Origin of the sequence: Paraburkholderia caribensis, assembly GCF_002902945.1 — a bacterium.
Classification (GTDB): Bacteria; Pseudomonadota; Gammaproteobacteria; order Burkholderiales; family Burkholderiaceae; genus Paraburkholderia; species Paraburkholderia caribensis.
Window position 1 is genome coordinate 345,501 of sequence record NZ_CP026104.1, and the last position, 96,981, is coordinate 442,481.

A 96,981-nucleotide genomic window follows, 5' to 3' on the forward strand; every position below is an offset into this window, starting at 1 on the left:
CGGCAGAGGCGAGAAACTCGGGTTGATGCCCATCAATACGCGATTCTGTCCCATGTCCGTGAATACGCCGGATGCAGAAGCGATGATCGGCTCGAACGCGCGCCATTCGCGCCGCAACTGGTCATTGCTGGCGAAACCCGGCATCGAAAGGGTGATCAGTTGAGGGCTTTGCTCACGCAGCTTTGCGAAGTGCAGGCCCAGACGCGCCATTACGCCCGGCCGGAAGTTCTCGATGACGATATCCGCGCGGTTGATGAGGCTTCTCGCTTCTTCCAAACCGCTCTCGGACTTCAGATCAAGCTTCAGGCAATGCTTGTTACGGTTCAGAACGGCATTGGCCGGACTATCCCAAAGCGGCCCATTCGGAGGATCGACATGAATTACAGTAGCGCCAAGATCCGCAAGGATCATTGCCACGGCCGGGCCCGCAATATACTGGCCGAAGTCGATGACTTTTACGCCGCTGAACGGCAGTTGCTTGCTATTTCCCATAGTCTGCCAAGTCGCCTCCAGACCCGTCGCATCACGCGACCGTCGATCGTCATGTTGTGGATAGACCTGTCACCGTCAGTCATCAGCACCGAGACGCCTGTTTGGTGAAGATCCGAGTGGATGGACGCAACTTTCGGCCGGAATCCATGGCGCGTAAAGCAATAAAAAAAGCGATGGTGGGTCGGTTTTTTTTATGGCTCAAGCAGACGAGTCGGACGGCAGGACGCCGTGCACCGATGAACTGGTGCGGGTGTGCCAGGCGGACCGAAGGTCAGTACCTTGCGTGCGCTTCTGCGGCCTGTGCACTCAACCATGCGACGAACGCAGCCGCATTGGGGTTAACGATGCTGTGCGGGGAGTAGACGAGATAGAACGCCTCACTGGTTGGAAGCCGACGCTTCAGTGGGGCGATAAGTTGTCCGGAGATCAGCATGTGCTCGACGAGCGACGAACGCGCGAGTGCGACACCCTGGCCAAGTTCAGCCGCCTTGAGTGCGGAGATAAGCGTGTCGAATTGCATACCCTTCGACGAATCGACCTTCGAAGCACCAGCCTTTTTTAGCCAGTATCCCCAGCCCTCTTCGTAGCCGAGCACGTGGAGCAGTTCGTGATGCGCGAGATCCTTGGGCGTAGACAGAGGCGCTTTTGGAGAAGGCAAGCCGGGCGCGCAGACGGGCAGCAGCGTATCCCACGTCAGTCGCTCCGCACGCAGGCCAGTCCATTTCCCGTGGCCGTAGCGGATCTCCAGATCGGCTTCGACATCGGTTACGCTGCTGTCGCCTCCCCAGATATTGCTGGTGATGCGCAGATTAACGTCTGGATACCGCTTCCGGAAATCGGGCAGCCGCCATGAGAGCCAGTGCGTGAAAAACACAAGACTCACGCGCACGGTCAGCATTTTCAGGTGTCCTTGCCCGAAGATCTCGTCCGTGGCAGCAGCAAGTCGCTCGATCGCTTCATGGACAACTGGCAGATACGCAAGCCCGGCCTCGGTCAACTCGATGCCGCGCGGCAGGCGCTTGAACAACGCTGTTCCAAGCTGAGATTCGAGTCCCTTCACCTGCTGGCTAACGGCCGCCTGGGTAAGGCTCAGCTCGGTCGCGGCATGTGTGAAACTGAGGTGCCGGGCCGATGATTCGAAAGCACGTAACCAATTGAGCGGCGGGAGTCGTTTCATCTTGAGAATAATTTAGCGGATCGGGCGGACAATTGGGGATTCTCGCATTCTATTGCGCCGATTCATTCTGAGTCACCCGTCGGCGAGGTGCGTCTTCAACATTGCACCCTCATCCTCACCGGCTGGTCCCGAACTCTCAACGGACACATTTCCAGGATCCGCCAGGGACCGGAATTGGCCCAGACTGTGTCGAAACGGGCGGCCACAAGAAATAACGAAACCGGTCTCATCGGACGTTGCAGCTTTTCGATTGCGACAAGCCGAACGAAACCCGGCGAACAGATTGCAAAGGTTCAACAACCCCATGCGGGCATCACGCCCGCATTGCTGTCATAAGCGTTTCTGAACCGAGTAACCGGATCACTCGCTTCATGTTGTACGCCAGCACGTGCAAGCTCATTTCAGTGCTCACTCGTTCGATGGTCCGCGTGAGGAAATGAGTGGCCCCCATCCATGCCTTAATCGTGCCGAAGGGATGCTCGACTGTCTCTCGCCGGGTACGCATTATCTCAGGAGCATGATCAAGTCGCGCCTGCATTTCCTCAACAAGGGTCTCGTGCTCCCAGCGGGTCATACGCCGCTCAGTGCCCGGCGTACATTTCTCTTTTAACGAGCACTGCTGGCAATTCGAACTCCAATACTTGCCGAGCTTCAGAGCACGCTCTATGGTCCAGCATCGCCAGATGAGCCGCTCACCGGCCGGACACCGATATTCGTTCGTTTCCGGGTTGTAAATAAAATCATCCCTGCTGAAACGGCCATGCGCCGTGGCGGTTGATGTCACCGTCTTTGCCACGAATACGGTGATGCCAGCTTCGTGGCATGCAAGTATCTCTTCGCTCTTGTAGTAGCCTCGATCCGCGATCGCAGTGAGTTTGCCTACACCCATTTCCGTTCGGGCAAGCTTCGCCATCGACGTCAGTTGATCACGATCAATGCCGTTGTTAGTTACCTCGTGCGCGACGATCAAATGGTGCTTCGTATCCACTGCCGTCTGGACGTTGTAGCCAACAACTCCGGTCCCACGCGTCTTCATTGAACGCGCGTCCGGGTCGGTAAGCGAAACCTGCTTGTCAGGTGTCGCGTTCAGTCGCACCTCGATCTCCTTGAGGCTTCGCATCTGCTCCTTCAAGGCCGCAATCTTGTCTTGCAGTCGCTCTGTCCTGACCTTCGCGACTGCCGGCTCCTGACGATCCGCTGTGTCCATTGCCTCGAGATAGCGAGCGATACTTGACTCGATGTCGCGCATGCGTCGTTCAAGCTTCGCGCTCGTGAAGTTACGGTCGCGGTGGTTCACCGCCTTGAACTTGCTGCCGTCAATCGCAACGATCGCTTCGGCGAAGAGGTCCAGACGCTGGCACAGCACGACGAACTGACGGCAGACGCTACGGATCGCTTTGCCGTTGTCTTTACGGAACCGCGCAATGGTCTTGAAGTCTGGTGCCAGGCGGCCCGTAAGCCACATGAGTTCGACGTTGCGCTGAGCCTCGCGTTCAAGGCGGCGGCTCGACTGAATACGATTCAGGTACCCGTAGATATAGATCTTGAGCATCACCTCGGGGTGATACGACGGCCGACCAGTCAACGCTGGTTCGACGCCTTCAAACCCAAGCTTACGAAGATCAAGCTCATCGACAAAGACATCAACTACGCGCACGGGATTGGTGTCCGTCACGTAGTCATCGAGCGCTTCAGGAAGGAGAGAGCTTTGTGTACGATTGTCGCCTTGAACCAACCGTTTCATGTTGCTCATCCTCGCTTTCGGATGGCAAATTTTAACGCATCCAAAATGCGTTTTGACACAATCCGGGCCGATCCCGGCAGTTCGAAGCTCGCCGATGATCGAGCGGCGCCGGGCCGCCCCCCGACTTCCGTAGCCGCCCCTCTCCGGCCATGCTCGCTCGAAACGTCAGGACGGCCGCTTTTAAAGGTACAGCGGCCGTCCCCAAAGTCGCGTCAGCATCTTGTGCCTGATTCACTCGTGCGGGTTGCGCTTCACTTCGCCAGCCCCAAGCCCTGAAGCACAATTAAACAAGCCGCCTCACCAGGTTTTCAATTGCCGCTGCTAAAGAGATTCTCGCAGCCGTCGCTTCTGACCACCCGCTTTCCTGTCTGCAGATCCCAAACTCCCGGGTGCGAGTAGATCGCGCAGTCCATCGAGCCGTCCGCGCTGACGTATCGGCCGTCCTCAGAGATCCGGCCGGGAGCCGACTCCGAATAACCGAACCCTTCTTCCTGCAGTTTGCTCATGCTCTTACCCCGGGTGTACTCGCCCGGAAAATTCCCGATCGGCCGGTTGCTGCCGAGTTTGGAAACGGTCGCTGCGTAGCTGATTGTGCCTGCTGTCACCACGTCGAGCGAAAGATAGAGCTTCTTCCGGAGATTGACGTCCACCACAAAGCCTACGTGTGGGGGAATGCTTGATGGCGACGCCTTTCCGTCTGTGCATTGCTGCACATCGGCAACAGCGACGTAGTCGGTATTGTTCAGCAGAACCACCTGCTGGTTCCAGTTGAACTTCGGATCGACGTCCTTGAGCTTGCGCGCGAGCACGCACTGCCTGCTCGCGCCGTCACTTCGTTTGAGCGCGATCGAGTTATTCGAGGCGTCGTACTGCACGGAAGCGAAATCGTCGGCATGCGCTGCCGTCCCAAGCGTGAGCATCAATGTAACCAGAATCCCTTTTCTCAATTGAGCACCTCCAATGCGTACATTGTTTCCTCATAGCGTCGGAGTTCGTCGATATGCCCACCATTGATTGCATACGTCACTGCAGAGGATATCTGTTTGGCCGCAGCATTTTGCTCGGGGGTGACGGGCAACTTTCCGCTGCCCGCGTCGATCTCCGGTTTCACATTCGGTCGCTTGAACGTAATGTAGAACCCACCGCCGTCGATACAGTTGTATGGATTCGCGATAATCCGGTCCGGATCGTTGATGGGCGCGGGCCGGCGGCGTTCAGAGCCAGAGTATTGGTTCGGAATGCTATCCCTTCAATGACTCCAATCATCTCGGAGATCTTGCTCGAACTCGCGTGTATCTTTCCCATTGTCGCAACCATGTCATGAACGACGCCACCCCCTCTCTCAGCAGTTCTCGTTGCCTCGAATACCTCCTCCTTCCCCCATCGCGCATTGTTCGCGCTCTGTTTCACGGTTTCTGTCAATTGCGTCATGCTCGACGCCGTCTCCTGCAGCGACGCAGCCTGCGCTTCGGTACGCGCTGAAATATCAACATTTCCAGATACGAATTCTCGCGTAGGCTTTGAAACCGTGTCAGCAGACACGCGAACGGCGTAGACCGTCTCTTGGACCCGCGTTATTAACGCATCGAACGCAATTGCCGCACGCCCAAATTCATCCATGCGCGAACGCGATGACCGCTTAGATAAGTCAAGTGTCTCTGCGATATCCTCAAGCTTCTTGCCCATCCGATTCAGTCCTCCACATTACGACTGCATTGAGATGCGCACCGCAGTAGATCGAAACGATGCAGCCCATCGTTGATAGAAGAGCCATGCCCATCGATACCGTCCGGTACACTGGTAACCTGGCTACATCCCATTGAAGAAGTGTGATCAGATTCCATACTCCTGAGACGAGCAGGAACGCGCCGATCACCCCGAAAGCGCCGACTAATTTGAATCTGATCGTGAGAACCCGTGTCTTCAACTTTCTTCCTTACTGGCTCGCGACATAAACCCTGAACAGGGTCCAGTAATGCGAGCACCGTATATCTACCTGTGCTGCGCGCAGATCACTCTCCCTTCCTTGATGTGCACGCAGTTCCAACGGTGTCGCTCCGCAAGTCGATTCGACATACTTCGTGCGTAGCACCTCTCCAAAGAAGCAGGAGGAACGAAGCGAGGTTAAAAACGCTGCTGCATGCCCACCATGACGCCCATCTGGCTCTTGCCAGTACCAACCGAACCTCCTGCCGAAACCGGGACGGCTGAAGACGGACTGTTAAATATATACCCAGCAGATGAATAGACTGAGGTTCGCTTTGAAAGGAAGTAGCTTACGCGGCCGACCAGCAACGTCGCATCTGATCGGGTGCGCAATATGTATCGGACTGCCTGTGCATCGACCGCTAACGCGGGCGTCAGCAGATAGGTACCCCCTGCGAAGAAAATATCTGACTGGCTATGAGTGGTGCTGGACGTGTTTCGTCTGATCCATCCCACTCCAAACTTCAGGTTTCCGTATTTCGCGTATCCGTCAACGATAGTCCGCGTGTCGGTATCTGCGCTGCTGGAGAGTGGCGCGGATGCTCCCATACCTCCACGCATGACGTCATAGGATGCCGTAACCCCAAAATTGTCCGACGCATATGCGAGCATAGCGGTGTATTGCCGGCAGGCGACGAAGTCCCCGGGGACTTGACCCGCACAATTGGTTGCCGAAGCTCCTGCTGGGCCTGCGGCGTCACGACCGAAACTATATGTGCCACCGAGGGTAAAGCCACGCCACTTTCCCATGTATCCAATGGCGTTGTCGCTTCGTGCATTTGGCAAGTATGTGTCAAAAACTGCTAGTGAATGATTCGATGGTCCTATGACATCCGCGTCGGTCAGCGCGTACAACGTCATGTTCATTTGCCGGCCCAGCGTCAAACTCCCAAACTTGCTGTCAATCCCTACATTTGCTGCGCGCCCGAAGATTCTGCCGCCATAACCTAACGCGCCGTTGTTAACTCCAAATCCGTTTTCGAGCACAAAGAACGCTCTATACCCACCGCCCAGATCCTCCACCCCCTTCAGACCAAAACGCGATGGCAACTTGCCCGACAAACTCGGCATTCCAACGACGGATCCACCCGTAGCTGTTGCGTTGTTGTAGTACTGAATTCCCGTGTCGACGATGCCGTATAAGGTAACGTTGCTCTGCGCATGTGCGTTTCCCGCCAACACAGCTGAGATCGATAAAAAACCTAAACTCCATCTCGCTTTCATGAAAGTCTCCAAACCATGTAGTAATGCTTATCAATATTTAATTTTTTATTTTTAAAAACTATCCGACTACTCGCTCCCATGTCATTCGCGGCTTGATCCAGACAAAATCTGTCTTTCCTTTTTTGCAGTTGACCAAACTGGTCGCCTCGTCATATTCATGCGAAGCTCCGATAACAGAGGGCATGTACGGTTAGCAGTGGGCAATACTGCAAGGGTAAGATCTCCTGTCATCACACACGCGCCGCAACCGCAGTGCTATCGAGATTCGGTGAAGAGCGGGCCTGTCCCATCATTACATCGACCCCTCGATCGGCAACGGCCATTACCGTTGCATTGGTATTTGAACTGATGATATGCGGCATCATTGAAGCATCAAATACTCGCAGCCCCGTTACTCCTTTGACTTTCAGATCTGGAGTTAAAACCGACATTGGATCACCATCGCGCCCCATTCTGCATGTCCCTACGGGATGGTAGTTGGAGTCAGTGGTTCGCTTCAGGTAGTCAAGTAGTTCATCGTCTGACTGAACGCTCAGCCCCGGCCCTACTTCTTCATTTATGATCGACGCAAGTGGCTCCGTTGATGCCAGACGACGCAGATACCGGATTGCTCCAATGAGCCGATCCCTATCCGACACGTCCTGTAGCCAGTTGGGACTAACGACTGTGTCATCCGACGGCATGGAAGACTTGAGGCGCACTGTGCCGCGAGAACGCGGTCGTACGAGGTTAGCCATTAGGGTCATGCCGTACGTCGGCTTCGGACCTTGCGGATCAGGCCACATTACCCCCACGCAATATAGTTGCAGGTCCGGCTCTCCATCCGGTTCGACAAGATTGACGAATGCCATCGTCTCGGCGCCATTTGACGCGATGGGCCCATTACGGAAAGCGGCGTACTGGAGAGCATTGCGTAGCGCCCGAAACCCACGATCTTCACCAAAGTATCCGTATTGACCGTGCGTGCTCATCGAAACTACCGCGACGTTGTGGTCTTGCAGGTTCTCACCAACACCAGGTGAATCGACTCGCACATTCAGTCCATGCTCCCTCAAATGTTCCGCTGGCCCAATGCCGGATAACATCAGAAGTTTCGGGGTCGCAAAAGCCCCCGCACACAGAATCACTTCACCTGATGCTCGCGCCTGTACCAGCTTCCCCCGTATCCGATATTCAACACCTACCGCGAGATCGCCCTCGAACAGAACTCGCTCGACCTGTGCTCCTGTTATCAGAGACAGTTTTGGGTTATCCAATACAGGATTAAGAAATGCATCGGCGGCGCTGCATCGTTGCCCGTTATAAGTTGTCGTTTGCATGTAGCCGACGCCACGCAAACTCCCGGCATTGAAGTCCGGTGAGAACGGTACCCCTTGACGCTGCATGGCACGAACAAAACGGTCGGCCACTTCTACGGTGTAGAGGGAGTCTGAAACTTTCAGCGGTCCATCAGATCCGTGGGCTACATTGTCGAACCGCTGATTTCCTTCCTGCTTCTTGAAATATGGAAGCAACCCATGCCAGCTCCACCCCGAATCGCCTGTCGCAGTGAACCAACGCTCGTAGTCGGCGCGCGATCCCCTTGTATACGCCATAGCATTCACCGAGCTGCCTCCGCCAACGACATTCCCTTGGGGAATCGTGACCGTGCGTCCGTCTAATGACGGCTGACTCGATGAGACATAGCGCTTTATGAACGGACTTCCGCCAAAGAGCATTTTGAATGTTCCGGCAGGCATGCGAATCAAAGCGCTCTTCGCGGGTGGACCGGTTTCTATCAGAAGCACTCTTGCCTGGTGTTCGCGAACGAGCCGGCTCGCCGTCACACAACCCGCGCTGCCGGCGCCAACCACTATGTAGTCGTAGTCCATTGCTCTATACCTGTTTCGCGGACTGCAATTCAGACGGCATGTAGATTGCCTGATCCTCAAGGAACGCGCTCAGTCCTTCTGGACCGCCCTCGCGGCCGATTCCCGACTGCTTGAACCCGCCGAACGGAACGTTCGGTGACATTTCCAGACCGTTTACCGAGACGTTTCCCGCTCTAATGCGTCGCGCAACGTCGTAACCGCGCTCGACATCATTCGTGAAAACACTACCGCTCAATCCGAAGTCCGTGTCGTTCGCAATTGCAATGGCCTGGTTCACATCGTCGTACGCCATTACGGCGACCACCGGTCCAAATATCTCTTCCCGGGCGATGGTCATCGCGGGTGTCACGCCAGAAAAAACGGTTGGCTCAATGAAAAAGCCCACGTCCCGGTGATCACCGGCTGTTCCTCCTGTCGTGATCTGTGCCCCGTCACTAAGTCCCACATCGATGTAGCGAAGAACGCGCTCGAACTGGCGTCTGTTGGCAAGCGGCCCGATCTGTGTGGTTGCCTCCCACGGGTCACCTACTTTGAGCGCCGCGATCGCCGCGCTGTAAGCCTCGACGAATTCCCGTTCGCGACTGCGTGGAACCAGAATTCGAGTTTGTGCAAAGCAGATCTGCCCAGAAAAGGGCATTGTGAACGGAGCCAGCGCTGCCAACGTTGACTCAAGGCCCGCATCTTCGAGAACAATCGCTGCGGACTTCCCTCCGAGCTCAAGTGTGACGCGGGCAGTTCGTTCCGCGCAGCTCTTGGCAATGATCTTCCCGGTCGCAGTACTCCCGGTAAAGCTGATTTTGTCGACTTCGCTTTTAGCTACCAGATACGCGCCGCAATCAGCGTCTGCGGTGATTACATTCAAGACGCCAGGGGGTAGACCCGCTTCGTGTGCGCACTCCGCCACGACCAATGCATCAAGTGGAGTTTCGGGAGGGGCCTTGACGACCACAGTACATCCGGCGGCGAGCGCCGCTCCGAGCTTGTATGCCAAAATCGGGAGTTGCGCGTTCCACGGCGCAATCAGCCCGGTGACACCGACCGGTTGACGAACTATCCTTGCGTGCCCTCCTCGTGTGGACCTGCGTTCTTCGAACGCGAAGCTTGTCGACAACTCTGCATAGTAGTCGAGCATAGCCGTCGCCGTGGGTGTGAACATGTTCGCAAACCACAGCGGCGCGCCGACTTCTGCGGTCCACAACCGTGAAAGCAATGGAAGACGCGACGCGATGGCAGTCGACATTCGGCGTAGATAGACCGAACGTTCCTCCGCAGACATTCGGGGCCACGGCCCCGTGTCAAAAGCCTTTCGCGCCGCCAGTACCGCCGCGTCTACGTCCCGGTGATTAGCGAGCGGAACAGAAAGGAAAGGCTGCTCTGTTGTCGGCGAGACAATCGACACTGTCCCGGTCGAATTCGGCAAAACCCAATCCCCTCGGATGTAGAACCTCGACCGTACGTTCTCATTCAGCTCACTTTGCGGATCAAACGGCGAAGTGGTCATGGATTCTCCTGGAATATAGCCCTACCTGTATCGAAATCTGCGTGATGGGCGTTTTTGTATCTGAGACAATCTTCGTGTGTAGATCTATGGCCTAGAATTTGTGCCCATAGCTCACGCCAAAGACTTCCGTTTTGGTCTGCTCGTTAAATCCGAGACTTGCCCCTTCTCCTTTGACCGTAACCGGGAATCCGTACTCAAATACACCGCTCACCTCGTCTTTGTCGCCGATCCTGTACGTCGCACCGACGGCGACCGATGACGAAACGGGCATGGCTGACAGAAGATTCTGAGCCACGACTGATGGGCCTATTGGATGGTTGCCGCGCGAGAACCCGGCCCGCAAAGTCCATCGCTGAGCAAGGTCCCATGAGGCTCCCAGACGAAAGAAATCCTGGTTCTGCCAGCCAAACCCTTGCGCAGATCCAATGACAGTGTTGGAAAACTCAACGTGGAACCAATCTGCTGCGAGGGTGAGGCTCGGGACGGGCTGATAGGCGATACCGACGCCGTACTGGGCACCAATGTCGATACGCCCGCCTCCTGCGGCAAGGAGGTCGTCCTGGTAGCCGGAGAGTTTGCTCATGCGGATCCGGCTGGCATAACTTGCGCCGAACGTAAACGCGGAGGTTGGTTGCCAGATGTAACCGACGCGCATCCCGTAGCCGAATGCGTCGGATATACCGTGCGACGGTAACGGTTGTAGCGTGCCATCCTCTGTCGGAACAATTACCCCGTTCGCAGAGAACCGTTGGTAGGCTAACGAGAGACTGACGCCGATGATGTTGTGCTCTGTAAGCCTGTAGGTCACTGTCGGCGCGGCAATGACGGTTTGCAGGCTCGACTGTGCGACGCCAGCACCGGGGATGGGGAGCGCTGGCCGACCATAACTGGTACCAATGCCAGTACCGAAGAGTGATACCCCAAGGGTTAGCCGGGGACTTATCTGCCAGTTGGCCCCACCGTCTGGAACGGGGTATACCTTTCCCGTATGCAGAGTGTTGGACGGGCTGCCATATTCAAAGTCGGTCAAAGGCTCCAGAATCTGGATGCCGAAATCGGTTCGCGATCCAATCAACCCCATTCCGGCGGGATTGTCTGCAGCAACGGAGCTATCCTGTGGAAATGCGATTGATGTACCTGCCATTCCCGCCGCTTTCACTCCTGTCCCGCTTAGCGATATACCATCAACTGCGGATGCGTTTCCTGCATAGAGTGCCGCGACAACGCCTGCTGCGAGTGCGCCTGCGCACCGCCGCGAGCCGAACTGCTTCGACATATTTGTCTCCGAATATTATTTTTCTTCACTTTCGCCATGCCACCTATGGCATGGCGACCGACTACAAATCCAGCACAAGCAACTTCGATTTGGAGCGGGAGATGCAAACCGCCATACAGTCTCCCTGCTTTTGCTCCTGGGCTGTCAGGAAACAGTCGTGATGCTCTGGTACACCGTCAAGCACTCTTGTCACACATGTCCCACAAACACCTTGCTCACAGGAAGTCTCTACCTCGACACCTTCGACTCGCAGTACGTCGACGATCGTCTTGTCGGCCGGGATCGTGAGAACTTTCCCGGAGCGCGCAAGCTTCACATCAAACGACGTCTGCGCGCCTTGATCGGCAGGCTCTGCACCGGCAAAGTACTCGAGATGAACAGCTTCTTCCGGCCAGCCGCAGCGAGCCGCGACAGCACGGACCGTGTCCATAAAGGCTTTCGGTCCGCACAGGTAGAGATGACTCCCTTCATACCTGTCGTTAAGAGCGCCTTCCAGGACTTCTTCGACTGCGTCGTGTTCCAGTCCAAAGAGCAGTCGACAGGACTCCTGGAGCGGTCCCGATTCGAGCTCATCTCGGAAAGCGGCGTGTTGATGGGAGCGCGAGAAGTAGAGGAGTTCAAATTGCTGCTGCTTTGCTCCTAGAGCGCGTGCCATGCTGACGATCGGGGTGATTCCAATGCCGCCGGCGACGAGCAGAGTGTGCCCGGCATTTGCGCTCATCTCGAAATGATTTCGCGGAGCAGAAATGCGCAGTTCACTCCCAATACCAAGCGATTCATGGACAAATTTCGACCCACCACGTGACTTGGGCTCCAGCTTGACAGCAACCTGATATCCAGATGTATCGCCGTGCGGGCCACACAAGGAATATTGCCTGGTAATCCCTTGCCCCAGATAAAGATCGATGTGTGAACCGGGGTTCCAGTTCGGCAAGCTGGTCCCGTCTTGGGGCTCCAACCTCAATAAGCGAATATCTTGAGCAATGGCGTCAGCGGCTGCGACTCGAACGGCGATAGTGTTCATGACCAGAAAAATCTCGATGAATCAAACAACACACAAACGGAGCGTCGATACCAGGCTGGCAAACCAGCGCCCTCATTGATGGGAAGAAGCCTCAACAAGGTCTTTCCCGTTTAATAGAAGGGCCGGCTTGCCAGACGTGTCCATGTGACGCTACTTCACGGTTTGTCGACGTATGTGCTAACTAGATGAACTCTCTTGCGGGCGGAACAGGTCGGGACTCTCGGTATAACGGGCGCAATACTCTTCCTTGGAGTCACCATTTGTGATTTCTCCCGTCACTACAACCATGTCACGGAAGTCGTTCTCGGCTTCGCTACGAACCACGCCACGTGGATCTCCACCTTCGGCGATAACCTGTGCCGCCTCGTCAAGCATCCGACGTGCGCGCACGATGGCAATGTCCGACGACGACAGGTGCTCGTTCGCCTGGTGGTGAATCGTGCCCTGCGATTGCGTGATAGCAATGTCGTGAACGGAAAAGCATTCGCCAAGCCCCAGGTACGCTTTCCCCTTCATCGACTCCCGATCCTGGGAATAGAGGTTGTCCCATTTGCGACGCATGCGATCGCCCTCTTCCTTTTCGGATTGGTACTGGGCTTCAAGAGCGTCCTTGTTCAGCTGCCCGCTGCGATGGAAGATGAATTCCCACCGCCAGTGATGCTGGTCGTCGATAGGCACGTCCCAAAGCATCGTCAAGCCGCCCTCGCCCAGGTACCCCTCAAATCCGCCAACCGCGCACGCATTCGGCATGACAAAATTGGTGATTCGAATGGATGAACGGTCGGTACCGGCAATCTTGCGCAAGGTATACAACCGCACCCCAAATCGGGTGTCCTCGACAGCCAGTTCGGGACGGGCCTGGTTAGAGAACACACCCCAACGTGCCTTCATGTCTTCGTTCGACAGTTCGAGCTGGTGGAGATAGGACGTATGAACGGGATCGATGTTGCCCTCGCTCGCCTGCAACCAGTTGCAGTCACCGAACCAGCGAGTCGTGTAGCAATGTTCCCCTCCACCCGCGAGAGCGGGGTAATTCGGGAAAAGAGGCGGCTCGCCAGGTCCCATGTAGGCCCAGAATGCACCGGCCGCCTCATGAAGCGGGTACGACTTCATCCGGATCCGGTCTTTCGCGGTCGCGGACGCTTCGGCGGGCTGACTCAAACAACGCCCCTCAACATCAAAAAGCCAGCCGTGATACGGACAACGGATTCCACCATCCTCAACGCGGCCAAGCGCGAGGTCCGTACATCGATGCGCACATTTGCGGTCAATGAGACCAACCCGGTCTTTGTCATCGCGGAACAGTATGAGGTCTTCGCCCAGAATGCGAATCGGCTGGGGGGCGGCTCCGGGTGGCAGTGAGTCGATAAGAGCGACTGGTTGCCAGTAACGCCGCATCAACTCGCCTGCAGGTGTTCCTGCGTCAGTTTGGGTCAGATATTGATAGCGGTCGGCGCCGCGCGAGTTCGGCTTGAACACCACGGGTTGCGTGGAAGCGTTCATGGAGTCTCCTGTGATTAAATTTGCTTCGAATCGCCCTGTACACCGGTAAGAGTGCGGCCCGTACCCAATCCGGGGACGGACGTCGATGTAATCTCGACTAGCGACTCCCCTTTGAGAGTTACTCTATGCTAATATCTTCACGTGAGAAATATTTGTTCATGCATATCTGATATGCACTCGATAAGAGTTCTGAATTATGGAAATCAAACAGCTGCAGCACTTCTCGCGTATCGCGGAGATCGGCAATCTCACTCGCGCCGCCAGCGTGCTGGGCGTGACGCAAGCTGCCCTGAGCCGGCAGGTGGCTCAACTGGAAGCGGAGCTAGGGACTGAGCTTTTCCGACGCAACGGTCGCGGACTTGTATTGACTGACGCAGGACGACGTCTGCTCGACCAGGTGCCGATGGTGCTTCGTCAGATCGCGATTGCCGAGCGGGCTGTGAAGGGTGCAAGCGGACCCGTTCAGGGTACATTTGTCCTGGGACTGGCACCATCGCTCGCAAGAACCGTCGTCGTTCCACTGATTCAGGCTTTTCGTGAACAGTTACCCGAGGTAACGCTACGAACGGTAGATGGCACGTCGGCGAACCTCGGAGAACTGGTTGGTGCCGGGAAACTCGATTGCGCCGTTATCTACAATCCAATTTCAAACGATTCGGTGGAATTGCGGCCCCTCGCCACCGAGAGTCTCTACCTGGTATCGGGCCCGCTGGCGGCACGTGAGGATCGTGTACCGCCTCGCTCGATAGGACTCGAGAAAGTGCCTGATTTACCTTTGGTGATCGCTGGGAAGACAAACGTCGTACATGGTGTGCTAGCGGCCGCCCTTGCTGAACGGGGATTAACCGCTTACGTGGTCCATGAGATCGAGAATCTCACGGCGATACTGGATCTGATCCGTCACGGATATGGCTATTCTGTGATTCCACTAAGCGGCGTACAACCGTGCATCGGAGATCCCGAATTACGTTTGCATCGAATTGACAGTCCGCGCCTCGAGTGTGGCCTTTCGATAGCCACGCCCGCCCGCGCTGGAAACGATATGCTGATTTCGGAGAGCACGTCGCTGTTGCGAGCGGTCGTTCTCAAGGAACTCCAAAGGTATCAGGTTGAGGTGGAAAAGGCGATTGATGAGCAGTCGGACGTCCCTGCAAATGGACGGAAGGCGGGAAAATCTGGCCGCGTCACGCACCTGTAAGGCAGGTACGTCGGCGTTTCATGAATAGAGTCGAGCATCGGGAGGATGGAAACTTTCGTCCTCCTGCCTGCTGGTTAGATCAATTGACGCTCGAGCTCATCAAGTAACCGATAACAAGGCAAAACGCTTGCGACACTCGCGTTGGGTTCCCGCTTTTCCCTGATTGCAGCGATGAACTCCTGGTCTTGTGCAGCGATACCACCCAACAAGGAATGCGGGAGTTCAATTCTGGCGCCAAACCCGTCGACCAGTTCGTCGTAGCGAGCGACAAACGTTTCCCCGTCCCCAATGTATCGGAACGTCGATCCGTATGGGCCCTGGTTGTTGAAGCTGAGGGAGAGCGTGCATAGCGCTCCGGACCTTGTCCTCAGTTGTATCGACATGTCCAGCGCAACGCCCAGTTCAGGATGGACTGGGCCCTGCATCGCGTGAGCTGTCTGGACCCGTTCGCCAGTCTGGTACTCAAACAGGTCGACTGTATGCGCGGCGTGGTGCCACAAAAGATGGTCCGTCCACTCACGCGGCTCGCCCAGTGCATTCGCATTGGTACGCCGCAAAAAGTGCGTTTGGACGTCGAGCTGACGCAGGACGAACGCACCACGATCGATCCTTTCGCGCATCCACCTGTGCCCGGAATTAAACCGCCGCGTATGTGCGCACATTGCAACCAGACCCGTGCGCTGCTGACTTCGAGAAACTGCCTCGGCTCCGACGAGAGAATCAGCTAGCGGTATTTCTACCAGGACATGCCGTCCAGACTCAAGGCACTGTACGGCCTGATCCGCGTGCAGTGGCGTTGGGGTACACAATATGATGGCATCTACCTCCCGGAGCGAGAGCATCTCCGAGAGTTCCGCACATACATGCTCAATGCCATATCGAGCCGCCAGCTCCTCCACTTGTGATGTCTGCTTCCCGGCGACCGAAACAACCTTGACATCGGCGAGCATGGAAAGCGCATCAAGGTGCTGAGCGCCAATCGCGCCAGCACCGACGAGCCCAATGTGCAGTGGCTTACTCATGCGTTCTCCAGCACGAGCAGGCCGTATGCCGTGTTGGACGCTGGTACATGATAAAAGCGATGTATGCGGCGGACCTCCGAATCGAGCGCGCCTCGCATGATCAACCACATGATGATTTCTAGCCCCTCTGATCCCGCTTCCCGCAAGAGTTCAGTGTGACTGATTTGCGAGAGTGACCCCGGATCGCTCTCCATCCTGTCGAGCCACATCTTGTCGTACTCTGCATTGATCAAACCCGCACGTTCACCTTGCAACTGGTGCGACATTCCTCCCGTGCCGAAGATGGCGACCTTTATGTCCGGATCATATGCGTCGATTGCGCGCCGTAACGCCTGGCCAAGCCGGTAGCATCTCAGCGCAGTGGGCTGCGGATACTGAATTACGTTGACACACAAGGGTATGATCTTGCATGGCCAACTGTGTGGCTGACCAAACATCAGCGAGAGCGGAACAGTCAACCCGTGATCCACGGTCATTTCGCTGACCATGGCGATATCGAATTCCTCCTTCAGCACCAGCGATTCGGCAAGATGCCACGCGAACTCGGGGTCGCCCTGGCAGACCGGCACGGGCCGTGGGCCATATCCCTCGTCATGTGGCGCGAACTGCTCCCCCGTTCCGATCGCAAACGTCGGAGTCATGTCCAGGGCGAACCGTGATGCATGGTCGTTATAGACCACGATAGCGACGTCGGGTTTCACCTCTTCAATCCATTCCCTTGCCGGCTGCACACCTTCAAAAAGAGGACTCCAGTAAGGGTCTTGAATCTTCCCGTGGTCAATCGCCGCGCCGATGGATGGCACATGAGATGTTCCAACACCACCGACTATCCTAGCCATTAAGTTGCTCCTTTACGCTCCGGTTTCCCGAAATCGGCCGACCGCCGGACAACATCATGGCGCGAAATTCCTCCACGTTCATTGGACTACCGGACATTGCGGCACCAACATGCTGCATCGTCAAACCATCAAATATCGCCAACTTGAACGTGTAGTAGATGTTGCCGCCCAATCTAAGCATCTCCAGCCAATCGCGCGAAACCACCGCACTGCGTTGCTCAATGCTCAGATTGAAATTGACGAGGTAAGTGTCCGGGCTTTCGCGAAAGGCCTCACGATTGGCAGCCTGGTCCAGCGACTTACAAAACATGTTCAGCGCGAATCCCTGTCGACAGCGCTCGCCGTCGAACACATACGTGCCGGGGATGTCGTCGTAGTCGCGCTCACGAATCGATCGCATCAGTCTCTCCAATATAAGCGCATGGGATTGTCGACGAGCAATTTCTGCTGAAGCTCTTGGGTCGGCGCTATATCCGGGATGAAATCAACGAGAACACCGTCGTCTGGCATGTGATCCTTGAGGTTGGGATGCGGCCAATCAGTACCCCACAGCACGCGATCTGGGAATGTCTCAACAATCCGTCTCGCGAACGGCACCACGTCCCGATAGGGAAGGGATTCTCCTTTAACAGCGCGCGGTCCGACGACACTCAGGCGCTCCGGGCAGCTCACTTTGGACCAGACGTTGTCGTGCTCGCGCATGAACCGGACAAACAGTTCAAACTCCCCTCCGTCGACGCCCTTCGTGACATCCGGGCGTCCCATGTGGTCGACTACAACGGTCGTAGGCAGTCCGCTGAAAAAGTCCCACAGTTCAGGGAGATCAACGGATTCGAAGTACACGACGATATGCCATCCCAGTTCTGCCACCCGATGCGCAATTTCCTGAAGCTCGTCTTTAGGTGTGAAATCAACAAGCCGTCGGACGAAATTGAAACGCACCCCCCTGATTCCGGCGGTATGTAGCTCCCGCAGTTCAGCATCCGTGACATTTCGGCGAACCGACGCTACGCCCCGAGCCCGACCGCCAGAGCTACGACAGGCGTCTACAAGGGCGCGATTGTCGGTGCCGTGACACGTGGCCTGCACAATGATGTTGCGAGCCAAGCCAAGGTGGTCACGCAGTGCGAACAGTTGTTCCTTGCTGGCGTCACACGGTGTGTACTTGCGTTCCGGCGCATAGGGAAAAATGTCCCTGGGACCAAAAACATGGCAGTGTGCATCGACTGCGCCATCCGGAAGTCGGAAGACCGGTCGGGAAGGTTCCGGGCACCAGTCCAGCCAACCCAGACTCTTCTGAAATTTCATTTATGTACTCTCCGTGATACGTCCAGCAATGACCGAACGACCATCGCAGCGGCGAACGGTCTCATACAGGTCTTGCCCAAGCGTCGATGTATGAACATCGCCGAAATAAAGAATGGACTACGAGCGCATCAGTCGTCGATGTACTTCAGGCCCGCTTTTGCCAATGACTCACGCATGTCGTACATGTCCAGACCCAATACGCCTGCGGCCAGCTTCTTCCGCTTCTCTTCTTCATTCGCCACCCGTGAGGCGGCTCGTTCGGCTGTCTCATGAGCTGCGCTCGCCGGGACTACTACCACTCCATCGTCATCGCCGATCACAACGTCGCCCGGGCTAACCAAAGCGCCCGCACAAACGATTGGGACATTGACAGAACCGATCGTCGCTTTGATGGTGCCTTTGGCACTGACTGCCCGAGAGAACACCGGAAACTTCATCGCCGTCAGGTCGAATACATCACGGCAACCACCATCGATGACAAGACCCACGGCGCCACGCGCCCTAAAGCTTGTCGCAAGCAGATCGCCGAAAAAGCCATCGGTACAGTCCGCCGTCACCGCCGCGACCACGACGTCACCTGGACGAATCTGCTCCGCCGCGACATGCATCATCCAGTTATCGCCGGGGTGCAGCAGCACAGTAACCGCCGTTCCGCAGAGGTGCGCGCCGCCGTATATCGGACGCAGATAACTCTTCATCAGCCCCGTTCGACCCATGGCCTCATGCACGGTGGCCACGCCATAGCCCGAAAGACGCTGAACGGCGGATTGATCTGCGCGAACAATATTGCGTCTGACCAGGCCAATCTGACCTGCTACGTTTTCTGCACTCATGGATTCATTTCCCTTTTCTCTTCAACGCGGCGTCGAGTCTGGGATAAACCCGCCGTGTGTTGGTCTCGAAGATTTTGACGCGGTCATCGGGTGACAACGTTGCTGCGGCATCGATGTAGCGGCGCGTATCATCAAAGTGAAAACCCGTTTCCGGATCGACTCCGCGAACGGCACCGATCATTTCACTTGCAAACAGGATGTTTTCCACTGGAATCACATCGGTCAGCAGATCGATGCCGGGTTGATGGTAGACACACGTATCGAAAAAGATGTTGTTGAGCAGATGATCCTGAAGCGGTGGCAACTTCAGCTCTTGTGCCAATCCACGGAACCTTCCCCAGTGGTACGGCACGGCGCCACCGCCGTGTGGAATCACAAACCGCAGCGTTGGGAAGTCCCGGAAGAGATTCGAGGTGAGGCACTGCATGAATGCCGTTGTGTCTGCATTCAGATAATGTGCGCCTGTGGTATGAAAGCAGGCATTACAGCTGGTCGAAACATGCACCATTGCCGGTATGCCATGTTCGACCATCTTTTCGTATAGCGGGTACCAGTGACGGTCCGACAACGGCGGAGACGTCCAATGCCCTCCGGACGGATCCGGATTCAGATTAATTGCGACGAATCCATATTCCTTTACGCACCGTTCCAGTTCAGGGATACACGTCGCCGGGTCGACACCGGGCGATTGCGGGAGCATGGCTGCCCCAATGAAGTTATCCGGGAAAAGCTGCGACACGCGATAGCACAACTCATTGCAGATCGCAGCCCAAGTAGAGCTGGTCTCAAAGCTACCGATGTGATGTGCCATGAAGCTTGCGCGCGGCGAGAAGATGGTCAGATCAATGCCGCGCTCCAACATCTTCTTCAGTTGGTTCCCAGCGATAGACTCCCTCAAATCGTCGTCACTGATTCTTAGTTCACTGGCGACTGGAGTCTGTGCAGGATCCGTCAAACCTGCAATCTGCTGACTTCTCCACGACTCCAACGCTTTAGGTGCGGTTGTGTAGTGTCCGTGGCAATCGATTATCATCGCGTCCCCGCTGGTTCAAATGCTTTGTCCTTGACCATCACCTCTCCACGCATGATCAGTCGTGCCGTCCTCAGTAACGCGGCACGTCGGATGACTTGCGGGTTTTCGCTATCCACTTCCAGTTCGACGCTGAACTCTCCAGACGGATGCTCGATCGATACCTGCTTGACTACGCCCGGTGGTGTAGTTGCCAGGTCGTGTGCGACGCTGCCATCAAGTACACAGGCCGTAGCGACTGTGACGGCCGCGAGGACGCCGATGGCGTCATGGCAGACATGAGGAATAAAACAGCGCGTTGCTAGCGCGCCGCCTGCGACAGGTGGCGATACGAGGCACATCTTTGGGTAGTTCTTCGCGCTCGTGTCACCAAGACCCATCATCTCGCTGCAGCGCAACCGAAGTGCCTCAAGCTGCGCCTTCAGTTCGACGTCGGCATTGAGATCAGCCACAGTTTCACGTCCGGTTCGCCCCAGTGCCTGTGCTTGCACGAGCACCATCGGCATTCCGTTATCGATGCAGGTAACGTCAAGTGAACTTCCATTGCCCAGATCGACGCGATCCCGCACCCGGCCGGTTGGCAGCATCGAAGCGCAAACCGACCCTGCCGTATCGAGGAAATTGATAAGCACTGGAGCTGCCGTTCCCGGTACGCCATCGATACGTGCAGCCCCGTCGTACTCAGGGCGCCCTTCGGGCGTGTCGATGGTGATGTCGCAGGCCATACCGGTGTTCACCGTCAAAACGCGTGCGGTCGTCTGGCTTCCCTGAGGTGCGATCAGCCCGACTTCGAGCGCGAAGGGCACAACCGCAGCCAGCATGTTTCCGCAATTTGGGGTCGTATCGACCGTGTCCGCATTGGGCTGCAGTTGCGCGAAGAGGAATTCGAGGTCGATACCGGGGCGAGACCCGCGACTGACGATGGCCACCTTGCTGGTCAACGGATGCGCGCCGCCCAGTCCATCAATCTGTCGTAGATCCGGCGACCCGATCACGTCTAACAGCACGCGGTCACGAGTCGCCACGTCAGCGGGTAAATCCTCCGCCCTGAAAAACGGGCCACGCGAGGTTCCACCGCGCATAAACAGGCACGGAATGGGGCGTTGCATGTGTCTCCTGTGTGTTGGATCGTCTTTGATAAGACATTGTTTTACACTATCAGATAGTACACAATGTCATTTCGTGTATATTAGATATGTTCAAATTGCATCTCAGGAGACGGCCGTGGAGCTGCGACAGCTTGAATATTTCGTCCACGTTGCCGAGTTAGGGAGCTTCACCCGGGCGGCAAATCTCCTGTCCATCGCGCAGCCGGTGTTGAGCCGACAGGTGCGAGCGCTTGAACTGGAGTTCCGGCAAGTGCTCCTTGAACGCAATGGACGCGGAGTGACCCTCACGGAGCCCGGGCGGCGACTGCTGGAACACAGCCGGAGCATCCTTGCCCAGGTAGATCGTGTTCAATCTGATATGGAAGACGGCCGTGGCGAAGCAACGGGCAGGCTCGTGGTCGCGTTGCCTCCAAGTGTCAGTTCGGTGTTGACTGCCCCTCTCGTGCGAAGATTTCGCGAACGCTTTCCGAAAGCGACTCTGTGCATCCTGGAAGGCCTATCGGCCTATTCGCTGGAATGGCTGACAATTGGACGCGCCGATTGTGCAGTGGTCTACACGAATGCAACCTCGGCGACTGTGGAGCTTTCCCCGGTCCTGAGCGAACAGCTGTATCTGGTTTCCGCCGGCCCCGCTGCTCGATCTGCTGGAGACGTTCTGATAGGAGAGCCCGTCAGCCTCACGCAGGTAGCGCAGCACCAGCTTGTCATGCCGAGCCGACCCCACTCGATTCGACTGCTGCTCGAAGGTGCAATGGCTCAGGCTTCGTTGAAGCCGAACATCGCGCTAGAGATCGAAAGCATCCCCGCGATCCTCAATCTGGTACGTGATGAGCATCTCCATGCAGTGCTTTCTCTGAAGGCAGTTCAATCTGGAGGGCAGCAACAGGACTTCTATGTGCGTCCTATTGTCGACCCTCCGCTTCAAACCACGATATGGATTGCAACGTCAGCCCAACGCCCAAGCGGACCTTTGCTCGAACAGGCGATTCCGCTGCTCCGCCAGACGCTGTGTGACCTGTGGGACACACGCCTATGACAATTCCTGTTGAGGTCGACTATTTCTGCTAGCCGGACGATTAATTGCGCTAGCGACCTCTTCTAAATCGCCGTTTGACCGTGTCTCTGCGATATCTGCCGACGCTTGATATCGACTGCTGCATGCTGCCCGCGCGGCGCAACACCGGGGGTGGGGCCGTTTCGAGTTGTGCGCCAGGCTGTGTCAGGTTGGTGGACACGCGGCGGTAGAATGAAGCGATGAACAAAACGAAATCGCCTTATCACGCCCACCGCTTCCCTGCTGTCGTCATCAGCTACGCGGTTCGCTGGTATTTCCGGTTCAGCCTGAGCTTGCGCGACATCGAAGAATTGTTGCTCGAGCGAGGCGTCGTGGTCACGTACGAAACGATCCGTTGTTGGTGTGACAAATTCGGTGCTGGATTCGCCAGATGCGCCAAGGCGGTGCGGCGCAAGCCAGGCCACACGTGGCACATCGACGAGATGTTCGTGACGCTGCGCGGCGATCCGTATCTGTTGTGGCGTGCCGTCGACGAGCATGGCGCAGAACTCGACGTGCTGGTGCAGAAGCGGCGCGACAAGGCCGCGGCCAAGCGCTTCTTTCGACGTGTGCTGCGATCGAACCCGGTGCCGCGGAAGATCGTGACGGATCAACTGCGCAGTTATCCGGCAGCGAAGGCTGACATCCCTGAACTCGCGCAGGTCAAGCACGTTTTCGTCAAAGCAGCCGCACGAGTAAACAACCGCGCGGAGAATAGCCATCAGCCAACCCGCAGGCGCGAGCGCCAGATGTGCGGCTTTCGCGACGCGCGTCGCACGCAGGCGTTTCTCTCATGCTTCGGCCCGATCCGGCAGCACTTTGCGTTACCCAGACATCGGATGAACGCCGGAATATCATCGCTCCATACTGAAGGAGCGCCTCTCCACATGGTATGTCTTGACCGTCCCAGCCTCAAATGATCAAGTTATCTGATAAGGATAACTACTCTTATGCCAGACACGTAGCCTACGCCCGTCAACTTGACAGCGCCCCGCCACGAATTACCAACAGTCCTTTACATTGGGAGCAGTAGCACGAGCGTGTCGTTCTGTCCACACACAGAAGCGAACCGATCGTTAACGCGTTTGCAAACGTCAAGTTGACCTACAGCGGCCGTATGGCCTTGGCTTGCTATCGCCGAAGGATCTTAATGCCCCCTGCTACCCTGCGCTGCCCGCACATAGTTACCGCGAAGGCGCGGGCTAGCGCCGCCTTGCTTTGAAGTGTCCTGACACGACAACGTACATCTTCTCCGACAGGGTTCTCAGCTTCATTCAAACCTCCCCCGACACCTGAGGATGACCGCGATTCGCCGTAGCCGAGGCGAAGTATGCCTCCAGCGCCTCAGTCGATCGATTTCCTAGTGTGGAAATCTGCTCAAGCCAGTCCGGCTCAAGGGGCCATTGACCTTGCTTGATGCTCGGATAGATCGTCTCCGCAAACGCATGCAGTGCCTTGGCACCGATGTTGCCGCTGACACCGAGAAGCCGGTGCAAGGCAGCATGCGTCGACTCGATGTCATGCGCTGCCACACTGGTCGCAAGATGCGCCTGAAGAGAACGGATCTGTTCAATAGCGCTGAGAAAACTCTGATCCAACAGGTCGAGCGATGTGAGTTCATCAAGCTGCATTTCATCGAGCAACTGACCTCCTTTTCTCGCCCCCGCAATAGCGGCGCCGGTTACGGGCGCAGTCAGGTCGGAACCGGCGTCCTCGACAGTCGAAGATTCCACTCGGGCGAACTGTCTCGCGAGGCATGCATGAAGCAAGCCGATCTGCACTGGCTTGACCAGCACCTCGTCCATACCGGCACGCAGGCACGCTTGAACAGCGCCCACGTCAGCGTGACCCGTAAGCGCAATGATGGGCACGCCGGACGCGGCATCGGCGCGTGCGCGGATCGCCAGCGCCGTCGCTACGCCATCCATGCCCGGCATGTTGACGTCCATCAGGATGGCATCGACGCCTGGCTGCTCGTCCAATCGTCCGAGGACGGCCAAACCGTGTTCTGCTTCGATGACACCGGCACCGAAGCGCTCAAGATAACTTTTCGCCACCAGTCTGCTATAGGTGTCGTCATCGGCCACGATGACCGTACGGCCCGAGAAGCCATCGAACATCTGCTTCGAGCGGTGGCGCGTGCCGCTTTCCAGAAGCGCCCTCAGCGTCGTGATCAACTGCACCGCGCCGCACGATTTGCTAAGCGTGAGATCCATGCCGGCTCGTTGCGCGAGAACGCGTGCAATGCCGCGATGCTCCGCGGTGTAGCCCGCAATCGGCACGTTCCTGTTGATACCCGTGCTGTTTGCACGGATCTTCTCGGTGGTCGTGTAACCGTCCATCACCGGCATATTGATGTCCATCAATACCAAGTTCCAAGCCGGCGGCTGCCGCAACAGTGCGAGCGCTTCCTCACCGTTCTCCGCCTCGCTGACCTGCACGCCCACTTTGGACAGGACGCGCGACACTCTCGCCCTCTGGTCGGCATCGTCGTCCACCACAAGGATGCGCTTGCCGTTGAAGAACGCCCTCGATTGCTCGACGACCTCGCGTTCGTGCGCCGCGATCTCTTCTCGCGAGACTAGCGGGAATTGCAGTGTGAATTGCGTGAATTTTCCGACTTCGGAATCGCAGGATATCTTGCCGCCAAACGAACGCATTGCCCGCTGACAGTACGCAAGGCCCAATCCCGTGCCCGCAGGGTTTCCCGTCGTCTGGAAAGGCTTGAACAGCTCCGCCATGACCCCTGGTGCAATACCAGGCCCGGTGTCGCGAACGGTCACCTGCTGGCGATCTACTGTCAGCGTAATCGCGGCAGACGGATGTGAGGCAATATGATGAAGCGCGTTCCTGATCAGGTTGAACAACGCGAACAGGTAGACCGTTTCATCGATCTTGAATGTGAAGTCCTCAATGACGCTCAGACTGACCTTGCTGCGTTCCTTTCTGTCACCGAAGCCGTACTCCTCGATTGCCTTACGCGTCGTTTCCGCAGCGCTCAGATAGACGAGGTGATCTGGGCGTATAGGCTTCGCACTTACCTCGTCCAGTGTCATCGCGATGATCCGCAAGCCGCGGTCGATTGCCAGTTGGCCGTAAGTGAGATGGTGAAACAATAAAGCGGTGCCGTCGGGTGACACCCGGGACGACCCGTTGGTGCCTGTGATGACAGGAAGCGCCTCATCCACGCGATCGAGCACATACCGCAACTGGCTGAGTGGATTTCTCATCTCGTGTGCAATCGTGCCAGCCAGGGCGCGAAGCGCCTCATTTCGGGCCTGCGCGGTAATCCCCTTCATGTTGCTGTAGCTGAAGGTCACGCCAGCGCATATGCCGAACGTGAAAATCGGCAGGTAGAGATAGAGAAACAGATTCGAGTCCAGATGGATGGATTGAGGTACCGCGATCCATGCACATAGCACAGCGAGACCGCCGCCCAGGAACACGTTGAGCAACAGAACCACGAAAGAAGGGAAAATGGCAATCAGGAAGAAGACCATCCCTAGTTCGGCCATGGACCACAGCACCGAATAGTGACTGGCTAGCAGGTAATACGTGAAAAAGAACGGTAGCGAGTACGCTACCGTCAGAAAATAATACCAGGGCAGCAAAGGCGCCATCGCGGCGGGCCAGAAACGGCGCACGAGCAGAAGCAGGCTGGCCGCCATGCCGACGATGCGCATCGCCATGCTTTCGTTGGGTTGCGGATCGACGTACGTCCACCAGAACCAGTAAACGGGATGTCCGATGGCACCTATTACGCCTACGGCCAGCACACTGTAATCAGACATATGATACGAGTCAGATACCCGTTTGCTGATATAGCCAATGACCCTCGCGGTGGCTTTCATGTTTTTTTGAGCTGTTGTGACTCAGCCTCAGAATCTGAAGCTGCTTGCGTTAAATGACATGCCGGCGCTGCCTACCCAGCATAGCACCCGATCACCCCGGTTGAGCCGGCCTCTGTCTTTCGCCAGTGATATGGCCGCCGGGATCGACGCCGAAACAAGGTTTCCCGTCTCCGGATAAATATGGTAGATCTTGTCGTCGATCCCTGCCCGCACGCCATAGCCATGCCACGCCGCCTTCGAAGAGGCATGCGTGAAGACGATGTCAATTTCATTTTTCGGGATCGGGAGCTTCGAAAGCACCTCCGTGATCTCATCTGAGTTCTTGTGCAGTTCGTGACCGAAAGATGTAAAACGCATGTCACCGTTTGCTCCGATCCGTTCAGTCGGGTGACAAAAACCCTCGTAGCCCGGAATCGGGATAGTACACAGGTCTGACGCCTCTGGCTTGCCCCGGAAAGCAAAGCTGAAATTGCCGGGCTCGTTCGCGACAATCAGGGTCGCCGTCGCCGCTTCTCCTATTGTGAACGAGGGCAGCGTGTATTCCAGTTGCGCCTGGTTCTTCAGGACGAAATTCGCGGGATAGAGCGGTCCGCCGTTGAGCATGTTGAATTCGGCATTCACGATCATCGCGTTGCGATACTGACCGGTCTTGAAGAGACTATCGGCAATCGACATCGCCCTTGTCCAGCTCATGCATGCATCCACCACATCGAAGCACTCGGCGTTTTTGAATCCGAGCGTGCTGGCCATCATGTGACTGTTGCCGGGCTCGAGGAAGCCTCTGCCAATACCGACGAATATAAACAGTTCGATATGCTCTGGCCTAAGATACGTCTCGGACATCGCCTTGCGCGTCGCCATTGCGACATGGTCAATCGGCGACTCATGACTGTGACACCAACGGCGGTTGACGAGGCCACTACGGTCGAGCAACGTCTTTACGGTTCGCATAGCTCTGTTGATGTCGCCCTCGAACCCAGTCGAATGAAACCGGATCATGTCGACAACCTCGTCGTTGGTGACGGTTCTGGAGGGAAGGCTGGCCGCTACGTTTTTGATAAGCATATTAAGTCCGTGATTGATAGCGTGAACAAGATCATGTTCGTGCGGATGCACGCGGAAGCCTTGTGTCAGGTTCCGGCCTATGCGGCGTGGGTACCTTAACGTGTTCACGGTCCATCACAGAATTCGTTGTATTGTCCTCCACCTGAAGAACAGGGAATCACAGTCCAGGCCTTCCCTTTTCCGCGAAGCGTCGACATGACGAATTGTCCATCGCGTATGGCTGGTCCTTATCCAGTTAGTGGGACACGTTCGATAGTCGCGCTGGTGAAATCGCGGTGTGTCGACCCTTGAGCGCTCCGTCTCAACGGGTTGGACCATCAGGGAAAGCTTCCCCGACGGCGCGCTACGGCATCGGTCTCACGGGTATCAGTAGTTTATTAAAAACTACTGATACCAACACAAGTAGCACAGAGTATCATTGTCAGTAATTTATAGAAAACTACTGAGAAACACATGGTTATCTCGTCGACTGCACCCCTCTACACCATTCACGAGACAGCGCTACACGCGATGTACGCCGACCTCGAACGCGTCGCGCAGATACAGGACAAGGTTTTCATCGGTGCGCCCGGGACCATCGTCCAGCACCGCAAAGGCAACGCTGACTACTACGCGCGTCAGTATCTCGATGGCGACGGCCGACAGCGGCAGGCGTATCTCGCGGGACCCGTCGGCTCGCCTGAGGCGGACGCGCTGAAACAGTCGGTGCAGGACCGTATCGACGAAGTCAAGGCCGTGATCAAGACGGTGCGCGAACTCGCCAAGCTTAACTTCGCCGTGGCCGACTCGAAGACCTATGCGACTGTTGGCGCACTGTTCAACCACGGCGTGTTTGCCGCGGGCGGAACGCTGGTCGGTTCCCACGCGTACGGTGTGATTCTGAACCGGCTCGGTATCCGCGCGGCAAGCTATCACACCGAAGACATCGACATTGCGCGACGAGAGCAGCTCGCGCTCTCCGATATCCCGGCCGGCGGCCTTCTCGACATCCTCCAGCAGACGGGCATCCGGTTTGTCGAAGTGCCAGGGCTCGACCGGTCGGCGCCAGCAACGTCCTTCAAGGAAGCGGGAGCGTCGCGTTTTCACGTTGACCTGCTTGTGCCGTCGTCCGACGAGAATTTTACAATCCGGCCGGTACCCGAACTCAAGGCGCACGCCACCGGCCTCCCCTACCTCGCTTACGTCCTTGGAACCTCGCAGGACGGCGTGCTGCTCTCGCGCCACGGCGCAGTGCCGGTACGCGTGCCTGATGCCAACCGGTTTGCCGTGCATAAGCTGCTCGTCTCCCAGTTGCGCACGAACGACAGCACGAAATCTCTCAAGGATCTGAAGCAGGCAGCCGTTGTCATCGGCTTTCTCGGTGAGCATCATCCCGGCAGTATCGAGGATGCGTGCGAAGCGCTCCCAACGCGCGCACGCAGTCGCGTCAAGCGTGCGGTTGCGCCGCTCCAGAGGCTGCTTGAAGCGCATCCGGCAGCGGTTGACGAAGTGCGAGAGGCGCTCGCGGACTAGCACGGCGTCGATGTCGCGTCGTGTCGAAAAATTGACTTTACTTATGTCAAAGTACATAGCCATCCTACGTATATGGCACCGAGGTATATTCCGCATCGTCCTCGCCGGCCGTCACCCTATTCCCGGTGAACCTCCATGCGTGCGACGGTGCGATGGTGCGATGGTGCGATGGTTTGCCAGATCGAGTGTCTTGCCACCTTTGACTATCAAATCCCATTGGGCACGGCCCGAACCGGCGTTGCCTGACGGCGGCGAGCGGCATTTCTTGTGCGAATCCGTGCCGACCGCGAATGCACCAAACCGACCCATAAGCGACGACCACCCTACCCGATAGCGGCCACTCAGCCGTATCACACTTGGGCCGTTGTCACGGTCTTGCCCTCACCAAAAACCTGGAACACGAGTCGTTCGGCCACTGTTGCCCAATCCTCCGACCGGATGACGAAAACGGCAGAGAAGTGCTTCAGAGCCCTTCGAAATCCCGATAACTTGATTGTTGCTCCAGACGCAATAACCCGTGCACACTCGTCATTTGACTCAACTAACGACGGGTCAGATAATTTTTATCGTGGTAACGCCAACCAGGTTGACGCTTTCACAACGCTTAAAACCGCTGAGGCAGCTCTCAACTTGTTCTTACTCGCGACACCAAAACCAATGGCCCACATTATCAGTGCACCAGAATTGCAGGTGCGTACAGCACTAGGATCACTATTAGGCAAGGGAAACGACGTCCGACGCTTTTTAGGTATTCCCTATGCAGCGCCACCGGTCGGAGATCTGCAATGGCGGTCGCCGCAACCGCACGCCGGATGGTCTGGCGTGCGTGAGGCCATGAACTTTGCGTCGGACAGCTATCAGGACGCGGACGCGCGACTCCGGGGCCAAAATCTTAGCGAAGATTGTCTGTACCTGAACGTTTGGGCTCCGGCGCGAATTGGCAATGAAACGTTTCCTGTCATGGTCTGGATACATGGAAATGGCTACACGCGTGGTTCAGGGTCTCACGTAACCTACGATGGTTTAGCTCACACGTGACACGGCCTTGGTTCGGGCTTCCCGCCCATGGTACGAGCGCGTGATGGTTAGACAAACGGTCCAGCGCGTCCTAAGCGCAGAGGGTCGCTAGGAAGACGAAGCGGGTTGCAGCGTGAGTTCCTGGTTGGCCCACGCACATCTTTGGAAAGCTCGCCGCCCGAAGCTGCGAGCAGTCTTGGCGAGGGTGCCGGCCGTCTGCGGGTCAACGCCGATCGCACCCGGGCGAGCATACAGTCCGTGCTTTAGATGGCCGGCGCGCGACCGCCGCGATTCGATGAACGAACATTCCAAAGCTCACGAATGCACTCGCGTGAAGCCGTCTGGACTCCAGTCCTCGCTGCCGACCCCGTGATGGACGAAAAAGAATCCCGCTGGGTCGTAGCGGTTCTTGATCGCTTTGAGCCGAGCGTAATTGGTCCCCCAGAAGGCTTCGCGCCAATCTCCACGGAAAAAATCCGTCTCCGATAGATAGGAGCCGCTTCGTTGCGACAATGCTTTAAGAACGGCCGCAGCCTTGGCCACACGCTCGGCTTGACGACGCGCCTCTATCATGTCGGGCGGTGTGATCGGGAGCCCAGCAAACGGCGGCGGACCACCCGCAGCGACAATCATCAGGGCGAACGCGTCGGCAACTTTCGGATTCATGGCGCACTGGCGTGCTTGCTCGTTCACCTCCGCGGGGGCGCCCGCGAGTCCTTTGTTGAAATGCAGTTCCACGGCCTGAAATTGGGCGGCCTCCATAAGCGCCCCGGCAAGCTGGCCGCGCCGGGGTGGTTCGAGAAGCGTCGCGGGCAACCATTGTGACTCGTAGCCGTGCAGAAATAGTGAGGCCTGGTCTCCATCGCCTCCCCACCAACCGTGCTGGGCGGGCGCTCCGGCGCGCGGGTCGGGCACCAGTCCCGGGTTGGACTTGAGATCCCACCAGCGGCGTGCGGGACCGGCGCCGATCCGCGGTTCGCCATCTAAAGTGAAATCTGCCGGTGAAGCGCGTACCCAATCGGTGAACGGCGCCCAGACCGCTTGGGCCTGTTCTTCGTTGAGGCCCTGACACACCATCGACACACGGACTTCGTCTTCGCGGAAAACAAGCTGCTCACCCCATTGTGGATTGAACAGGTTTTCGGCGTAGTGATCGACGAGCCGTTCGACCAGCCGACGGTAAGCCTCGCGCGATGACGCCTTGACCGTGAATTCGGCCCAGCCAAAGTGCTCAGGCAGATCGTAGGTGTGCAAAGTGATCCTGGTCAACACACCGAAACTGCCGCCGCCTCCGCCTTTCAACGCCCAGAAAAGATCGGGCTCCCGCGATGCGTTGACCGTGCGGACGACGCCGTCGGCGGTGACCACCTCGGCCTGGAGCAGGCTTGCGGCCGCCAATCCATAACGCTTCGAGAATGACCCGAAACCGCCGCCCTGGACGAGGCCGGCCACCCCCACGCTCGCACAACCGCCGCCCTGGACGTATCGCCCCGCCTGAGTGGTGACGGCAGCGTAGACGTCGATCCACATGCAGCCGGCCTCCACGGTCACGGCCGGCGTCGGCGGCATCGAGGAGCCCAGCGGCACAAAGGCGTCGTGCAGCTCGATGCGGTTCATCGCGCGTGTCCAGATCAAAAGCGAATCCGGCGCGTTTGAGCCGCCCAGATAACTATGCCCCCCGCCTTTCACCACCAGACGCAGATTGTGTCGGCGGACGAAATTGATGCCGGCAACCACGTCCGCCGTAGAACGGGCGGCCACGGCGTAGGCGCTCGCGCGGGGTGTCCATCCGTCGAGCCAGCCTGATATCTGGGTGCCGCCGGGATCGTCGCCGAGCGCGATCGGGTTTCGCGCTTCCTCAAGGCGAGCAAGACAAGCGGGCGTGTGGGGTGCTTCCGCACAGGTCTGCCAGATCGTCGTGGGTCGCAACAAATTTCCACCAACTGCGCGACTCAGCGCCCGCCACTCCTCTGCTTCTGGCCACGCAGGATCACCAGGCCGGATGCGGTCCATTACAGCCACGACTGGAGTCACGTCCGCAAAGATCGTGGCGGTGGGAAGCAATGGCAGAGCGGCAACACCCTTTAGCAGGCATCGTCTCTTCACGTCGTCTCATTTCCTTATCGAGCGACAATCAGCTTCGAGAACCATCTTCTCTGGAACCAGGCGCGGGCCCGATAGGCTTCAATCGACCGGGTAACCAAGGGCCGTTACCAAAAGGTCAAAGCGTCCTCAGCTGTCAGCGCAACATCATAGATCAGATGCCAACCTCGACGCGTGGGCCGCGATGCTCAGGCCGTCTGTGAAAATCCCAATGACTTGGTCCCAGAAGGCGGAAAGAAATTCGGGATCACCGAAGTATTCTGAAAGACACTCATCTGGCCGCCGAAAAGCGTATTGCCCGATGTTGAAACGAAGGTCGACGTACCATCTTCAGCAGCCTGCGCACTCTTCGCGAACAGCAAAAAGCCCGCTGCGGTGGTCGGATCCTGGTCGAGATCCATCTTGCTCCCGTCGGCCAGCTTGTAATCGCCGTCCTTCATCTGATATTTTCGCGCATCCTGCCCGAGCGACTGGAAAAGCGACATAAACCCTCCGAGCGCGTCCGCTTTCTCGCTAACCGCGTCGGACTGGGATGCGGTGAGCGGCGTTCCATCCGCTTCAGACCACTTTGCATAGCCGCTCACCGCGTCATTATGAAAAGCGCTAACCGAAGCGACGAGTGAAGCGTTTCCTTTAAGCATGCCTTGAAGCCACGCTATATCGTTTGCGCCAAGGTCCTCGGACGTGACCTCGATCGAGCCGTTGCTCGAATGGAAATCAAAGTGGGCATTGGCGAGGTCCGGCCTCTGCGACAGGACTGACTGCATTGTGGACGTCAGGGCGTTAGCGATGTTCCGCGCGTCGTTTCCCATTTTCAACGGTGCGCCCAAAGCATCCAGATACTTTGCGACGCGAGCCGCTGTCACAGACGGATCAACGACAGTCACAGCAACTTGCGTCGGCGACGCTTGCGTGGCTGGCAAAGACTGCATCAACCCGGGAGTACCCAGCGGGAGTTGGCTTTGGCCCAATGCCACCGGGTTCGAATTTGCCAACGTAATTGGCGCGCTCATTCGTTCCTCTCTCTTTGTCCTGTAAGCGAGTTTACGACGACTTTGCGGAAAACGTGAGGCTTGGAGTTGAAATCGCCGAACGAATGGCGAGGGTACAACGAATTGCCGATCGGGCAAAGATCTCCGTGAGGACACGCCCCCATCTGCGTAGACAATTTGGTCTAGACAAGTTACTCTACGTCATCCCGTCTTTGCTCGAAGGTGTCGTCATGACCAAAGCTAGTCCCGCGACCCGCCCGACTGCGGCTGAACTCGAACTCCTTCGGGTTCTATGGCCAATCGGCTCCGCCACCGTCAAGCAGGTCCATGAGGCCATGCATGAGGAACGTGCGGACGTTACCTATGCCAGCGTATTGCGCCAGATGCAGGTCATGCATGCGAAGGGGCTACTTACGCGCGACGAAAGTGAGCGTTCCCACGTCTACGCGCCCGCGCAAAGCCAGAACATGCTGCAAACCAGCCTGCTGAAGGAACTGATCCACAAGGCGTTCTCGGGTTCGGGCAAGGCACTTGTCATGGCCGCTTTGCGCAAGCACGTTAGTCAGGAGGAACGAGAGGAAATTCGCAAATTTCTCCATGGAGATAAGCGATGAGCCCATTTGCCTGGACGCTTGTTCAGGCATTGGGCTGGGCGCTCATTTGCTTCGCATGGAAAGGTGCCTTGATCGGCGTGGCAACGGCGCTCTCGTTGCGGCTAATGCGTAACGCCAGTCCGCAAAGTCGCTATGCGCTCGTCTGCCTTTCGCTTCTTTTGTGTCTCGCGATACCAGTGTTCGATGCGTACCGCGGTATCGAAACGGCGTCGCGGCCATCTGGCTGGTCTCGCGCGACCGACTCCCTGATCGTGCCAACGGAACACACACGCGAAGCGTTCACGATTGAGAACGTCGTGCCCTGGCTGGTTGCGGCATGGCTGGTCGGTGTCGCCGCCATGTCGTGCCGGCTGACCGCCGGCTTGCTGTGGGTACGTCGGATCGGACACGCGTTTCCCGCCTGGCCAGATCCCCGTTGGCAGGACTACATGTCGACGCTGGCCGTGCGTTGCGGGCTGTCGCGTTCGGTGACGCTGCGCGTGGCAACGCATCTCACAAGCCCGCTGACGATCGGCTGGTGGCGACCGCTCGTGCTTGTTCCGGCTGTGTTGCTGACGCGCATGCCACCCGATCTGCTCGAAGCGGTGCTTGCCCACGAAGTCGCGCATATCAAGCGCGCCGACTATCTGGTCAACCTGCTGCAAAGCGTGATCGAGGCGCTGCTCTTTTTTCATCCAGCAGTGTGGTGGCTGTCGAGGCAAATTCGTATCGAGCGGGAATGCGTTGCTGATCAGATCGCCGGCACGCTAATACAAAGTCCGCGACGTTTGGCGCTCGCACTTGAGCAACTCGACGCTCTTCAATCGACGAGTGCGCGATACGCGTCAGTCGCGCAATCGGCGCGGGGTGGCCATCTGCTGGACCGCATCAGACGCCTCTGCCACCCCGTCCCGCCCTCGCCGTACTGGGTCGCATGCGTCCCGGCCATCACGGTTTGCTTCGTCGCGTTGTGCGTGACGGCGCAGACACTGTGGCAGGTGCCCGTGTCGCAACACGCGGCGGGCATCGTGCCCGCCGGGTTGCTCGCATCGAACCACGTCGTGGTGATCGACGACAAATCCGGTCAGGTCCTGTTCCAGAAGCGCCCAGACGATATCGTGCCGATCGCATCGTTGACGAAGTTGATGACCGCCATGGTCGTGCTCGATGCCCGGCCCGATATGAACCGGACCATTCGCATCGACGCCAGCGACGCCGAAGCTTTTCGGCCAAGCCGCACGGGGTTGCCGGCCGGCGCGAGTCTGCCCCTCCATGCGGTGCTGCAACTCGCTCTGATGTCGTCGAATAACAGCGCGGCATATGCGCTGGCGCATGATTATCCCGGCGGTTTCCCGGCGTTCCAGACCGCGATGCGCGCCAAGATCGCGGCGCTCGGGCTTAAGCACACGACGATCGAAGAGCCGACCGGCCTCTCGCCGCTCAACACGTCGACGGCAAGCGACGTCTCGCTCATGGTCAACGCGGCAGCCCGCTATCCGGCGATCGCACGCGCCTCGACTGCCCCCCGAAGCCTCGTTCCGATCGACGGCAAGCTCGTGGAGTACCAGAACACGAATCCGCTCGTCGGGCAGAAAGGCTGGGACATTGCCTTGTCGAAAACCGGCTTTACCGACGCGGCCGGACGTTGCCTGATCATGCGGCTGCACTCGGTTCGGGACAGCGTCACGATGGTGTTTCTGGATGCCGGGCCCGCTGCGTTCCCTGCGCGCGACGCGATCAACATCCGTCGCCTCCTGCTTGCCCACAAGCTGGCTTGACGTTAGTCGCGCGCACCGCGTTTCTTCACTCTGACTGGACCTGACCTTGACTCACTCGATCACGCGTCGAAAGCTGTTGATTGGATTGCCCTTGCTCGCCGGCATGGGCGTGGCTCCCGCATTGCGGGCAGCCGATTCACCGGTCTCCGATATCGAGCGGCGCAATGGAGGCCGCCTCGGTGTGTTTGCGATCGATACCGGCTCGGGCCGCACACTGAGCCACCGCGCCGAAGAACGCTTCCTGATGTGCAGCACGTTCAAGGGATTGCTCGCAGCGCAGATACTGGCCCGCGTCGATGGCGGCGCGGAGCGGCTCGATCGACTCGTTCACTACACGGAGAAGGATCTTGTTTTCACGTCGCCTGTGACCAAGGCCAACGTCGCGCGGGGTGCGTTGTCGATCGACGCGCTCTGCCGGGCAGTCCTCGTGGAGAGCGACAACACGGCCGCTATCCTGTTGATGCGCAGCGCCGGTGGTCCCGCGGCGTTGACCCGGTTTGTGCGCGGACTCGGCGATACAGTCACGCGCTCGGACCGCTATGAGCCCGAGTCGAACCGCTATCGCGGGGTGCTCGACACCACGACGCCGAAGGCCATCGCCACCACGGCGCAGCGCCTTCTGATTGGTGACGCCCTGAGCGCCAGCTCTCGCGCACAACTGGAGCGCGGCATGGCCGACTGCAAGCCAGGGCTCAACCGGATTCGCGCCGTGCTGCCCGCAGGTTGGCAGGCCGCCGACCGGCCCGGCACCAGTGTCGAAAGCGAGACCAACGACTACGCGCTCGTGCGCCCGCCCGGGCGCGCGCCATTGCTCATTGCTGCCTACTACGATGCGCCTGGCGTCAGCATGGAAGCACGCGAGGCCGTTTTGCGCGAAGCGGGCACGGCGTTCGTGCAGTGGGCCACGAGCGCGGCATGACCGAGGCCCCCACGCGAAACCGGAAGATCGATTTACTCCGTGGCGTTTCCATCCTGCTCGTGCTGTTTCACCACTTCAATATCGCCTATCGGCTCGACGACACTTTTCTGTCGCGCGTATTCGGCTGGGAAGCGGTCCGGGCTGTTGCACGAAACGGCAACTATGGCGTCACGATGTTTTTTGTGATCTCGGGATATCTGATAACGGCGAACGCAACTCGCCGCTGGTCCGAACTCGGTCATGTTGATGTCAGGGTGTTCTACGGCTTGCGCTTCGCGCGCATCGTTCCGTGCCTGTTGCTGCTGCTGGCTGTGGTGAACGCGCTTGCAATGGCTGGCATTGCCATCTTCCAGAACCACTCGCCGGCCGGCACGCCGGTTTCATTTTGGCTTGTGAACCTGGCTTCGTTGACGTTCTGGATGAACGTGCTCATCGGGACGCACGGATGGACCAACTATGCACTCGGCGTGTTGTGGTCGCTTTCCGTCGAGGAGGTGTTTTACCTCTCGTTTCCTCTGCTTTGTCTCGCGTTTCGCAGGGAGGCGCAGCTCGTTGCTTTCTGGCTCGCATGCATTTTCGTTGGTCCGGCTTACCGTTTCCTGCACCAAGGCGACGAGGGTGGTTATCTCTACGCGTATTTCGCATGCTTCGACGCAATCGCCACCGGCTGTTGCGCGGCGCTGCTAGCAAGACGCGGCGCGTGGCGTGGCCGCGCGTGGAGCGTGCGGGCATGGCCGACGGCGCTGGCCATGACGTTTGTCTATCTGTCCTGGCCGATCCGCGAAAGCAACGTGTTCGGTGTCACGGCAATGGCCTTCGGCGCTGCGGTTTTGCTACTGGGCGCGAGTGATCGGCTGGACGAATCAAAAGTACGAGGCACGCGTGTGTCCACAGTGCTAGAAGGGTTCGGCAGGCTTAGCTATGAACTCTATCTGTTTCACCTTATCGTGCTGGGCCTGCTGCGCACGATTTTCCCGCCTTCCGGCGTGGCGGGTGACGAGAAACTGGTGGTTCTGGTCGGCTATCTGTTGCTTTCTACCTGCCTGAGCGTATTCATCGCGCGAATGTACGCTGAGCCGTCGAGTCGCATTGTGCGCCATTGGCTGATTCCGAGAAGATCTTGACCTAAAAGCGAGTACTGCGAGCGGGATCAACCTGACATCGAACACCCCCAGCTCGAATCGGGTGCAGAGGCTGAGCGACTGGTTCTGGTCGGGGTGCGGCCGGTCCCGCTACCACCGCCAACGTCCGCTTTTGGCCCAGACTGTGTCGAAACGGGCGGCCACAAGAAATAACGAAACCGGTCTCATCGGACGTTGCAGCTTTTCGATTGCGACAAGCCGAACGAAACCCGGCGAACAGATTGCAAAGGTTCAACAACCCCATGCGGGCATCACGCCCGCATTGCTGTCATAAGCGTTTCTGAACCGAGTAACCGGATCACTCGCTTCATGTTGTACGCCAGCACGTGCAAGCTCATTTCAGTGCTCACTCGTTCGATGGTCCGCGTGAGGAAATGAGTGGCCCCCATCCATGCCTTAATCGTGCCGAAGGGATGCTCGACTGTCTCTCGCCGGGTACGCATTATCTCAGGAGCATGATCAAGTCGCGCCTGCATTTCCTCAACAAGGGTCTCGTGCTCCCAGCGGGTCATACGCCGCTCAGTGCCCGGCGTACATTTCTCTTTTAACGAGCACTGCTGGCAATTCGAACTCCAATACTTGCCGAGCTTCAGAGCACGCTCTATGGTCCAGCATCGCCAGATGAGCCGCTCACCGGCCGGACACCGATATTCGTTCGTTTCCGGGTTGTAAATAAAATCATCCCTGCTGAAACGGCCATGCGCCGTGGCGGTTGATGTCACCGTCTTTGCCACGAATACGGTGATGCCAGCTTCGTGGCATGCAAGTATCTCTTCGCTCTTGTAGTAGCCTCGATCCGCGATCGCAGTGAGTTTGCCTACACCCATTTCCGTTCGGGCAAGCTTCGCCATCGACGTCAGTTGATCACGATCAATGCCGTTGTTAGTTACCTCGTGCGCGACGATCAAATGGTGCTTCGTATCCACTGCCGTCTGGACGTTGTAGCCAACAACTCCGGTCCCACGCGTCTTCATTGAACGCGCGTCCGGGTCGGTAAGCGAAACCTGCTTGTCAGGTGTCGCGTTCAGTCGCACCTCGATCTCCTTGAGGCTTCGCATCTGCTCCTTCAAGGCCGCAATCTTGTCTTGCAGTCGCTCTGTCCTGACCTTCGCGACTGCCGGCTCCTGACGATCCGCTGTGTCCATTGCCTCGAGATAGCGAGCGATACTTGACTCGATGTCGCGCATGCGTCGTTCAAGCTTCGCGCTCGTGAAGTTACGGTCGCGGTGGTTCACCGCCTTGAACTTGCTGCCGTCAATCGCAACGATCGCTTCGGCGAAGAGGTCCAGACGCTGGCACAGCACGACGAACTGACGGCAGACGCTACGGATCGCTTTGCCGTTGTCTTTACGGAACCGCGCAATGGTCTTGAAGTCTGGTGCCAGGCGGCCCGTAAGCCACATGAGTTCGACGTTGCGCTGAGCCTCGCGTTCAAGGCGGCGGCTCGACTGAATACGATTCAGGTACCCGTAGATATAGATCTTGAGCATCACCTCGGGGTGATACGACGGCCGACCAGTCAACGCTGGTTCGACGCCTTCAAACCCAAGCTTACGAAGATCAAGCTCATCGACAAAGACATCAACTACGCGCACGGGATTGGTGTCCGTCACGTAGTCATCGAGCGCTTCAGGAAGGAGAGAGCTTTGTGTACGATTGTCGCCTTGAACCAACCGTTTCATGTTGCTCATCCTCGCTTTCGGATGGCAAATTTTAACGCATCCAAAATGCGTTTTGACACAATCTGGGCCGATCACGGTCCGATGCTGATCGCATAGGGTGCTCGCCGAAGAACGATCCGCGTCGGGCCGTCATCGAGATGCAACGGCCGTTCGATGAGTCGCGCTGAATCAGGTGCTGCCCTGAAGCGCTATGCCTCGGGCTTCCTCGAGAATCCATGTCGCAAATGCCTGAAGTGGCCCCGCACTCAATTCGATTGGCTCGGGAAGAACGAGGCAGAAGTTTTTGGCGACCCCTTTACCGTCCGGCCAGGGCGCTACCAAACGGCCTTGTTCAAGCTCCGTCCCGATGTAAAGGCGCGGCACCAATGCCACGCCCAAGCCGGCTAGCGCTGCCTCAATCAGCATGGAATGGAGATCGTAACGGGCACCAACCGCAGAGTTGGTCAGCGCGATGCTGGACTCTTGGGCATAGAGCTGCCAAGCGTCCGGATTTTGGCGCCTGTGAAGGCGTGGCAGTTCATCCAGCGACGTGTTTGCACCGGCGTCCTCGAGGAGCGCCGGACTGCACACGGGCACCAGCACCTCTTCGAGCAGGTGATGCAGATGCATACCCGCCCATGCGGGATGCTCGAAATGAATGGCAGCGTCGAAGCCGCTACCTACAAGAAGGAAGGGGTCCATCCGTTCTGCGATATGCACGGTGATGTTCGGGTGCTTATCCTGAAATCGCTTTAGCCGGGGGATGAGCCAACGCGTTGCGAAGGTCGGAATGGCTGCGATATCGATGCTCGCGCCCTCAATGGGCTGCCCCATCAGATACAGGCTGTCGCGCTCCAGCCGATCGAGACTCTCACGAACCTGCACTGCGTATCGCGTGCCGTTCGGTGCAAGCCGTACGCGATTTCCGACTCGCTCGAATAGTGCAACACCCAAAAACGCCTCCAACCGAGCAATCTGACGACTGATGGCGCCTTCGGTGAGCGCCAATTCGTCCGCGGCGCGGGCGAAGCTTCCGTGTCGCGCCGCTGCCTCGAAGGCCAGGAGTGCAGAGATGCTTGGGAGCTTGCGACGCATTGGAATCTGGCCGAGGTATTGGGTGGACGTCAGCTTGAGTAAATGTCACTGAAGGCTGACTTTCTTTCGATTTTCACGCGGGAAACAACAGGCTAGCATTACTTTACCGCAATGAAAGTGGCGCTCGCAGCGAGTTGCGCATCCGCCACCAAGGACAATCCGATGATGATCTACACCGTGGAATGCAGCTTCGCCGATCCCACCAGCGAACCCGAATGGAACGACTTCTATAGCCTCGAAAAGTTGCCCGCTCTCATCTCGGTGACCGGTTTCCACACGTCGCAGCGCTTCAAGGCGAGAAGTGATGGTTGCCCTGTCTACCTCGCCGTCCACACGATCGACAATCTAGACGTTCTGACTGGAGACGAATATCGCCGCAAGGGCGGCGGTAATTTCGCCAGGTGGCAGCAGCACATCACCGACTGGCATCGAAATCTCTACAGCGATATCGGCGTGGCGCCCGCGGTCAACGCCGACGAACTGCTCGCACTGTGCGCCGGCGGCCCAGACCCTCTGATCCGGATGGGCCTTGACCCGTTTGCCATGCAAGCTGTCGCGCTGGAGAAGTTTCCGGAGCGGCGTTGGCTCGCGAAACTGCGTCTGAGCGACGCACGTCTTCTCGAGGGCCTTGAGGGTGTACACCTTTACGCGCCGATGACGGAGCAACTGACCAGCGCTCGAACGGCTTGGACCGCGCAAGAAAACTAGGTCAGCGATGCCAAACGTCACGTTCTACATTCACGCGGGGAAAATGCCGTGCGATGAACATCTTGCCGTCCTGTCCAATGACTGTGTCCAACTCTGCACGAACGTACTCGATGCAGAACTCAAAAACGTTCACGTCGTCTACGTGGACGTTCGGCATGGGCGCGGACATCCCGTTTTCGTGGAAGTCCAATATCGCCTCGAGACGTTTCGAACGCCAGCGGTAATGAACCGGTTCATGGATGCGCTCGAAAACGCCATCGCTTGCTACATAGGTCTCACGGCGCGCATCCGCTGTTTCGGCTACGCCGCGTCGAACATTCACGCCCGAAATTAATCGGTCTGGAGAAGCATGGTGCCCACCCTTACGTTTCCGAGTCAGCAAGTCGGCGACTTCACGATTGCCGCCATCAGCGATGGCTATCTCACGGCCAGCCTCGACTTCCTTTCGAATATCGACGCCGCGGAGGCCGCCAGAATGCAGGGCGACGCAGGGCAGAAGGAGCCTGCTGCTGTGCATATCAACTGCTACGTGGTGCGCAGCGCGGGCCGCACCGTGCTCATCGACAGCGGCGCTGGTGGGATCAAGCAATGGGGCGGCCGGCTGAAGCGCAATTTATTGCTCGCCGGCATCGAACCGTCCACAATCGACACCATCCTGCTCACACACGCCCATCCTGACCACGTCGGGGGGCTGTTGAATGCCGCCGGAGAAACGGCCTTTGCTAACGCACAGCTTGTCGTTCACGAGCGAGAAGTGAGGTTGGCAGGACGACGGCAATCTGGCGCGAGCCAGCGAGCGGGCGCGCGGAAACTTCCTCATCGCGCGCCGAGTGTTCGACTGCTACAGCGACACGCTCCGTACTTTCGACGATGGGGAAGTGCTTCCCGGTATCCGGGCGATGTCACTACCGGGACACACCGACGGGCACACCGGCTATCTCCTCGAATCCGGCGATACGGGTCCGCTGGTTTGGGGAGACGTGGTACATTTTCCTCACATTCAAATTGAGCGGCCGGATGTATCAATCGCGTTCGATCAAGACGCGTGTTTGGCGACGACCACACGATCCCGGCTGTTGGACCAGGTTAGTTCCGAACGGCTTCTGATCGCCGGCATGCATTTGGGCGAAGCCGGTTTCGCGCGGATAAGGCGAACGAGGGGGAAATACGGTCTGCTTTACGAGGCCGAAGCATGAGCCCTGGTGGTCGCTGACTGTGAGGCGCTTGCCGCGGACATTCGGCCGACGCTTTACGAAGCACTCTGGGCGACGTCCGCCAGTCTGACTTGTCGGACCCGTGACGTACGGCTGTTGCCGAGGCTGAACCTGCCGTTCGAAGGGCAAACCGCAGAGATGGGCGACCGTCGCTTCCTGGCCGACCAGTGCCCCACGACCGGGCGCGGCGATCGCCTCGGGCGCCGCCCCATGCAAAAGGCATAACTCGACCCACAGCTGTCGTTCGCGCTGTCTGATGTTCAACGGCGGCTAACCGAGTGGTCCGGACACCCACGCCAGCTTTAGGGCGCAGCGGTTCGGCCTTGCTGTCATTGAGACTGACGTGAGTTCATGTCAGCTGTATGGCGGTTGCCGACGGCGGCAAGATTGTGCATTCGACGGCGCCTTCCTGCATTGGCAAACTCACACCGCCGTCCCCTTGTCGATATCCGGATCAATGCGACGCCGACGATCGCTGCCACGTAGGATTATTCGATGGCTTCTATTGGCCACAAGAATCTGACGGTGCCTCCGCACGCGTTGGCCGCCGTCGAACAAATCTAAATGTTCTTAGCCCTTGCCTTCTATACCACGGGTAGCTACGACGTCTTACACCGCGACTCTGCTTTGCGCTACGCGTAATACTCGTCGGGCAGCAGCATGTCTTCGAAGAACGCGCCGAATCTGCCCTGCGGGTCGCGGATATGGCATTCGACGACCCATCGCATCGCGGCGGGACGGCGCTCGAGTCGCGCCAGGGGACCCGCATGAATCGCGGCATGCGGATAATCCGAAAGTCGGTGGCCCGCGACGACGGGATCGAGGAGCCAACCCGCCTTCGACGCGGCCTCGGCGGCGTGCCGGTACAGTTCGGCGCCCGTGAGCCCCTCGTTGATCCACAACGCGCGAACGTCATGGAACAACGCTTTGACGTCGCGCGCGCAACGCGCATGCTCCGCATGATCGCCCACCACGAAGGTGTCGCCCGCATCGCCTTCCCATGCACCATAACGGGGGCCGATGTCGATGAAGAAAATGTCGTTCTCCGCGAGCACGACGCGGGACGCTGGCTGCTCCGTCAACGGCCTCGCCGTGTTCGCGCCAAAACGCACGATGACGGGATGCCACGTGCGCGCCATTCCGGCATCCGCGAGCAAGCTCTTCGTCAGCTGAACGGCGTCGTCTTCCGTCATCCCCGGCTCGATATGACTCGCGACTTCGCGAATCACCGCAAGTGTCTTCGCACGCGTGTCGAGCATCCCGAGAATTGAAAACCCACGCCCGACCTCTTCGGGATCTTGAACTTGCGAATCTTGCACATGAACCTCTTTTGAACTTCAACATCTCTCGTTTCGATAGACGCCTCATTACCAGCCTGCGAGAAATTCGCGCAGCAACGTGATGTAGAGCGTCGGCTCTTCGACGTTGGGAAAATGACCTGAACGCTTCATCTCGACGAATTCCACATCGGAAATCAGGCTCGCACACTCCTGACCGTCCTGCACGCTGTTGAGCCGGTCGTAGCGTCCGGACATGACCAGCGTATTGGCCTTGATGCGCGGCAGCGCTGGCCTCAGATCGAAGCCCGTCAACGCCGCTGCGGCAGAGGCCCATTCCGGGGGCGTCAATGGAACGCGGCGCTCTTCGCTGATCCACGCCGCCTTCGTTGGCTCGCTCGCGTAAGGGCCGAAGGACAGCTTCAGCAGATATTCCTGCTGCTCGTCATGCGTCATGCCCTTGAATTCATCGGCATGTTCCGCAATCAGCCGCGCCGATGACGATGTCTCGCCATGACACTTCGGCACGACGAGCACCAGGCTATGAATGCGCGCGGGGTATCTCGCAGCGAGACCCTGCGCGACGTAACTGCCCATCGACGAGCCAACGACACGAGTGTCGGTCATCCCGAGCACATCGAGGACGCCTGCGGCATCGTCGATATGGTCGTCGAGCGTATAGTGCGCGGGACGCGCCGATCGGCCATGACCTCGCGCGTCGATTGCGACCGTCGTGAAGTACGGCTTGAACGACTCGACCTCCTTCGACCACACACGCCCGCTCGCGCCGAGTCCGTGAAGAAACAGCAGCGGCGGTCCCGTCCCCTCTATCGCGACACTGAGGTCGACACCGTTGACGCGCAATATCGGCATGGTTTGAGCACTCTTTCAGGCAGTTGTGGAAACGTCGGCGGACGCCGGGCGCATGTCGATGCCGAGATGCACGCGCAGGAACATGGCGCCTTCTTCCAGCGCGGCATCCGCTTCGTCGAGAACGGAATGCCATATGTGCCATTCATGAATCATTTGTGGCCAGATATCGAGGCGCACTCTCGCCTGGGCAGCACCTGCCTTGCCCGCGAAGCGCACCGAATCGTCGAGCAAGGTCTCGTTGCCGCCGACGTGAATCAGCAACGGCGGCAAGCCAGCCTGGTCGCCGAACAATGGCGACGCGAACGGCGTGGTATGCGACTGCGCACGCAAGTAGTTTTGTGCAAAGAATGCAAGACCTTCCGGTGAAACGACGGGATCGACGCTAGCCTTTGTCAAGACCGATTGCCCCGACATGCTCAAATCGAGCCACGGCGAAATCAGGAACGCCGCAGACGGCAGAGCGAGACAGCGACGCTTCAGATCCAGCATCAGCGACGCGCACAATCCTCCTCCTGCCGAATCGCCGACGAGCGCGATCGACTCCGGCGCGTATCCCTGCTGCAGCAGCCAGCACCAGGCGGCAACGGTGTCATCGAAGGCTGCGGGGTAAGGATGCTCCGGCGCCCGCCGGTAATCGAGCGCATACACGTTCGCCGTCGTGCGCACGGCGATCTCGGCGATCAGTGTACGGAATGTCTCAGGCTCACCCATCACGAATCCGCCGCCGTGCAGAAAGAGGATCGCCTTACCGGCTAACCCCTGTGGCGCGCTGCAATGAAGTCCCTTGAACCCGGGGAAGTCGAGGGTTCTAAAGCTCGCTCGCGGATTGACGGGCAGAGGTCCGTAGAGCGCCTTCAGTCCTTCGCGCAGTTGCGGCGCGGACAACTGCCCATGCGCGTCCTTGCTGACGCGCTCGATATTCGAAATAACGTTGACCAACTGTGTGTTCGACATGCTCTTGCCCCAGACGGTGACAGAGATTGAATAGCGACGCCGCGAACGTTTGCCCGTACGGTTCAAAGGCTTTCCGGCGAGGGACCGACATGCCACTCAGGCTCCCTGAACGCCGAAATCGGTGCATGCGGGTCGATCTCGATCACTTGCCCGCCGAACACGAGCGACGGCAAACGCGATACGCGTAGCGCTTCAGCTTCCGCTACCGCATCTCGCCGTTCCGACAGATTGACGACACGCAGCGCAAAGCGGGTCTTGTCGATCAACGTGTCCATGCTCTCGACCACTCCGACGCAGATCGAGCAGCCATCGTGATACAGCGTTATGGGAGTCATTTGCTTCTCCATCAATATAGTTCGGATATCTGCATGCTTACGCCGCACTGCAAACTGACGAGCATTGTCGGCTAGGCCGCGCCAAGGGGTCCATGGGCGCGAGATTCGAACTCAAGCCAAAGAAGGGCATCGAACGGCCATCTCGGCACACCCATGCCGATGCTGTATCCGATGCGCTGCGCACGCGGCTTCATTTCCGGACACAACGCGTCAACAAAGCGCCATGCCGCGATCCGGATCAAACCGCAGCCCTACACTCGATTGCGTTCAACGAATCGGGGCAACGATGCATATCGGAATCCTTGTCCTGCCACGTCACAGGACGTCGGACCTTGTTGCGGCAATGGACACACTCAGCCTACTCGATGAAGGCTCTAACAACGGCAAACACTACCGGTTCCAGCTGATCGGGCTGGACTTCCTGTATGTGACGGGGAAAGGCGGCCTCGCCGTGATGGCCGATTCGACCATTGCGACCACCACGCCCGATTTCGACACGCTGCTCATAGCGGGTGGCGAATCGGACCGGTCGCCGACCGCAGCGGCGCTCGTCGAATGGATCGCCGCAGCGGGGCAAAAGGCGCGCCGCATCGGCGCGGTCGGCGAGGCGGTACCGTTGCTTGCCAGCGCGGGTCTGCTCGACGGATGCACGGTCGCGCTTCACCCTGCCGCGCTTCGGCGGTTCTCGCAACGATGGCCAACCGTCGTCGCGAGGTCCGATCAATCCTTCATACGTGACGGCAAGGTGTTGACGGCGTTCGGCCCGGAATCCAGCGTCGAGCTTGCGCTTGAACTCGTCAGGGATGACTTCGGACAGTTCGCCGCGTCCCAACTGGCTCAACGTCTCGACACCTGCTGTCGAACGTCAATGAAACGGGCCGCGCGGCCCTGTCTTCGCATGGGCAAACGCGCCTGCATCCGCGAACTTCAGCATTACATCCTGTCGCACCTGTCAGCGGATCTTTGCGTGTCTCGCCTCGCTGCCCGTGCCGGGATGAGCGAGCGCCATTTCGCACGCGTGTTCGTCCGCGAAACGGGCACCACGCCGCTCGAATTCGTGCGCACGCAGCGCGTCACGCAAGCGATGCGATTGCTCGTCCAATCCACTCACTCCATTGCGCAGATCGCCCAGTTGTGCGGCTTCAGCGGAGCGCAGACGCTCAGGCGCAACGTCGCGGCCGTTCTCGGCACAACGGCGCTTGAACGCTGAGCGTTATCCGTCGCAGGGGCACTTCAGAAACGCCTCTTGGCCGGCTGGCCGTTCTCTGTCCTTCGATGGCCGAAATTTGATCGTTGAGCGACTTTCGGCCACGCGATTCATGAACCAAAATTTGTTCCAAGACACCGGGCGCTTGCCCGATCGGAATTCAAAATATTCAGGAGGTTCATCATGTCCACGCTTTCTTCCCCCGGCCCACAAGTTGTCCGAAATAGCGCTTCCATCAAGAATCTGCCAGTGAACCTGTTCGGCTCTGTTATGGGTATTGCCGGCCTCTCCCTCGCGTGGCGGCTCACGAGCCACGAGTTCGGCGTGAGCCCCTATGTTTCAGGCGCAATCGGCACGCTCGCCGTCGTGGTTTTCCTGCTGCTCAGCGGCGGATACCTCGTTAAGTGGTTCAGGCATCCCGACGCAGTGGCCGGCGAATTCCGTCACCCGATTGCAGGCAACTTCTTCGGCACGATCACGATTGCGATCCTGCTGCTGTCGTCCGTCATCGCGCCCGTCAGCCTGTTGCTTTCCGAAGTGGTCTGGACGATCGGCACCATCAGCACGGTGGCGCTCTCGTTCGTGATCGCGAGCCGTTTGCTGCAGGGCAAGATCGATGCGGGCCACGCGGTTCCGGCGTGGCTGATACCGGGCGTGGCGACACTCGACATTGCCGTGGCCGGCGGCACGATGCCGATGCCCTGGGCGCATGAAGTCAACCTGTTCGGGCTCGCCGTTGGCGCGATGATCGCGCTGCTGTTCTTCACGATGATCATGTCGCGCCTGATCCATCACGAACCGCTGCCCGTCGGGATGGTGCCCTCGATGGTGATTCTGATCGCGCCGTTTGAAGTCGGCTTCCTCGCGTACACGAACTTCACGCAGCACGTCGATACGTTTGCGGGCCTGCTTTTCTACTTCGGTCTGTTCGTGTTCGTGACGCTGGCGTTCAAGGTGTTCCGTAAGGGCATCCCGTTTGCGGCCGGCTGGTGGGCGATCAGCTTTCCGATGGCCGCGCTGACGAGCGCGTCGCTGAAGTACTCGATGTTCGTGCAGGCCTGGCCCGTGACGCTCATTGCTATCGCTCTGCTCACGCTTCTCACCATTGCGATCGCCGTGCTGTTCGTCCGGACGCTGCACTTCCTGTTCAACGGCAAGCTTCTCGGCGCATAAGCATGGATGCTGCGGCATGAATTTCATGCCGCAGCAGGTCTTGCGTCACACCAGCCTCCACGCACCGCTATCGTCGCGGGCGTGGAGGTTTTGTTTCGTCTGCGCAAAAGTGAACTGGCTGCTGCCCTTGCCCGGAAGCGAAGAGCAGAGCATCAAGCAGTGCATTCAGGAACGATTCAACGACTTCATACGGCACGACGCACGTCGCGTGGCGTCCTTCAATTCGGGACCACACCAGTTCGACATCGAAACCATCAACAACCAGTTCCACCGCTGCGAGGATGAATCGCTCGTCATCGGATGACACGGGTAAGCGGAAATGGATGATGCATTCAGTCGACCTTCTCGAATGCATCAGGAACGGGATGAACGCGGATGACAAGTCGCCTCTCCCTGAATGAACGATGGATGCTACGGCAACTCACTAACCGCGTGACGCACGTGCGGACGCCACGCGTTGTGAAACGGATCAGCGGTACATGTAGCGACGCGACCAGGGAATCACGGCCGCCGGCTGCCGCGACTTCTGGCACACGATCTGGAAGATCGACACGTTGTCCACCGCGAATGCGTGCGCGCAACCCGCCAGATACACGCGCCAGATCCGGTACTTCGTTTCACCTACCATTGCGCGGATGCGCTGCGCCTGCGCTTCGAAATGCTCGGTCCAGTGCGCCAGCGTACGCACGTAGTGTCGGCGGAGGTTCTCGACGTCAAGTGGCTCCAGTCCGCCCGACTGCATCGTCTTCAGCGCCAGTGAGATGTGCGGCAGTTCTCCCGCAGGGAATACGTATTTGTCGATAAAGCTTCCGCCGCCGTGAGGAGAATCGCCGCTCTCAGCATCCGTCGACGTGATGCCGTGATTCATCGCAATACCGTTGTCGGTCAATAACGACTGGATACGTGAGAAGTATTCCTCGAGATTGTCTGGCCCGACATGCTCGAACATGCCGACGCTCGTGATCCGGTCGAATTGGCCAGTCACGTCCCGGTAGTCCTGAAGACGGATCTCGACGAGATCGGCGACCTGTGCTTCGCGAACCCGTTCGAGCGCGAGATCGTACTGTCGTTCGGATAGCGTAATGCCGACGCAATGCGTTCCGAAGCGCTGCGCCGCCCTGATGATCAGCGCACCCCAGCCGCATCCGATATCGAGCAGTGTGTGCCCGCGCCTGAGCCTTATTTTCGACAGAATCAGATCGATCTTCTTTTCTTGCGCTTCGTCGAGCGTTTCAAGACCATATTCGAAGTAGCCGCACGAATAGACCATCTTCCTGTCGAGCCAGAGGCGGTAGAAGTCGTTCGACACGTCATAGTGGTATTGAATTGCCGCCTTGTCATCGCTCTTCGAATGCGCGTACTTACGCATCAGCTTGCCCGCCAGGCTCGCGCCGCCAGTCGATGGTGCCGGCAGCGCGGCCAGCTTGTAAGCGACATCAACGATATCGGCCACCTTGCCGTCGATATCGATTGACTCCCGCACGTAGGCCTCGCCAAGCGTATCGAGGCTCGGGTCGAGAAACGCACCGATCGCGCCGATGTCATTGATGCGCAGCGATACGAGAGGTGTATCGAACGACCCGAGGTCGTGACTGATACCGTTCCATAGAGTCAAACGAACAGGAAGATCGAGCTCGTTTCGAACGCGCTCCATCCAGACCTGGAGCTTTGCGCCCAGAACCTTGTCTAGCATGTAAGAACCTGCAAAAAAATAAGACTGAACCACCGTGGCGGATGACGACGCCAAAACGCCAGGCCGGACTACGAAGCCATTTTCAGACCGATCACGCCGACGACGATGCACCCGAGAAAGGCCATCCGGGCCGGCGACGCGGAATCGCCGAACAGATGGATGCCAAGAATGGCCGTACCCGCTGCGCCAATGCCCGTCCACACGGCATAAGCGCTGCCGATGGGCAAAGTCCGCACAGAAGCTGCCAGAAGCGTCATGCTGGCCAGCAGCGACACCGCGGCGCCGAGCGTTGGCCAAAAACGTGTGAATCCTGCACAATACTTCAGACCAGTGGCGAATAGAATTTCGAAAATGCCTGCCAGGAACACACAAAACCAGGCCACCTGATGCACCTCCTCACAAAAAAAGAACACCCAATTGCCAGATCATGGCCGTCCCATTCTGCCAACGAATAGCACCGCGGTGAGTCGTGGGAAGCCGTCAGAAACGGTCAAGTTGCGATAAGGTAAGGACACGCACGGACGGAAAGCCGCATCGGGTTACGAATGAGGCGTGATGCGAAATAACGGCCACACTCGGCCCATTTCCTGCCATCGGTTCTGGTGACGGCGTCCTGGCGCATACAATGCAGATAGCTTCAATCGATCAGCGTCCGGAGTCATGATGCGAATCGCTCTCTTGGTGTTTCCCGGCGTCCAGATGCTCGACCTTGCCGGGCCAATGGACGTGTTTACCGAAGCGAACTGTCAGCTAGGCGATCCGAATGCCTACGCGCTGCTGACCGTCGCCCCTACCCTGGAAACCATCTCCGCGTCGAATGGCATGCGGTTTCTTCCCGATGCGTCGATCGCCGACACGCCCTGCGACATCGACACCCTGCTCGTAGCCGGAAGTCCGCGCATTTACGAGTATGAAGAGAATGGGGAGTTGATTGCGTGGCTCGTCGGACAGTCCCGCTACGTGCGCCGGCTAGGCTCCGTCTGTTCAGGCGCGTTCCTGCTCGCCCGTGCGGGCTTGCTCACGGGCAGGCGCGCCACCACGCACTGGAATTCCGCGGCACGGCTCGCAAAGAGCTATCCGAACGTGCGTGTCGAACCTGACCATATCTTCGTCAAGGATGGTCCTGTGTACACGTCTGCGGGCGTAACGGCTGGAATGGATCTCGCACTCGCCCTGGTCGAAGAAGATCACGGCCGTGGCGTGGCATTGCGCGTTGCCCGTGAACTCGTGATGTTCGTCAAACGCCCTGGCGGTCAATCGCAATACAGTCTGCATCTGGCAGCGCAGGTCACCGAACGCAGCCCGTTGCGGGACATTCAGGAATCGATCCTCAACGATCTGTCGGCGGAGCTTTCCGTCGAAGTGCTAGCCAGTCGGGCGGGAATGAGCGTCAGAAACTTTTCGCGGATGTTCAAACGAGAGACGGGCACGACGCCCGGTGATTTCGTCGAAATTGCGCGCGTGCAGGCTGCCAGACGAATGCTCGAGGAAAGCGATACGCCCCTCAAGAAAGTGGCGTACGTGTGCGGGTTCAGTGATCAGAACAGCTTGCGCCGCGCGTTCATCCGGCGTCTCGGCGTGACGCCGATCGAATATCGCCAGCGCTTTCGCGGCGAGGGTCCGGCGCTGCTGGAAACCGTGCGGCAGGCTATTGCCGCCACTTGAGACACTGCACTCCGGCTACCGGCAGCACGAGACATCACACGGGAGACGGCACATGCCGTCTCCCGATTGCTATTCGTATTGGCTAAGAGAATGCTCGACATGCGCGCGAACTTCGTTCATGTTCAATGTCCTTGTCGTCGAGATGATAGAAGTCAACTGCGACTGGGAATGCGCGCCCACCTGCCGATAGACGAGAATGCCCTCGCGAAGGATCATCAGCGTCGGTACAGAGCGTATCCCGGCCGCCGCTGCGAGATCCCAGCGTTCTTCCGTGTTGACCTTCACGAAGTCGATGTCCGGAAACGCTGAGGCGGCGGCCTCGAACACGGGTGCAAAATGCCGGCATGGTCCGCACCAGGGCGCCCAGAAATCGACGACCACGATCCCGTCCGACGGGATGATCGATTCAAGCGTATCCGGATGCAGTTCAAGCAATGCCATTCATAACTCCTCTCAATTCCAACCAATTCCAAACGACCGCGCGCTGCGTACGAAGCGCTAGCGGTCAGAGAAATTATGAGGGGTTCGAAATGAGTCTGACGGTCAGAACGGCACCAGTTCCGGCCACCGCGAGGCGCGCTGCCGATGCGTGGCCGTCAACAACATCAACGTGGCCGCTATTGCGACCATGTCACGCTTTCCGTCGCGGCCTCGGGCGTCCAGAATGACCTTGGGCATCGCAATTCCGCGTTGCCCGCCATCGCGAGTCTGAGGCTACTCTGCTGCCGCGACCGAAACGTGATGGGTCACTTTGGCACCTGTTTGTGTGCGTCCCGATATGAAACTCTCACATGCGCTTTCCCTTATCTTCACGCTGGGCTGTCTCGTGCTCCTTCGTGCTCTGCATCGCCGGTTGCTCATTGCCGCAACCTATGGACAGCTTGCTCACCGGGCCCTCTGCGGGCTCCACATCCGATCAGGGACCAGAAGTTGTCGACGGTATTGATGTCTGGTTGCATGGCGCACCCACCCGTCCATATGACATCGTCAAGCAGACGATGGTCACCAACTGGCTGCCGCTGCCCGGCATGCATGGCACGACGTCGCGCATCGTAGATGCGGTTCGGCAAGCGGGTGGCGATGCCGCTATCGTCTACAACACGCACACGTATCGGGAGTCGACCAATACGCATCGACACATCTACGTGTCGACCATCGAGCGTGCCGAGATTGCTATCGTCCGATACCGATAGCAGAAATGCGCCATCTGTGTCGTGAAGGGTTGTTAGCGTGAGAGGGCAGACAGTGCCTTTCGCTGAGGTCGGTCACGAGCTATTCGGCAACTACACCTCTTAGTTCACAACGAGACAACTCAAAGCGGTTGCGATACCGAAATTCGTTCGCGCAACGTGTTCTTGACGGGAGCTTGCGGCCAACCTCAGGACGAAGCGAATGGCTCTTTCCAGGGCGGACCAGTCATATGAATGTCCAGTGATATCTTCGGCGAGCGTCGCCTAGTGGCCGAACCCGGATATCCGTCGGCTGACGACAAACGGCCCGCCACGGCTGATCGCCGAACTTCCCTAGTCGACCCAGAGCGGTCTCTCGCAATTCTCGAACTCGGTCATTCGAACGGCGGCCGGTTGAGCTACCGCTTCTGCCAGCTCACGTATGCGTCAGTACCCATTGCGTCGACATTGGGCATTTCGCCGATCAGCACATGCTGAAAAAAACCCAAACAATGACTCCATGACGACGTTTCAAGATCGGATTCAATCCAGCACGAATATCCCAATTGCTTCCAGTCCAACGACCTGTCGTCATTGCAGTGCCAAAGGACCTCCTGCGCGATTGCGTTGCACCAAATCAAAGCTTCTTCTGCCGAGTTGGCCGTAATGAAAACTCCAGTCGTTGATTCATAGTCTTCAATCACTCCTCGCTCGAATAGTTGGCGGGATTCGGGCTCATGGTATTGAAACATGACAAGGTATTCGAGTGGCATGCTTATAGGAGGCTTGATAATTGACTTAAAGTCGCGGGTCGTCGCAACCCATTGTCGACGATCTGCGTCCGTCCGTCACCGACCGCTTGTGGCCGATCGGGTGAGGTCACCAACGGCCGCTTATCGGCACTCCGCTTCGCGAAACCCGGATTTGGCTGACTGACCGCTTTGGAGACGGCCGTCTGACCGGAGAGGGTCGCGTACTGCCAATCGCAGCCTGACGAGGTTCATGGCTGCGATGTCGATTGCGAAAGAAACCACGCGGGCCACAAACGGACAGTCAACGGTATCGCTTGATTGTCCGATTGCAATGCCTTTCCAAACCTCAACGTGTTGATCACTCAGCCGAAAGAAGGCCACCACCGCCGAACGCGAGTTCGGCGAACCGCTTGCCGATGCGAAGGTGTGCAGGTCCATCCGGGTGCAGTTGGTCGGGCAGAGGCAGATCGGCGAAATCCTGTTGACCGTAGAGCGTAAGTCCGTCCAGATAGCGCAGATGTCGATCGTTCGCAGCCCGCTGCTGCACGATGCGTCGTAACTCATCACGGATGACGGTCAGCGTCAGCTTTCCGGCCTTGCGTTCGGCTGGATCACCCGTCGCCCGAAACGCAACCTTCCCTGCGGCTAGTGCGTTCAGATCGAGCGCTCCAGGACCAGGCGTATCCTCGTGAATGGGGCAATAGAGCGGCGAGATGACCAGTAACGGCACGTTTGGATGGCCTTCGCGAATGGTATCGAGAAAGCCATGAACCGCTGGCGCAAATGCGCGCAGCCGCATCAGATCCGTATTGACGAGATTGATGCCGATCTTAAGGCTGATCATGTCGGCAGGCGTGTCGCGGATCGTTCGGGCGGTGAAGGGGTCGAGCAGCGCGCCGCCACCGAATCCGAGATTGACCAGTTCCACGTTACCGAGAGAAGCGGCAAGCGCGGGCCAGATCGAAGTCGGGCTATCTCCGTTGGAGCCATGGCTGATGGAACTGCCGTGATGCAGCCACACTTTTTGACCCTCGTCAGCAATGGCGTCGAAATGGGCGTTGGCGCGCAGCGCGACAAGCTCCGTGATTTCGTTGTGCGGTAGCCAGATCTCGACTTTCTTCTCATGGCTGGGCAGACCGGTGAACCGTAGCGTGGACAGAGACCCCGATTGCTTCGAAACGGCGCCGCTGGCCATGTCGATAGTCACGGTGTCGCCACCCGTCGCACTGCTTTGATGGAGGAGGCTGCCGTCGACCAGCAGGTCATACACACCGGGTGGCCGCGGCGGGACTCCCGCGTATGCGTACCGTGTTGGCAGGACATCAAGCTCGATGTACGTCGCCTGAGTGCGAAAGACCAGCCGTACTCCTGAAGGCTGAGACTCGGCCATCGCCAACTGCGGGTCAGTGCATTGAGCACGCGCTCGAGCGGGCAGACGGTGCGGCATGAGCCCCCGTTCAGTTTGTTCGAGTTCGAGGGCGCCACGCAAGAACTCGCGGCTAATGAAGGTAGTAATCAAGTTACCCTTGTCGATCGTCATGTGATTGAGCGCATGTAAGAGCATGCAAGCTTACCCGGCTACCGCGCTAGACATTGACCGGCAGCCTGCTGGTTTTCTCGCGCGTATTGTGAAGGCGATCGTCCGACATGCCGAGTGAAAGCGACGCTAAATGTACTCGCGGAACTGTATCCAACTCGCTGTGCAACCTCGGTGATACGGCCGTTCGTCTGTCGCAGCAAGTTCTTTGCGAGCGCCATACGCCAGGTGAGCAGGTATTCCATGGGCGCCAAACCGACCGCGCGGTTGAAGCGTTCAAAAAAACTGGAGCGCGATAACGCAGCTTCTTTCGCGAGTTCAATCACTGTCCACGCGCGTGCGGGCTTTTCGTGCATTCTGCGGATCGCGGCAGCGAGGCGGGAATCGGACATCCCGCGAACCAGACCTAGGGAAGCTGTTGATTCCGCCGTGGACCGTAACGCTTCGATAAGCAACACTTCCAGCAGTCGTGACAGCACAACGTCGCGCGCCGGCCGCTGCGCGAGGGACTCTTCCCGCACCAACTGAACCAAGGTTGTTAATCGCGCGGCGCCGCGGACGTGCACGAGCTCTGGTAGCAATGAAACCAGCAATGACGCATCGGGGGAGCCAAAGCGGCAGTAGCCGACCATCATCCGGGAATCAACAGGCCCGTTCGGCTGGCCGATTCTAAATTCATTGTTTCCGAGCGAGACCGGTATCGACGTTTCAACACCAGGTGGTGGTGGCACAAGGCTGGACATCGACATTCCGGAAACTGCGGGAATAAGGACAAAGTCTCCAGAAACGAGTCCGATCGGTGTGTGTCCGTCGATTGCTATATGGCAAACGCCTTCCAGGATTACGCAGTAGAACGGCTGACCCGTATCTGGGCGGCTGACACGCCAAGGGCCGGCACCAACAACCAGCTTGGAAAACCGGGCGCTCGGTTGTAGCAGCGTCACGACTTCCGCCAATGGGTCCGTCATTGTCGGACTCCTGCAAATGAAATCTGGATTCTCAATTGTAGAACGTACGGTACTCAAGCTCTATCGTATGGCCTACACAAACTACCTCACACAGAGTCCCCATGAAAACCGTGTTCATCACAGGCTGTTCCTCCGGATTTGGCCTCGAAATCGCCCGCCACTTTCTGGCTCGTGACTGGCAGGTCGTCGCCACGATGCGCACACCGCGTGCCGATGTGCTGCCACGCTCGGAGCACTTGCGGGTGCTGACGCTAGACGTCACTGATGCCGAGAGCATCGAAAAGGCTGTCGATGCCGCTGGCCCAATTGATGTGCTGGTGAACAATGCGGGCTTCGGCGCAGCGTCCCCGGCTGAGGTCACTCCGCTCGACACGGTACGGGAGCTTTTCGAAACCAACACGTTCGGCACGATCGCGGTGACGCAGGCGGTGATACCGCAGTTTCGGGAGCGTAAAACCGGCGTCATCATTAACGTCACGTCAAGCGTGACGTTGAAAGCGGTACCTCTGATTGCGGCTTACCGCGCGAGCAAGGCCGCGGCAGGCGCATTTACCGAGTCGATGGCATTGGAGCTTGAGCAGTTTGGTATCCGGGCTTGCCTCGTGCTTCCTGGGCGCGCGCCCGAGACTCGTTTCGGAGAGCGCGCGCGGAGCCGCATGCATGGCTTCGATCATGAAGCATACGTGGATTTTGCACAAAAGGTTTTCGCTGGGATGCGGGATACATCTTCGCCCACCACTCGAGCACAAGACGTCGCCGAAGCTGTGTGGCGTGCGGCGACGGACCCGTCATCTCCAATGCACATTCCCGCCGGCGCCGATGCTGAAGCATGGGCGCTGGGTCGTTGACGACAAACTCGAACCGAGACTTTCTCTGCTGCGGGACCCTTGGTCCCGCCCACTTACCGCCTTAGATTGCTCTTAATGCATTAACGGTTGCAATGGCTATCGAATTGAGCTGGAAGGCATTTGTTGCTGTTTGAGCAGAGACATCGTCAAACGGACATGCTGGCGGGAGACTTCGGCCAGGTAGATCTCGCGATACGCATGAAGTTTTCACCATAAATCGCATCGATATCCGATTTTGAGTAACCCCGTCGCGTCAATTCTTTAGCAACCTCGCCGAGCGTTTCCGGTTGTAATTGGGTATGCCCATTCATCTGCCCATAGTGTTCATGCGGCCACCAGTCATCTTCGTTCTCCTTGTCTGGCAAATCTTTATGCGCTGGGTACAGCTCGGTATCGAGACCTATACCTATATGGCGCGTTCCGACTCGCTCAGCCACGTAATCGATTTGCCGAATGTAAGCGTCCACAGATGCAGACGGATCCCCCAGGAATATGCTCAAGCCTGTGAGGCCAATCACACCTCCCTGAGCCGCGCACGCGAGAATCTGTTCATCATCGATCGTTCGCGGATGATCAAAAATTGCTTTGATATTCGTATGAGAGAAGATCGCCGGTCGCTGTGACGTCTCTATAATCTCAAGACTTGATCGTTTGCTCGCATGCGAACAGTCGATGATGATTCCGGCGGTATTGATAGCGCCTACGACTTCGTGGCCTAGAGCGGTCAATCCGGTCCCGGCTCCATGACATCCGCCGGCACAACTGTTGTCGCGGTTGTAGGCCAGCAGCATCTGGCGTACCCCTAAATTCGCAAATAGCTCGACCATAGCGGGATCCTGGAGCAGCATATTTGATCCTTAGAGGTCGAACGATACGGCGAGCTTTCCATATTGACGCGCATGATAAATATCGTCAGTGGTGCCCACCAGCACAAACTTTTCTGGGTGCCGAGTCAGCCAGCTTCTAAAACTCGCGATCATCCGCATGACGGTATCGAAAGGCGTCATGTCCATGCCCACGTTGACGGACACATGGTGGAATCCGGCGTCCCGATATCTCGTCAGGCGCGACATGTCCTGCCCTGGAATCAACGGCAGACAGGCATGTGCCTCCCACTGAATCAACTGCGTGTCACTGGATTCTGATTGCGTCATGATCATCTCTTTCACAGCCTCCAATCTCCTGGCTGACTACTGGTCCGCGCTTGCCAGGGTTTCGTCCAGCCATCCAAGTCACTGCTCAATACATTCGTGAGCGCCACTCGCGGTCCATCGTTGACGGGGTCCGACTAAGGGCTCTGTCAACTTATCGAGACCGAGGCGGAGAGACGGCAGGAAAGGGCGTCCCTCAGAACACGCAGGACGGATTTTCGGTAACTTTGGTGAGTTCGCACCAGGCAACGAATCGCGCCGCGAGCTGTTTGCGATAGAGGGAAGCGCGCAGCAGATGCCGGTTGAGCGCGAAGTGTTGCCTGATCGGCCCAAAGCACGAGAGAAAATTCTGTGTGCGTTTCGGGTCTCGAAAGCCGCGCATGCGACGCTCGCGTTCGCGCGTTGGTTGGTGGCTGTTCTCTGCGCGGTTGTTCAGTCGGGCGTCTGCTGTGACGAACACGTGCTTCACGTTCGCAAGTTCCGGAATCTCCGCTTTTGCCGCCGGATAGCTGCGCAACTGATCGGTGACGATCTTGCGCGGTACGGGGCTGGAGCGCAGCACACGCTTGAAGAAACGTTTGGCCGCGGCTTTGTCGCGCCGCTTTTGTACCAAGATGTCGAGTTCGGCGCCATGCTCGTCGACCGCACGCCACAGCAGGTGCGGTTCGCCACGCAGCGTGATGAACATCTCGTCGAGGTGCCATGTGCTACCCGGCTTGCGTCGCGCAGCTTTGACCCGGTGGGCGAAACCCTTGCCAAACTTGTCGCACCAGCAACGGATTGTCTCGTATGTCACGGTCACGCCGCGCTCGAAGAGCAGTTCTTCGATGTCGCGCAAGCTCAACGGAAAGCGGAAATACCAACGTACAGCGCAACTGATGACCTCGGCTGGGAAACGGTGACCGTGATAGAGCGATTTCGATTTCTTCATCACGCCATCTTACGTGACTGGGCCATCAACCTGACAACGCCGCTGCAAGTCATGCAACATCTTGCGTGTTTAAGTAATGCCGCGGGAACCGCGACGCTTTCGACCGTTCTTGGCATACAGGAAGCTCAGGTCCACTCGGCCTTGTGGGAGGCTATCCGTCAAGAACTCGTCGGGCGGCAGGAGAACTCCTATGCGTTTGTTCATGACCGCATTCATGAAGCTGCCTATTCAACCATCCCTATAGACTCTCGCACCGAGGCTCATCTGCGGATCGGGTGGCTGCTAGCGGCGCAGACGCGCCCAGAACGGCGCGAGGAAGCGATCTTCGAGATAGTGGGTCAGCTCAATCGTGGTGCGACGCTGATTGCTGGACAGGACGAGCGTGACGAACTTGCCCGATTCAATCTCCTCGCCGGCCAACGCGCCAAGGCGTCCTCTGCCTATACCTCGGCGCTCAGCTATCTGGTCACCGGCGCAGAGCTATTGGGCACCGATTGCTGGGAGAACCGGCACGACCTGACGTTTTCACTGGAACTGAACCGGGCAGAATGTGAATTCCTGACAGGGCAACCGTCGCTAGCAGACGAGCGCCTGAAGGCCTTGTCTGCTAGCGCCAAGACAACGGTCGAACATGCGCTCGTCGCTTGCCTGCAGCTGGATGTCTATTTGGTACTTGATCGAAGCGACCGCGCAGTTGAGGTCTGTATCGCATATCTTCGGCACGTCGGCATCGACTGGTCTGCGCACCCGAGCGACGAAACAGTGCGGATCGAATACGAGCGCATCTGGTCTCAGCTCGGGGATCGTGCAATCGAGGAACTCATCGACTTACCTCTCATGGAGGACGCAGCGTCCCTCGGGACCGTCGAGGCACTGAGCAAGCTCTTCGCGCCAGCCTTGCAGACGGATGCAAACCTGGCTTGCCTGACGATCTGCAAGGCGGTCAATCTGAGTCTTGAGCGAGGCAACTGCGATGCTTCGTGCGTGCTCTATGCCAATGTCGGAAGGGTTGCAGGGAGACGTTTCGGCGACTATCAGGCCGGATATCGATTCGGGCAGCTCGGCTGCGAACTTGTCAATCGCCGCGGTCTCAAACGCTTTGAGGCAAAGACGTATCTTTGCTTCTCTATTTTTGTCGTACGCTGGCTGAAACCTGTGCGGGAGTGCCGTGATCTGTTGCGTCGCGCCTTCGACGCGGCGAACCGCATCGGAGATCTTCCGTATGGCGCTTACGCGGGCAATAGCCTCAATTCGGATCTGCTCTTTGCCGGCGAGGCGCTGCCGGAGTTACAAATCGAGGCTGAGCGTGGCCTCGCGTACGCCGAGAAGGTCCGATTCGGTCTTGTCGTCGACTTCATCGCCGCGCAACTTGCGCTGGTCCGGATGCTTCGAGGCTTAACGCCGAGGTTTGGCTGCTTCGACGACGAAAAGTTCAACGAGTTTCGCACCGAAAGTCATCTCTCCGCCAACCGGGATCTGGCGCTGGCGGAGTGCTGGTACTGGACCAGGAAATTGCAGGCGCGCTATCTAGCCGCCGACTATCCGGCAGCCATGGATGCTTCCACGAAGGCCCAACCCTTACTCTGGACCTCATCCTCGTTCTTCGAGGAAGCTGAATACCATTTCTATAGCGCGCTGGTCCAGGCTGCCATATGCGACTCCAGTCCTGCCGGTGAGCGGCCGGGGCGTTTGTGCGCTATGGCCGAACACCACAGCCACTTCCAGATTTGGGCTGAAAACTGCCCCGAGAACTTCGAGAGCCGAGAGGCGCTAATCGGAGCGGAGATTGCACGTGTTGAAGGTCGAGTGGTTGATGCTGAAAACCTTTATGAGAGAGCGATACACTCGGCACAAGAAAACGGCGCGATCCACATCGAGGCACTCGCCAATGAGCTTGCCTCGCGCTTTTATACAGCGCGTGGTATCGAAAAGATTTCTCGTGTCTATCTGCAAGACGCACACTACGGGTACCTGCGTTGGGGCGCCGACGGAAAAGTGCGGCACCTCGAAGACCTTCATCCTTTCCTCAGGACGGAAGAATCTGCTCAAGGCCCGACGGCCACGATCGCAGCATCCGTCGAACGCCTCGATCTTGCTACAGTGATCAAGGTCACCCAGGCCGCCTCTGCAGACATCGTTCTCGAAAAGCTGGTCGATATGGTAATGCGCACCGCCATCGAGCACGCGGGCGGCGAACGTGGCCTGCTAGTTCTGTCGGACGGCGGCGAACAACGCATTGCGGCGGAAGTGACGACGGGCGGTGAAACGACGACGCTGCAACTTTGCGATGCGCCCGTGAGCGCCGCCGCGCTGCCGGAATCGATCCTCTATCATGCGCTGCGCACCCGCGACAGTATCTTTCTTGATGACGCGGCGGCCGCCTCACCGTTTGCAGCCGATCCCTACATCCGCGAGCATCGCGCGCGCTCCATTCTCTGTATGCCGTTGGTGAATCAGACCAAGCTCGTCGGTGCGCTCTACCTCGAGAACAATCTGACCGCGAGCGCATTTAGCCCGGCCCGCATCGCTGTGTTGAAACTGGTGGCTTCCCAAGCGGCGATATCGCTGGAAAACGCACGTCTTTATCGTGACGTCACAGAACGCGAAGTAAAGATAAGGCGCCTCGTCGAAGCCAACATTATCGGAATCATTGTCTGGAATGCTCGTGGCGACATTCTGGAGGCCAATGACGCATTTCTCCGCATGGTGGGATACGAGCGCGAAGATCTCGTATCGGGCCGCGTGCGTTGGCGCGACCTGACGCCGCCGGATTCGCGGGAGGGTAGCGAACAGGCACTGGCGGAAGCCATCCGCACCGGACGCGCCCAGCCATACGAAAAGGAGTACATCCGGAAGGACGGTTGCCGCATCCCCGTCATCGTCGGCCTCGCGAGCTTCGAGGCTAGCAAAAGGGAAGGTGTCGCTTTCGTGCTCGATTTAACCGAGCGAAAGGAAGCGGAGAAAAAAGCTCGCGAAAGTGAGCACCGTTATCGCGAAGTACAAACGGAGCTCGAACATGCAAACCGTGTCGCGACCATGGGGCAGCTCACGGCCTCTATTGCGCATGAGGTCAATCAGCCCATTGCAGCGACCGTGACAAGCGCGCAGGCCGCGCTGCGCTGGCTACGCGCCCAACCGCCCAACGTCGGAGAAGTCGACCAGGTACTCAGTCGAATTGTCAAAGACTCGACCCGAGCCGCCGATGTGCTTGGCCGGATTCGTCAAATGGTGAAAAAGGCGCCGCCACGCAAAGAGCCGGTCAATATCAATGAAGCGATTAGCGAAGTGATCGAACTGACCCGCGGCGAAGCGGCTAAGCGGGGCGCTTCAGTGCAGACGGAACTATCCGACGATTTACCATTGATCCAAGGAGACCGCGTCCAACTGCAACAGGTACTACTGAACCTGATTATCAACGCGCTGGAGGCAATGACCTTCGCTAGCGACGGCATACGGGACTTGCAGATCCAGACGCAGCACGCCGATTCGGACTGCGTGCTTGTGAGCGTGCGTGATTCAGGACCTGGGTTTGCTCTCGATAACACCGAGCAGGTTTTCGCGCCCTTCTATACCTCGAAGCCCACTGGCTTGGGTATGGGATTGTCGATCTCCCGCTCCATCATCGACGCGCATGGCGGCCGGTTATGGGCGAGTTCGAACCAGCCCCGAGGTGCCGCGGTGCAATTTACAGTGCCAGCCTGTTTAACATCGCCGTCGTGATTGACGCTTCACCATGATGGTGTCGACAAAATTTGCACGTGCGTCACGCAGCGCTGGGTCGATCCCGGTGTCGAAGTGCCCGCCGGAAAAATTCCACTCTAACCCGTCGCATAACGCCTAGTTCGCACAGGACATAGCTCGACCTGTCGCAGGGTTTATTGCTCGGCACATCCTGCCATAGGCCGAAGTTTCTGCCGAGGCCTGACTCCGATGGGCGGCTGCGATAGCTAATGGCTCCTGTAAACGGGGAAGCGGTCATTGAGGCCACGAACTTCCATCTTACGCGAACGGCAACTATTGGCCGACTATTGCCCGATGAGAATTGCGGGTCGCGTGCCTCGCCGTCGATGGCCATGATCGGCAGCACCCGACCCGGTGCGGACAATCCAGGCCCGTGCCTGAATATGTCCGTTTCCGGCTTTCCTGCGGCCAGTCAAGTCAGGTGGTACTGCGTTTCAAGAAGCCTTCGATAACGGTTGCGAAATATGGCGGGCACTCCTGCATCGGGTAATGACCGCAGTTGGGGATAACTTGCAGTTCTGCGTTCGGATGCCATGCGAGAAAAGTGCGCGCCATTGCCTCCGAATCCAGTCCGGGATCCTTATCACCGACGATGACCAAATACGGTGTTTCAAGACCCCGAACGTCATCGACGAAGTCCGCCGTGACGAGCATTTCGAGGTATCTGGCCCGGCTGTCAGGTGAGACTGTGTCGCGGCTTTGTCGGGCCTTGCGTTCAGCCCACGAATCGGACAGTCCTCCGGTGACGAAGCGAAACAACCTCCGAAGGGCATCGTCGTCTTGCATGGTGCTGGCAAAGAAAGCCAGTGCATCAGGACTCAACCGATTTCCAGCTGCGGAAACGGGACATACGGCGATCGCGCTTATGACGCGGGACGGCGCGTCCGCCGAAATACGTTGCGTGACCATTCCGGTCATCGAGTGGCCGACGATATGGAAGTGCGTCCAACCCAGTCGGTCAGCGAGCATGAGGCAATCGGCTGCAATCTCCTCGACCGTGAATTCACCGTCCAGGTTGATGGATTGCCCGTAGCCGCGCAAATCGACGAAAACGTAGCTAAACGAATGGCCATCGAGCCAAGGCATGACTGCATCGTAGCTGGAATGGTCGCCGAGCCAGTCGTGCATGACCAGCACGCGAATTGGACCATTGCCATACTGCACATATCCGAGACCGGCATCCGAGCCAGATCGGATTTCAAGAGAGGCTTTCATTCCAGGGTTCCATTTTGGTTGCAGGAACCAAAACGAAACGCCCTCCCGGCGGACCGGGAGGGCGTTTTGAAAGTGAGGCCATCCTATCAATCTCCGGAGCATGGGTCAATAGGCGAGCGCGCGACGGGCGCGTGACCGGAGTACGGACATCAAGCGCCGCTCCGGCATGCGCGTTGGCCCCGCTCGAACGACCGCATCTGGCCGATCCCGGCAGTTCGAAGCTCGCCGATGATCGCGCGTCGCCGAGCGGCCCCCCCAAATTCCGTAGCCGACCCACAGCAGCCCTTCGCCGAACATTCAATGCAATGGCCGCTAGCGGATTTCAAACGGACCGTCAGGAAACACCGTTACCGCGAATCGCGGCGCAATTCAGATCTTCCCCGGCTGAATCAGGGAAGAGAGACGGTTGTTCGCTGTCATCGGATGCTATATAGTCCGAGTTGATTGGAGATGGCGTTCCTCCTTTAACCATCGCGCTAACGGCGCGGTTAATGACGCCTACAGTTACCTGACTATCGTCGGGACTGTAGGCGCTCGCGCCCACATCCTTTTCGTTGGTCAGGCCAAGCAACATCGCGCACATGACCAATGCACAAACTCAAACGCTTTGAACAACTCGAACTGTTGCCTTATCTGGGCAAGTGGTTTCTGATCGCCTGCGTCGCCGCGGCTCTCGCAGGTAGCGCCTCCGCCTTTTTCCTCATTTCCCTCGATAGCGCAACCGCGTGGCGCGAGGCTCACCGCTGGGCGATCTGGCTGCTGCCCGTGGCGGGCTTCGCCGTGGGCTGGCTGTACCACCTGCTGGGTAAGCCAGTCATTGCGGGCAACAACCTGATCATCGACGAAATCCACGATCCGAAGAAGGTCGTACCACTGCGCATGGTGCCGCTCGTGCTCGGCGGCACGATCGTCTCGCATCTGTTCGGTGCGTCGGTCGGACGGGAGGGCACGGCCGTGCAGATGGGCGCAGCACTCGCGGACCAGCTGACCCATGCGTTCCGCCTCGAACGTGAAGATCGTCGCATCCTGCTGATGATCGGCATGAGCGCAGGATTCGCGTCGGTGTTCGGCACACCGCTGGCCGGTGCAGTGTTCGGACTCGAGGTGCTGGCAATCGGACGCATGCGTTATGACGCGCTCTTCCCTTGCATCGTGGCAGGCATCGTCGCCGATCAGGTCTGTCTGGCATGGGGCGTCCATCACGTCCACTATGCGGTCGGCACGATCGCGCCGATCAGCGCATGGAGCGTCGTTGCTGTCGTGATCGCCGGCATTGCGTTCGGTCTGGTCGGCATGGCATTCGCAACCAGCGCGCACAAGCTCGGCGCGCTGGTGAAGCGCTACATCCCATATGCGCCGTTGCGCCCGTTCGTGGGCGGAATCGTCATAGCGACCGCCGTGTGGGCGCTCGATGCCTATCACTACATTGGCCTCGGCATTCCCGACATCGTTCGCTCGTTTCAGCAGCCGATGCAGCCGTGGGACTTTATCGCAAAGTTCGGCTTTACCGTTGCCTCGCTTGGTACAGGCTTCAAGGGCGGCGAGGTCACGCCGCTGTTCTACATCGGCGCGACCCTCGGCAATGCACTGGCGCCGCTGCTGCATATGCCGTTCGCGCTGATGGCAGCCATCGGCTTCGTTGCGGTGTTCTCCGGGGCCGCAAATACGCCGATCACCACCACGATCATGGCCATGGAGTTGTTCGGCACGGGCATCGGCCCGCTTGCCGCAATCGGCTGCGTGACCGCGTATCTGTTTTCTGGCCATGCGGGCATCTATCACGCGCAGCGCGTCGGGCATGGCAAACATCGCAAACACCGACTGCCGGTGCCAGACGGAATACAGCGTGCCGAACCCGGCGGGTCTCGACCGCAGAAAGCAACAGCGGTGACACTGGTTGCGAATGGCAAGCAGCCGCGTGGGTATATTGATCCGGCAGTGACGGCAGGGGAAAGCGGCCAATGATTCAGCAAAGCAACAACCAGCGCATTGCGGCGCTGCGACTTTACTTCCCGCTTGCGACCCGCGCCCGAGCGACGCGGTTCTGGCATCGCCTCAGCGCACCTGCGCTCGCCCATCACCTGATATCTGTCGCGAAGAGGTCCAATATCATGCAAGCGATGCTGCATCAAATCAGTTCAGGGTATCTGCCTGGAGAGCAGCTTTCTCATCAGCATCCAGAAATCAGCGGAATGCGGCATCCGCAGTGTCTCGAACTGGTCGACACAGAAGAACGCCTGCGTGACTTTATGCGCGAGCACGCCGATGAGCTGCGCAAGGTCCACGCAGTGATGTTCCTCTGCGAACTCCCCGCCGCGCATCAGCTCACTGCGCATGCGCACCCAACGTCAAGCGGAACTTAAATCATGACAGGGGCGTACTCGCTTATCGCCATCAGCATCGGCGCGATGCTAGGCGCACTCGCCCGTTATGGCTTGAGCGTCACGATGAACGCGCTCGTGCCAAACATTCCGATGGGAACGCTCGCGTGCAATCTGATCGCCGCGTATATCGTCGGGTTTGCGATCGCGTTCTTCGGCTCGACGGCAGGTCTGTCTGTTGCGTGGCGCCTTTTCCTAATCACCGGTCTCGCTGGCGGGCTCTCGACATTCTCGACTTTTTCTGCCGAGCTGCTGACCTTGATTCGAGATGGCCGACTCGGGTGGTCGGTCGGCATGCTTGCGCTGCACGTCGGTGGTTCGTTAGTCATGACCGCGCTGGGCATGGCCACGCTTTCCGTAACCCGTCACACCTGAAAAGGAGTCTGCAATGCAAGGCTATCAATTGACGTTTTTCACTGAACAGAACCGTAAGCATGGACATCAGTCAATCTGCGACTGGCTGCTGAAATTCGCCGAACAGCACGGCGCATCGGGCGGAACGTTGATGACTGGTGCCGAAGGGTTCGATCACGCGGGCAAGTTCCATTCGGCCGGCTTTTTCGAACTTGCCGATCAGCCGCTTGCCATCACCGTTTCCGTCGATGAGCAGGCATGCCAGCGCTTGATGAACGCGCTCGCGGAAGAAGACGTCGATCTCAGCTACGTGAAGATTCCGGTGGAGTTTGGCCGAGTTGGCCGCTCGGTCGCGTAACAGGTCGCGATCGATTTCTCAACGGCTACCAATCTCTTTTTACAGAACTGTCAGTCGCTCGTCGGCTCGCTTATGTCCGTTGTCTGACAGACAGCAGTCGGTGCGATGTCCCGCCGGGCTGGGCCTGGAACGGCGGCTCATGGCCGTCCGCGGTCCGATGTGGTCGGCCGTAGTCTCGACACTCGACTTGCTCGGACGGCCACTTCCACCCTCACAGATACATAAATTTCCTAACCTTTATCTTGCCATTTAGCCGGCCTGTTGCATATTCGACAGGCACAGTGGTGCCGCTCTTCGCTTGTTCCAGAATCCACGGGATTGGCCGATACACAGTCTTCCGACCGTCGATGATCAGATCAAGGACTTCATAGTCCTTTACGTACACCCGCATGACGGCACGTCCTCGGCTTTGCCATTCCCAATGTGCAGGAACAGTACGCTTTGTCACATTGGCCTCACCAACTCGGGGCTCGATGCCTATGTAGTTGATAATCTCGTAGACCAGCGTACCGATTATGAAAACTACGACGACGTAGTAAAACGAAACGACGACGCCGGCGGCGACACCCCCATTCTCAAAAGCGCGAAATGGGAGCAATAGAAGACTTGCGGAATGCATATCTAATTCATGCCCGAGCATCAAGTGACTACACCGTCTCTACGGCAACTGAGCGTGAAACTTGATAGGGCCGACTAGGCGACCGCTTTCGGAGATGCAGCAGCCGCTTGAATATCTGGCCGATGCTTCCTGTGACCGTCGCTTCATGGCCGCACTGAGTGCAACAGCCCAGCGCGGTGATCGCACCCCTTGTGCATGCTATTTAAACGGCATAGCACAACCCAAAACGGCCTTTCAATTGGCCGTGTACTACGCACGCCGAAAGGTCCGTCATTCGCAGCGAGAGCTTCCCCTATCTGAGCCCCTATCGAATCGCCTCAGGTCTAATACCCTGACGCTTTTGCTGTAGCCCCCACCAAAAACCGCCGCTATCACCACCGCAAATAATCCGACTACAAACAAAGCTGTGGAGGTTGGATATTTGCGCACCATGAGCATGCAGTAGACGGCAACTGCCAATGCCGAATAGGAGACCCATCGGTAAGCCGTCCGCTCAAGTAACGTCAAATCATCCTTCCACTTGCTTTTGTCCATTTTGTCTCGTGCTAGATCGCTACTTTAACTGTCTTGTGAAGCGCCGCTCCTTTCAAGCCCAACATCAAGAGAACGAAAACGGCTTCGTTGGCGGCTCGATTGTTGAGCATCGATCACATCCTCGAGGGGGCTTGAGGTTACGAACACGGATGAACGATTGTCGACGATTCGTGCGAGGATGTCGAACGGCTGTTCATGGCCGACCGGTGCCCCACGACCGGGCGCGGCGATCGCCTCGGGCGCCGCCCAAAGCAAAAGGCATAACGCGACCCGCAAGGGACGGTCAGCGGGGCTACCTCGCCGGCCGCTTACAGCGACAAAGCAGCCCTCCAGATTCGACTACACTTGACCAGTTCATGCGCGTAGGGCCTTCGCAAGGTCCGCAAGCCGATAGGGCTTGTGCACAAAGGTAAAGTCGCTGAGGAGCGCATGCTCGTTGCGCAAGGCGGCCTGTGGGTAGCCCGACGTGAGTATGATCTTGATGTCCGGGTGCTTCTCTCGGACCTGGCAGGCGAGTTCGATGCCGCTCATGCCACGTGGCATGGTGATATCGGCAAACAGCACACCGATGTCCTGGCGCTCGTTGAGTATGTCGACAGCCTCCGACGCACTGCTGGCTGGCACGACTTCATAACCGATGCTGACAAACAGCTCGGTGGCAACCGCGAGCACGTCGGGCTCATCCTCGACGAGCAACACTGTCTCGACCTTCCTTTTTGACACTGGCGTCTGCGCAGCATCGACCGGCTGCGCGGCTGGCAGGTACAGATCAACTGTCGTACCGATCCCGACTTTACTTGAGATAACGACATCGCCGCCGGACTGCACGATAAACCCGTACACCTGGCTTAGCCCAAGGCCGGTGCCTTTTCCCGCCGGCTTCGTCGTGAAGAATGGCTCGAGCGCCTGCGCCAGCACATCGTCCGGCATACCCGAGCCAGTGTCAGCCACGGAAACTCGGATGTAATTGCCCGAAGGAAGCGCAGCCGTAACGGGAACGTGAGATCCGATGAACTCGGTCATCACGGTAATCACGCCACCTTGCGGCATGGCGTCGACTGCATTGACAACAAGGTTAAGCAGCGCAGCTTCAAAGCGTGCCGCGTCAACGAGCGCAAAAGCCTCCCGCGCGTGCAACGCGAGTTCGCAATGTATCTGCTGGTTGCAGGCACGCCTGAGCATCGGCTCGAAATCGCCGATCAGCGCATTGAGGTCATAGACCTGTGCCTGCAACGGCTGTTGGCGCGCAAACGACAATAGTTGCTGCGTGAGGGATGCGCCGCGCTCGACTGCGCGCCGCATGCCTTCGATCATCTTCATGTCGAGCGGCGTTCTTGTCTGCATCGCCAGGATCTGCAGGCCGTTGGACAGTACCGATAGCAGATTGTTGAAGTCATGGGCGACACCGCCCGTCAGTCTCCCGATCGCTTCCATCTTCTGGGCCTGGAACAGCGCGGCGTTCGCCTTTTCGAGGGCCGCCGTCGCCTCCCTGCGCTCTGTGATATCGCGGGTCACTTTCGCAAAACCGACGAGCCTCCCCGTCTCGTCCCGGATCGCATCGACCACCACATGCGCCCAGAAACGGGTGCCGTCGCTGCGAACGCGCCATCCTTCACGCTCGGCGCGACCGTCCTTTGCCGCTGTAGCGAGAATCTGTGCCGGCAAGCCCGCAGCCCTGTCCTCGTCAGTGTAGAAGCGGGAAAAATGCTGCCCGATGATTTCCGCCTCACTGTATCCCTTTATTCGCTGCGCGCCCAGATTCCAGCTAGTCACGATACCTGTCGGAGAGAGCATGAAGATCGCGTAGTCCGTCACACCCTGTACGAGAATGCGGAACTGCTGCTCCGTTCCATATGTCGCTGATTGAGTGGTGCCTGGATCGCTCATGCGTTCTCGTTACAAGGGTTTATGTTTCACATTTGTTTTATCTTAACCGCTGGCGCGCGGCTCCAATGGACAAGTGCTACGCGTCAGTGGACACGGGGCCCGGAGGGCGGCCCAGACGAAATCAGACGGAGTTCATAAGCACCGCTCGGCGACCAGGGGCGGCTGTCCTGACTGCCCATCGCCACCAGGTTTCGAAAACTCAGTTGACGACGATGCCAACGGCACGAAGTCCATTGGCACGACCGTTGCTATACGTCTCACAATGTTGGCCGCGACAGGTTAGACTGCGCCCACTTCATCGATTAGAAAAAGCAGGAGCGCGACCATGGGGTCGTCAGAATTATTGCGGGTGGTCGTGCTGGCGGGATCGGCAGGCAGCCTGAATGAGCTACGCACGATCGTCACCGCGCTACCACAAGAACCGGGCTTTGCCGCACTCGTGATCACACATCTTGATCCGGGCGAGGAAAGCCACCTTGCTGACATTCTGCAGGCGGATTCTCGTGTGGCCGTCGAGAGACTGGTTCACCAGCGCAAGATCGAGCACAACCGGGTCTACGTGCTACCCGAGAACGCTGGCGTGATCGCGCTGGACGGTCACTTCCGGCTAACCCGCCGTCAGGCCGGCCCGAATCTGCTGATCGACGCCTGCCTGGCTTCGCTCGCGCAGGATCCGGATGTAAACGGCGCGGTGGTCATCCTCTCTGGGACCGGTCAGGATGGATCGGGCGGTCTGGTGGACCTGAAGGCCTCTGGTGGCTTTGTCATCGCGCAAAAGCCGGAGACGGCCAGCCACCCGGGCATGCCAACAGCGGCGATCGATACCGGTCTGGTTGACGAAGTACTGCCGCCGGAAGATATCGCCGGCTGTCTTGTCCGGCGCTTGGGCGATGCGGTCCGCGGGGACGAGGTAGCTGATGCGCAGACGGGCGACGCCGACGCGCTCGGTGTTGCGCTGTCAATTGTGCAGCAGAAAACCGGCATCAACCTCGGCTATGTCAAGGACGTGAACCTGCGCCGGCGCTTCCTGCGCCGCGTACTGCTGCAAAAGGACAGGGATGTCGACGCCTACCTGCAACTGCTGCGTGGCGATGCCCGCGAGGCCGCGGCGCTTCGTGACGACATCCTGATCGGCGTGACCGCTTTCTTTCGCGATGCCGAGTTCGTCAACGTGCTGCGCCAGTCGGTGATTCCGGCGCTGCTGGAGACGAACGACGACCCGATCCGTGTGTGGGTGCCGGCCTGCTCAACAGGCGAAGAGGTCTACACCATCGCCACGCTGCTAAAGGACGCGCTCGATCGCGCAGCGCTGCACCGGCGGGTGCAGATCTTCGGCACCGATATCAACGAGGCGTCGATCGAGGTCGCCCGCGCAGGCCGGTACAGTTCAGGCTCGGTCGACGACGTGCCTGAGGCTTTCCGGGAGAGCACTTTCGCCGCGACTTCCGGTGGCTACGTTGTGCGCAAGTCGATCCGCGACATGTGTGTGTTTGCGCGGCACAACGTACTGGCCCACGCGCCCTTCTCTGGCATGGGCCTGATCAGCTGCCGAAACCTCCTGATCTACCTGCGCAAGGAGGCGCAGCAGCATGCGCTGGAGGCGCTGCACTACGCCTGCCGCCCCGACGGCTTCGTGCTGCTCGGCCGCGCCGAGGCGGCAGCAGGGGCGGACGGCTTCGAGCACGCGGGCGCGCCACATCTCTACCGCAAGATTCCGGTGGCCAGACGGCAGCAGGCGCTATTCCCGATTGATGCATTGCGACCATGGTCCAGCGAAGGTGGCGCACCACCCGCCCGACGCGCTCAGCCAGTGGACCCGGTTATCGAAGCAGCCACCCGCACGGCGTTGGAGCGCTATGCGCCGCCCGGCTTCGTCGTCGACGAGCGGGGCGACGTGGTGCAGTTCCGCGGCGATGTTTCGGAGTTCGTGGCGCCGGCCAGCGGCGAAGCCTCGCTAGCCCTGCCGCGCCTGCTGAATCCTGAGCTGAACGTGCCGGTGCGTACTGCGCTGATTGAAGCCAGGCGGACGGGCCAGCCAGTGCGGCGTGAACGCGTGCCGCTCGGCGACAGGCGATATGCACTCGAGGTGCTGCCAGTGGGCGCCGAAGACCTGGTGCCACATTTTCTGGTGACGCTACATCCGTTGCCCCTGGAAACGTCCGCCGAGCCCACCATGAATCCCGACCTGCATTCGGGACACGGTCATCTTCAGGAACTGGAGCGCACAGTGACGACGCTGTCTGACGAACTTGAGGCGACGCAGAAACAGTTGAAAGCTGTAGTTGCTGAGTTCGAATCCGCGAATGAGGAGTTGCGGACCGCGAATGAGGAGATGCTCAGTACCAACGAGGAACTGCAAAGCGCCAACGAGGAGCTGCTACTGGCCAAGCAGGAACTGGAGTCCGCAAACCAGGAACTGGGCTCGCTCAATGATGAGCTCAGGACGCGGAACCAGCAACTCGACCGCGCTAACGACGACCTGAGTAACCTGGTCGAAGGCATTCCGCTGCCGGTGGTGCTGCTCGACAAACAGTTGCGGTTGCGTCATTTCTCGCCGCAGGCCCAGCAGCTGTTCGGCTTCCCGCCCGATAGCGTCGGGCAGCCGATGGCGCAGCTAAGCCAGATGTTTTCAACCGGTGACCTGGAGCACATGGTGCTGTCCGCCGTACAGGGGTTGGCGGAAGTCGAGCACGAATACCAGGACGTCGAAGGCCATTGGTGGCTGGTCAACGTGCGCGCCTACCGGACGACCGACGACCGGATCGACGGCGCTGTGCTCGCCGTGCAGGACATCGATGAGCTCAAGCGCGCCGTCGACAGGGCGCAGACCGCCCAGCGTGACGCTGAGACAGCCAACAATGCCAAGGACAATTTCCTCGGCATCGTCTCGCACGAACTGCGCGCACCGCTTAACGTGATCGCCAGCTGGGCGGCGGTTCTCAAGACCGCCAGCGAGCGCGGGCTGCAGACTGACGACAAGACGGCCCGGCGCGCGGTGGAGACGATCTTGCGTCAATGCCAGTCGCAGGCAGCGCTCATCGATGACCTGCTGGATGTTTCGCGCATTACCTCTGGCCGTTTCGCGCTTGACGCCCAGCCGGTTGACTTCGCCGCGACCGTGCGCACCGTTGTAGAAGGTCATCGGCCGGCGGCGACGACGAAGGAAATAACACTGGTCAGCTCCGGGCTGCACGACGAAGCCGTCGTTAGCGGCGACGCGCGTCGCCTTCAGCAGGTGGTGTCCAACCTGATTGGCAACGCCTTGAAGTTCACTCCGAATAGCGGTCGTGTCGAAGTCGCACTTACGCGGCTGGGCGCGCTGATCGAACTGTCGGTCGCCGACACCGGCATCGGCGTGAACCCCGATCTCCTGCCGCATCTGTTCGACCGCTTCATGCAGTCCGACATGAGCCGCACGCGCCAGTACGGTGGACTGGGATTGGGGCTATCGATCGTCAAGCACCTGGTCGCGGCACACGGGGGTACGGTGGCGGCGAGCAGCGAAGGCGAAGGCCGTGGCACGCGGCTGACCGTACGACTGCCTTTGGTGCAATGCGCAGTAATGACAGTGGCGGACCCCGTAGGACCTGTTTCGAACTGGTCGGCCACACTGGATGGCCTGTCGATACTGCTCGTTGACGACGACGAGCAGGCGCTGGAAGCATTGGCTCATCTTCTGCGCAGCCAGGGAGCACAGGTACAGACGGCATCCCGGACGAACGAGGCTATCGCCTGTCTCGCGGCCGGCTCATTCGATATCCTGGTGAGCGATCTGGCTATGCCCGGCACCGACGGCTACGCGCTACTGCGCAGCGTTCGTGAACGCGAAGGCGGCCGTCGGCGGGTCTATGCACTTGCACTCAGCGGTCTGGCGTCGCTACAGGACCGGGACTCAGCAATTGCCGCCGGCTTCGACGATCACCTGCCCAAGCCGGTGAACGCCGAGGTTCTGCTGGAGAAGCTTGTGCTCGGCCGTGGCCGATGAGCACTCGGGAAAGGCGACGCCGTCCGGCGGCAGGAATCGATCATACGGTCCGAAGGACCCCAGCACGGTCCGGTGCGGCCATTCGAATAACAGCATGACGAATCCGGCGAACGGCAGGAAGTGGCCGTTAATTGCCAATCGGTGTGCAATCAACGAAATCATTGCGCGAACGGCAACACACGACCCTCAGTTGCCGTTTGAGCGCTCAATGTCAAGATAACCGCTTCCGGAGTACAACGGACGTTCACCCGCTACATTGGTCGGCAACTCAACCGTGCGGACTTACCCGGTGAGCGTCGCTCCATGGTAGCCAATTGCGGCCGATCACTGGCGATCCAGACGACATTGGCAACTCCCCGAACGACCATTGAAACTTCCCCTCAACAAGGGACGCAATGTCTTGCTCACACTCGCGACACGGATGACAACTACGTCTTCATCTTCAACAGCGTTGACTCCATACATATGGCAATCAGGTGACTCGCTGAGCACGCCGAACGTAGCGTTGAACGCGCGTGCGATGCGTACAAAGGGCTGTGCCGCGGACCGCAGCACGAGTTCGTTTCATTGTCATTTTCATGGACTTTCGTTGTTGTGAGATTGCCCGCGCGTTCTCCGGCAGTTCGAGCCAATCACTTTTAATAGCCTTAGAAGGTCACTTTCGCCTGGCTAGTTGAGCTCGAATCACTTGACCTGCAACAGCGATACGCCTTTTGTCTCCTTCAGGAAGCCGAAAATGACCGCGAGCCCCAGCAGAACACCGATTGAGGTGAAGAGCCAGATACCGACCGCCATGTCGAGATGGAGAGTCCTGATCGACGACAGCACGACGTATGGTGCGATACCGCCGCCAAACACGCCAATGTTGTAGATAAAGCCGACGCCGGAACCGCGCACGTTGCCCGGCAAATTCTCCGCAATGATGGTTGCGTAGCAGCCGCCTGCACCGACAATAAAAAAGCCCGAGAAAAATGCGAATACGACGGCGAGCGGCATGATCGCCACTGAGTTGACCAATGCGTAGACGCTCACGCTGCCCAGAATCAACAACAGCGCCAGACCTTTCTTGCGCCCAAGATACTCCACGACAAAACCGGATGCGGAAAACCCGAAGATCTGTCCCACCGCCGAGGCGCTTGTCAACCAGCTGATCGTCGCGGCACTGAAGTTAAGCCCTTTGAGAAAGGTCGGCAGCAACCCTTGCAGCGGCCACGCCGCGAACTGGAGAAATATAAGCATCAGGGCGAGTATCAGCACCAGCCACGGATGCTCCGCGAACAGACGAAACGCAGGCCACCGGCCGCTCGCTTTACCCTGCTTCTGGCTGCGTTGCCACAGCGGGGATTCGGGCAGATACCGATACAGGAACCACCCGAGGATTGCACTGGGAACAATGCCGACAAAGAACAGCACACGCCATCCGAAATGCGGATAGATCAAACCATAGACGAGCGCAGCCAGAATCGCGCCGATACCCCATCCGGCATCGAGCAATCCGATGCCAATCGCGCGGTGCTTTTCAGGCCATGATTCAGCAATGATCGTGGAACCCAGCGCAAAGATCGGCGCCATGCCAAAGCCAAGAAACAGGCGGAACACGAGTATCGATGCAAAGCTCCACGCTACCCCGGTCAACGCGCCACCCACCGTGAACCATGCCAGCGCGATCAGCAGCGGAATCTTGCGACCGATTCGATCGCTCAGGCTGCCGAACATCAAGCCACCAAGCCATCGCACGCCAAAGGTCGCGAGAATCAACAGCGAAGCCGTGCTGGCCGCCACGCCGAATGCCTTCGCAATATCGGTCAACACAAAGGTGACCAGCAGAAAATCAAATGCGTCCAGCGCCCAGACGCACCACACGCCTATCAGTACCCCCCATTGCCCGCGGCTGATCTCGCGATACCATCGTTGTCCGGAATCCGACCCGGCTTGCTGTTTGGCTGCTTCAATCATTTCTCTCCTCCAGTATATTTCTTGGCTCTATCCGGCCTGCTCAGCTTGTTTGACTACTTACGTTGCGCTGGCGTGACGTTCTATACAAGTATCGAGAACGGCGCCGCCATTACGCTTACTCCAGTTTTCACTCGAGAAGATTTCGACCTCGTTGAATCCTTCGTATCCCGCACCTTCAACCCAGCCACGGATTTTCGGGATGTCGATGACGCCGTCGCCCATCATGCCTCGATCGTTTAGCAGATCGCGCGTGGGCACCAGCCAGTCGCACACGTGAAAGGCCAGCAGGCGAGTACGACCCGCGCGATCGATCTGCGCCTGCAGCTTCGGATCCCACCACACGTGGTAAACATCCACCGCAACACCTAGCGCCCCGCTTTTTTCCGGGTCCAGTTCGTCGCAAAGATCGAGAGCCTGTTCCAGCGTATTGACGCATGCTCGATCCGCCGCATACATCGGATGCAGCGGCTCGATCGCCAGTGGCATATGAACACTGCGTGCGTATTCGAGCACCTCTGCGATACCATCGCGGACCTGCTCGCGCGCAGCACCGATATCCTTGCTTCCTGATCCGGCAGGCAAACCACCGACGACCAGCACCAGGCACGCGGCATTCAACTCGCGTGCTTCGTCGATAACGCGGCGATTTTCATCGATTGCCTGTTCCCGTTCCAAAGGGGTCGACGCCGGAAACATGCCGCCACGGCAATAGCCGGACAACACGATGCCGGTTTCCTGCAACAGCCGCGCAACTGTTGGAAACCCTACCGCCGCGACCTGATCGCGCCACGGCGAAATCGCGCGAATGTTGCGCCGGCCACATTCCTCGATGATTCGATCGAGCGGCCATTGCCGTACGGTCACCGTGTTGATGGATAACCACCGATGATCCTCGGACAGATCACGCATCCCACACTCCATTCATCGCCAGCAGGGTTTTCATACGTGTCACCGCCAGCTCCGGGCGCTCAAGCAAACCTGCCGCATCCGCAAGCCGGAACAGTTCCGCGAAATGCTGCAGCGAGCGAGCGCTTTGTTGTCCGCCCACCATCGTGAAGTGAGGCTGATGACCATTGATCCACGCCATGAAGACCACGCCCGTCTTGTAGAATCGCGTGGGCGCCCTGAAAATGTGCCGCGCCAGTGCAACCGTCGGCTGCAGGATGTTGTAATAGCGCGCGGTGTGCCCCGCTGCCAGTTCACCCAACGCGGCGGCCGCGGCCGGCGCGATAGCGTCGAAAATGCCGAGCAGCGCGTGGCTTTGCCGATGGTTTTCCAATGCGCCGACACCGTCCCCCGCGATCAGCTCGGGATAGTTGAAATCGTCGCCGGTGTACATCCGCACGCCCTCGGGCAGCCGACGACGCATCGCGATTTCCTTATCCTTGTCGAGCAGCGAGATCTTGATCCCGTCGACCTTGCCGGAGTGCGCCGCGATGATGCCGAGCGCAGTATCCATTGCGTCGTCGAGATTTGCGGTGCCCCAATAGCCTGTCAGTGCCGGGTCGAACATATCGCCCAGCCAGTGCAACACAACCGGCTGCCGCGCCTGGCCCAAGATGCGGTCGTACACGCGTTCGTAGTCGGATGGCGATTTCGCCACGCGGGCAAGCGCGCGGCTCGCCATGATGATCAAGGTCCCGCCCAGCGCCTCGATCGCTTCCATCTGTTCTTCGTACGCGCGAATCACGTCGTCGACGTTGCGCGCGTCTTCCGGCGCCAGGTGGTCCGTGCCGCATCCGGATGCGATCAACGCGCCCGGCGTGTCTTTGGCCGCATCCAGCGAACGCCTGATCAGTTCCAGCGAGGTTGCCCAGTCCAGGCCCATGCCGCGCTGGGCAGTGTCCATCGCTTCGGCAATGCCGAGGCCGAGCGACCACAGGTGTCGCCGATAAGCCATCGTCGCATCCCAATCGATCGCGCTCTGCGTCGACGGATCATGATTGGCGAACGGATCGGCAACGACGTGCGCCGCCGAATAAGCGATTCGCGCGGTCTGTGGGCGCAACTGCTGTGCCGTGAAACGGGTGGCTTCGCGGAGTTGATACTGCTGCAGGTTGCCGTCGCCGGCTGGGAGCTTCAAGGCAATGCTCATCGATCTCTCTTTAACGAATTTCTGGCGCGCACGGAAGTTTTTCGTGAGCCCTGATCAGGTTTGCGCTCGCACAGCAAAGAAATCAAGGACAGCGTCAATCTGACCTTCCAGCATGGCGGGTCCCCGGTGGATCGCACAGCCTCGTGCCTGTGCGGCCAGCAATAACGGTGTCATCACGGGCTTCAGGATGATGTCGGCGACCAGCGCGTGACTTGCCAGATGCGTGAGGTCGACCGGCAATGGATCGCCGGTGCGCATGCCGGTCGACGTGCAGTTGACGATGACGTCGAAGCCCGCCGCTTCCGGTTTCGCCTCGAATACATCGAGCCCCGGCTGGTGGGCCTTGATACCGTCCACCAAATGCTGAGCGCGCCGCGCGTCGATGTCGAACAGTCCGATCGCCTCGGCGCCTGCTGCAGCGATGGCATGCGCAACGGCACACCCTGCTCCGCCGGCACCAATGATCAACACACGACGTCCGGCTAGCGTGTGTCCGCGTGAGGCCAGACCCCGGATGAATCCTTCGCCATCGAAGTTCTCACCGATCAGCCGGCCATCGTCGGCTTTCCGTATCGTGTTCAGCGCTCCGGTGAGACGAGCCTGCGGGCCCAGGTCGTCGACCCACTCCGTGGCTGCGATCTTGTGCGGCACGGTAACGATGAGGCCGTCGACATTGCGAATCGCACGGAAGCTGTCGATCACCAGCCGTAGCGCGCCAGGCGCTGCATGCAACGGCACCAGCACGGCATCGATACCGCGCTCGCGAAAGGCGGTGTTGAAGAGCCGCGGCGATGCAACCTGTGCGATCGGGTCGCCGACAATGGCATAGATCCGTGTGCTACCCGATAACGGACCGGGAACGCCCTGGGCCGTGGTCATGCTGCAGACCCATTGCTTGCCGCGAGTCGCGGGTGCGGCGCGCGCGTTTTGCCCGCCAACTGCTGCTCAATCCCCATCGGCGCTGCCTTGAAGATGCGCTCATCCATGGTTCGCAGCGCGGGGGAAATGATCGGACGGAATCCCATCTGGCCCAGCACGTCGCGCTCCAGATCGATACCCGGTGCAATCTCGATCAGCTCCAGTCCGTCGGACGAAGCGCGGAACACCGCCCGCTCGGTAACGAACAGCGTTGTCTGGCCACGTTCGCGCCCGTAGGGGCCACTATAGGAAACCTGTTCGAGCGTCTCGACGAACTTGCGGTGCTTGCCTTCGTTCACGATGGTCAGTTTGCCGTCGCCGGTGGCGATCTTCAGGCCTCCTGCGGTCAGCGTGCCCCCGAACACCATCTTCCGCGCATTCTGGCTGATGTTCACAAAGCCGCCGATGCCGATCACCCGGTTAGCGAACCGGCTGATGTTAACGCTGCCTTGCGCATCGACTTCGACTGCCGACAGAAACGCGAGATCGAGTCCGCCGCCGTCGTAGAAGTCGAACTGATACGGCTGATCGATCATCGCCCAGTAGTTGCGCGCGGCGCCGGCGTCCAATCCATTGGCCGGCGCACCGCCGATCAAGCCCTGTTCATTGGTCAGCACGATGTGCTCGAGGATATTCTCCTCGGCCGCCACGAGGCCGATGCCGGTGCAAATGCCCGAGCCAACGTTGCAGATCGCACCGGCTTGCAGTTCCATCGCGCAGCGCCGCGCGACGATCTTGCGCTCGTCCAGCGCCAGGGTCGGGAACGAGTCGAGCGGAATGCGCAGTTGACCGGCGAAAGCCGGGTCGTAGCGCGTCTGATAGGTTTGCTTCTGGTCAGGCTCGACCACCACCACGTCGACCAGCATGCCGGGAATTTTGACAGCCTTGCCAGGCAGGGTGCCGCGCTGCGCGAGACGCTTGACCTGCACGATCACGATGCCGCCGCAACGTCGCGTGGCTTGCGCCATCGACAGCATCTCACCGAAGACGGCTTCGTCTTCCATCGAGATATTGCCATCCTGATCGGCAGTGGTGCCGCGCAGAAATGCCACGTTGATGTCGAACGGCTTGTAGAACAGCCATTCACGTCCGTTGAGTTCCACGAGTTCGACCAGATCGTCGGCGCAAAGCGTGCTCTGCTTGCCGCCGCTGATGCGCGGGTCGACGAACGTGTGTAGGCCGACATGGGTGAGCAAACCCGGGCGACCCGCGGCGATTTCCCGCATCAATTGCGACAGCGCACCTTGTGGCAGCGTGTACGCCTCGATTGCATTGCGGTTGGCCATGTCGGCGACTGCGGGCGCGTCAACCACGGTGCCGCACACGATGCGCTTGAGCAAGCCGGGGTGCGCAAAATGCGATACGCCACGATGCGAGCGATCGCCCAGTCCAACCGGGTGCAGCGACGTGATCGATCGCGGCGCCGCGGTAGCCAGGAATCGCCGCTCCACCGCTTCGATCAGCGCTTCCGGGATGGCATGCCCTGAGCCCGAGCCGCCAATGACGATCGTATCGCCATCCTGGACCAAGGCCGTTGCCTGATCAGTCGTCAATACCTGCATCGCTACTCCACTGAAAAAGTATGGAGGCGAGCTTAAAACTTATTTACTAGTAAGTCAATGAAACGGCGGATTGCGGTTTATCCTGGTCGACAGCGGCCAGCGGAGAGATGTAAGCAGCCCCGTGTCGGGGCGACGCGAAGAAATGCCAGCAAGGCGGGAAATGCAGGGGTGTACGGGTGTGTACTGCAAGACGCGCGAAAGCCGCACTGGGCTTTCGCCAGGATTACTTCGCCCGATGGCGTGCCTTGGGCTCCGGCGCATAGGCCGACAACATCACGCGGGAGAAGGCATCGAAGAACAGCTTCAATTTGTCGAAGCCGCCGGTGCCTTGCGTAAATACAGAAGAGCTGTTCACGATATTGATCAGCAGGAACGCGAGATCCTCTCGCGGCGTGTCGTCGCGCAGTTCGCCGTTATGCCAGGCGGTGTCGACTGCAAGCCGGATGCCTTCGTGAATCGACGAGGTGAACGATGCGAGATTCTCGCGCGCGTTATCGCTCAGCACGTCGCTCTCGAGGCGCAATCGACCGATCAGGCTCCAGGATTGAGTACCTTGATCACCCTTGTTGAAGCGCCGGTAACGCTCGAAGTTATAGTCGACCACCTTTTGCAGCTTTTCCTGCAAGGTGGTGGTCTGATCAAGCCAGATGCGCAGATGCCGACTCCGCGCCTGCGCCACGTAGTCGGCCACGACCTCGTCCACGAGACCCTGCTTGTTGCCGAAGTGGTAGTGAATATTGGTGGTCGTGACCCCGAGCCGGGTCGCAATATCGCCGAAGCTGGTCCCGTTAAAGCCGCGGCTGATCAGCAGTTCAGTGGCGACCTGCTTGATCTTTTCGCGCATCTCGGAACGTGCTGCAACGGGCGCCTTCGGCGTCCGCTTTTTTTGCGTTGCAGCTTGAATCCCGCCTTCGGCTTCGCTTTCCGTACTGTTTCCCATCCTTGCTGCTGCCCCTTCTGATCAGAGTCCACGCACAGCATGCTACCGCATCCGGGCACGCTACGCGGCACCGATCACACCTGCACGAGTAATAGCGTTTCGCCTTCCTGTACAACTTCCTTGCGGCCGTTTATGACTTTCATCGCGAGTGTCACAATGCCGCGATCACTGCGCCTGGTGACGCGTTTGGCCTGAATCCGCACCTCGACATGGATCCGGTCTCCAATGAGTAGGGGTGCGCGGAACGACCAGTTCCAGCTTAACGTTGCGATTCCTTTAAGCCGAACGGGGCAACGTGTTTTCAGGCCATCAGCGAGAGACAAACCCAGCAGCCCGTGCGCTATCCGGCTAGGGAAACCCGCTGCCTGCGCAAATTCGTCGTCCATGTGAACGTCGAACAGGTCACCGGACAGGCCGGCAAATCCCACCACATGCGCTTCAGTGACAGTAACACCACTCGTCTGATAAGTATCGTCGATCTGCAAGTCGTTGAATCCATACTCGCCTGGCACGAGCACTCGCGCTGGTTTCTGGTCTTCCGCCTGGTTTGCCATGTCCATCACTGTCACCGTATTCATTCATTGCGAAGCACGATCATACCTTATTTACTAGTAAGGCAATATTGTGACCTCCGTTCAGGCGAGCAGATTCAGGCTTCGTGCTGCTCCACGAACGATCGATCTATGGCGTCAAGTGGGCAACGAATGTCTCAGCGCAAACGGCCGCGGTGGCCGGATTATCTGTGCCTCTCGTTCGACAGGTTTCGGACTATTGCAGCCGTTCCGATGGCAGAGTTGTCCGCTCACTGAACGGCCGATAATGGCCGATCGCGCGCGCGCTGACTTGGCCGTTAGCTGTCGTTCAAAACATGCCCGGGCGCGAGCGGCAGCATTGTGGCGCCACAGTTCAGCGGGTGGAACCGGCCAGGGTCCGTCCCCCGGTGCGCCCCTCGGACACTCCAAGGACAACCGCATGGAAAACCCGACGATCTGGCGCAACGCCAATGGGGCGCTCGCCCCGACGCCGATCCTTAAACGAAGTGATTTCTCGACTTTCTGAAGAGCGACCCTAGCGCCTCAATCACGAGACCGACGGATGGGTTCGTTGATCGCACTGACACCCAGCCGCTCTTCCGTGCCCGAATTCTATTGTGCCGGGTCAACAAGAACCTTCATTTTTCGTCCTGCTCGCAGTTCCTCAAACCCTTCTGCAAGCACATTCGCCAACGGCACGGTTTCCACCCAACCTGTCGTCCGGTAGTGCCCGCGCTCCATCAAATCGATCACGCTCCTGTAGTCCTTGCCTGTATAGCAGAGCGTTCCCTGTATGCGCCGCTCACGCATAACGGTCTCCAGCAAGGGTGTCAGCATCGGCTTGTCGTAGATCGCAACACTCACAAGGGTCCGATGTTCTCCCAACGATTTCAGCGCGGTCGCAACAGCTCCGGGAACACCGGCGGCGTCGTACGCCGCATCGACGCCTTCACCGTTGGTTCTGTCCGCGACAAGCGACGGCACGTCGACGCTAGCCGGGTCGATGGTGCGCGCGCCTAGCCCTTCGATTGCCTTGCGCCGGGTCGCCGACGGCTCGACCACGTCGATCTCGGTTACGCCCATACCGCGCAATGCGAACCACAGACCAATCCCAATCGGACCCGCGCCGAAAATCAGCGTGCGACTCTGGTCGTTCACGTCACCGAGCGTAGCGGCGTGATAGGCAACCGCCATCGGTTCGACCAGCGCGCCCATTTCGACGGGAACGTCCCCAGGAAGCTTGTGAACCATATGACTCGGCACGACCGCATATTCCGCCATGCCGCCATCGGACGAGAGTCCCTGGAAGCCCACGCACCTACACACGTTATAGAATCCGGATCGACACGGCCTGCACGTGCCACAACGAATAACTGGTTCGATCGCGACGTTATCGCCTTCCCGTATGCCCGTGACGTCGGCCCCGACCTCCACGACAGTTCCGGAGAACTCATGCCCGATCACAACGGGCAACGTTCTACCAGTGAGTGGATGCGGCTCAGTCTTTGGAATCAGAACTGGACCGTCGAAGTATTCGTGAATGTCGGTGCCACAGATCCCGTTTCGACTCACCTTGATCTTTACTTCCCCTTTGGATGGAAACGGCTCGGGAACATCGTCAATGGCGATCTGGCGATTACCGTAGTAAACAGCAGCTTTCATAGTGAACGACTCCTTCTGTTAAATGCAGAATTCACGTCGCGGTTCATCATGCAACGCGCGTTACCCACAGATGAGTGAAGCTCAAGCAGCGAGGTCATTCACGGCCTTCTTTCTGGAAAGACCATAGAATTCGAAATTATCGACATAAATCAGCATTACGAAATTGAGCAGGTCGACCCAGGTAAGCGGATCACCACCAAAGCCCGGTACGATTTCCGCTCAAGAAGTACGGAGACGGCAAGCCATCGGGTGTAGATTTCAAAAGAAATCAAACCCAATCCCCAACAAACCGATGCGCGTATTACCCGGTTCGTGAACATGCTGAACCGGTTTGGCCAGTTTCCCGCGACGTTGGCCCAGAAGATCAGCCAGAAAGCAATCCAGACACCCAATTGCGCGGGCCAGATTGGGAATGACATGCCGAGCTTTTCGATAGCGCTCGATGGCATGAGAACCCACTTCAGCAACCCGAGATGGACTGAATAGAGTGCTGTTCCCAGTACGAAATTGCCTGCCAGTGCTGCAAGCGCTGTGTAGCTTTTCCGTCCCAGCATGCTCCATGGCCAGTTGTCGAAAATGAGGTACGTGGTTAGCCAGGCGACGATAACGGAATAGAACCAGCCGATCGCGACGGGCAAGGTAAGCAGAGGCGCGTGAGGTGAAGAAGTTGTCGTCAGGTTCGGGCATATCAGCAAAAAATAACCGAGTCCTGTGAGGCAACAACCGCTCGCCAGTTGTGCAACACTGCCTGCGACAGGCTTCACGCCGCTATCGGACCACGGCCATCCAGACATGCCTGTCGCCAGAATGCCGAAACCGTAAAAGCCGATCAGCACGATAAGGCCGGCCGCACTGTACCCAGCACCGCCCACTGCAGTAAATGCAGGGTCCAATGCGCCATAACCATAAGCAAGAATATTCGGCAAAGGAATGCAAGTGCGACGGTAGCGACTGTCGTGATGCATCCCCAGACAGGTTGTCTGAATGCAGAAAACCCCGCCATGCCGAAGTTAAACCCGATAAAGACAAGTACCAGAGTGCCCCAGAACAAATACATGCCGAAGGGCTGCGGCGAGTACTTCCAGACGGCCAGTTTGGCGTCGACGAACAGACGCCATATGCACAGGCTGATGACGTGCACAACCACAAACACTGCAACCGAGAACGCAAGAGGATTGAGGACGAATCCCGCTGGCGCAACAGGACGTTCCTCTTGCGCAGCCATGTTCGAACTGATGGGTTCCATGATCGGCGTATCCAATACGATAAGAGCCCGATCGAATGGCGCGCGGGCGTTACGATAATCAGTCGCGCGCGTGGAAATCGGACGTAAAGAGCCCCGGCCGCGTCGATCGACGTGGCGCTATGGAGCGAACGGGCGTCGGCCGGAGACGGGACGATCCGGCCGGTTACGAGACCCCCAGTGCGCTATCGGTAGACCAGTCCTCCGTCGATCAACGGTGCCTGTCCGGTCATGTAATCGGAGTCAGGGCCTGCGAGGTAAGAAACCAGTCCGGCCACATCGTCTGGTGTTTCCGCACGACCCAGCGCGATACCCTCGACATATTTCTTGTAGGTTTCGCCGACGGGCATGCCCGTTATTTCCGCCATCCGCGTGTCTATCTCGACCCACATGTCCGTTCCGACCACACCCGGACAATAGGCATTGACCGTGATCCCATCACTCGCTAACTCTCTCGCGGCCGCTTGCGTCAACGCTCGTACCGCGAACTTCGTTGCGCAATAAACGCCAAGCAGCGCGAACGCATCATGACCCGCGATCGAAGCTGCATTGATGATTTTTCCCTTCTTTTTAAGCGCCTTGAATTTCTTCGCGGCGGCCTGAATACCCCACAACACGCCTTCGACGTTGACCTTCAGAATCCGCTCCACCTCTGCAGGCGTGACATCGAGAATCGCCTGTACCTGAGCGATCCCTGCGTTGTTGACCATGATGTCGAAGCGACCCAGTTCTTTTTCCGCATGATCGACTGCGGCATAAATGTCGTTGCGCTTCGACACGTCGGCCACATAGGTGGTGACCCGTCGGCCGAGATCGCGGATCTCACCAGCAACCGACTGCAATTTCTCTGCATTGATGTCGACCAGCGCAAGGTCCGCACCATCCTTCGCGAGGCGCACTGCAATACCACGGCCGATACCTTGTCCAGCGCCGGTGACGAGCGCCACCTTCGTATGAATAGTCATCGCATTTCCTTCGAGAAGTTTGAACCGGCAGCCAGATTTTTAGCTTCAACACAAATGGACTGCCGGCCCGCTGCTTTCGGCATGCGCGGAACTCACTGCTGTTCCGCCATGCCTTTCGCCCCGTGAAAGAATTGTTATGCAAGCTTGCTTGAACACCGTGACCTACGTTCAGCGCCAGACGTCCGCTTCGCGTTACGACAGGTGATGCACTTCCTGCAACCCGAATACCGGAGTCGGAATGCCTTCCATGCGTGCTTTCAGTTGCAGTGACAGATACTGCGAGTAGTGACGCGACTGATGCAGATTGCCGCCGTGAAACCACAACGCTTCCTGCTGCGTCGGCTTCCACATGTTGCGCTGCTCGCCTTCCCATGGGCCTGGGTCTTTCGTCGTCGCGGAGCCGAGGCCCCACACCTTGCCTACCTTGTCGGCCACTTCGCGAGAGATCAGATCGGCGGCCCAGCCGTTCATCGATCCATAACCCGTTGCATAGACAACGAGGTCCGCGGGCAACTCGGTTCCGTCCGACAGCAGTACCGAACGCGCTTTCAGCTCCACCACGTCGACGCGGCTTTTCAGCTTGATCTTGCCGTCCGCGACGAGGTCGGACGCGCCGACATCGATGTAATAGCCCGAGCCGCGCCGCAGATACTTCATGAAGAGACCCGAGCCATCGTCGCCGAAATCGAGCATGAAGCCCGCGCGTTCGAGACGTGCATAAAACCCGGCGTCGAGTTCGCGGATCTTCTCGTAGACGGGAATCTGGAACTCGTGAAGGATCTTGTACGGCAACGACGCAAAAGTCATGTCGGCTTTCCATGTCGTCATGCCCGAGGCGACCGCGCGCTCCGAGTAAAGACCGCCGAGTGCATGCTCCATCAGCGATTCCGACTTCACGATATGCGTCGACGAGCGCTGCACCATGGTGACGTCCACGCCCGCTTCCCACAGCGCGCCGCAGATGTCGTGCGACGAATTATTCGCACCGATCACCACGACTTTCTTGCCGCGATACGCGTCCGGTCCCGGATGCTGCGACGAATGTTGCTGCTCGCCCTCGAATACATCCTGCCCTTTGAATGCGGGAATATTCGGCTTGCCCGACATGCCCGTCGCGAGCACGAGTTGTTTGGGACGCAGCGTGAGCGTTTCGCCACCGCGCTCGACTTCAACTACCCATTCTTTCGCGGTCTCGTCATAGCGCGCCGATTTGCAGGTGGTGGCGCTCCAGTAGTTCAGTTCCATCACCTTCGTGTACATCTCGAGCCAGTCGCCCACTTTGTCCTTCGGTGTGAAAACCGGCCAGTTGTCGGGAAATGGCAGATACGGCATGTGGTCGTACCAGACGGGATCGTGCAGGCACAAGGTCTTGTAGCGCTTGCGCCATGCATCGCCCGGCTTGTCGTTCTTGTCGATGATGATGGTCGGCACGTTCAGTTGCCTCAAGCGCGCACCGAGCGCGATGCCGCCCTGCCCGCCACCAACAATCAAACAATACGGCTGCGTCGTCACACCCAGCGTTTCATTTTCGACCTCGCGACGCTCCTTCCAGCTCGTCCGGTCCTTGCGCGCGCCGTGCTCCGCGCCCATCGGACGCCTGAAATTCTTCGGTTCTTCGTGGCCTTTCAATTCGCTCATCACGGTGAGCAGCGTCCAGATACGACCGTTCTTCAGGCGGATGAAACCATTGCCGCGTGCGACGCCCGTCTCGAACGTGATCCACGCCTGAGCGAATCCATCCGCTTCGGTTTCGGGTTCACCCACGGCGACGCGGAAATTCGATGCATCAGCGCTATCCAGCTGCGCTTCCAGCATCGAAGCGATCTGTTCCCGGCCTTCCATGGTCTTGATGTTCCAGGTGAAACTCACGAGGTCGCGCCAGTAACAATCAGGCTGAAACAGTTCGACGACGGCGGGAATGTCCCGTTTCGCAAGCGCGATGTTAAGGCGCTCGAGCACGTCTGCTACGGTGGATCTGGAATTGACTTCGGCCACGGTTACTCCTCCATAAAAACGGATGGTCAATACAGTGCTAAAGGCAGGTTGTGTGCCCCGTGGAACGGGCCCACAAAAGCGGCGTGATCAGCGTCGGTGCGGCGGGACGATGTTGTGTTTTGCAATACGCCGGTAGAGGGTCGCCCGCGATATGCCGAGGAGCTTCGCTGCTTCGACGGGATGCCATTTGGCCGTCGTCAGCGCGTTGACGATTCGTCGACGTTCGTTCGTATCGGCTTCGCCTGCGGGCGCCGGGAGAGAACCGGTGATGGCGTCTGCTGCGCCATGCCGGTGGTGCGGCGTATGAAGTACCGGCGGGCGCACCCGCGCAAAAAGCGGCTCGCCACTCCCTACGAGCCGCAACGTGATGAAGTCGTACCCCATGCGGGCATCGAGAAGCCGTAAGGCGCGAATATCGAAGAGTTCAGACACGTCGCACGGCATGTGCTCGAGTCCGGGCACGCATTCCTTCGCCCGGCGGTTCGCGGCAACCGCGCGGGCGCGCTCGTCGAAGGCGATCAAAATCTCGGGCTGCGTCTCCACGAAGTGGCGATTGCGATGCGCGAGTATCACCCAGCGGTGCGTCGTGGCATGCAGAAAATAGCTGTTTTCGATCAGCACCGCGCTTTGTCGCACGATGTGGTTCACGAGACGCTGGCTGTCGCGGTCGTCCGGCGACCGTACGGCCGATGCGTCCAGCACGCCGATCAGTTCGCCGGAAAGACCGAAGATCGGCGACGCGCTGCAGGTCAGCGTCGTGAACGCGGCGCGAAAGTGGTCGACCTTGTGCACCGTGATGGGTTCGTGGTCGAGCAGCACGGTCGCGACGCCGCAGGTGCCTTCCTCACGCTCGGACCAGCACGAACCAGGGTACAGGCCCGCGCGCTTGAACGCGTTGCGCCGGTCAGGGTCGACGCGGTAGTCGATCGTCACGCCCGCCGCATCGGTCAGCATCACGCAGTAGTCGGCTTCGCGCACCATCTCATGCAGTTGCGACAGACACTGCCCGGAGGCTCGCAGTACCGGTTCCTCGCGTTGCCGGACGTCGCGTAGCTCCGTCGTGGTGAGGATACGGGGCCCAATCGTGGCGCCTGGATCGAGATGATATTGCTCGAGCGAACGCCGGTACGACGAGATGAGTCGTGGCGATGCACTCTCGCCCGGGCGCAACGTACGCGCCTCGATCGCATTGCGAACGCGTTCGATATGTCGAGTCTGCGGAACATAGGGCATGTCGAGTCTCCGGCGGTCCGATGGCGTCGCGCCCATCACGATACTGCGCGACGCATCGATACTTCGTTGGTTATTGCGTTGTACCACGCGTGTTCGCGGAGATCACACTGCAATGCACCATCTATGTCATTGAGACGTCTGTCTCAGTCGACTGGCCCGCCCGGCCGCTCTCACGCGGTTGCCCCGGAGCAAGTCTCATGCACGTTGTGCTAGCGTAGCCGTTCCCGTGCGGACGTCGCGTCCATTGGTAACAGCACTGTCTTCGAGAGGGGGCGTCTTGGGGCGCACCGCGCTGCCCGGACCTCGCTTCGAGCTCATGTGTGTCGTCAACTGCCACGTTTGATGCCTTATTGTGGGCCGTTTTTCCGGCGTGGCGTCGGAGCCGTCCCGGTCCGGTGCACGGCATATTTCCAGCCTACTGCGATGAGCTGACCGTGGCTGCCATGCCTAACCGGAGTCAGATATTTGCGGGGCGTGGCGGACCGCCCTTTCTGTGCGAATCGTCGTCCCCAGGTGCATGCGGCGTCACGATCTAGATCAAACGCCCAAAGGTTTCCGCGGGACAGTGATCCAACGCTTTCCATGTCAGCAATTTCGTTGGAATTTCAATCAACGTCCAGAAATGAAGGGGTAGATACCACGACTATGAACCCCTCCATTCCGGCCAAGGCTGTTCATTTTTGCAGGAGACAGATTTTCAGAGAACGTCGCCTGAAACCCCGCAATTGAGACATGTTCTCTTTACTTCGCAATCCTTATCTAATTGTGTACGCGCTTCTGCGTGCGAGTGGACGCAATCTTGCGCGGGTTTTTCGCCACGGCTCAGCATAGCGCCCGAGCCACCGCATATAGCATCCCTTCTCCACGGCTCCTTCGCTCAGCTCAATTCCACCGTCGACCGCTACTTCGACCGGACCGGTTCTAGGCTCAACGTTGAGCCGAATCGTGGACGACGTGACGGTCGCCGCGAGGCAGGAGACATGTCGACACAACGTGCCCGGCCGGCTCGGCGGAATGGACACCCTGCTCTCACGGCTTGGCGGTAACACATTGACCGAGAGGTTTATCTTCATTGAACCGACGTACGGTGCGAAGAACGACTTCCGCAACGGCAATTCGATGCATCCCGCCGGCGATGTCCGCAGTGGTGAAGCGCTGGTCAAGCAGCTGTGCGACGCTATCAGCACATCGGGTCTCTGGCCCAGCAGCGTACAGTCGATCGTCTTCGATGAGCACGGTGGCTTCTTTGACCATGTGATACCTCCGAGTGCCGAGCCGCCCGGGTCTGCCGAGAACGGCCGCCTGAAGACACACAATTTCGCCTTTGACAGGCTGGGCGCGCGCGTACCCGCCATTGTCGCGCCTCCCCCTTTGTTCCGGCCGGCACCATTGACCATTCCCGGTACGACCACACGTCGATTCTGAAAACGACGGACAAACTGCTCGGGCCCAACGGGGAACTCGACCTGACCGCGCGCGTGCGTGCTGCGGACGACTTCGCGAAGATGTTGAGTCTTCCCGCACCTCGCACCGACGTCCGAAAATGTCCGTCACCCGTCGCGGCGGGTGGTGATCCTCGATCTACGAGCGAAGGCTCTCCTTGAGCGAAGGACCCCTTCCTGCCGCTGTGCGCACACCACTAGAGCCCGCGTGCCTCGAGCAGCAATGCCTGATTCGAGCCACGGGCTCGCGCGATACGCCGTCCGATTCACATCGGTACTGGAGGCGCCTGAGAGTCAGATATTTTCAGAAAGCGCTGCAAAACACGGTGCCCCCGAACAATGCGCACAAGCCCGCTTATCGAGCGGGCTCTTTTTACGAGCCAGTGCGCGGGCAATCCGTCTCGCGTTGTCGCGTTGTCGCGTTGTCGCGTTGTCGCGTTGTCGCGTTGTCGCGTTGTCGCGTTGTCGCGTTGTCGCGTTGTCGCGTTCATCAGCGTCACATCGGTCCAGCTTCGATGACACGACGATCATGTGTTGCTCTGGTCTTCCCGGCGGGTGGAGTGGAAAAAAGAAGCTAGTGCTCGCCCAAGGGCTGAGAGGGATCCATCCGCCGGTGAAGAATCCGGATAACGTCGACCAGGTTATCGGTCTCCTTGAAAAACAAGATGTGCGTGCCGACCAGCACACTGCGGTAACCAGACCGGACATGGAAGGCGGCCGGACTTGGCCGTGTGCCATCAGTCAATCCAATGATGGTGTCCTGGATCATGCGGATATAACGCTCCGCCTGCCGGATCCACCAGTTTTCTGCCTAAGAGTCCCAGATATCATCGGGGTCCAGCTCGGCCACCGTCGAAAGAACAAACTGCTTCACGGCGCAGACTCTCTCTTGCGTGCGAGAAACGCGTCGAAGTCAAACGGCAGGGACGGGCCCGTGCGCTCGCCCTTCTGCAGTTCGACGCGGAAGGCATCGAGTTTGGCTCCCTGTTCCTCCAGCACGCGCAAGTCGGCCCCAACCACGTCGCTCGCCGTGTTGTAGCGCCCGGCCCGCACGCGGTCTTCGACAAACTCGACGAAGTGGTTGCCGAGGGAAACGACAGCAACGGGGGCGCAACAACTTCGCTGCGCCCTCCCCACGGTGGAAGGATTTTACAAATTACGTATCAATCACTACATCTTCGCGAATGATTGCGTGATCCGGCCATGCGAGGCGCACTGATGAGGCGTCGATACGCCACGCCCTTTAATTTTCGTGAAACATCCGACAAACAACTCGAATTAGATGCGCTAAATCAATGATCTAAAAACGCTAGCTTTCGATACCGGATGTTTCACGGGCGCCGGGAGCAAGCTACGGACGGTTTGACATTACCGCCCGGTAATGTTGAAAACAGACTGGGTGTAGGGCCTTTGACATCACGGCTCCACATTGTTGAATCGATTCTGATATGACTCAGCGATGAATCACCAAATCGTGAAGCTCCCGCTGTGCGAGGACACGTTGGACGTCGAAAACGACCTCGACGAAGAAGTCGTCGGTCGCTGGCTTGGGTCCGCGGACCGCTCATCGGGCCAAACCCAGCAGATCGTCACCGCTCTCTTCGACTGGCTAGGCGACGTCGGCTTCCTGCAACTCATTCCGGCTTGATCCAGCCGGTCGACGCGGTTCCGAAAAGCAGTCCCGCTTTCTATCGCCCGAGCATACGACTTTGATCCGTGCGGCCATTGCGGCCCGTCCCGACGCGACCCGTGAAGTTCGTACGTCTGCGGCGCGAGATACGTTTGCGGTCGACGTGTTCGTACTGACCGGGCTTGCGTACCACGGGCGGTACGCTGCCCGATGGCTAATGTGCGCATCGAGCCCCTGCCCGCGCAACTGAAATGTGAGTTCCCGGATTTGTGAGAGGCGCGGTGGGTACCGCGCGACGAGTTCGCGCTTTCGCTGCCGGCCGTGCGGTCTTCCGCATGGAGCGCGGCGGCGGCAGGGTTTCCGATGGGGTCAGTGGAAAGGCCTGCGCGATCGTAAGACCGTACGGAAGCTAGTGCGCAACTTGTGCGAAGATGCAATCGCGTTCGCCCGCGTGCAGCAGCGGCATGACGAGGCCGAGCGACTGAACGCTTCTTCAACGCATTGGCTGGGACATTCGTACGCAAATGCGCTGGCGCGCGGCGCTGGGTAAAGGACAGGACACGCGCTGCGCTCGACAAATGGGCCATGGCGACCTCCGCACTTTCCAGCAGTACGTCGACGATGAGCCGCTGCGCCGCGCGGACCTCACGGGGCTTGCATGGGCGCGCACGGCCTGACGGCGCTGCTCAGCTTCCACCATGCACCCTCCTGCCCCGCGCGCGAGAGTATCAGACAACTGACACTTAAGTGACAGTTGGAGGGGGGCCCGGGCCGCCGATCCGGTGCGAACTATCAGTTTTCTGTCACTAAAGTGTCAGTTCGCGCGACGAGCGACTCATCCCCACAGACCATGACTTTTCCGGCTACTCAAAGTCGCGGTACTGCTTTTCGAGCCTTGCTTGGCGGGCCATTGACCGAATGCAACTGCGCGCTTACACGTCGTCCCACAAACCATGACTTTTCGCGCCAACATTCAGCAAATCACTCGCCTCTCCTCACGGGGCCTTCGTACTGGGGTTGAGTTAGACCCCGGCTAAAGACTTTATGGCGCGAGGCGTTGCATCGGACTCGTCGACTCAACTTCAGAATATAAGCTCCTAGCTCGGTTCCCCCTGCCCGCGATTATCGGACAGTTGAAAGAGAATGGCAGCGCCTCGACCGTCCGAGTTCAACTTGCTCCTTTCAATGCGCACTTCGCCACGAGGTTTCTCAGCCCTCTCGGCTCATGCTTCGGCAGTCACTTTACTCGTGCGAGTAAGCCTTCTGCAGTATCTCAAAGTGCCCTCTCTAGGAACTCATTCGGTGTTGCTTGGTTTCCTGAGTCTATACGGCAACGGTCGCTCAACGGAAGACCCCCTCACTATTTTGGCTGCCGATGCGGTTGCGTGTCATTCGGAGCGAATATTCACTGCACTCACTATGGAGTGGGGGCCGCCCCTTGACGAGACACCCGACGCCGCTGTCGTAATCGGGCCCGCGTCAGCACCCATCGCTGTGCTCGTTGTACGACCTGACAACGACGTGGACCTCATTGCGGCCCAGTTCGCGCAGCCGCTTGTGAAGTCGAACCGCCGTTGGCGTGTGGCCAAACGTACCTGACAGCAACAGCGTAGTGATCGCGCCTTTGCAGCCCGTAACCGCATTCGCGACTGCGCAGTCGTATGGACGATGTGAACCCTTGAAACGCGCAAGAGCACGACGCCTGAGACGTTTCTCGAACCTCAATCCGTCTTTTCGATCAGGACCTTTGCAGCAAGATCGACGAGGCCGGCGGGCATGCCCGTGATCAAGTCCGGCCCCCTCCTCGCCGCGCACAATCGCCTTTTAAAGGGGACATGACCGTATAACAACCGTCGAGCAAGCCGGCAGCGACTAACTCGCACATCTTTCTGTCGCGGGTGACCGCAATGGTTGCGGAAAGGCATTCCCGCAGTGAAATTACGAGTGACTTGTCAGGAGGAAGCGGGCCAGGAATGAAAACGGCCCCGTCAGTTTGTTGACGGGGCCGCTTTTCATTCAGAGACGTTTGCCGGTGCGCACATTATCGCCTCTACTCTGGCGACCATTTTTGTAACTATATGATTTTTATAGATTTCCAAATTGGATGAATCGTCGAAGCTTTCCCCATTCGAGCTAAGTGATTGAAATTATTCGAAATCCAAATTGGATGCTGATTTTTCTTCCGCGTCCAGCTCCTTCCGAATGAATTGCGCTATCCGTTCACCCCACTCCGCAGCCTTGGCATCCCCATCTTTCCCAGCGAAACGCAGCCCGATGACACCACTGCGGATCGACACATCACAGAACTTCCTCTTTCCGATAGTGATCGTTGTGGCAACCGACTGAGGCCCCTTCGGGCGCGCAGGTGTCGCCAAACTCAAAGCTCGCTCTTGCGTCATCTCTTCGGAATCGACAAGCGTCTTAATCGCCTCTGTAACTTTAAGTTCGTGTCCCTGCTGTGCCAAAGCCGCGAACTTCGCAGCGGCAGTCCCCCCTAGCCTGTGCGGCTTCGATGCAATCAACTCCTTCGCGGCCGCAGGAAGATTGTCGAAAGAAAGTATCCGGGCAACGTGACTTTGTGCGAGACCGGAAGCGCGAATGATGTCAGCCTGAGTGAGCCCCAAATTTTGCTGGATTCGTTGAAATTGCCGATATTTCTCGAAATCAGGAAGCGACGGTGCGAGCAGATTCGAGAACGCTGCTCCAAGCTCGACCTCGGCGTCAGTGCCCACAAAGGGAACACCGCGAATTTTCGTCCGTCCCAGATCATCACGGTAGATCGCGACCCGGTTACTCCCGGAAATTATCTCGTTGCGCCCGTCCCCCAGCGGCCGATAAACGATCGGGTGAACGAGGGGATTTGCTTCGAGATTCGCACGCAGTTCCGCATACTCTTGCTGCGACAAAACGCGTCGACGACCTGGGACTTCGATTAGTGTCGAAATCTCAACTTCTTCCGAATCTTTTGTCCCGCCGGCCTCCAATTCTTCGATACGCTTGATGGCAGCCTGAAGCTCCTTTTCCTTTTCCGCCAGCAATGGAAGGGACGCCATCAATTGGCCAGGAGCCGTCTTCGGACGGCCCGGAGTGTCGTCATTACTCTTTTGAGGGCGCGGCGACGTTCCAATCGTTGCAGCCTTTGCGGCAAGACGGTCTTTGATACTCATTCTGCCTCCTGATTTGCGTGCCATAGTGCAACAAGTTGCTGGTCAACGATCTCCGCAAATCGATCGTATGCCTCGCGTGCGCGCTGATAAGTTTTAAGGCTTCCTTGGTACCGAGATATGTCGTACACCGTGCCAAATTCCGCTGCGGCTGTTTGGGTAACCGCCGTCGTAGGAATTTCGATTGGAAGTACGAGACCCTCATAGGTCTTGTTAATCCAGTCTCGAACGATTGGCGTGGCCGCTTGACTCTGGTCCACTTTCGCTAAGAGCACGTGAATGAAATCGAAGCTCTTGACGAGTTCAGGAGCAACTTGTTGCATGCTTTCGGAAAGGTCCGAAAACAAGTTCCAAAATTGCGTCGACGATGCATAATCCAAGGCACTTGGTGGTGTAGGGACAATCAGTCCGTCGGCCGCCATGAAGGCATTAATCGTCAGATAGGAAAGGGCAGGAGGCGTATCGATGATGACGACGTCGTAGTCGCTTAATAGCGGCTCAAGCCCCTTGTTCAGAACATTCCAGAATTGGAATGACTGATCCTTAGACTGTTTGAATGGAAGGAAAAACTCTGCACCAAACAGTGCGGCACTCGCCGGCACAAGGTCTACCCCGTCCCAATACGTCGACTGCACCGCATACTGAAGATCCTCTTCATCACCGTATATCAACGGCAGTACCGTGTCCTCATCAGATACCTCGCTGTCGGCAAGAATTCCATGTAGCGCCGACAGTGACGCCTGTGGGTCAAGGTCAACTAAAAGAACTTTGCGGCCGAATAACGACAGGCCCTGCGCCAACGTCATAGCGGTTGTGGTCTTGCTAACCCCGCCTTTGAAGTTACCGATCGCAATTTTCTTACCCTTTATCCCCGCTGGACGCTTCGAATACGGACCGATGCGATCAATCCAAACTCGCGCCTCGGAAAGGGTAAATTCTCTGCTGCGACTGTGTCGGAGCGTACCTTGAGGTAGATCGGATTCGGTTCGTGACAAATAATGCATCCGTTGTCTGTCGATTCGACACAGATCACCAACCTGAGCTGTCGTAAAAGTGGGAGGATTCTTGCGAGGGTGGGGCGCCAGCATGCTTTCTCGAACGTCGACGAGCATGCCGCTGGCATTCTCTGCGATAGCCTTGATAGCGCTGAGCGGCATTGGCTTAGGCGCGTGCTTCAGTTTTATGGACATCTGCGGCTTTTCAGCCCGCCGAACTGCTGTGTTCATCAATGGCTCCCTTAGCGATGTAACGTCGCCTGTCACATGTGCGATTCAACACTTAGAGCTGAAAACCGCAATGGATGTTGAATTTTGCGGAAGCTTATTGGTTAACCGTTTGAAGTGCAAGATATTTGTGCTTGTGTCACTTGCCGAGAGCCTTATTGGCCGGGCCCCTCCCTGATATTCATAGAAATCACCTTACGTCAGCTGGGAACCTCGAACAACCGCCCTCACGTCGGTTTCAACTAGGTCTTCTGCTTTCAAGGACAACAACACTGTTTGTTGTTCCTTTAAGAAACAAAGACTTTAAAAACGTTTACGTACGCGCGAGCCTTATCTGGTAAGGGCTTGCTGGCTATTAGGTCAGGTTTTATGGGGCGATAGGTCAGGCTTTGTGGGGTAAACCGCCAATCTTCGGTCATCCTCCATGGGACGACAGGTTAGGGTTTATGGGATTAGGTCAGGGTCTATGGGGGCATCACCCGTACGCCCATAGATAATTGATTTATCTCGCTAATTTTCGCGCTCGAACTCCTGCGGTCATGGTTTATGGGGCAAAGGTGGGGGTCCGTGGGGAAGAGGGTAGTGCCTCCCCATAAACCATGACCTTCGAGCATTGCGCGATCATCCAAACGCACGCGAGCAATGTTGGTCAATTCGCCCTCCAAATAGGCCCCCATCACCTCGCCACCCCCATAAACCCCGACTTCTCAGGAGTAACGAAGGCACATTTTCAAGCGACCCACAAACCATGACCTTCGAGACGGCGTACCCCAGAAAGCTCCCCATAAACCATGACCTTTCGGCCTCGCCGACGCGTTCCCCATAAAACACGACCTTTCGTTTCCCTCAAAAGGCACCGGACAAGTCAGGGTTTATGGGGAAGAGCAGTCAATGGCTTGAGTAAAGTCAGTATCGGTTAAGTTGCCAGCATGACTTTTAGCTTCTAGAATCCCGAAAGCTATCGGAGAGAGC

82 protein-coding genes, 3 pseudogenes and 1 riboswitch (1 of these 86 cut by a window edge) are annotated in these 96,981 nt (G+C 58.4%); of the genes and pseudogenes, 27 read left to right on the forward strand and 58 right to left on the reverse strand.

Translation table 11 applies throughout. From position 1 onward, the window contains the following. From C2L66_RS40095 to C2L66_RS40145, 12 genes are all read right to left on the reverse strand, one after another. Positions 1 to 492, reverse strand: the 5' end (the start) of a protein-coding gene (locus C2L66_RS40095; RefSeq protein WP_060611201.1) for a CoA transferase. It extends 2,007 nt beyond the left edge of the window; 492 of the gene's 2,499 nt are visible here — the first part of the coding sequence; the start codon lies at positions 490 to 492; its stop codon lies off the left edge, out of view. Positions 493 to 763: 271 nt separating this feature from the next. Beyond that, positions 764 to 1,669 carry a transcriptional regulator GcvA gene (gene gcvA / locus C2L66_RS40100; protein ID WP_054923288.1) on the reverse strand — a complete coding sequence of 302 codons (906 nt, stop codon included), beginning with the start codon at positions 1,667 to 1,669 and terminating at the stop codon, positions 764 to 766. Positions 1,670 to 1,982: 313 nt separating this feature from the next. Then, the gene (locus tag C2L66_RS40105; RefSeq protein WP_060611357.1) at positions 1,983 to 3,413 is read right to left on the reverse strand and encodes an IS1182 family transposase; all 1,431 of its coding nucleotides are present in this window, start codon (positions 3,411 to 3,413) and stop codon (positions 1,983 to 1,985) included. Positions 3,414 to 3,721: 308 nt separating this feature from the next. Next, on the reverse strand, positions 3,722 to 4,360 hold the full coding sequence (locus tag C2L66_RS40110) for a hypothetical protein (protein WP_148654682.1): 639 nt from the start codon (positions 4,358 to 4,360) through the stop codon (positions 3,722 to 3,724). Continuing rightward, positions 4,357 to 4,524: a hypothetical protein gene (locus C2L66_RS41130; RefSeq protein ID WP_158512214.1), complete on the reverse strand. Its 168-nt coding sequence runs from the start codon at positions 4,522 to 4,524 to the stop codon at positions 4,357 to 4,359. The genes C2L66_RS40110 and C2L66_RS41130 overlap by 4 nt, the downstream gene beginning before the upstream one ends. After that, on the reverse strand, positions 4,521 to 5,099 hold the full coding sequence (locus C2L66_RS40115) for a methyl-accepting chemotaxis protein (protein WP_060611205.1): 579 nt from the start codon (positions 5,097 to 5,099) through the stop codon (positions 4,521 to 4,523). The genes C2L66_RS41130 and C2L66_RS40115 overlap by 4 nt, the downstream gene beginning before the upstream one ends. 438 nt (positions 5,100 to 5,537) lie before the next feature. Further along, on the reverse strand, positions 5,538 to 6,623 hold the full coding sequence (locus C2L66_RS40120; RefSeq protein ID WP_082670607.1) for a porin: 1,086 nt from the start codon (positions 6,621 to 6,623) through the stop codon (positions 5,538 to 5,540). A 230-nt stretch (positions 6,624 to 6,853) separates the two neighbouring features. Further along, positions 6,854 to 8,494, reverse strand: coding sequence for a GMC family oxidoreductase (locus C2L66_RS40125; protein ID WP_082670608.1), 1,641 nt, complete (start codon positions 8,492 to 8,494; stop codon positions 6,854 to 6,856). 4 nt (positions 8,495 to 8,498) lie between these two features. Next, positions 8,499 to 9,995, reverse strand: coding sequence for an aldehyde dehydrogenase (locus tag C2L66_RS40130; protein ID WP_060611206.1), 1,497 nt, complete (start codon positions 9,993 to 9,995; stop codon positions 8,499 to 8,501). Positions 9,996 to 10,086: 91 nt separating this feature from the next. Then, the gene (locus tag C2L66_RS40135; protein WP_060611208.1) at positions 10,087 to 11,271 is read right to left on the reverse strand and encodes an OmpP1/FadL family transporter; all 1,185 of its coding nucleotides are present in this window, start codon (positions 11,269 to 11,271) and stop codon (positions 10,087 to 10,089) included. Between the two features lie 61 nt (positions 11,272 to 11,332). Beyond that, the gene (locus C2L66_RS40140; protein WP_082670609.1) at positions 11,333 to 12,295 is read right to left on the reverse strand and encodes a PDR/VanB family oxidoreductase; all 963 of its coding nucleotides are present in this window, start codon (positions 12,293 to 12,295) and stop codon (positions 11,333 to 11,335) included. Positions 12,296 to 12,472: 177 nt separating this feature from the next. Further along, positions 12,473 to 13,798, reverse strand: coding sequence for a Rieske 2Fe-2S domain-containing protein (locus tag C2L66_RS40145; RefSeq protein WP_060611212.1), 1,326 nt, complete (start codon positions 13,796 to 13,798; stop codon positions 12,473 to 12,475). Positions 13,799 to 13,994: 196 nt separating this feature from the next. On the opposite strand from C2L66_RS40145, the gene C2L66_RS40150 reads away from it, so the two are divergent. Beyond that, positions 13,995 to 14,996 (forward strand): LysR family transcriptional regulator, encoded by a 1,002-nt coding sequence (locus tag C2L66_RS40150; RefSeq protein WP_060611214.1) that lies wholly within the window; start codon positions 13,995 to 13,997, stop codon positions 14,994 to 14,996. A gap of 74 nt (positions 14,997 to 15,070) precedes the next feature. On the opposite strand, the gene C2L66_RS40155 is transcribed toward C2L66_RS40150, so the two are convergent. The 7 genes from C2L66_RS40155 to C2L66_RS40185 form a co-directional block, all read right to left on the reverse strand. Next, complete coding sequence (locus C2L66_RS40155; RefSeq protein WP_060611216.1) at positions 15,071 to 16,018, reverse strand: Gfo/Idh/MocA family oxidoreductase; 948 nt, start codon at positions 16,016 to 16,018, stop codon at positions 15,071 to 15,073. Continuing rightward, positions 16,015 to 16,857: a class III extradiol dioxygenase subunit beta gene (locus tag C2L66_RS40160; protein ID WP_060611218.1), complete on the reverse strand. Its 843-nt coding sequence runs from the start codon at positions 16,855 to 16,857 to the stop codon at positions 16,015 to 16,017. The genes C2L66_RS40155 and C2L66_RS40160 overlap by 4 nt, the downstream gene beginning before the upstream one ends. Next, on the reverse strand, positions 16,850 to 17,257 hold the full coding sequence (ligA, locus tag C2L66_RS40165; protein WP_060611220.1) for a protocatechuate 4,5-dioxygenase subunit alpha: 408 nt from the start codon (positions 17,255 to 17,257) through the stop codon (positions 16,850 to 16,852). Before ligA ends, C2L66_RS40160 begins: the two co-directional genes overlap by 8 nt. After that, on the reverse strand, positions 17,257 to 18,165 hold the full coding sequence (locus C2L66_RS40170) for an amidohydrolase family protein (protein WP_060611222.1): 909 nt from the start codon (positions 18,163 to 18,165) through the stop codon (positions 17,257 to 17,259). Before C2L66_RS40170 ends, ligA begins: the two co-directional genes overlap by 1 nt. Positions 18,166 to 18,293: 128 nt before the next feature. Next, on the reverse strand, positions 18,294 to 18,998 hold the full coding sequence (locus C2L66_RS40175; protein WP_060611224.1) for a 4-carboxy-4-hydroxy-2-oxoadipate aldolase/oxaloacetate decarboxylase: 705 nt from the start codon (positions 18,996 to 18,998) through the stop codon (positions 18,294 to 18,296). Between the two features lie 4 nt (positions 18,999 to 19,002). Continuing rightward, positions 19,003 to 20,031, reverse strand: a complete 1,029-nt coding sequence (locus C2L66_RS40180) for an amidohydrolase family protein (RefSeq protein WP_060611227.1) — start codon at positions 20,029 to 20,031, stop codon at positions 19,003 to 19,005. Then, positions 20,028 to 21,137 (reverse strand): 4-oxalomesaconate tautomerase, encoded by a 1,110-nt coding sequence (locus C2L66_RS40185; RefSeq protein ID WP_060611228.1) that lies wholly within the window; start codon positions 21,135 to 21,137, stop codon positions 20,028 to 20,030. Before C2L66_RS40185 ends, C2L66_RS40180 begins: the two co-directional genes overlap by 4 nt. A gap of 115 nt (positions 21,138 to 21,252) precedes the next feature. Here C2L66_RS40185 and C2L66_RS40190 point away from each other — a divergent pair, with 115 nt between their 5' ends. Next, positions 21,253 to 22,173, forward strand: coding sequence for a LysR family transcriptional regulator (locus C2L66_RS40190; protein ID WP_060611358.1), 921 nt, complete (start codon positions 21,253 to 21,255; stop codon positions 22,171 to 22,173). 218 nt (positions 22,174 to 22,391) lie between these two features. Continuing rightward, positions 22,392 to 23,124, forward strand: a pseudogene (locus C2L66_RS40195) (IS6 family transposase). Between the two features lie 341 nt (positions 23,125 to 23,465). Here C2L66_RS40195 and C2L66_RS40200 read toward each other — a convergent pair. Both C2L66_RS40200 and C2L66_RS40205 read right to left on the reverse strand, forming a co-directional pair. Next, positions 23,466 to 26,042 (reverse strand): ATP-binding response regulator, encoded by a 2,577-nt coding sequence (locus tag C2L66_RS40200; protein WP_082670610.1) that lies wholly within the window; start codon positions 26,040 to 26,042, stop codon positions 23,466 to 23,468. Between the two features lie 27 nt (positions 26,043 to 26,069). Next, positions 26,070 to 27,107, reverse strand: a complete 1,038-nt coding sequence (locus C2L66_RS40205) for a 3-oxoacyl-[acyl-carrier-protein] synthase III C-terminal domain-containing protein (protein ID WP_060611230.1) — start codon at positions 27,105 to 27,107, stop codon at positions 26,070 to 26,072. 510 nt (positions 27,108 to 27,617) lie between these two features. Between C2L66_RS40205 and C2L66_RS40210 the strand changes: the two genes are divergently transcribed. Continuing rightward, positions 27,618 to 28,619, forward strand: a complete 1,002-nt coding sequence (locus tag C2L66_RS40210) for a GSU2403 family nucleotidyltransferase fold protein (RefSeq protein ID WP_060611232.1) — start codon at positions 27,618 to 27,620, stop codon at positions 28,617 to 28,619. 657 nt (positions 28,620 to 29,276) lie between these two features. After that, positions 29,277 to 29,657, forward strand: coding sequence for a carboxylesterase family protein (locus C2L66_RS42485; RefSeq protein WP_098021747.1), 381 nt, complete (start codon positions 29,277 to 29,279; stop codon positions 29,655 to 29,657). Between the two features lie 294 nt (positions 29,658 to 29,951). Here the strand turns inward: C2L66_RS42485 and C2L66_RS40220 are convergent, their stop codons facing one another. Together C2L66_RS40220 and C2L66_RS40225 are read right to left on the reverse strand one after the other, a co-directional pair. After that, positions 29,952 to 31,565, reverse strand: coding sequence for an FAD-binding protein (locus C2L66_RS40220; protein WP_233445132.1), 1,614 nt, complete (start codon positions 31,563 to 31,565; stop codon positions 29,952 to 29,954). A 362-nt stretch (positions 31,566 to 31,927) separates the two neighbouring features. Beyond that, positions 31,928 to 32,752: a hypothetical protein gene (locus C2L66_RS40225; protein ID WP_148654683.1), complete on the reverse strand. Its 825-nt coding sequence runs from the start codon at positions 32,750 to 32,752 to the stop codon at positions 31,928 to 31,930. A 209-nt stretch (positions 32,753 to 32,961) separates the two neighbouring features. Here C2L66_RS40225 and C2L66_RS40230 point away from each other — a divergent pair, with 209 nt between their 5' ends. Genes C2L66_RS40230 through C2L66_RS40245 form a run of 4 tightly spaced genes read left to right on the forward strand, consistent with a single transcriptional unit; the run spans position 32,962 to position 37,145 of the window. Beyond that, a complete protein-coding gene (locus tag C2L66_RS40230; RefSeq protein WP_060611360.1) occupies positions 32,962 to 33,345 on the forward strand; it encodes a BlaI/MecI/CopY family transcriptional regulator in 384 nt (127 codons plus the stop codon). After that, a complete protein-coding gene (locus C2L66_RS40235) occupies positions 33,342 to 35,102 on the forward strand; it encodes a M56 family metallopeptidase (protein WP_082670613.1) in 1,761 nt (586 codons plus the stop codon). Before C2L66_RS40230 ends, C2L66_RS40235 begins: the two co-directional genes overlap by 4 nt. Positions 35,103 to 35,148: 46 nt before the next feature. Continuing rightward, the gene (gene bla, locus C2L66_RS40240) at positions 35,149 to 36,021 is read left to right on the forward strand and encodes a class A beta-lactamase (protein WP_233445133.1); all 873 of its coding nucleotides are present in this window, start codon (positions 35,149 to 35,151) and stop codon (positions 36,019 to 36,021) included. Continuing rightward, positions 36,018 to 37,145 (forward strand): acyltransferase family protein, encoded by a 1,128-nt coding sequence (locus C2L66_RS40245; protein WP_060611362.1) that lies wholly within the window; start codon positions 36,018 to 36,020, stop codon positions 37,143 to 37,145. The genes bla and C2L66_RS40245 overlap by 4 nt, the downstream gene beginning before the upstream one ends. Before the next feature lie 269 nt (positions 37,146 to 37,414). Here C2L66_RS40245 and C2L66_RS40250 read toward each other — a convergent pair whose 3' ends face one another. Together C2L66_RS40250 and C2L66_RS40255 are read right to left on the reverse strand one after the other, a co-directional pair. Continuing rightward, positions 37,415 to 38,845, reverse strand: a complete 1,431-nt coding sequence (locus C2L66_RS40250) for an IS1182 family transposase (RefSeq protein WP_060611357.1) — start codon at positions 38,843 to 38,845, stop codon at positions 37,415 to 37,417. A 168-nt stretch (positions 38,846 to 39,013) separates the two neighbouring features. Beyond that, on the reverse strand, positions 39,014 to 39,919 hold the full coding sequence (locus tag C2L66_RS40255) for a LysR substrate-binding domain-containing protein (protein ID WP_060611241.1): 906 nt from the start codon (positions 39,917 to 39,919) through the stop codon (positions 39,014 to 39,016). Between the two features lie 165 nt (positions 39,920 to 40,084). Between C2L66_RS40255 and C2L66_RS40260 the strand changes: the two genes are divergently transcribed. The 4 genes and pseudogenes from C2L66_RS40260 to C2L66_RS42495 all read left to right on the forward strand — a co-directional run bounded on the left by C2L66_RS40260 (position 40,085) and on the right by C2L66_RS42495 (position 41,823). Then, positions 40,085 to 40,627 (forward strand): hypothetical protein, encoded by a 543-nt coding sequence (locus C2L66_RS40260; RefSeq protein ID WP_060611363.1) that lies wholly within the window; start codon positions 40,085 to 40,087, stop codon positions 40,625 to 40,627. A gap of 7 nt (positions 40,628 to 40,634) precedes the next feature. Beyond that, complete coding sequence (locus tag C2L66_RS42110) at positions 40,635 to 40,961, forward strand: hypothetical protein (RefSeq protein WP_060611243.1); 327 nt, start codon at positions 40,635 to 40,637, stop codon at positions 40,959 to 40,961. Between the two features lie 141 nt (positions 40,962 to 41,102). After that, positions 41,103 to 41,390 (forward strand): annotated as a pseudogene (locus tag C2L66_RS42490) (MBL fold metallo-hydrolase); the annotation flags it as partial. 67 nt (positions 41,391 to 41,457) lie between these two features. Next, the gene (locus tag C2L66_RS42495) at positions 41,458 to 41,823 is read left to right on the forward strand and encodes an MBL fold metallo-hydrolase (RefSeq protein WP_409372682.1); all 366 of its coding nucleotides are present in this window, start codon (positions 41,458 to 41,460) and stop codon (positions 41,821 to 41,823) included. Between the two features lie 650 nt (positions 41,824 to 42,473). Here the strand turns inward: C2L66_RS42495 and C2L66_RS40280 are convergent. From C2L66_RS40280 to C2L66_RS40295, 4 genes are all read right to left on the reverse strand, one after another. Beyond that, on the reverse strand, positions 42,474 to 43,160 hold the full coding sequence (locus C2L66_RS40280) for a M24 family metallopeptidase (protein WP_060611247.1): 687 nt from the start codon (positions 43,158 to 43,160) through the stop codon (positions 42,474 to 42,476). Positions 43,161 to 43,208: 48 nt separating this feature from the next. Continuing rightward, positions 43,209 to 43,991 carry an alpha/beta fold hydrolase gene (locus tag C2L66_RS40285; RefSeq protein WP_060611249.1) on the reverse strand — a complete coding sequence of 261 codons (783 nt, stop codon included), beginning with the start codon at positions 43,989 to 43,991 and terminating at the stop codon, positions 43,209 to 43,211. Positions 43,992 to 44,006: 15 nt separating this feature from the next. Beyond that, a complete protein-coding gene (locus tag C2L66_RS40290) occupies positions 44,007 to 44,945 on the reverse strand; it encodes an alpha/beta hydrolase (protein ID WP_060611250.1) in 939 nt (312 codons plus the stop codon). Between the two features lie 62 nt (positions 44,946 to 45,007). Then, positions 45,008 to 45,280, reverse strand: a complete 273-nt coding sequence (locus tag C2L66_RS40295; RefSeq protein WP_060611252.1) for a hypothetical protein — start codon at positions 45,278 to 45,280, stop codon at positions 45,008 to 45,010. A gap of 286 nt (positions 45,281 to 45,566) precedes the next feature. Here C2L66_RS40295 and C2L66_RS40300 point away from each other — a divergent pair, with 286 nt between their 5' ends. The 3 genes from C2L66_RS40300 (at position 45,567) to C2L66_RS40310 (ending at position 47,964) form a co-directional block, all read left to right on the forward strand. Beyond that, positions 45,567 to 46,490, forward strand: coding sequence for a GlxA family transcriptional regulator (locus C2L66_RS40300; protein WP_409372681.1), 924 nt, complete (start codon positions 45,567 to 45,569; stop codon positions 46,488 to 46,490). Between the two features lie 180 nt (positions 46,491 to 46,670). Beyond that, positions 46,671 to 47,660 carry an SLAC1 anion channel family protein gene (locus C2L66_RS40305; RefSeq protein WP_060611256.1) on the forward strand — a complete coding sequence of 330 codons (990 nt, stop codon included), beginning with the start codon at positions 46,671 to 46,673 and terminating at the stop codon, positions 47,658 to 47,660. Positions 47,661 to 47,676: 16 nt separating this feature from the next. Continuing rightward, positions 47,677 to 47,964: a hypothetical protein gene (locus C2L66_RS40310; RefSeq protein ID WP_103323768.1), complete on the forward strand. Its 288-nt coding sequence runs from the start codon at positions 47,677 to 47,679 to the stop codon at positions 47,962 to 47,964. A 165-nt stretch (positions 47,965 to 48,129) separates the two neighbouring features. Here the strand turns inward: C2L66_RS40310 and C2L66_RS40315 are convergent, their stop codons facing one another. Then, on the reverse strand, positions 48,130 to 49,353 hold the full coding sequence (locus C2L66_RS40315; protein WP_060611259.1) for an SAM-dependent methyltransferase: 1,224 nt from the start codon (positions 49,351 to 49,353) through the stop codon (positions 48,130 to 48,132). Between the two features lie 68 nt (positions 49,354 to 49,421). Then, positions 49,422 to 49,766 (reverse strand): DMT family transporter, encoded by a 345-nt coding sequence (locus C2L66_RS40320; RefSeq protein WP_322789564.1) that lies wholly within the window; start codon positions 49,764 to 49,766, stop codon positions 49,422 to 49,424. Positions 49,767 to 50,016: 250 nt separating this feature from the next. Here C2L66_RS40320 and C2L66_RS40325 point away from each other — a divergent pair, with 250 nt between their 5' ends. After that, the gene (locus tag C2L66_RS40325) at positions 50,017 to 51,018 is read left to right on the forward strand and encodes a GlxA family transcriptional regulator (protein ID WP_060611365.1); all 1,002 of its coding nucleotides are present in this window, start codon (positions 50,017 to 50,019) and stop codon (positions 51,016 to 51,018) included. Between the two features lie 69 nt (positions 51,019 to 51,087). Here C2L66_RS40325 and trxA read toward each other — a convergent pair whose 3' ends face one another. Further along, complete coding sequence (gene trxA / locus C2L66_RS40330; RefSeq protein ID WP_060611261.1) at positions 51,088 to 51,459, reverse strand: thioredoxin; 372 nt, start codon at positions 51,457 to 51,459, stop codon at positions 51,088 to 51,090. Between the two features lie 102 nt (positions 51,460 to 51,561). Next, the gene (locus tag C2L66_RS42255) at positions 51,562 to 51,696 is read right to left on the reverse strand and encodes a hypothetical protein (RefSeq protein ID WP_257722154.1); all 135 of its coding nucleotides are present in this window, start codon (positions 51,694 to 51,696) and stop codon (positions 51,562 to 51,564) included. A 194-nt stretch (positions 51,697 to 51,890) separates the two neighbouring features. On the opposite strand from C2L66_RS42255, the gene C2L66_RS40335 reads away from it, so the two are divergent. Continuing rightward, entirely contained in the window at positions 51,891 to 52,211 is a 321-nt protein-coding gene (locus tag C2L66_RS40335; protein WP_103323769.1) for a hypothetical protein, read from the forward strand. A 395-nt stretch (positions 52,212 to 52,606) separates the two neighbouring features. Here the strand turns inward: C2L66_RS40335 and C2L66_RS40340 are convergent, their stop codons facing one another. The 3 genes from C2L66_RS40340 to C2L66_RS40350 form a co-directional block, all read right to left on the reverse strand. Beyond that, complete coding sequence (locus C2L66_RS40340; RefSeq protein WP_233445134.1) at positions 52,607 to 52,891, reverse strand: hypothetical protein; 285 nt, start codon at positions 52,889 to 52,891, stop codon at positions 52,607 to 52,609. Between the two features lie 406 nt (positions 52,892 to 53,297). Beyond that, the gene (locus tag C2L66_RS40345) at positions 53,298 to 54,479 is read right to left on the reverse strand and encodes an SGNH/GDSL hydrolase family protein (RefSeq protein ID WP_060611267.1); all 1,182 of its coding nucleotides are present in this window, start codon (positions 54,477 to 54,479) and stop codon (positions 53,298 to 53,300) included. A gap of 38 nt (positions 54,480 to 54,517) precedes the next feature. Continuing rightward, on the reverse strand, positions 54,518 to 55,444 hold the full coding sequence (locus C2L66_RS40350) for an AraC family transcriptional regulator (RefSeq protein WP_060611269.1): 927 nt from the start codon (positions 55,442 to 55,444) through the stop codon (positions 54,518 to 54,520). Positions 55,445 to 55,545: 101 nt separating this feature from the next. Here C2L66_RS40350 and C2L66_RS40355 point away from each other — a divergent pair, with 101 nt between their 5' ends. Beyond that, complete coding sequence (locus tag C2L66_RS40355; RefSeq protein ID WP_060611271.1) at positions 55,546 to 56,292, forward strand: SDR family oxidoreductase; 747 nt, start codon at positions 55,546 to 55,548, stop codon at positions 56,290 to 56,292. A gap of 146 nt (positions 56,293 to 56,438) precedes the next feature. On the opposite strand, the pseudogene C2L66_RS40360 reads toward C2L66_RS40355, so the two are convergent. Both C2L66_RS40360 and C2L66_RS40365 read right to left on the reverse strand, forming a co-directional pair. Next, positions 56,439 to 57,452 (reverse strand): annotated as a pseudogene (locus C2L66_RS40360) (membrane dipeptidase). 187 nt (positions 57,453 to 57,639) lie between these two features. Continuing rightward, positions 57,640 to 58,374, reverse strand: a complete 735-nt coding sequence (locus C2L66_RS40365) for an IS6 family transposase (protein WP_060611273.1) — start codon at positions 58,372 to 58,374, stop codon at positions 57,640 to 57,642. Positions 58,375 to 58,425: 51 nt separating this feature from the next. Here C2L66_RS40365 and C2L66_RS40370 point away from each other — a divergent pair, with 51 nt between their 5' ends. Then, a complete protein-coding gene (locus C2L66_RS40370; RefSeq protein WP_082670615.1) occupies positions 58,426 to 62,094 on the forward strand; it encodes a trifunctional serine/threonine-protein kinase/ATP-binding protein/sensor histidine kinase in 3,669 nt (1,222 codons plus the stop codon). Between the two features lie 438 nt (positions 62,095 to 62,532). Here the strand turns inward: C2L66_RS40370 and C2L66_RS40375 are convergent, their stop codons facing one another. Next, the gene (locus C2L66_RS40375; RefSeq protein ID WP_060611275.1) at positions 62,533 to 63,330 is read right to left on the reverse strand and encodes an alpha/beta fold hydrolase; all 798 of its coding nucleotides are present in this window, start codon (positions 63,328 to 63,330) and stop codon (positions 62,533 to 62,535) included. Positions 63,331 to 63,767: 437 nt separating this feature from the next. After that, positions 63,768 to 63,838, forward strand: a riboswitch (Fluoride riboswitch). Positions 63,839 to 63,918: 80 nt separating this feature from the next. On the opposite strand from C2L66_RS40375, the gene C2L66_RS40380 reads away from it, so the two are divergent. The 4 genes from C2L66_RS40380 to C2L66_RS40395 are packed head-to-tail and all read left to right on the forward strand — an operon-like array spanning position 63,919 to position 66,423. Continuing rightward, complete coding sequence (locus tag C2L66_RS40380; RefSeq protein ID WP_060611277.1) at positions 63,919 to 65,295, forward strand: voltage-gated chloride channel family protein; 1,377 nt, start codon at positions 63,919 to 63,921, stop codon at positions 65,293 to 65,295. Next, positions 65,292 to 65,693, forward strand: coding sequence for a hypothetical protein (locus C2L66_RS40385; RefSeq protein WP_082670617.1), 402 nt, complete (start codon positions 65,292 to 65,294; stop codon positions 65,691 to 65,693). Before C2L66_RS40380 ends, C2L66_RS40385 begins: the two co-directional genes overlap by 4 nt. A 3-nt stretch (positions 65,694 to 65,696) precedes the next feature. Continuing rightward, positions 65,697 to 66,086: a fluoride efflux transporter CrcB gene (gene crcB / locus C2L66_RS40390; RefSeq protein WP_060611281.1), complete on the forward strand. Its 390-nt coding sequence runs from the start codon at positions 65,697 to 65,699 to the stop codon at positions 66,084 to 66,086. Positions 66,087 to 66,099: 13 nt separating this feature from the next. Continuing rightward, positions 66,100 to 66,423 (forward strand): DUF190 domain-containing protein, encoded by a 324-nt coding sequence (locus tag C2L66_RS40395; protein WP_060611282.1) that lies wholly within the window; start codon positions 66,100 to 66,102, stop codon positions 66,421 to 66,423. A gap of 211 nt (positions 66,424 to 66,634) precedes the next feature. On the opposite strand, the gene C2L66_RS40400 is transcribed toward C2L66_RS40395, so the two are convergent. Further along, positions 66,635 to 67,066, reverse strand: a complete 432-nt coding sequence (locus C2L66_RS40400) for a hypothetical protein (protein ID WP_148654684.1) — start codon at positions 67,064 to 67,066, stop codon at positions 66,635 to 66,637. 864 nt (positions 67,067 to 67,930) lie between these two features. Then, a complete protein-coding gene (locus tag C2L66_RS40405; RefSeq protein ID WP_060611286.1) occupies positions 67,931 to 69,463 on the reverse strand; it encodes a PAS domain-containing sensor histidine kinase in 1,533 nt (510 codons plus the stop codon). A gap of 325 nt (positions 69,464 to 69,788) precedes the next feature. Between C2L66_RS40405 and C2L66_RS40410 the strand changes: the two genes are divergently transcribed. Next, complete coding sequence (locus tag C2L66_RS40410) at positions 69,789 to 73,448, forward strand: CheR family methyltransferase (RefSeq protein ID WP_060611288.1); 3,660 nt, start codon at positions 69,789 to 69,791, stop codon at positions 73,446 to 73,448. Positions 73,449 to 74,132: 684 nt separating this feature from the next. On the opposite strand, the gene C2L66_RS40415 is transcribed toward C2L66_RS40410, so the two are convergent. From C2L66_RS40415 to C2L66_RS40470, 13 genes are all read right to left on the reverse strand, one after another. Beyond that, positions 74,133 to 75,404, reverse strand: coding sequence for an MFS transporter (locus tag C2L66_RS40415; protein WP_060611290.1), 1,272 nt, complete (start codon positions 75,402 to 75,404; stop codon positions 74,133 to 74,135). Between the two features lie 57 nt (positions 75,405 to 75,461). After that, on the reverse strand, positions 75,462 to 76,313 hold the full coding sequence (locus tag C2L66_RS40420; RefSeq protein ID WP_060611292.1) for a sugar phosphate isomerase/epimerase family protein: 852 nt from the start codon (positions 76,311 to 76,313) through the stop codon (positions 75,462 to 75,464). Then, complete coding sequence (locus C2L66_RS40425) at positions 76,306 to 77,499, reverse strand: dihydrodipicolinate synthase family protein (RefSeq protein ID WP_060611294.1); 1,194 nt, start codon at positions 77,497 to 77,499, stop codon at positions 76,306 to 76,308. Before C2L66_RS40425 ends, C2L66_RS40420 begins: the two co-directional genes overlap by 8 nt. Positions 77,500 to 77,553: 54 nt before the next feature. Then, the gene (locus tag C2L66_RS40430; RefSeq protein ID WP_060611296.1) at positions 77,554 to 78,378 is read right to left on the reverse strand and encodes a shikimate dehydrogenase family protein; all 825 of its coding nucleotides are present in this window, start codon (positions 78,376 to 78,378) and stop codon (positions 77,554 to 77,556) included. Further along, positions 78,375 to 79,979 carry an acyl CoA:acetate/3-ketoacid CoA transferase gene (locus C2L66_RS40435; RefSeq protein WP_060611298.1) on the reverse strand — a complete coding sequence of 535 codons (1,605 nt, stop codon included), beginning with the start codon at positions 79,977 to 79,979 and terminating at the stop codon, positions 78,375 to 78,377. The genes C2L66_RS40430 and C2L66_RS40435 overlap by 4 nt, the downstream gene beginning before the upstream one ends. Positions 79,980 to 80,202: 223 nt before the next feature. Continuing rightward, positions 80,203 to 80,823: a TetR/AcrR family transcriptional regulator gene (locus C2L66_RS40440; RefSeq protein ID WP_060611366.1), complete on the reverse strand. Its 621-nt coding sequence runs from the start codon at positions 80,821 to 80,823 to the stop codon at positions 80,203 to 80,205. A 170-nt stretch (positions 80,824 to 80,993) separates the two neighbouring features. Beyond that, positions 80,994 to 81,479 carry a MaoC/PaaZ C-terminal domain-containing protein gene (locus tag C2L66_RS40445; protein ID WP_233445135.1) on the reverse strand — a complete coding sequence of 162 codons (486 nt, stop codon included), beginning with the start codon at positions 81,477 to 81,479 and terminating at the stop codon, positions 80,994 to 80,996. Between the two features lie 585 nt (positions 81,480 to 82,064). Continuing rightward, entirely contained in the window at positions 82,065 to 83,114 is a 1,050-nt protein-coding gene (locus tag C2L66_RS40450; protein ID WP_060611299.1) for a 2,3-butanediol dehydrogenase, read from the reverse strand. A gap of 155 nt (positions 83,115 to 83,269) precedes the next feature. Next, positions 83,270 to 83,950: a hypothetical protein gene (locus tag C2L66_RS42115; protein ID WP_233445136.1), complete on the reverse strand. Its 681-nt coding sequence runs from the start codon at positions 83,948 to 83,950 to the stop codon at positions 83,270 to 83,272. Continuing rightward, complete coding sequence (locus C2L66_RS42120; RefSeq protein ID WP_233445137.1) at positions 83,944 to 84,360, reverse strand: hypothetical protein; 417 nt, start codon at positions 84,358 to 84,360, stop codon at positions 83,944 to 83,946. Before C2L66_RS42120 ends, C2L66_RS42115 begins: the two co-directional genes overlap by 7 nt. Before the next feature lie 182 nt (positions 84,361 to 84,542). After that, positions 84,543 to 85,322, reverse strand: coding sequence for an acetoin reductase (locus tag C2L66_RS40460; protein ID WP_060611301.1), 780 nt, complete (start codon positions 85,320 to 85,322; stop codon positions 84,543 to 84,545). A 192-nt stretch (positions 85,323 to 85,514) separates the two neighbouring features. Continuing rightward, positions 85,515 to 87,317: an NAD(P)/FAD-dependent oxidoreductase gene (locus C2L66_RS40465; RefSeq protein WP_060611304.1), complete on the reverse strand. Its 1,803-nt coding sequence runs from the start codon at positions 87,315 to 87,317 to the stop codon at positions 85,515 to 85,517. An 87-nt stretch (positions 87,318 to 87,404) separates the two neighbouring features. After that, positions 87,405 to 88,550: a GAF domain-containing protein gene (locus C2L66_RS40470; RefSeq protein ID WP_060611368.1), complete on the reverse strand. Its 1,146-nt coding sequence runs from the start codon at positions 88,548 to 88,550 to the stop codon at positions 87,405 to 87,407. A 945-nt stretch (positions 88,551 to 89,495) separates the two neighbouring features. Here C2L66_RS40470 and C2L66_RS40475 point away from each other — a divergent pair. Continuing rightward, positions 89,496 to 89,975, forward strand: coding sequence for an alkaline phosphatase family protein (locus tag C2L66_RS40475; protein ID WP_148654685.1), 480 nt, complete (start codon positions 89,496 to 89,498; stop codon positions 89,973 to 89,975). Between the two features lie 591 nt (positions 89,976 to 90,566). Here C2L66_RS40475 and C2L66_RS40480 read toward each other — a convergent pair. Both C2L66_RS40480 and C2L66_RS40485 read right to left on the reverse strand, forming a co-directional pair. Further along, positions 90,567 to 90,788 (reverse strand): type II toxin-antitoxin system RelE/ParE family toxin, encoded by a 222-nt coding sequence (locus C2L66_RS40480; protein WP_267894180.1) that lies wholly within the window; start codon positions 90,786 to 90,788, stop codon positions 90,567 to 90,569. 74 nt (positions 90,789 to 90,862) lie between these two features. Continuing rightward, the gene (locus tag C2L66_RS40485; protein ID WP_060611308.1) at positions 90,863 to 91,129 is read right to left on the reverse strand and encodes a type II toxin-antitoxin system ParD family antitoxin; all 267 of its coding nucleotides are present in this window, start codon (positions 91,127 to 91,129) and stop codon (positions 90,863 to 90,865) included. A 322-nt stretch (positions 91,130 to 91,451) separates the two neighbouring features. On the opposite strand from C2L66_RS40485, the gene C2L66_RS40490 reads away from it, so the two are divergent. Continuing rightward, entirely contained in the window at positions 91,452 to 91,640 is a 189-nt protein-coding gene (locus C2L66_RS40490; protein WP_060611310.1) for a hypothetical protein, read from the forward strand. Positions 91,641 to 93,769: 2,129 nt separating this feature from the next. Here C2L66_RS40490 and C2L66_RS40500 read toward each other — a convergent pair. After that, positions 93,770 to 94,789, reverse strand: a complete 1,020-nt coding sequence (locus tag C2L66_RS40500; RefSeq protein WP_063803424.1) for a ParB/RepB/Spo0J family partition protein — start codon at positions 94,787 to 94,789, stop codon at positions 93,770 to 93,772. After that, entirely contained in the window at positions 94,786 to 96,012 is a 1,227-nt protein-coding gene (locus tag C2L66_RS40505; RefSeq protein ID WP_082670619.1) for a ParA family protein, read from the reverse strand. Before C2L66_RS40505 ends, C2L66_RS40500 begins: the two co-directional genes overlap by 4 nt. Positions 96,013 to 96,981 lie beyond the last annotated feature (969 nt).

Coding starts and splice junctions, on each gene's coding strand:
- C2L66_RS42120 (WP_233445137.1), bottom strand. CDS start 84,360: ATGGAACCCATCAGTTCGAACATGGCTGCGCAAGAGGAACGTCCTGTT.
- C2L66_RS40185 (WP_060611228.1), bottom strand. CDS start 21,137: ATGCAACGCCCCATTCCGTGCCTGTTTATGCGCGGTGGAACCTCGCGT.
- C2L66_RS42485 (WP_098021747.1), top strand. CDS start 29,277: ATGGCCCACATTATCAGTGCACCAGAATTGCAGGTGCGTACAGCACTA.
- C2L66_RS40245 (WP_060611362.1), top strand. CDS start 36,018: ATGACCGAGGCCCCCACGCGAAACCGGAAGATCGATTTACTCCGTGGC.
- C2L66_RS40290 (WP_060611250.1), bottom strand. CDS start 44,945: ATGTCGAACACACAGTTGGTCAACGTTATTTCGAATATCGAGCGCGTC.
- C2L66_RS40135 (WP_060611208.1), bottom strand. CDS start 11,271: ATGTCGAAGCAGTTCGGCTCGCGGCGGTGCGCAGGCGCACTCGCAGCA.
- C2L66_RS40460 (WP_060611301.1), bottom strand. CDS start 85,322: ATGACTATTCATACGAAGGTGGCGCTCGTCACCGGCGCTGGACAAGGT.
- C2L66_RS40450 (WP_060611299.1), bottom strand. CDS start 83,114: ATGAAAGCTGCTGTTTACTACGGTAATCGCCAGATCGCCATTGACGAT.
- C2L66_RS40505 (WP_082670619.1), bottom strand. CDS start 96,012: ATGAACACAGCAGTTCGGCGGGCTGAAAAGCCGCAGATGTCCATAAAA.
- C2L66_RS40150 (WP_060611214.1), top strand. CDS start 13,995: ATGGAAATCAAACAGCTGCAGCACTTCTCGCGTATCGCGGAGATCGGC.
- C2L66_RS40210 (WP_060611232.1), top strand. CDS start 27,618: ATGTACGCCGACCTCGAACGCGTCGCGCAGATACAGGACAAGGTTTTC.
- C2L66_RS40285 (WP_060611249.1), bottom strand. CDS start 43,991: ATGCCGATATTGCGCGTCAACGGTGTCGACCTCAGTGTCGCGATAGAG.
- C2L66_RS40380 (WP_060611277.1), top strand. CDS start 63,919: ATGCACAAACTCAAACGCTTTGAACAACTCGAACTGTTGCCTTATCTG.
- C2L66_RS40225 (WP_148654683.1), bottom strand. CDS start 32,752: ATGAGCGCGCCAATTACGTTGGCAAATTCGAACCCGGTGGCATTGGGC.
- C2L66_RS40430 (WP_060611296.1), bottom strand. CDS start 78,378: ATGACCACGGCCCAGGGCGTTCCCGGTCCGTTATCGGGTAGCACACGG.
- C2L66_RS40205 (WP_060611230.1), bottom strand. CDS start 27,107: ATGCTTATCAAAAACGTAGCGGCCAGCCTTCCCTCCAGAACCGTCACC.
- C2L66_RS42255 (WP_257722154.1), bottom strand. CDS start 51,696: ATGCCCAAGGTCATTCTGGACGCCCGAGGCCGCGACGGAAAGCGTGAC.
- C2L66_RS40255 (WP_060611241.1), bottom strand. CDS start 39,919: ATGCGTCGCAAGCTCCCAAGCATCTCTGCACTCCTGGCCTTCGAGGCA.
- C2L66_RS40350 (WP_060611269.1), bottom strand. CDS start 55,444: ATGACGGACCCATTGGCGGAAGTCGTGACGCTGCTACAACCGAGCGCC.
- C2L66_RS42110 (WP_060611243.1), top strand. CDS start 40,635: ATGCCAAACGTCACGTTCTACATTCACGCGGGGAAAATGCCGTGCGAT.
- C2L66_RS40200 (WP_082670610.1), bottom strand. CDS start 26,042: ATGAAAGCCACCGCGAGGGTCATTGGCTATATCAGCAAACGGGTATCT.
- C2L66_RS40160 (WP_060611218.1), bottom strand. CDS start 16,857: ATGGCTAGGATAGTCGGTGGTGTTGGAACATCTCATGTGCCATCCATC.
- C2L66_RS40175 (WP_060611224.1), bottom strand. CDS start 18,998: ATGAGTGCAGAAAACGTAGCAGGTCAGATTGGCCTGGTCAGACGCAAT.
- C2L66_RS40355 (WP_060611271.1), top strand. CDS start 55,546: ATGAAAACCGTGTTCATCACAGGCTGTTCCTCCGGATTTGGCCTCGAA.
- C2L66_RS40375 (WP_060611275.1), bottom strand. CDS start 63,330: ATGAAAGCCTCTCTTGAAATCCGATCTGGCTCGGATGCCGGTCTCGGA.
- C2L66_RS40105 (WP_060611357.1), bottom strand. CDS start 3,413: ATGAAACGGTTGGTTCAAGGCGACAATCGTACACAAAGCTCTCTCCTT.
- C2L66_RS40325 (WP_060611365.1), top strand. CDS start 50,017: ATGCGAATCGCTCTCTTGGTGTTTCCCGGCGTCCAGATGCTCGACCTT.
- C2L66_RS40370 (WP_082670615.1), top strand. CDS start 58,426: ATGCAACATCTTGCGTGTTTAAGTAATGCCGCGGGAACCGCGACGCTT.
- C2L66_RS40260 (WP_060611363.1), top strand. CDS start 40,085: ATGATCTACACCGTGGAATGCAGCTTCGCCGATCCCACCAGCGAACCC.
- crcB (WP_060611281.1), top strand. CDS start 65,697: ATGACAGGGGCGTACTCGCTTATCGCCATCAGCATCGGCGCGATGCTA.
- gcvA (WP_054923288.1), bottom strand. CDS start 1,669: ATGAAACGACTCCCGCCGCTCAATTGGTTACGTGCTTTCGAATCATCG.
- C2L66_RS40440 (WP_060611366.1), bottom strand. CDS start 80,823: ATGCGCGAAAAGATCAAGCAGGTCGCCACTGAACTGCTGATCAGCCGC.
- C2L66_RS40445 (WP_233445135.1), bottom strand. CDS start 81,479: ATGGACATGGCAAACCAGGCGGAAGACCAGAAACCAGCGCGAGTGCTC.
- C2L66_RS40490 (WP_060611310.1), top strand. CDS start 91,452: ATGAATCACCAAATCGTGAAGCTCCCGCTGTGCGAGGACACGTTGGAC.
- C2L66_RS40170 (WP_060611222.1), bottom strand. CDS start 18,165: ATGAAATTTCAGAAGAGTCTGGGTTGGCTGGACTGGTGCCCGGAACCT.
- C2L66_RS40345 (WP_060611267.1), bottom strand. CDS start 54,479: ATGACGATCGACAAGGGTAACTTGATTACTACCTTCATTAGCCGCGAG.
- C2L66_RS40335 (WP_103323769.1), top strand. CDS start 51,891: ATGGACAGCTTGCTCACCGGGCCCTCTGCGGGCTCCACATCCGATCAG.
- C2L66_RS40300 (WP_409372681.1), top strand. CDS start 45,567: ATGCATATCGGAATCCTTGTCCTGCCACGTCACAGGACGTCGGACCTT.
- C2L66_RS40120 (WP_082670607.1), bottom strand. CDS start 6,623: ATGAAAGCGAGATGGAGTTTAGGTTTTTTATCGATCTCAGCTGTGTTG.
- C2L66_RS40145 (WP_060611212.1), bottom strand. CDS start 13,798: ATGAACGCTTCCACGCAACCCGTGGTGTTCAAGCCGAACTCGCGCGGC.
- C2L66_RS40395 (WP_060611282.1), top strand. CDS start 66,100: ATGCAAGGCTATCAATTGACGTTTTTCACTGAACAGAACCGTAAGCAT.
- C2L66_RS40385 (WP_082670617.1), top strand. CDS start 65,292: ATGATTCAGCAAAGCAACAACCAGCGCATTGCGGCGCTGCGACTTTAC.
- C2L66_RS40305 (WP_060611256.1), top strand. CDS start 46,671: ATGTCCACGCTTTCTTCCCCCGGCCCACAAGTTGTCCGAAATAGCGCT.
- C2L66_RS40235 (WP_082670613.1), top strand. CDS start 33,342: ATGAGCCCATTTGCCTGGACGCTTGTTCAGGCATTGGGCTGGGCGCTC.
- C2L66_RS40435 (WP_060611298.1), bottom strand. CDS start 79,979: ATGCAGGTATTGACGACTGATCAGGCAACGGCCTTGGTCCAGGATGGC.
- C2L66_RS40230 (WP_060611360.1), top strand. CDS start 32,962: ATGACCAAAGCTAGTCCCGCGACCCGCCCGACTGCGGCTGAACTCGAA.
- C2L66_RS40310 (WP_103323768.1), top strand. CDS start 47,677: ATGAATTTCATGCCGCAGCAGGTCTTGCGTCACACCAGCCTCCACGCA.
- trxA (WP_060611261.1), bottom strand. CDS start 51,459: ATGGCATTGCTTGAACTGCATCCGGATACGCTTGAATCGATCATCCCG.
- C2L66_RS40420 (WP_060611292.1), bottom strand. CDS start 76,313: ATGCGTGATCTGTCCGAGGATCATCGGTGGTTATCCATCAACACGGTG.
- C2L66_RS40140 (WP_082670609.1), bottom strand. CDS start 12,295: ATGAACACTATCGCCGTTCGAGTCGCAGCCGCTGACGCCATTGCTCAA.
- ligA (WP_060611220.1), bottom strand. CDS start 17,257: ATGCGATCGATTCGTGAGCGCGACTACGACGACATCCCCGGCACGTAT.
- C2L66_RS40315 (WP_060611259.1), bottom strand. CDS start 49,353: ATGCTAGACAAGGTTCTGGGCGCAAAGCTCCAGGTCTGGATGGAGCGC.
- C2L66_RS40155 (WP_060611216.1), bottom strand. CDS start 16,018: ATGAGTAAGCCACTGCACATTGGGCTCGTCGGTGCTGGCGCGATTGGC.
- C2L66_RS40125 (WP_082670608.1), bottom strand. CDS start 8,494: ATGGACTACGACTACATAGTGGTTGGCGCCGGCAGCGCGGGTTGTGTG.
- C2L66_RS40250 (WP_060611357.1), bottom strand. CDS start 38,845: ATGAAACGGTTGGTTCAAGGCGACAATCGTACACAAAGCTCTCTCCTT.
- C2L66_RS40425 (WP_060611294.1), bottom strand. CDS start 77,499: ATGAGCATTGCCTTGAAGCTCCCAGCCGGCGACGGCAACCTGCAGCAG.
- C2L66_RS40130 (WP_060611206.1), bottom strand. CDS start 9,995: ATGACCACTTCGCCGTTTGATCCGCAAAGTGAGCTGAATGAGAACGTA.
- C2L66_RS40365 (WP_060611273.1), bottom strand. CDS start 58,374: ATGAAGAAATCGAAATCGCTCTATCACGGTCACCGTTTCCCAGCCGAG.
- C2L66_RS40180 (WP_060611227.1), bottom strand. CDS start 20,031: ATGATAATCGATTGCCACGGACACTACACAACCGCACCTAAAGCGTTG.
- C2L66_RS40410 (WP_060611288.1), top strand. CDS start 69,789: ATGGGGTCGTCAGAATTATTGCGGGTGGTCGTGCTGGCGGGATCGGCA.
- C2L66_RS40115 (WP_060611205.1), bottom strand. CDS start 5,099: ATGGGCAAGAAGCTTGAGGATATCGCAGAGACACTTGACTTATCTAAG.
- C2L66_RS40470 (WP_060611368.1), bottom strand. CDS start 88,550: ATGCCCTATGTTCCGCAGACTCGACATATCGAACGCGTTCGCAATGCG.
- C2L66_RS40405 (WP_060611286.1), bottom strand. CDS start 69,463: ATGAGCGATCCAGGCACCACTCAATCAGCGACATATGGAACGGAGCAG.
- C2L66_RS40500 (WP_063803424.1), bottom strand. CDS start 94,789: ATGAGTATCAAAGACCGTCTTGCCGCAAAGGCTGCAACGATTGGAACG.
- C2L66_RS40295 (WP_060611252.1), bottom strand. CDS start 45,280: ATGACTCCCATAACGCTGTATCACGATGGCTGCTCGATCTGCGTCGGA.
- C2L66_RS40415 (WP_060611290.1), bottom strand. CDS start 75,404: ATGATTGAAGCAGCCAAACAGCAAGCCGGGTCGGATTCCGGACAACGA.